Genomic DNA, 115,343 nt, shown 5'->3' on the forward strand with positions numbered 1-115,343 from the left:
GGGGTCGAGGATCGTCATGGGTTCTCCGCCGGTACGGCCCGCTTGCGCGGTGCGGGCACCTGCACGTCGGGCCGTCGCAGGTACAGCGGCTCGGTCGGCTGCTCGACGCCGGCGGCGCGGCGCGCCAGCGCGATCCGGGCCAGGAGGACGGGGTCGGGAGTCTGCGGGCCGTCCTCGGGTGCGCGGAGGGCGTCGGGGTACAGGGCGGCCCCCTGACCGACCACCGTCGCGCCGTCGGTACGGAGGTCCGCGGCGGCGGCGACGTCGAACCCGTCCGTGCGGCGCAGGTCGGGTACGCCGTACGCCGCGGCGGTCGAGAGCACGGAGTAGCGTGCCCAGTACACCTGCCGACGCCGGGCGTCGGTGGCGACCAGGACCTCGGCGTCGGGCAGCAGACCCAGGTCGGCCACCGCCTGCGCGGCGACCGCGTCGAGGCTCGGTACGCCCAGCACGGGGATCCCGAGGGCGAGCGCCGTCGTCCGGGCGGTCACGAGGCCGACGCGCAGACCGGTGAACGGCGCCGGGCCGGTCCCGCCGACGACGGCCGTCAGGTCGGCGGGCGTGATCGACGCCTCCAGCAGGAGGTCGGCGACCATCGGTGCGAGCAGCTCCGCGTGCCGGCGCTGCTCGGGGACGACGGCGGACGCGAGGCGCGCGCCGTCCTCGCGGACGACGGCGGCGGCGACCGCGGCGGACGTGTCGATGCTCAGAACTGCCACGGCTCTAGCCTACGGCTGCCGCGAGCGCGGCGAGGTCGGTGTCGGCCCAGCGTGGCCCGACGGCGCGGATCGTCACGCGCCGGACCCCGGCCTCGGGGTCGTGGTCGCCGAGCACGCCGTCGTGCTCCGCCTCGCCCGGGAGGTCGACGAGACCGCCGCGGGGCCGCTCGATGCCGATCTCGAGCCGGTCCTCGGCGAGGGCCTCGGCGAGTCCGCCTCCCCACTCGACGACCGTCACGGACTCCTCGAGCGACGAGTCGAGGTCCAGGGCGTCGAGCTCGTCGAGCCCTCCGAGCCGGTACGCGTCCACGTGCACGAGCGCGGGCCCGTCACCGAGCGACGGATGCTCGCGCGCCACGATGAACGTGGGCGACGCGACCTGCCCGCGGACGCCGAGGCCCGCACCGAGACCCTGCGTGAGCGTCGTCTTGCCCGCGCCCAGGTCACCGGTGAGCACGACGAGGTCACCCGCGCGCACGATCGTGGCGAGCGCCTGACCGAGCGCCCGGGTGCTGGCCGCGTCGGGAAGTTGTAGAACGGTCACGCCTGCTTCTCCTTGCTCTCTGACTCTGCTGCTGCCGCGCCCTGCGCCGACGGCCCGGCGGTCGCCTCGCCGCCGACGTAGACCCGGGGGACGCGGGCGCCGATCCGCGTGACGATCTCGTAGGAGATCGTGCCCGCGGCCTCCGCCCAGTCCTGGGCGGTCGGGAGCCCGTCCGTGTCCGCCCCCGTGCCGGGTCCGAACAGTCGCACGACGTCGCCCGCCTGCTCGGTGGCGTCGGGACCGAGGTCGAGCACGAACTGGTCCATGCACACCCGCCCGGCCACCCGGAGCAGGCGCCCTCCGCCGTCCGCGGTGGCGCCGACGAGCAGCGGGCCGCCCGGCTGCGCCGGCAGGTCCCCCGACGCGTGCCGCGGGACGCCGTCCGAGTACCCCAGCGGGACGACGCCGAGGACCGTGTCCCGGGTGGTCCGGTACCGGTGGCCGTAGGAGACCCCGTGGCCGGCGGCAATCCGCTTGACGTTGGCGAGCTCCGCCTCGACGGTCATGGCGGGGGTGAGGCCGTGGTCGGCCGCCGGACCGAGCTGCGGGACGGGCGTCAGACCGTAGACCGCCAGTCCGGGACGGACCAGGTCGTAGTGCATGCGCGGGGCCGTGAGCGTCGCGGCGGAGTTCGCCAGGTGGCGGACCTCGAGGTGCGCGCCGGCGGCCTCCACGCGGCCCACGACCTCGTCGAAGACCTCGGCCTGCGCCAGCACGGTCGGGTGGTCGGGCTCGTCGGCGAACGCGAAGTGCGACCAGACGCCCACCAGCTCGACCGCACCCTCGCTCTGGGCCCGCAGTGCGTCGGGGAGCAACGCCTCGAGGTCGGTCGGCGTCAGTCCGTTGCGCCCCAGGCCGGTGTCGACCTTGAGGTGCACGCGCGCGACCCGGCCGGTCTCCCGCGCCGCGGCGACGACCTCGGCGAGCGCCCAGCCGGCGTGCACGGAGAGGTCGACGTCCGCCTCGAGCGCTGCAGCCAGCGGCGCACCGGGCGCGTACAGCCACGTCAGGACCCGTGCTGCGGAGGCAGGAACCGCGGCACGCAGCGCGATCGCCTCCGGCACCTGCGCGACGCCGAGCCACCGCGCTCCCCCGGCGATCGCGGCCTGGGCGCTCGGGACGAGCCCGTGGCCGTAGGCGTCCGCCTTCACGACGGCCATCACCTGTGCCGTCGGCGCGTAGTCGGCCAGGGCGCGCACGTTCCCCGCGATGGCATCGAGGTTTACGACGGCACGTGCCGGAAAGGTGCTCACCCGGCTGATTCTGCCACCGGCCAGCGCTCGAGGACGCGACGCGAGACGAAACGTCGCTCGACGCCGGTGAAGGGGTCGGTGAAGCGCAGCTCCCGGGCGAGCAGCTGCAACGGGTCGCGGAAGTCGTCGGGGGCCCGGTGCCGCAGGTCCGGGTAGAAGTCGTCGCCCACGATCGGCACGCCGATCCGCTGCATGTGCAGCCGCAGCTGGTGCGTCTTGCCCGTGTGCGGCTCGAGCCGGTAGAGCCCGAGACCCCGCTCGTGGTCGGCGGCCGTCAGCGAGATCCGCGACTCGGCGTTGGGCTCGCCCTCGACCTCGTACGCGCGCGGCACGCCGCGCTCCTTGAGGATCCGGCTGCGCACCGTCACCGGCAGGTCGACGCCCGCGAGCGGGGCGACCGCCTCGTAGGTCTTGGTCACCTCCCGGCGTGCGAAGAGCGTCTGGTACGCGCCGCGCACCTCGGGGTCGACCGTGAGCACGAGGACGCCGGCGGTGGGCCGGTCGAGCCGGTGCGCGGGCACCAGCGTGGGCAGGTCGAGGTCCCGGCGCAGGCGCACGAGCACGGACTGCGTGACCCAGGCGCCCCGCGGGATGGTCGACAGGAAGTGCGGCTTGTCGACGACGAGCAGGGCGTCGTCACGGTGGAGCACGTCGATCTCGAAGGGCACGTGCGGCTCGTCCGTCGGCGGGTCTCGGTAGACCCAGACGACGGCGCCCGAGGTCGCCGGGGCGTCGGGCGCGACGGGGTGCAGCGCGGCGTCGAGAACCTCTCCCGCCGCGACCTTCTCGACGAGGCGTGCCGCGTCGTCGGGAAACCTGCGGGCGAGGTGGGCGGCGACGGTCGGCTCGTCGTCCGACGGCGCGAGCAGCACCCGGGTGGGGTTCAGCCCCTCCTTGAGGGGTGGGACGGCGGCACGACGGCGACCGGTACGGCGGGCCACTAGCCGTCCAGGCGGACGACGAGGCTCGCCCGCTCGCGGGTCGTCTCGACGAGCCGGGCGTTCTGCTCGTCCGGCCCGAGCGCCTTGGCGGCAGCCGCGGCGGGCGCCAGTCCGTATGCCGCGTGCCGGGCGACGAGCCGGGCGCGGCGCACGTCGTCGGGCACCTCGACGAACCACGACTCGGTGAGCTGGAGCCGAGCCGTCGACCAGCGTCCGGCCACCTCCCCCGGGCCGTCGTCGGAGTCGAGGAGCAGATAGTTGCCCTCGGTCACGACGACGCGCGTCTCCTCCGTGACGGCGATCGCGCCGGCGACGGGCTCCTCGATCTCGCGCCGGAACTCGGGCGCGTAGACCGGCGCCCCGCCCGGGCCGACGGCCCGCGCACGGAGCAGCAGCATGCCGAAACCCTCCGCGTCGAAGGTGTCGGGCGCCCCCTTGCGCTCACGCCGTCCGAGCCGTTCGAGCTCGGCGTCGGCGAGGTGGAAGCCGTCCATCGGGACGACGACGGCGGGGCACCGCTCGCCGCCGTCCACCCCGGCCTGGAGGTGCTCGACGACCTTCTCGGCGAGGGTCGACTTGCCCGACCCCGGCGCGCCGACGAGCCCGATCACGATCCGCACCGGGTCCGTGTCGCCGTCCTCGCGGGCCTGCGCCGACGCGGCCTCCCACAGCATGACCGCCCGGGCCGCGAGCGCCGTCGCCGCGTCCTGCCCGCTCATGCGTCGTTCTCCAGGAGGATCTCGGCGATCACCGAGGAGACGGCGTCGGCCACGTCGAGCGCCGCGACCGGTCCGCCGGGGTTGGCCCGGTCGGCGCAGTGGCCGTGCACGAACGCCCCGGCCGCCGCGAGCCTCGAGGTGAGACCGGGCGTCGCGACCGCCTCGGCCGACCGCGCTGCGAGCAGGGTCCCCAGGATCCCGGTCAGGACGTCGCCCGCGCCGGCGGTCGCCAGCCACGTCGGCGCCTCGGCCTGGGAGAAGACCGCGTCCGGTCCGAAGACGATCGTCACCGAGCCCTTGACGAGCACCGTCGCCCCGGTGAGCTCGTGCGCACGGCGTGCGTGGGCGAGCGGGGCGGCCTCGACGTCCTCGCGGGACGTCCGCTCCCCCAGCGCACGCAGCAGCCGGGCGAGCTCGCCGGCGTGGGGCGTCAGCAGCACGTGCGGGGCGAGCCGGTGCCCGTCCTGCACCACGGTGGCCACGACGTCGAGAGCGCCCGCGTCCGCGACCACCGGCACGGGGTCGATCTCGGTGCCGTCGGGCCCGATGCCGCGCGACTGCTCGAGCGCCTCGCGCACGCGGGCGTGCTGCGCCGCACCGTCGGTCCCGGCGGCGGGCGGCCCGCCGCCGTCGGCGCCGATCCCCGGCAGGCCCGGTCCGACCGCCCATGCCTGGACGCGGCCGGCGGCCGGCACCACCTCGGGGCGCGCCGAGACCACCGTCGAGGCCACGGCCTCCGGGCCGAGGTACCGCACCATCCCGGCGCCCGAGCGGACGGCGGCCGTCGCCGCGAGCACGGCGGCTCCGGGGAAGTGCGAGGTGCCGGCCACGAGACCGACGACGCCCCGGGTGTACTTGTGGTCCCGCACGCCGGGGACGGGCCAGAGCTCCGCGACGTCGGCGGCCCCCATCCGCATCACCGCGGGCACGAGACCCTGGTCCACGATCGGCTGGCTGAGCCCGATGTCGACGAAGTGCACGTCGCCCACCAGGTGCGCCGCCGGCGGCAGCAGCAGCCCGGGCTTGGTCGCCCCGAAGGTCATGGTCACGTCCGCCGGCATCACGGGGCCCGCGACCGTCCCGTCGTCGACGCCGATCCCGCTCGGCAGGTCGACGGCGACCACCCGCGGCCTGCGCCGGCCGGGGCGCGGCCCGAGGATCTGCTCGACCGACGCGCCCTGGATGACGAACCCGGGCCCGGAGTTCGGGCGCTGCGCGGTCAGCTCCTGCGTCAGCTCGCCGGCCGCCGACAGGGCGCGGACGAACTCGGCCGCGATCCCCCGCAGCGGCCCGACGCCGCCGATGCCGACGAGACCGTCGAGGACGAGGTCCGCGGCGAGCACGTCCGCGACGGCCCCCGACCACGCGGGGTCGGTGGGGCCTCCGCAGACGTCGACGACCCGCCCGCCGGCCTCGCGCAGCGCGGCGAGCCCGGCCTCGTGCACCTGGGGGCTCGTGCACACCGCGACGACCTCCGAGGTCGGCAGGTCGGTCTGGCCGACGATCTCGGCGAGGAACGCGCCGTCGTCGCCCGCACGCCCGGCGAGGATCGCCCCGGCGAACAGCGCGTCGCCTCCGTTGGCGCCGGACCCCACGAGCAGAGCGACGCGCGGTGCCGGCTGGTCCGGCTCCTCGTCCCCGGAGAAGAGCACCGGCATCGACGTCGTCGCGAGCGCGATGGCCGCCAGCTCCATCAGGTCGTAGCCCGCGTCGAGCAGGGGCACCTCCGCGGCACGGACGTCGGCGGCGGTCCAGGATTCGATCATGCGGTCCATCCTGCCTGCCCGACGGCCCGACTGCCCAAAGCGCGGTCGCCCCGGGGCGGCGAGGTGCGACGTCGGACGGCCGGAGTAGGTTGGACGCATGCGATTCGGACTCTTCATTCCACAGGGCTGGCGGATGGACCTCGTCGGCATCGAACCGGCCGACCACTGGGAGACGATGCGGTCTCTCGCCCGATACGCCGACACCGCGCTCGCCGGCAGCGGGCTGCCCGGCGACCTCCCGGCTTTCGAGTCGGTCTGGGTGTATGACCACTTCCACACCGTCCCCGAGCCCTCCGAGGAGGCCACGCACGAGGCCTGGACGCTGATGTCCGCGTTCGCCGCCTCGACGGAGCGCGTGCGCCTCGGGCAGATGTGCACGTGCATGGCCTACCGCAACCCGGCCTACCTCGCGAAGGTCGCCTCCACGGTCGACGCGATCTCCGGCGGTCGCACCGAGATGGGGATCGGCGCCGGGTGGTACGAGCACGAGTGGAAGGCGTACGGCTACGGGTTCCCGAACGCCGGGGACCGGCTCAAGGCGCTCGACGAGGGCGTGCAGATCATGTCGCAGATGTGGTCCGAGGGGTCCGCCACGCTGCACGGCTCCTACTACACGGCCGACGGCGCGCTCTGCCGCCCACAGCCGTTGCAGCGGGACGAGGCCGGCCGGCCGACCATCCCGCTCTGGATCGCGGGTGGCGGCGAGAAGCGCACCCTGCGCACCGCCGCGCAGTACGCGCAGTACACCAACTTCTCCGGCATGCCCGAGGAGTTCGCGCACAAGTCCGAGGTGCTGCGCAGCCACTGCCAGGACCTGGGCACCGACTTCGACGCCATCACCCGGTCGGCGAACTTCAACGTCGTCATCGGCGAGACCGAGGAGGTCGTCGCCGAGAAGTTGCGATGGATCGAGGACCACTACCGCCGGGTCTCCCCCGACGCGGCCGACGGCCAGATCGAGTCGTGGCGCAACGGCCCTCTCGTGGGCACACCGGAGCAGGTCGTCACGGCGCTGCGCGAGCTCGAGGAGCTCGGCATGACGTACGCGATCACGTACTTCCTCGACGCCGCCTACGACCGCTCGTCGATCGAGCTCTTCGCCCGCGAGGTCGTGCCCCACTTCCAGCACTGACCCACGACGCACGAGGGCGGGGCATCCGAACGACGTGATGCCCCGCCCTCGGTGTGCCGGGCGACGGTCAGCCCTCGGCGACGACCATGGCGGACGCGATCCCGGCGTCGTGCGAGATCGACAGGTGGAACTTCTGGATCCCGAGCTCCTGCGCCCGCGCGGCGACGGTGCCGGAGATCTCCACCTCCGGGGCCCCGCCCGGCACCCGGTGCACGGTCGCGTCCTGCCAGCTCATCCCGCCGGGGGCGCCGAGCGCCTTTGCGATCGCCTCCTTGGCGGCGAAGCGCGCGGCGATCGACGCCGGCGGGAGGTCCCTCTCGGCCGGGGTGAACAGCTTCTCGCGCAGGCGTGGCGTGCGGTCGAGCGTCTCCATGAACCGGTCCACGTCGACGACGTCCACTCCTACCCCGATGATCACGGGCTCAGCCTAGGCGACCCCCGGTCGGACTACTCGACGGTGACCGACTTGGCGAGGTTGCGCGGCTGGTCGACGTCGAGGCCCTTGGCCGTCGCGAGCGCCATCGCGAAGATCTGCAGCGGGACGGTCGCGAGCAGTGGCTGCATCAGGGTGGGCACCTGCGGGATCCAGAAGATCTCGTCGGCGAAGGCCTTGACGGAGTCGTCGCCGTCCTCGGCGATCACGAGCGTGCGGGCGCCACGGGCGCGGATCTCCTGGATGTTGGAGACCACCTTCGAGTGCAGCGAGTCCCGCCCCCGGGGCGAGGGCACGACGACGAACACGGGCTGGCCCTCGTCGATCAGCGCGATCGGGCCGTGCTTGAGCTCGCCGGCCGCGAAGCCCTCGGCGTGGATGTACGCGAGCTCCTTGAGCTTGAGCGCGCCCTCCATCGCGACGGGGAAGCCGACGTGGCGGCCGAGGAAGAGCACCGAGGAGGCGTCCTTCATCGAACGCGCCGTCGAGCGCACGTACTCGCCGCGCTCGATCACGGTCTGGATCTTGCGCGGCATGTCGCGCAGCTCGTCCATCAGCAGCGCGATCTCGTCCGGGAACTTGTTGCCGCGCAGCTGGGCGAGGTAGAGCCCGAGGACGTAGGCCGCGGTGATCTGCGAGAGGAACGCCTTGGTGGAGGCGACCGCGATCTCAGGGCCCGCGTGCGTGTAGAGCACGGCGTCGGACTCGCGCGGGATCGTCGACCCGTTGGTGTTGACGATCGAGATCACCTTCGCGCCCTGCTCACGGGCGTGCCGCACGGCCATCAGGGTGTCCATGGTCTCGCCGGACTGGGTGATCGCGACGACCAGCGTCTTCTCGTTGACGACCGGGTCGCGGTAGCGGAACTCGTGCGCGAGCTCGACCTCCACGGGGATCCGGCACCAGTGCTCGATCGCGTACTTGGCGACGTGTCCCGCGTAGGCGGCCGTGCCGCAGGCGATGACGACGATCTTGTCGACCGAGCGCAGCACCGCCTCGTCGATCTTGAGGTCGTCGAGGATGAGCCGACCGTCCACGTCCGTGCGGCCGAGCAGCGTGTCGCCGACGGCCTGCGGCTGGTCGTGGATCTCCTTGTCCATGAAGGACTCGAAGCCACCCTTCTCGGCGGCCGCGGCGTCCCAGTCGACGGAGAAGCGCTTCGCCTGGGCGGGCTCGCCGTCGAAGTCCACGACGTCGACCGAGGTCGCCGTGATGGTGACCACCTGGTCCTGGCCGAGCTCGAGCGCCTCGGTGGTGTGCGAGACGAACGCTGCCACGTCGGACCCGAGGAAGTTCTCCCCGTCGCCGAGGCCGACGACCAGCGGCGAGTCGTGGCGGGCGCCGACCACCGTGGCGGGGTCGTCGGCGTGCACGGCGAGGAGTGTGAACGTGCCCTCGAGCCGGCGCGCGACGACGGTCATCGCGACGGTCAGGTCACCGACCTCGCGGAAGGTGCGGGCCAGGAGGTGTGCCGCGACCTCGGTGTCCGTCTGCGAGAGGAACGTGACGCCCTCGGCGGCGAGCTCCTCCTTCAGCGCGGCGAAGTTCTCGACGATGCCGTTGTGGATGACGGCGAGACGCCCGCCGTCGACGACGTGCGGGTGCGCGTTGACGTCCGTCGGCCCCCCATGGGTGGCCCAGCGGGTGTGCCCGATCCCGGCGACGGCCTCGGGCAGCGGGTGTGCTGCGAGCTCGTCGACGAGGTTCACGAGCTTGCCGGACTTCTTGGCCGACGAGACAACCGTCTGGCCGGGCACGGTCAGTGCCACACCCGCGGAGTCGTACCCGCGGTACTCGAGCCGACGGAGGCCTTCAAGGACGACGTCGAGGGGTCGCCCCGACGGCTGGACAGGGCCTGCATACCCCACGATTCCACACATGATTCGAGAGTCTAGCCATCGAAAGCACCTGCTGCGCGCGGCGCAGTTCTGCGGTTTTTTGCGACCTTTCCTGACGAACGCGGGGACGCGGGTGCTCGCAGATCGGGCACAATCGTTGCGTGACCGAAGATCAGCTACCGCGCGTGGACCCGGCACTGACCGGTGAGTCGACGTCGCCGTACGTGGACCTCGACCGCGCCGCATGGAGCCGGCTCTCCTCCTCGACGCCGCTGCCGCTGACGGCCGACGAGGTCGAACGGCTGCGCGGCCTCGGAGATCCCATCGACCTCGCCGAGGCGGACGCCGTCTACCGACCGCTGTCGCGGCTGCTGAACCTGTACGTGCAGGCGTCGGCTGGACTGCACGACGTGACGTCGACGTTCCTGCACGAGCGCCCCGTGCGTACGCCGTACGTGATCGGTGTCGCCGGTTCCGTCGCCGTGGGCAAGTCCACGACGGCTCGGCTGCTGCGCGAGCTCATGGCCCGCTGGCCCGGGACGCCGCGCGTCGAGCTGATCACCACGGACGGGTTCCTCTACCCGAACGCCGAGCTGGAGCGCCGCGGCCTCCTCGGGCGCAAGGGCTTCCCCGAGGCCTACGACCGCCGCGCCCTGATCCGGTTCCTCTCCCGGGTGAAGGCCGGCCAGACCGAGGTGAAGGCACCGGTGTACGACCACCTCACCTACGACATCGTGCCGGGCGAGCGGGCGGTGGTGCACCGCCCCGACGTCCTGATCGTCGAGGGTCTGAACGTCCTGCAGCCGGCGCGCCCGAGCCCGGACGGGACGACCGTGGCGGTCTCGGACTTCTTCGACTTCTCGATCTACGTCGACGCCCGGACCCGGAACATCCGCCAGTGGTACGTCGACCGCTTCCTGTCCCTGCGCAAGACCGCCTTCGCCCAACCGGAGAGCTACTTCCACCGGTACGCCACGCTGAGCGACGCGGAGGCGGAGGAGACGGCGCGTCGGATCTGGGACACGATCAACGCACCCAACCTCGAGCAGAACGTGCTGCCCACCCGCGGGCGGGCGACGCTGCTGCTGACCAAGGGCCACGACCACAAGGTCCAGCGCATCCGCCTGCGAAAGCTCTAGCCCGCGGCGTCGTAGAGGTGCTCGTCCTCCTGTGCCGCGGCGATCTCGGTCGGCAGTGGCTCGAACGGCTCGAGCGCGTGCCCGCGCCCGGACCACCAGACGACGAGACGGTCGACGACGAACCCCATCAGGAGACCGACACCGACACCGACCACCATCGCGAGCAGGGTGTTGTGCCCGAGCCACTGGCCAGCGAGCGTGCCGATGCCGACGGAGAACGACGCCCAGACGATCGCCGCGATGCCGGAGAACGCCATGAAACGGCGCTGCGGAAAACCGACGGCGCCGGCGGACATGTTCACCGCGACGCGGCCGACGGGTACGTAGCGCGCCGCCAGGATGAAGGAGGCCCCGCGGGTGGCCAGGGCGTTCCGCGCCCAGGTGATCGCCTTGAGGCCGCGACCGCTGCGCAGGAACGGGATTCGCTCGGTACCGATGAACCTGCCGATGAGGTAGGCGATCTGGTCGCCCACCCAGGCCCCGAGCGCCGCGACGACGAAGATGATCCAGAGCACCGGGCCCGCACCCGCGGCGGCGGCCACGGAGAGCGTGATGACGACCGACTCGCTCGGCACCGGCGGGAAGAAACCGTCGATCACGGTGAACGTGAAGAGGGTCGGGTAGACCCACAGCGAGGCCGCGATGCCCTGCACCCACACCTCAAGATCCGCCAAGAAGACGTTCAGTGGATCTAGCACGGGCCTCGGCTCCTAGCGCGACGTCAGTGTGCGGACTGCACTAGCCTACGTGCGATCCGCCACAGCGGGCGGTCCGGCGCCTGGTCTTCCTGAGTGGATTCGGTGAAGGTCGAAACCGAGCATCTTCGCCGCGGGAGCCGGGTCCGGGGACGTGCCCCACCAGCGCCCCATCGCCTCGTCGTCCGCCAGGGAGCGCAGCTCTGCACGGTCGATGTACAGCTCCCCGTTGAGGTGGTCTGTCTCGTGCTGGACGATCCGCGCCGACCACCCGGACAGCTCCTCGTCGAGGTTCGTGCCGGTCTCGTCGTGACCGGTCAGCCGGATCGACCGGTGCCGGGCGCGCACCGCACTCCAGCCCCGCACGCTCAGGCAGCCCTCGTAGAACGCGACCTGCTCGTCCGAGGTCGGCTCGTACGCAGGGTTCACGAGCACGCGGTACGGCAGCGCCGACCGCTCCCGCGGGTCGGACTCGTCCGCGCCCGCATCCTCCACGACGGCGAGGGCCAGCGAGATGCCGATCTGCGGAGCGGCGAGCCCCACGCCGGGCGCGGCCCGCATGGTCTCGCGCATGACGACGAGCAGGTCCGGGAGGAGGTCGTCGATCTGTCCGTCGTACGGCATGGCGGGGTGCCGCAGGACCGGGTGGCCCGCCTGGACGATCGGCAGGATCCCGTCGGGCGCTGCCTCCAGCCGGGTCTCGACGTCCTCACGGAGCCGGTCGAGCAGGGTCACAGCGCCAGGCGCGAGCGGACGACGCCCGCGAGCTCGTCGGCGACCGAATCCGCCTGCTTCTGCGTGGCGGCCTCGACCATCACGCGCACGACGGGTTCGGTCCCCGAGGAGCGCAGAAGCACTCGCCCGGTGTCGCCGAGCTGGTTCTCGGCCTCGGCGACGGCGGCGAGCACGCCGGCGTCCTGGCTGACGGCGTGCTTGTCGACGTCCTTGACGTTGACGAGGGTCTGCGGCAGGTGCCCGATCTGCGCGGCGAGGTCGGCCACCCGCCGCCCCGATGCCTTGACGCGGGCTGCCAGGTGCAGCGCCGTGAGGACGCCGTCACCGGTGGTCCCGTGCTCGGACATGATGATGTGCCCGGACTGCTCGCCGCCGAGCGAGTAGCCCGAGGCGCGCATCTCCTCCAGCACGTACCGATCGCCAACACCGGTCTGGACGGTGCCGATGCCGGCGTCCCGCATCGCCAGCACGAGCCCGAGGTTGCTCATCACCGTCACCACGAGCGTGTCGTGGGCCAGGCGCCCCTCGTCCTTCAACCCCATCGCGAGGATGCCCATGAGCTGGTCCCCGTCGACGAGCACGCCCCCGTGGTCGACCGCGAGGCAGCGGTCCGCGTCGCCGTCGAAGGCCACGCCGAAGTCCGCCTCCGACGCGACGACGACGGCCTGGAGCTGCTCGGGGTGCGTCGAGCCGCACTTCTCGTTGATGTTGAGCCCGTCCGGGCTCGCGTTGATCACGACGACGTCCGCACCGGCTGCCCGCAACGCCGCGGGTCCGATGTCGCTCGCCGCACCGTTCGCGCAGTCGACCGCGATCCGCAGGCCGTGCAGCGGCTTGGTGTACTGGTCGGCGCCGATCGTCGAGATCAGGTGCTCGACGTAGGCCTCGCCCGCACGCCCGGCGTCGACGGTGATCCGGCCGACCTCCTCGCCCGTCGGGCGCTCCCACTCCTCGTCGAGGCGAGCGGCGATCTGGTCCTCGACGTCGTCGGCGAGCTTGACGCCCCCGCGGGCGAAGAACTTGATGCCGTTGTCGTGCATCGGGTTGTGCGACGCGGAGATCATGACGCCGAGGTCGATACCGGCGTTCGTGGCGCTGACGTATGCGACACCCGGGGTCGGGAGCACCCCGACGTCGATCACGTCGACGCCCGCGCTCGCCAGGCCCGAGCACACCGCTGCGGAGAGCAGCTCGCCCGAGGCCCGGGGGTCGCGGCCGACGACGGCGCGGGGCCGGTGGGTGCCGAACTCACCACGCGCGCCTAGGACGTGCGCGGCGGCCGCCCCGAGGTCGAGGGCGAGCTCCGCGGTCACGTCCTTGTTCGCGAGTCCACGCACCCCGTCGGTGCCGAATAGGCGAGCCATCAGTCATGCCTCCGTCCGCCGGAACTCTTCCCGGCCTGCTGCGAGAGTAACCGCGCGATCAGATGAGGGCGCGTTCCGGCGTCGTGCCGGAAATGTATGCAACGCGTGCAAAAGCACGTCGAAACGCCGACGGCCCCGACGGACAGTGTCCGTCGGGGCCGTCGGGCCGTAGCGCGTGGATCAGCGCTTCGAGTACTGCGGAGCCTTGCGGGCCTTCTTGAGCCCGGCCTTCTTGCGCTCGACGACGCGTGCGTCACGAGTGAGGAAGCCGGCCTTCTTGAGGGCGGCACGGTTCGACTCTTCGTCGACCTCGTTCAGCGCACGGGCGATGGCGAGACGCAGGGCGCCTGCCTGGCCGGAGATGCCGCCGCCGCTGATGCGGGCGACGACGTCAAACCGGTCCTCGACGCCGACCAGCGTGAAGGGGTCGTTGACGAGCTGCTGGTGCAGCTTGTTGGGGAAGTAGTCCTCGAGCGTGCGCCCGTTGATCTTCCACTGGCCCGTGCCGGGGACGATGCGCACGCGGGCGATCGCCTCCTTGCGGCGTCCGAGGGCCTGCGCCGGAGCGGTGATGCTCTGGCCCTGGCCCGCGGGGGCAGTGGTCTCGGAGGTGTAGTTGCTGGGTGTCTCGTCCAGCGGAGTCTCGACGGTGGTCTCGGCCACGGTTGTGTCCTCGCGTCCTAGGGAGTCTGGGGTGGTCGTTACTGCGCGACCTGGGTGATCTCAAACGGCTTCGGCTGCTGCGCCGCGTGCGGGTGCTCAGTGCCTGCGTAGACCTTGAGCTTTCCGTACTGGGCGTTGCCGAGACGCGTCTTGGGCAGCATTCCCTTGACGGCACGCTCGACAGCGCGCTCCGGGTGCTTCTCGAGCAGCTCTCCGTAAGGAACCGCCTTCAGACCACCGGGGTAGCCCGAGTGGTCGTAGGCAAGCTTCTGCTCGCGCTTGTTGCCGCTGAGGGCGACCTTGTCAGCGTTGATGACGATGACGAAGTCACCACCGTCGACGTGGGGCGCAAACGTCGCCTTGTGCTTGCCGCGCAGGAGCGTGGCAACGTGGCTGGCGAGGCGTCCCAGGACGACGTCGGTCGCGTCGACGATGTACCAGTCTCGCTGGATGTCGCCGGGCTTCGGGGTAAACGTACGCACGGTCGTAGCCTTCGTTTCGTGTCTCGATGTCTTCTTCGGCGCAGAGGACTGCAGCCGACGAGGTCGTCGTCGATGCTCGAACTAACCCGGGCTTCGTCTGCTGGCGAGTGGGGGACGCGCAGTTTGACATCGGTTTCCGAGCGGGAAGCACAACGACTCAACAGAATACCGGGCCAGCGGGCCGGCGGTCAAAAGGTGTTCCGTCACACCGTGGCGTGCAGGGCACCCTCGACCCGCTGCTCCCGGCCTCTCGTCTCGCGGACCGTGCCGCCCGGACGCTCGGTGATGCATGCGTCACACCTGCCCTCACGGTGCGTCGCGGCGCAGTCCTCGCAGCACAGGGTGAGTGTCGAGCAGGACGGGTCGCCGCAGTTCTCGTAGAGCGCCGTGACCGCCTGGCACGCCGCGCAGCGTCCGAGCGGGACCGTCGCCGGACCGAACTCCACGTGCCGCCGGTCGTCGAAGACGTAGAGCGAGCCGTCCCACAGCCCGTCGTCGCCGAACGCCTCCCCGTACCGGACGATCCCGCCGTCGAGCTGGTAGACCTCGGAGAAGCCGCGGTCGACCATCAGCTTGGAGAGCACCTCGCAGCGCACGCCGCCGGTGCAGTACGTGACCACGGGCCGGTCCTTGAGCTCGTCATATGCCCCGGAGTCGAGCACGTCGACGAAGTCGCGCGTCGTCGCCACGTCCGGGACGACGGCGTCCCGGAACCGGCCGATCTCTGCCTCGAACGCGTTGCGCCCGTCGAACATCACGACGTCGTCCCCGCGCCGTGCGACGAGGTCGTTCAGCTCTTGGGGGGACAGCCTGGCCCCGCCGCCCTGGACACCGTCGGTGCCCATCTGCAGCGCCTCGGGAGCACCGAAGGCGACGAGCTCGGGGCGAACCTTCACGGACAGCCGCGGGAAGTCGGCACCGGACCCGTCGGACCACTTGACGTCGATGTTCTCGAAGCCCGGGTACGTCCGCGTGGTCTTCACGTACTGCTTGAGGTTCTCGACGGTCCCCTCGAGCGTGGCGTTGATGCCGTGCTCTGCGACGATCACGCGGCCGCGCAGGTCCCAACGCTCCGCCAGGGCCCGCTGCCAGAGCTGGACGGCGCGCGGGTCTGCCAGGGGTGCGAACCCGTAGAAGAGCACGATCTTGTGGACTGCCATGGATCAATCGTAGGCGCACCGGAGCCGGCCCCTCACGGTCGAGAGGCCGGCTCCGGCGGGTGCTACGCGGTGCGGGTGCTACGCGCGCCGGCGACGCGCGATCAGCACGGCTGCCGTGCCTCCACCGATCAGGCCGAGGGCGACCAGCGCCCACACGAGCGCGTCAGCACCGGTCTCGGCGAGCCCGTCCTCGGGCGGCACCGAGGCACCGAGAACCTCGGTGTCGTCCGCGTCGTCCGTCGGCTCGACGGTCGCTGGGGCGCTCGTCGTCGGCTCGGCGGTCGTGGGGGTGGTGGTCGGCTCGGTGGTCGGTTCAACGACGGTCGGCTCCGCCGCGCACTCCGGAGTTGCCTCCGGGTAGCTGACGTCGACGGTGAGGGACGGGTTGACGTCGATGGTCACGTGCGTGAGGTCACGCGCCCAGGCGTAGTTGCCCGTCGTCTCGGCCCACGTGCCGTCGGCGTCCTGCTCCCAGCCCGGCCAACCGTTGGCGCTGCCCTCGGAGTCCACGCTGGCGCCGGGCCACAGCACCGAGCCCGACGCGGAGAGGTTCTCGTCCAGCTGGATGGTCTCGACGACGTTCTCCTCGCCCTCCGGCGCGACGAACGTGATCGTCCCGGTCTTGTCGCCCGTGTACTGGTCGTCGGGGTCGTCCACGACGACGGTGTACTCGAGCCACGGCGCGTCGGCGACGCAGGTGCCGGTGGCGACCGATCCCGCGAGGGTCGGCTCGGTCGGGCACACCTGGTCGAGGTTCGGGACCCCGTCGACGGTCTGCGTGAGCACGCCCTCGACGTCCGTGGCCTCCCAGCCGTTGCCGGGGACCGCCTTGAACGAGTCCTGGACGGTCGCCGTCGCAACACGGGTGTCGGTGTCGAACGTGTAGACGAAGGCGTCGGTGTCCGGCAGGACGACGCCGGGCATCTCGGCGGCGCAGTCGGCGATCTGCGGGGCCACGGGCGTGGCCTCGGCCCGCGTGTCGCAATCGACCAGCGAAGGCTCCGTGAGCGTCAGCGTGAGGTCGCCCAGGTCGTGGTCCTTCTTGTCACCCGCACGGTCGTACCAGAGGACGTCCAGCGTGATATCTCCGTAGGCCGGAGCCAGGTCGATGTCTGCGAGCGCCTGCTCGTAGGTGAACGTCCCGTCCGGGATGTCCTCCGCACGGATCCGCAGGTCTCCGAGGACCAGGCGCGTGTCCGTCGCCAGGTCGGTGAACGTCACCTCGTTCGAGAGCGACTCACAGCTCGGAGGCGCGACCGACACGGTCGGCGCCGCCGGCAGCTCCGAGCCGCACTCGGGAACCTCGACGAGCTCCTCCAGGTCCCAGTGGTCCGCGTCGACGATCGGCGGCCACCCGATGTTGTCCTTCGGGAACGTGATGTTGGCGGGGAAGGTGAAGTCCTCGCCGTCAGCCTTGTGCAGGTCGACGACGTCCTGCTGGACGCCCCACCCGGCTCCGCAGATCTCGCCGACTCCTTCGACGTCGTCGAGCAGCGCGGCGTCGAGCGTCGTCCTGAAGTCCTTGCCCTCCCACGTCGTCACGAGGTACTGCTTGCCCGAGTTCTTCCAGGCGGCCCGCTTGCCCTCGTCGATCTTCTTGTAGAAGTAGAGCGCGGTCTCGAAGTTCTCGGCGGACGCCGTCGTCGCGGGGTGTCCGGCCGAGACGGTGGCGGCGGGCACGGACGGGGCGGCAGACTCGACGACGGCGGCGGACGCAGGTCCGCCCAGCGTGAGCGCCGTCGCGACGGCAATGGCGGTGGGCAGGACGAGTCGGCGCAGGCTGCGCACGGCGGCTCCTTGGTCTGGGTGCCGGGGTCCCCGGCGCGGGTCGCGCACCGGTCCCCCGTGCTAGCCCTCCCTCGGACCCCCGACGCGCACGGCTGACGCTAACAACGCATTCGTCCCAGATGAAGACCTCTCGGGCGAAATCACCCGCCAGTTGCCGATTCGTGACATTCAGCCGATGACATAGCCCTCCGAGACGAGCACCTGGTAGTGCGAGACGTCCTTGCCGCTCGAGTGCGTGATCGTGAGCGAGTCGACCCCGTCGTCGAGGTAGTTGACCTCCTGCCCCCCGCCGGACCTGCCCTTGCTCGACCCAGCCTTCACGCAGTACCCGACGATCACGAGGCCGTCCGGAGCGTCGACCTGCACGCCCTGATGGTTGCCGCTGACGTCGACCTTTTCCATCCAGCCCTCGCCGTCGTACCGACAGATGTCCGGGTTGCCCTTCGCGGTCGCGGCACCCGCCCCCGCGGCGACCAGTGCGAGCGCTGCCACTCCTGCAGAGATGCTTCGTACGATGCGCATGGGAATGCTCCTTCGTCGACAGGCCGGTTCGACGTCGAGCCGGCGCCTCCGTGGCGTCTCTCGCCACAGCGCCCCCGCATCTCCAGCCTATGGGTCTGTGACCTGCACCACAGTTCGAGAGCGGGTGAAATCATGGCCCGGAGACCTTCACCGACCGATCGCTCCTCCGCGCGCGAGCGCGAGTGCGAGGTGCGACCGTAGATCCATGAGCAACGACACCCCCGGCACCAGCCCGGGCCCCGAGACAGCCGGCGAGGGCGACGAGAACCAGCTGACCCAGGAGGACACACTCCTGGACCGCGGCGTCGACGACCTTCTTGACGAGGGCTACTCCCCGCCCGAGCGCGACCGTTCCAACCACTACGGCGAGACCGCGTGGGAGGAGGCGACCGGCGAGGGGCTCGACCGTCGTCTCGCCGAGGAGGTGCCCGACGACGACGGCGATGCCCCCGTCGACACCACCCGGTCCGGCCGCCTGGTCGAGCACGACGACGGCGACCGCGGCACGGATCTCTACGCCACCGACGCAGGCATCGACGGTGCGGGCGCCAGCGCCGAGGAGGCGTCCGTCCACATCGTCGACGAGATCTGAGTCGAGCTACCGCTCGACCTCCTCGTCCATCCGGCGCGCGCGCACCCGCTCCGCCCGCGCCGCCAGCTCGTCGTCGGCCGGGTAGGACACCGACTCGAGCACGAGCGCGTGGCCCGGGACGACGGCCGCCGCGTTGGTCCGCGAGCGCTCCGCCAGCAGGCGCTCGGGAAACTCCACCGGACGCCGCCCCTCCCCCACCGCGAGCGACGCGCCGACCAGAGCCCTGACCATGTTGTGGCAGAACGCGTCGGCACGGACGTGCGCCACGACCAGCCCTCGGTCAGGCCCGTCAGCCGGACGCTCCCACGCCATCTGAGCGAGCTCGCGGATCGTCGTCGCCCCCGGCCGTGGCTTGCAGTACGACGCGAAGTCGTGCAGCCCCCGCAGCGGCTGCATCGCGGCGTGCATCGCCGTGACGTCGAGGGGCTTGCGGTTCCACAGCACCCAGCCGCGACGGAGCGGGTCGCGCAGCGCGGGGTCGTCCGCGATCCGATAGGTGTAGCTGCGGCTCAGCGCCGAGAAGCGGGCGTCGAACCCGGCCGGGGCCCGGCCCGCACGGAGGACGACGACGTCGCTCGCCAGGACACCGCCCAGTCGCGCCACGAGCGCCGGGCCCGGCGCACGGTCCGAGCGCCCGGGAAGCGCCTCCCACTGCTCGGTGGTGAGGTCGACATGAACGACCTGCCCGCGGGCGTGGACCCCCGCGTCCGTGCGACCCGCCACGGTCACGCGCACCTCGTCGGTCCGCAGGATCGTCGCGAGCCCACGCTCGAGCTCCCCCTGCACGGTCCGCAGATCGGGCTGCGTGGCCCACCCGGAGAACCCCCCGCCGTCGTACGCCACGTCGAGCCGCACCCGCACCTTGTCGTCGTTCACAGGCCCACGGTAGCCCGCGCCGTCGCGCTCCCGTGGATAGGCTGCCCGCATGGGTGGACCACGCACGCTCTCCGTCGACTGCGGCGGTGGCGGCATCAAGGCCAACGTCCTCGACGCGGCCGGGACGGCCCACGCCCGCGCGGTCCGCGTGCCCACGCCGTACCCGCTCCCGCCGGAGCTCTTCGTCGAGACGATCGCCGAGATCGCCGACGGGCTCCCGCCCGCCGACCGCGCGACCGTCGGCATGCCGGGGATGCTGCGCCACGGCGTCGTCGTCCACACCCCGCACTACGTGACACGCAGCGGGCCGCGGAGCCGCGTCGACCCCGACCTGGTCGCCTCGTGGACGAATCTCAACATGCGTGAGGCGCTGAGCTCGCGCCTGCAGGTCCCGACGGTCGTCGTCAACGACGCCGAGCTGCACGGCGCCGGGGTGGTCGCCGGCAGCGGCGTCGAGCTCGTCCTGACACTCGGCACGGGGCTCGGCTCCGCCCTGTTCGACGGCGGCCGGCTCGCCCCGCACCTCGAGTGGTCACGTGCGCCGATCCGCCGCGGGACCACCTATGACGAGTACATCGGCGAGCCCGAGCGACGACGGCTCGGCAACGCGCTGTGGTCGCGGCGCGTGGTATCCGTCGTCGACGGTCTGCGGCCCGTCTTCCACTGGGACCGGCTCTACCTGGGCGGCGGGAACTCGCGTGCCGTCTCGGCGAGCGCGGTGAACCGACTCGGCGACGACGTCGTCGTCGTGCCCAACTCCGCGGCCCTGATCGGCGGGGCACGGGTCTGGGACCTGCCCGACGCGGGGTGAGACCGTGCTGCCAGCCTCCTACGGACTGGCGACGACGTCGCTCCAGGCCTCCAGCAGAACGCGGTTGAACGCGACCGGACGGTCCAGGTTCACCAGGTGCTTCGCCTCGCGCACGTGCACGAGCCGCGCCTGCGCCCCGGAGTCCCGGGCTGCCCGCAGGTACGCGCGTTCACCCGTGCGGAAGTGGTCCCAGGTCCCGTTCACGATCCAGACGGGCGACGTCGCGGCATCGAGCGAGTCCAGCGGCCGCACCCGGGCCATCTCCTCGACGATCTGACTCATCACGCGCAGCGCGAAGCCGTCCCCCTCGAGATGCGGGAGCCCGTCCGCGGGGACGGTCGCCCGCACGACCGCCGAGTTCAGCGCCGCACCCGAGTCGGGCCAGGACTCGATCCACCGGGCGAGGACCTCCCACCCTGCGCGCAGGGGCGTCCGCGGGTCGGTGCTGCAGCTCACCGCCATGAGTCCGGCCGACTGCTCCGGGTGGCGCGCCCGGTGCTCGATGCCCACGTACCCACCCACCGAGAGGCCGACGACGAGCGCCCGGCCGCCAACGTCGTCCACGGCCGCCCGGACCGTCTCGACCGCGCCGTCGAGGGTGAAGGGCTCGTCCTCACGCACCCCGTGCCCCGGGAGCGTCGGGACGGCCACCGTGGCACCCAGGCGCTCGAGCGCGTCGACCTGCGTGCGCCACATGCTCGGCGACGTCCGTGACGCATGGACGAGAACCACGGGGACGGGTGCGGCGTTCACCCCGTCACCGTATCGCCGGACCGCGTGCGAGGAGAGGCGAGGAGACGCAAACGAGGGCCCGGCCGAGAGGTCGTCTCGGCCAGGCCCTCGTACGATCAACCCCCGGTGGTACCGGGGAGGTGATCAGTCCTCCTTGGCGGAGGAGTCCTTCTCGGCGGGTGCCTCGGCGGCGTCCTCGGCCGGAGCCTCGGTGGTCTCCTCGACAGGAGCCTCCTCGGCCTTCTTCGACTTCTTCTTGGCGTCCTTCTCGGCGGCCTTCTCGGCCTCCTTCACGACTGCCTGCTTCGGGCTCACGGGCTCGGTCACGAGCTCGATGACCGCCATGGGCGCGTTGTCGCCCTTGCGGTTGCCGACCTTCGTGATGCGCGTGTAGCCGCCCTGACGCTCGGCCATCGTCGGCGCGATCTCGGTGAAGAGAGTGTGCACGACACCCTTGTCACGGATGACCGTCATGACGCGACGACGCGCGTGCAGGTCGCCACGCTTCGCGAAGGTGATCAGACGCTCGGCCAGCGGACGGAGGCGCTTGGCCTTCGTCACGGTGGTCGTGATGCGGCCGTGCTCGAACAGCTGCGTGGCCAGGTTCGCGAGGATCAGACGCTCGTGAGCCGGACCGCCGCCGAGCCGGGGACCCTTGGTGGGTGTAGGCATGGTGGTTCTCCTTGAGGTGCGGGGTCACGGGGTCCCGGGAGACCGGACCCCGCAGTTCGTCAGTAGTTCTGCTCGACCGTGCCGTCGTCGTCCGACTCGTAGTAGTCGGCCGTCGAGGGGTCGAAGTCGAGCGGCGAATCCTTGAGAGCAAGGCCAAGCTCCTGGAGCTTCTCCTTGACCTCGGTGATCGACTTCGCACCGAAGTTGCGGATGTCCAGCAGGTCGGCCTCGCTGCGAGCAACAAGCTCGCCGACCTGGTGGATACCCTCACGCTTGAGGCAGTTGTACGAGCGGATCGTGAGGTTGAGCTCCTCGATCGGCAGCGCCAGGTCCGCAGCAAGTGCTGCGTCCGTCGGCGACGGGCCGATCTCGATGCCCTCGGCCTCGACGTTCAGCTCGCGGGCCAGCCCGAAGAGCTCGACCAGCGTCTTGCCCGCGGACGCGAGAGCGTCGCGGGGCGAGATCGCCGACTTCGTCTCGACGTCGACGACCAGCTTGTCGAAGTCGGTCCGCTGCTCGACACGCGTGGCCTCGACCTTGTACGTGACCTTCAGGACCGGCGAGTAGATCGAGTCGACCGGAACCCGGCCGATCTCCGCGTCGTACATCTTGTTCTGGTTCGCGGAGACGTAGCCACGGCCACGCTCGACGGTCAGCTCGACCTCAAGCTTGCCCTTGTCGTTCAGCGTGGCGATCTCGAGCTCGGGGTTGTGGACCTCGACGCCTGCCGGCGGGACGATGTCAGCGGCCGTAGCCACACCCGGGCCCTGCTTGCGCAGGTACATCACGACGGGCTCGTCGTTCTCCGAGGAGACGACGAGGTTCTTGATGTTGAGGATGATCTCGGTGACGTCTTCCTTGACACCCTGAACGGTGGTGAACTCGTGGAGAACACCGTCGATCCGGATCGAGGTCACCGCTGCGCCCGGGATGGACGACAGCAGCGTGCGACGCAGCGAGTTGCCAAGCGTGTACCCGAAGCCCGGCTCAAGCGGCTCGATGGAGAAGCGTGAGCGGTCCTCCGAGATGACCTCTTCGGTCAACGTGGGGCGCTGTGCGATCAGCAAGGTTTCGTTCCTCTCAGTGTGCGTCCGCTATTTGACGCATCACGGGTGACGCGGGTCGCCCGGGGGTCTCGGTCCACCCGTCGGGCGTGGGCCGCCGTCGTCCGCCCCGTCAGGGGCGGACGACGGCGAACGCGTCGTCAGACGCGGCGACGCTTGGGCGGACGGCAGCCGTTGTGGGCCTGCGGCGTCACGTCCTGGATCGAACCGACCTCGAGGCCGGCACCCTGCAGGGAGCGGATCGCGGTCTCGCGGCCCGAGCCCGGGCCCTTCACGAAGACGTCGACCTTCTTGACGCCGTGGTCGGCGGCCTTGCGGGCGACGGCCTCGGCGGCCATGCCGGCAGCGTAGGGCGTCGACTTGCGGGAGCCCTTGAAGCCGACGTCGCCGCCGGAAGCCCACGCGATGACCGCGCCGGTCGGGTCCGTGATCGAGATGATCGTGTTGTTGAAGGTGCTCTTGATGTGCGCCTGGCCGAGCGGGACGTTCTTCTTGTCCTTACGACGCGGCTTGCGGCCTGCGGCCGCGCGAGTCTTGGGAGGCATAACTGTGAGTTCTCCTGGTGTGAGGTCGTCGGACCGGGGCGGACCTCAGGGGTCCGCGCCACGGGCTGCTTAGCGGGCCTTCTTCTTACCGGCCACGGTGCGCTTGGGGCCCTTGCGGGTACGCGCGTTGGTCTTGGTGCGCTGACCGCGCACCGGGAGGCCGCGGCGGTGACGCAGACCCTCGTACGACCCGATCTCCACCTTGCGGCGGATGTCGGCAGCGACCTCACGGCGGAGGTCACCCTCGAGCTGGTAGTTGCCCTCGAGGTGGTCGCGGAGCGCGACGAGCTCGGTGTCACCGAGGTCCTTCACGCGGACGTTGGGGTCGATACCCGTGGCTGCCAGCGTCTGCTGGGCGCGGGTACGGCCGACGCCGTAGATGTAGGTGAGCGCGATCTCGAGCCGCTTTTCGCGGGGGAGATCGACGCCGACAAGACGTGCCATGCCTTCCGGCTCCTGTACTTCGTTCGGAGGTCTACCGCATCATCCTCCCGCTGCTTGCGGGCCCCGGCCTCCGAGCCGAGGGTTCCCCGCCGCCCGAGGGCGGTGGTTCGTGACGATGCGCTGATGACGGCCGGAGCCGTCAGATGCCCGGGCCGAGGCCCGACATCACACGCCGGGACTTCAGCCCTGGCGCTGCTTGTGCCGCAGGTTGTCGCAGATGACCATGACGACACCGTGGCGACGAATCACCTTGCAGTTGTCGCAGATCTTCTTGACGCTCGGCTTGACCTTCATGATGTTCCTCCGCCGCCGTGGTCACCCCGGTCCCCCAGGGTTGAGACGGCGCTCGATCGAGTGGTGGTTACTTGTAGCGGTAGACGATCCGGCCGCGGGACAGGTCGTAGGGAGTCAGCTCCACCACGACCCGGTCCTCGGGAAGGATCCGGATGTAGTGCTGCCGCATCTTCCCCGAGATGTGTGCAAGAACCTTGTGACCGTTGGCCAGCTCCACGCGGAACATCGCGTTCGGCAGGGCCTCGATCACGCTGCCCTCGATCTCGATGACACCGTCCTTCTTTGCCATGTCCTCCGCTAACTCTCGTCTGCTCGGTCCCCACGCCGAGGAACCCGACTTGGCGGGAACGTTGGCGTGGATGTTGTGCGCGTAGTCCGCAAGGCCCGATCGACAGCCTGCAAGAGGTCTCGACAGTGGAACTCAAAGAACGGACTACACCCGACGGACCATCGTACTCTATTCAGCCACGACGCGAAACCGCCGCCCGGAACGGCTCCGGGCGGCGGCCTCACCTCAGGTCGTCTGCGTCGGCATCAGCTCCTGCGGTGCCGGCGAGCGCCGACCACGAGAGCCGAGCCGAGGAGCAGGAGAGCGGCCATGGCTGCGAGGATTCCCGCAGAGTCCGAACCGGTCTTCGGCAGCGTCGGCGTGAGCGGCGGCTTCGGCGGAACCGGGGTCGTCGTCCCGCTCACCACGACCGTGACGTCGTCGGTGGTGCAGGACTCTCCGTCGTCGGGCTTGTCGGAGTCGGTCCAGCACACCTGGCCGGTGTTGTGGATGGCGTCCCCGAGCTCGGCGTCCTCCGTGGTGGTCACCTCGAGCACCACCGGCGGAGCGGTCGCCGCACGTCCCAGCAGACCGTTCAGGTGGCACTCGAGCGTGCCGCCGTAGCCGTCAGAGTCCGTGCCCGTGACCTCACAGTCGGTCCAGCGCGGGAACGCCTCCGTGTCCGTCACGATCTCGTCCACCCTGAGGTGTCCGGGAATCTCGTCCGTCAGCGTGACGTCGTCCGCCGCGCCGAGGTCGTTGTTGACGACCTCGAGCGTGTACTCGAACGAGTCACCAGCCTCGATCTCCGAGACGTTCGCGGACTTCTGGATCGAAAGGTCCGGGTCACGGACGACCGCACACTCCGGCGTCGCCGGCGGGTACTTGACCGTGAGGGTCGACGTCGGGTTCACGGAGAACTCGACGGTCAGCTCCTCGCGGTAGTCGCTGTGCGAGAGATCCGGGTCGAAGACCATGTTCTCCCACTCGGGCGTCTCACCCTCGCGCGCCTCACGCCATCCGGGCCAGCCGATCGAGATGCCGTCCTCGTTGACCACACCACCGGGCCACAGGAGGCGTCCGGTGAGCTGGTCGAGCGGGATCTCGTCGACCTGGACGACGTCGCCGTCCGCGTCACGCCAGGTGGCCGTGATCGGGCCCTCCGGGTTCTCGACGTTGAACAGCTCGATGTCGTACTCGACGTACGGGATGTCCTGGAGGCAGATCATCTCCGCGTTCGGCACGATCGCACGGACCGGTGTCTCCACCGTGCTCTCCGCACAACCACCGGCGTCACCGTCGTCGGCACCGACCGGCTCACGCTCGGGCCAGCAGACCTCGCCCGTGTTGACGATGCGATCCGTCGTGAGGTTCTCCATCACCTCGACGTCGAGCGTGACGACCGGAGCCGAGACCGGCTCCCCGTCGTCGGACGCCGCCAGCGGACCGAACAGGTCACAGGTGAAGACCCCTCCGTAGCCGTTCGAGTCGGTCCCCGTGAGCTCACAGTCGAACCAGCGCGGGAACGCCGTCTCGTCGGTGGTCCAGTCGGTCACCTTGAGGTCCTGCGGGATCTCGTCCGTGAGGACCGCGTCCCACACGGCACCGAGGCCGGTGTTCGTGACCTCGAGGTCGTAGGAGAAGGTGTCGCCACCCTCGACGACCTCGACGTCGGTGGTCTTCTCGATGACCACCTCCGGGTCACGGGCCACTGCACACTCCGGGTCGGCCGGCGGGTAGTAGACCTCGACCGTCGCGGAGGGGTTGACCGAGAACTCGACGGTCAGCGGCTCGTCACCCGCCGACTCGCTCGGACGCCAGTCCGCGCTCTCGAGGCTCGGGTGGAAGATGACGTCCTCCCAGAAGAGAGCATCGGGGTCGGCGATCTGCCCGTTCTCGTCGAGATCGCTCTCGACGATCGGCCGCCAACCGGGCCAGCCGATCGACACACCGTCCGAGTTGACCTCACCGGCAGGCCAGATCTTCCGGCCCTGGAGCTCGGTGCCCGGGATCTCGTCGACCCGGATCACCTCGCCCTCGGCATCCCGCCACGTCATGGTGATCGTCTCGTCCTCGATGTTCTCGACGTTGATCGTCTCGATGTCGTAGGCCAGGTACGGGATGTCCAGCGAGCAGACGACCTCGGCGTTCGGGATGATCCGCTTGACTGTCGTCGTCACGTCGTCACAGTTGTTCGACCCGTCGAGCTCAGTCTCGTCGGACTCCACGCAAGCCGTGTTGACGAAGTCGCCCGGGGGCTCTTCGTCGACAGTCACCGGGAAGACCAGTGTGGCCTCCGCGCCCAGCTCGAAGACACCGTCGTAGGTGAAGGTCACCGTGCTGCCGTCCTCGGCAACCACCGCGGTCCAGCCCTCCGGCAGGCCCTCGATCTGGACTCCGTCGGTCTCGGCGTCCGCGTCGACCACGGTGAGCCCAGCAGGCATCGTGTCAGTCACGACGACGCCCGTTGCATCATTCAGGCTCTTCTCGCCGTGCGACACGGTGAGCGAGTAGTCGAACTCGTCGCCAGCATCGACCGGCTCGCCGGCTTCAGGCAGGTCACTGACGGACTTCGCGATCGTCAGGTCGACCCCCTTCGGCGTGGAGCACGCCGTGTCCGTCACGGACTCCCCGGCCGCCGTGGCTGTCGCCGAGTTCAGGAACCCGGTGCCGTTCTCGCCCTCGACGAGCTCGCAGTCGCGAGACTCGACGGTGGACTCGGTCGTCACCACCGATGTGATCGTCACGGTCCAGGTCTCCGTCGCACCCGCAGCCAGCTGGCGGTCCGTGGCAAGCACGGCCGTCAGAGGATCACCGGTGAACTCGCCGGAGGACTCGTTCGGGCCCGTCCACGTCGCCGACGTGATGTCGATGCCGTCCCCGTACATCGGGGAGTCGGTGAGCGAGTAGGTCGTGGGAAGCTCGTCGCTGGAGTTCGTGACCTCGACCGTGTACTCGACGGTCCAGTCGTTGTCCTCCGACGGCTCCGTACCGACATCCTCGCCCTCGCCCTGAACGACCGTCTTGACGACGTCGACCTCAGGGAGATCGGGGATCTCGTCACACACCCGGTCGGTGTCCGTCCCGGCAGGTCCGGTGGTCACGGTGCCGGCGTTGCGAAGGTTCAGGTTGTCGAACTCGCAGGCAACGATGCTTCCTGTCGATCCCGACGCCCTGACCTCGGCCACCACGGTGTAGACGTGCGTACCCTCGGCGTCGACCTCGACGTCGGAGGCGATCCGCGTCTCAGCGGTGCCGTCGAACGACTCCTCCGCTGCCACGCCGTCCGGTGTACCGGTGACGTCGGCGCTCAGAAGCTCGACTCCGTCGGCCAGCTCGACGGCATCGTCGATGTCGTAGCGCGTCGCCACCGCGTTCGGGTTCGTGACCGTCAGCGTGTACTCGACCGTCCAGTCACCCGGGTTCTCCGTCGAGGCGACGGCTCCCGCGGAGGTTTTCTCGATCTCCACCGGGTCGACGAGCACGTTCGTGACCCAGCACGTCGTGTCGCCGTCGACGGTCACGGACCCCGGCGTCGTCGGGAGCATCAGCGCGAAGAGCTGCGGCTGCTCCGTTCCCTCCGACTCACAGACCCACTCGCCGTCCTGGTAGTAGTAGCCCTCGAACGTCTCGTCCGTCAGCTCTTCGTCCAGCACGTAGGTCGAACCGTTCACGGCCCGGCCCGACACCTCGCCGGTGTCGGCGTCGGCGACGCCGCTCACCGTCGTGGCCCCGTCACCCGTGAGGGTGAACGCACCCGGACCTGCGACGCCCTCGGTGAGGTCGCCGTTGTCGACCGTCTTGACCAGGGTCAGGGTCGGCAGCTCCGGGATCCCGGCGCAGTCGTCGTCGGAGGTCGTGTAACCGCCCGACGTCACCACACCGTCGTTCCAGAGCCCGGACTCTCCACCGTCGTCGCACGAGACGGGCAGGTCGACGTCGATCGCCGTCCGGACCGTCAGCGTGACGGAGTAGAAGTGGATCTCCTCGCTGCCGAGTGTCTGCGGAGCGTCGCCCGGCACGATGTCGAACGATCCCGTGCCGTCCCAGACGACGTCCTCCGCAAGCGTGGAGCCCGACGCGGTCCCGCCGACGATCTCACCGACGCTCGGGGTGAAGACGTCCTCGAGGCCGTAGACCAGCTCCTTGTCCCCGGTGTTGCTGACGCGGATCTGGTAGTTCACCTCCCAGAGTCCGTTCCAGACACCCTCCTCGAGCACCGGGGAGGCGTCCGCGAAGGCGATCTTCTGCACGTCGGGAACGGCCGGCGTGTCACAGGCCGTGTCGGACGTCGTCAGCTCGCCGGCGACGGTCACGCGCGCCGAGTTCAGGAACCCGGTGCCGTTCTCACCCTCGACGAGCTCACAGTCGCGGGAGGTCGTCGTCGACTCCGTCGTGACGTCGGCGACCACCGTGACGGTGTACTCGTCGACACCACCGGCGACGAGGTCACGACCGTCGGCCAGGTCGGCCGTCCAGGTCGAGACGTCGAACGCCGTCGGGTCGCCGCCGTCCTGGCCGACCCAGTCGGCCGAGACGATCGTCATGCCCTCACCGAACTGCAGGGTGTCGGCCGCGTCGTACGTCGTCGGGTACTCGTCCGAGGAGTTCGTCGCCGTCACCAGGTACTCGACGGTCCACGTGCCGTCCTCGTTCTGGACGGTCGAGGAAACGCCCTTCTCGACGTTCACCGCCGGGAGGCTCGGGACCTCGTCGCAGACGTCCGAGCGGTCCTCGCCGGCCGGGCCGGTCGTGACGACCGCCTCGTTGTTGAGGTTCCCGACCTCGCACTGCTCGATCGTGCTCGTGGCACCCGCCGTGGTGAGCGTGGCCACCACCGTGTAGGTGTGCGTGCCGTCCGGGTCCCCGACACCGATCTCGACGCCCGAGGCGATGAGGTCGTTGGCCGCGGTCCCGTCAAAGCTCGCGTCCGGGGTGACACCGTCAGGCGTTGCGGTGACCTCGACCCCGGAGAGCGTCACGTACTCGCTCAGCTCCACGACGTCCGTCAGGTCGTAGACCGTGGCCACCGGGTTCGGGTTCGTGACGTCGAGCGTGTACTCGACCGTCCACTCGCCCGGCGTCCCGGTCGTCTCGACACCCGCGGAGGTCTTCACGACCTCCACCGGGTCGACGAGCCGGTTGGTGACCTCGCAGGTCCAGTCGGCGGTCGAACCGTCGACGACCGTCAGCAGGTAGTCCCCACCGACCGCTGAGGCTTCGGCGGCCAGCTCGAGCGGCGGCTCCTGGTCACCCTCCTGCTCGCAGACCCACGCACCGTCCTGGTAGTAGTACGCCGCGAACGCCGGGTCGGTCAGCGACTCGGAGAGGTCGTACTCGCCCGGCAGGACGTACGAGCTGACGCCCGTGGTCCCGTCGAAGCCGAAGTCCTCGCTCGACGCGCTGAGGTTCCAGTCGTCAGCTCCCGCGACGCCCTCGGTCTGCTCGCCGTTCTCGACGCTCTTGAGCAGGGTGAGGGTCGGCAGCTCCGGCACCTCGCCACAGTCGCTCGACGTCGACGTGGTGCTGCCCGACGTGACGGTGGCCGAGTTGACCAGGCCGTCGTCGGCGTCGTCGTCGCATAGGAGCGGCAGCTCGGTGTCGAGCGGCACCGTCACGAGGAGGGTCACCGTGTAGGTGTGCTGCGCTCCCGCGGTGATCGTCGCCGGCGCGTCGGCCGGAACGATGTCGACCTCGCCGGCATCCGTCCACGTCACGTCGTCCGTGAGCTGGTCGCTCGTGGCAGTACCGGAGATGAGCGTCGCCCCACCGCTCAGCTGCGGCTCGTCGGTCAGGGAGTATGTCGCGGTCGGGGCACCCTCAGCAGCCGGAGCAGAGACCACGACGTCGTACGTCACGGTCCACTGGCCGTTCCACTGCTCGCCCTCCGGCACGTAGGGAACGGGCTCCGAGGTCACCGACTTCTCGACGGTCGGGACCGTCGGCTCGGCACACGCGGAGTCGGAGTTCGTGAGGTCACCCGTGGTGACCGTGACCCCGTTGTAGAAGCCGGAGCCCGGCTCACCGGTGCAGACGACCGTCTCGTCGGCCTCGACCCCGGTGAAGTCCACGATCATCGTCACCGTGTAGGTGTGCGTCGCACCGCCACCGGCGATGAACTTTCCGGACGCCAGCGTGGCCTCGGCCGGAACGCCGTCCGTGACCGTGAAGTCGCCCGACGTCTCGCCGGACCAGCTCGCCGACTCCACCGACATCGTGCTCGGAAGCTCCGGCAGGTCGGTGAGGTCGTACCGGGTGAAGGCCTCGCCGTCGTTGCGGACCGTGACGTCGTAGGTGACCGTCCACAGACCGTCGTCGCCCTGGACGGCGGAGGTCGCGTCCTTCTGGACGACCGGCACCGAGATCTCGCCCAGCGGCCCGCAGGCGCTCGCCGAGTCGGTGTACCCGCCACTGGCGACGGTGGCCGTGTTGTCGACGGCCCCCTCACCGACGGTGCACTCGCTCGTCGGTACCTCGGCGTCGTCGTCCGCGGTCACGTTCACCACGACCGTGTAGACGTCCATGGAGTTCGCAGGAAGCACGCGTGCGTCCTCGATCACGGCAGTCGCACCGTCGCCGTCCCAGAGCGGGTTCACCGTGATGTCGGCCCCCTCGCCGTCGACCCCGCTGATCGTGGCGGAGTTGAGCGTGACGCCGGCGGGCAGCGCCGGGGCGTCGTCGAGCGTGTAGTAGATGTCCGTGAGCGGGTGGGTGTTCGAGACCGCGACCTCGTAGGTCACGTCCCAGCTCCCGTCCCAGGCCCCGTCCACGATGTGCTGGGCGGTTGACGAGAACTGCTTGTCGATCGAGGGCAGCACCGGTGTGGCGCACGCGCTGACGGTCGTCGAGTCGCCGGAGGCGGTGACGGTGGCCGAGTTCCAGAACCCGGTCCCGGACTCGCCGTCACCCAGGATGCAGTCGCGGCTCGTCGCGGTCGAGGAGTCCGTGACCGTTCCCGTCGCCGTGACCGTGTAGGTGTGCGTCCCGCCGCCGGCGAGCGCCCGCGGGCCGTCCGGCGTGAGGTCGGCAGAGCCGTCGACGAACGTTCCGTCGTCGGCAGGGTCGGCCAGCGACCAGGTCGCGTCGCCCACCGTGATGCCGTCGCCGAACCGGAGGTCGTCGGTCAGCGTGTACTCCGTGGCCTGGTCGTCCTCGGAGTTCGTGACGACCACGTCGTACGTGATCGTCCAGCTGCCGTCCTCGTTCTGCGCGGGCACGACGTCGGTGGAGACGTCCTTGGTGATCGTGACGCCCGGCAGGTCGTCGGTGGTGTCACAGACCGTCGAGTCGATCGGGTCGAACGGCGCCATCGTGACGGTGCCGGTGTTCTGCACCATGCCGTCGTTGCCGCAGACCGGTTCGGTCACCGTCCCCGGCACGGTGACCGTCGCGGTCACGGTGTAGACGTGGGTGTTCTCGTCACCCGTGCCGATCGTCACGTCTTCGGCGATCACCGGGTCGGAGACGCCGAAGGAAGATCCGCTGACGTCGACGTCGTCCGAGTCGACCGAGATCGACTCGAGCGTGGCGCCCGGGACGAGCTGCGTCGTGTCGCTGATGTCGTAGGTCGCGTCGACGTCGTTCGGGTTTGTGACGGTGAGCGTGTAGACCAGCGTCCACTCCCCCGGCGTCGTCGCGGACGGCGTCACCGACGCCGTCGCCTTCTGGATCGTGACCGGGTCGATCAGCGTGTTCGTGATCGTGCAGACCACGTCCTCGCCGTTCGCGAGCGTCACGGCGTCGGGTGAGGCGAAGCCGCTGAACGGCTGTCCGTCGATCGTGCATGCCCACGCCGAGGCGGTGTACAGACCCGCGAAGGAGTCGTCGATCAATGTCTCGCTGAGCCCGTACGTGCCGGGCAGCACCGTCGACGTGTGCTCCGAGAGACCGCCGGTGTCGAACGGCGTGTCGTCGTCACCGTTGGCGGTGAGGCGCCAGTCCTGGTCGTCCGCGACGCCCTCGGTGAGGTTGCCGTTCTCGACCTCCTTGACCAGCGTCAGACTGGGCAGGTCCGGGAGCTCGCTACAGGCGTCGTCGGCGACCGTGAAGTCGCCCGAGACCGCGATCGCTGTGTTGACGAGGCCCGAGCCGTCGTCGTCGCAGGCCACGGGCAGCTCCGTCGCCAACGGGACCTGCACGCTCATCGTGATCGTGTAGGTGTCGGACTCACCTGCCGCGAGCGCCGTCGGCGAGTCGGCCGGGACGATGACGAACGGCCCGTCCGTCGACTGCCAGGAGAGCGTCGCGGCACCTGTCACCTCGGCACTCACGGCCGTGCCGACCGACGGCGTCGGGACGTCGGTGAGCGAGTACTGGAGTCCTGTCTCGTCGGACGGGTTGGTGACCGTGACGTCGTACGTGATCGTCCACAGGCCGGCCCAGGGGTCGACGCTCGTGTCCGGCGTCGCGTCCGACGTGACGGTCTTCGTGACCGTCGGGACGACCGGTGACGAGCAGTCGCTGTCGCTCACCGGGTCCTGGCCGTCGACCGTGATGGTCGCGGTGTTGAAGAAGCCTGTTCCGTCCTCGCCGTCGCTCAGCTCGCAGTCGCGCGCCTCGGGCGTGGAGTCGCCCGCGACCTCCGCGACGATGGTGATCGTGTAGGTCTCGAACAGACCCGGGGCGAGGGTCTTGTCCGTGGCGAGCTGCGCCGTCAGCGGGTCACCCGTGAAGGAACCCGACGTCGGACCGGTCCAGGACGCCGACGAGATCGAGATCCCGTCGCCGAACTCCGGCGTGTCGACCGCGTCGTACGCGGCGGCGAGCTCGTCGGACGTGTTCGTGGCGACCACCTCGTAGGTGATGGTCCAGGAGCCGTCCGCGTTCTGCGTCGTCGACGTCTCGATCTTCTCGACCGTCACCGCCGGGTCCTCCGGGATCGTGACGCACGCGTCGTCCGACTCCGGCGGGAGGTCGTACGTCGTGACCGTCGCGTCGTTGCCGATCACGTGGCCCTCGCCCGGGTCGCACTGCCCGGTCGGCTCGCCTGCCGCGGCCGTCGTCCGGTAGACGACCCGCACCGTGTACACGTGGTTGACGGGGCTCGGGTCGCCGGCACCGATCGCCACATCCTCGGCGATGAGCGTGTCACTCTGTCCGTCGAACGCGGGGTTCAGAGTCACGCCCGCCGGAGATCCGACGACAGAGATCTGGTCGACCGACGCTGCCGCCGGGACGTCGATCGAGTCCGTGATCGTGTACTCGACGCCCACCGGGTTCGAGTTGGTCGCGGTCAGCGTGTAGTCGACCGTCCAGAGGTTGGCGTCCGTGCCGTCCTGGGTCGCTGTGCCGGCGTCCTTGACGATCGTGACCGGCTCGACCGGGACGTTCGTGACCGTACAGGTCACGTCCTGGCCGAGAGCGAGGGTGACGGTGCCGTCAGCTCCGTCCTCGTCCGTGCAGGACCACTCACCCTCCTGGTAGTACCCCTGTCCGTCGCCGTCCGGGTCGATCAGCGTCTCGCCCAGGGTGTAGGCAACTCCCGCCTCGACGTCCTCGCTGACTCCGCTGGTGCCGCTCACGACCGTCGAGTCGCCGTCCGTCGCCGTCAGGGTCCACGCGTCGACCAGGGACTGGTCGCCGTCGCCGCCGATCTCCTTGACCAGGGTCAGCGTGGGTGCGATGTCGTCGTTGATGAACGTGCACGAGTACTGCTCCCCCGCGGGGACGGTGATCGTGTCTCCGTCGCCGAGGTCGATCGGCACGTCGCTGTCGTCGACACACGTGAGGGACGACAGTTCGTACCCGCTGAGGTCCGACTCCGTGAGCGCGTACGGCGTACCGGGTCGCACCAGGAAGGTGTTCGCGTCCGCTGGGTCAGCGGCGCCCTCGACCGTCTCCGGCGCGAGGCCCGCAGGGACGTCGTCACCCGTCGGCGTCGCCGTCAGGTCGAAGTCCGACGACTCTGCTTCACCGCCGGAGACGTTGGAGACCTCCTTGAGAAGCGTCAGCTCGGCGGTCACGTTCACCGCCGTACACTCTGCCCACTGGCCGCGTGGCACCGTGACCCCGCCGTTCAGACCGTCGTACTGCGAGCCAGGGATCAGTTCGCCGTTCTCGTCCAGCTTGCTGCACTGCCACGACCCGGTCGCGGGAGGCGTGGGAGCAGCGTTGGGAGCGATCGTCTGGGCGTACCGCGGGTCGCCGCTCTCCGTCAGGATGTAGCGCGTGGCCGGGCTGACCTCACCCGTCACGCCGGTGGTGCCCGTCGGCCCCTCGATCGCCCCGTCCGGCGTCACCGCGGTGAGCGTCCAGGTGGCAGGGTCGGCCGGTCCGCCCTGTACCTCCTTCACGAGCGTGACGCGCGACTCGCAGTCCTGCGTGTTGCGCAGACCGACGGTGTTGGTGCCGGCCTCCAGGTCGAAGTCGTACGTGGCGTCTCCGGTCAGCGGGATCGGGTTGTCGAGAGCGACCCCGTTGATCGAGACGAGCTCTTCGACGACGGCCTCACAGAGCGGCTGGTCGTTCGGAACCGTGGTCGACTCGCCGACGGTGACACTGTCGCCCGCCTCGAAGCCCGCGCGCTCGCTGCCGATGCCGACGTTCTCGCCGTTGACCGAACCGTTCGCGTTGTACCCGGTCGGACGAGACGAGTGCGCGTACGTCGTCCCGTCGATCTCCCATGTCTTCTCGAAGACGACGGAGGCCGGTTCCGCCGACTGGTTGGTGATCGTACAGCTCGCGGTGGTCTGGGTCGACGGGATCGCGACCGTGAAACTACCGGTCGCCGGATTCAGGTCGGCGACAGTCAGCGCGTTGCCCGTGGTGGTGTCGGTGCACTCCACACCCGAGAACTCGAAGTTCGGCTGGCTTGTGAGGTCCTCCGCGACGGTGACCACGCCCGACCCCCCACCGGGGATGGTCAGGTCGAAGTTGACACCACCGGTCTCCGGCGCCGTCTCCTTGGTTACGGACCCGCCGTCGACGATCGGCCCGCTCGCCGTGATGTCCCACCCACCCGCGACGTTCGGGTTCTCCCCGTTGGCGTCGACGGTCTGCTTGATGACCGACAGCCGGTTCTGGCAGGCACCGAGAGCAAGGTTCCGCACGACCTCGGCGGCGTCGTCGTAGCTTTCAGACTGGTAGTACGCACCGTCACCCGAGACTGCGCGGAGGTTGAGCGAGGCGGCGGTGCCGAGACCGTCACCGACACCGAGCGTGATGATGCGTGCGCCCTCCGCCTTGAGTGCGTTCGCAGAGAAGATCGAGTTCTCCACCTCACGGAATCGCGTATAGCTGCCTGGCCCCTCCGCGCTCGGACCGTAGAACGTCGGGTTGCCGTCCGTGATCACGATGACGACGTCGAGGGTGTCGGCGATCCCGACCAGCCCCCAGAGACCCTGGTCCCAGTTGGTGCCTGAGTTGGCGCTCAGCCCGTTGATGTCGTTCTTGATGGCTTGGGCGTCGCCCGAGGTCGAGACGTTCCGCAGCGGCGCGTTCACACCACCCGTGGCCGACGACGGCGACTGGTTGTTGAACGTGTGAAGGGCAAGCTGCGACGGCGTCCCGACGAGCGCGTCCACCATCGAGCTCGCCGCGGTCTTCAGTTGGGGCAGATCGCCGGAGACCGAGCCGGACACGTCGAGCAGGAGTGCCGCGTCAAGACCGCACTGCTGCGTCGCCGGCGGGTTGTTCACGGACTGCTGCCAGATCCCGGACGAGGCGTCGGCGTTGGTGTTTCCCGTTGCATACATGAAGCCGTCCGACGTCGACGTCGACGTGTAGACGGTGTCCGCCTCGAGCTCGGGGGTCTCGAAGACGTAAGAGGTTGAGCTGCCGGCGCCGGCGCCGCCCGTCCGCAGCGCAGGGTTGGTGAAGTACCCGGTCGGGGCGGAGATCTGCTTGACCCAATAGCTCGGGCCGTCCGCCTGTCCTGGCGGGTTGAACCACGGGACCTCGAACGAACAGTCTCCGTCGACGTCCGCGGTACACACGGCCCACGTGTTGTTGACCGGGCTCGCGGCGCCCGCCGTCGCGTACAGACCGAGCACCACGCCCGGGAGCGCCGCGACGCTCGAGTCACCCGTCCTGATGCCACCGGTTCGGACCGTCACGACCGCCGTGTCGTCATCCGGGAGCGGGACGGACAGCGGCGCGATGCCCGCCGGCGCCTCGTCGCTCTCGGATTCGTCGGACTTCCCCGAGTCGCCCGTCTTCTCGGAGCCGCTCTCGACGCCATCGCTCTTCTCAGGCGCCGGATCCTCGTCAGGCACCCCGTCAGAAGTCGGGTCGTCGGCCGGCGCCTCGGACGTCGGGTCCTCGGACGGCTCAGACGTCTCCGTCGGCTCAGCCTTCTTCTCGTCCTTCTCCGTCTTCGCCTTCGTCTTGGCGGTCGACGCCTCGGTCGGCGCGTCGGTGGCGTCGTCCTCCACGACCTCTTGGGCAGACTCCTCCTGCTGGAGGGAGTTCTCGTCGGCAGCGAGTGCCAGCGGTGCAGAAAGACCGAGAATCAGCGCCGTCGCAGAGGCGACGGCAGCCGTTCGGGTACGGGAAAGAAGGCGACTCACGTGCATGGCGGGATCCAGACGTCGAGAGCGTGAACATGCGTACGCGATCGACTGTAATGAGATTCACACCACACGGCGCGGCGGGAGAGGGTGAAAACCTGCAGTTCGTGATAACGAAACTATTTCGTCATCAACGTTTGCACGGCGGAAACTAGATGGTGACCGGAGCGACCCCGTAGGGCGCCAGGCGTCCAGCACCGGAGTCGAGGGCGGTGAGCACGCTGATGCCCTGCTCCGTCACGGCCACGCTGTGCTCCCAGTGCGCGGCGCGGGAGCCGTCGTCGGTCACGACGGTCCAGTCGTCGGCCAGGGTGACGGTCTCCCCGCTCCCCCGGGTCATCATCGGTTCGATCGCCAGACACATCCCTGGCTTCACCCGCGGTCCTCGGTGGCTGCTGCGGAAGTTGAGCACCTCCGGTGGCTGATGCATCGCGGTCCCGATGCCGTGCCCGGTGAACTCGGTCACGATGCCGAGCTCTACGCCGTCACGGGCCGCGGCGGTGATCACGTCGTCGATGGCATCACCGATCTCACCGACCCGGGACGCGGTCGCCAGTGCTGCGATGCCGGCCCACATCGACTCCTCGGTGATGCGGACCAGGTCCGCGTCGGCGGAGTCGCGGATCGCAGGATCGTCGATGTCCAGGGCGCCCGCGGGGCCGAGGATGAACGACAACGCCGAGTCGCCGTGCCAACCGTCGACGACGGCACCGCAGTCGACAGAAACCACGTCGCCGACCTCGAGGACGCGAGACCCAGGGATTCCGTGCACGATCTCCTCGTTCACCGACGCGCAGACCGTCGCCGGGAACCCGTGATATCCGAGGAAGTTGGAGGTGGCACCGGCGTCGTGGATCGTCGCCGCGGCGACCTGGTCCAGGTCCGCCGTCGTCATGCCGGGGCGCGCACTCTTGCGCACCGCCGCGAGGGCCTGCGCGACGACGAGGCCCGCACGACGCATCGTGCGGACCTCGTCGAGCGACTTGTACTCGATCTTCTCGCGACCGAACACGGAGATCGTCAGACCCCGAGTCGCGGGTTCAGCTCGGCCACCAGGCGTCCGGTGATCTCCTCGACCTCGCCGATACCGTCGACCTGGATGAGCAGGTCACGGGCTGCGTAGGCGTCGGCCAGCGGCGCGGTCTGCTCCGCGTAGATGTCCAGACGGCGGGCGATCGCCTCGTCCGTGTCGTCCTCACGCCCCTCGATCTCCGCACGCTTGCGCATGCGCTCCAGGAGCTCGGCACGGTCAGCCGTGAGCTCGAGGACTCCGTCGAGCGCGACACCGAGATCGGCGAGGATCCCGTCGAGCTCGACGACCTGGGCCGCGTTGCGCGGGTAGCCGTCGAGGATGAACCCGGAGGCGACGTCGTCCTGGGCGAGACGGTCACGGACCATCGCGTTGGTGACCTCGTCCGGGACGAGGTCACCCTTGGCGGTGTACTCCTGAACGAGGCGCCCGAGCTCCGTCCCGCCCTTGATGTTGGCGCGGAAGATGTCGCCGGTGGAGATCGCCGGGATGTCGTACGTCTCGGCAAGACGGGCGGCCTGCGTGCCCTTGCCGGCACCCTGCGGGCCCATGATCACGAGACGGGCGGACGGAGTGGAGCTGCTCAACGGAGGAACCCTTCGTAGTGACGCTGCTGCAGCTGCGAGTTGATCTGCTTGACGGTCTCGAGGCCGACACCCACGACGATGATGATCGAGCTACCACCGAACGGGATGTTGGTCTCGACGTCCAGCGCGATCAGCACGAGCGTCGGGATGAGCGCGACGACGGCGAGGTAGATCGAGCCCGCCGTGGTGATGCGCGAGATGACGTAGTCGAGATACTCGGCGGTCGGACGTCCCGCACGGATGCCGGGGATGAACCCGCCGTACTTCTTCATGTTGTCCGCAACCTCGTCGGGGTTGAACGTGATCGCGGTGTAGAAGAAGGCGAAGAAGATGATCATCAGCACGTAGAGCGCGATGTGCAGCCCTGCGTCCTGCGGAGCGAGGTAGCGGGAGACCCACACCACCCATTCGGAGGTCTCGTCGCCGAACTGCGCCAGCAGACCGGGGATCGCCAGGATCGACGACGCGAAGATGACCGGGATGACACCGGACATGTTGATCTTGATCGGGATGTACGTCGACGAGCCGCCGTACATCTTGCGGCCGACCATCCGCTTGGCGTACTGCACGGGGATGCGCCGCTGCGACTGCTCGACGAAGACGACCAGCAGGATCACCAGCAGGATCACACCGATGACGAGGGCGAACTTCACGAAGCCGTTCTCGCCACCCGCGATCGACCACAGGGCCGTGGGGAAGCTGGCCGCGATCGACGTGAAGATCAGGAGCGACATGCCGTTGCCGATACCGCGCTCGGAGATCAGCTCACCGAGCCACATGATCAGTCCGGTACCCGCGGTCATGGTGATCACCATGATCGAGAGAGTGACGAACGAGTCGTCCGGGATCACGGGGACGGAGCAGCCCTGGAAGAGGAATCCGTTGCGCGCGGTCGTGATGACCGTCGTCGACTGGAGGATGGCGAGTGCGATCGTCAGGTAGCGGGTGTACTGCGTGAGCTTCGCCTGCCCGGACTGCCCCTCCTTGTGGAGAGCCTCGAAGTGAGGGATCACGACGCGGAGCAGCTGCACGATGATGCTCGCGGTGATGTACGGCATGATCCCGAGCGCGAAGATCGAGAGCTGGAGCAACGCCCCGCCGCTGAAGAGGTTGATCAGACCGAGGAGATCGTTCGAACCGGCCGTCTCCGCGATGCACTGCTGGACGTTCGGGTAATCGACGCCCGGTGTCGGGATGAAGGACCCGACACGGTACAGAACGATGATTCCGATCGTGAACAACAGTTTGCGACGCAGGTCGGGCGTCCGGAAAGCCCTGCCGAATGCGCTGAGCACCTATCCTCCTGGCCCGCGGTGCGGGTGTATCGTGCGCCGGTCAACCGGCGTGGACCGACGCCCCCGCGCAGGCGACCATGCGGCGCCTACGCCGTTGCGCCGCTGTCGTACGGCAAGTCGTTCGTGACGACCGGTTCGTGATTCTACGTTGTCTGTGCGCGAACGAGAACCATCATGCCCGGTCAAAGCTCCCCAGGTACAGCAACGGGGCCGACGGCATGTGCCGTCGGCCCCGTTCTGAGGTCAGTTCTCGGAGACCGAGCCACCGGCCGCGAGGATCTTCTCCTTCGCGGAGCCGGAGTACGCGTCGACCGCGACGTCCAGCTTGACCGACAGCTCACCCGAACCGAGCACCTTCACGGGCTGGCCCTTGCGGACCGCACCCTTGGCGACCAGGTCCTCGACGGTGACGGAGCCACCCTCGGGGTAGAGCGAGGAGAGCTTGTCCAGGTTCACGACCTGGAACTCCACGCGGAACGGGTTCGTGAACCCGCGCAGCTTCGGGAGCCGCATGTGGAGGGGCATCTGCCCACCCTCGAAGCGCTCCGGAACCTGGTAACGGGCCTTCGTACCCTTGGTACCGCGACCGGCGGTCTTACCCTTCGATGCCTCACCACGACCCACACGGGTCTTGGCGGTCTTGGCACCGGGAGCAGGACGCAGGTGGTGCACCTTGAGGGTGCTCACCTCGGTCGTCTCCTTCTTGGCGTTCTCAGCCATTACTCAACCTCCTCGACTGCGACGAGGTGTGCCACCTTGGCAACCATGCCGCGAATCTCCGGGCGGTCCTCCTTCACGGCGATGTCGCCGATCCGCTTGAGGCCCAGAGTCCGCAGCGTGTTGCGCTGAGGCTGGCTCCCGCCGATGGCGGACTTCTTCTGCGTGACCTTCAGACGTGCCATCACGCACCTGCCTTCGCTGCGGCCTTGGCCTGTCCGGCCGCCTGTGCGCGGAGCATCGCCGCCGGGGCGACGTGCTCGAGCGGGAGGCCACGACGTGCGGCGACCGCCTCAGGCTGCTCGAGACCCTGGAGGGCCGCAACAGCAGCGCGGACGATGTTGATCTGGTTCGTCGAACCGAGCGACTTGCTCAGCACGTCGTGGATGCCCGCGCACTCCAGCACGGCGCGCACCGGACCACCGGCGATCACACCGGTACCCGGAGCAGCCGGACGCAGGAAGACGACGCCGGCGGCGTCCTCGCCCTGGATGGGGTGAGGGATCGTGCCCTGGATACGGGGAACCTTGAAGAAGTTCTTCTTGGCCTCCTCGACGCCCTTGGCGATCGCCGCGGGCACCTCCTTGGCCTTCCCGTAGCCGACACCGACGGTGCCGTCGCCGTCGCCCACGACGACGAGCGCCGTGAAGCTGAAGCGGCGGCCGCCCTTGACGACCTTGGAGACGCGGTTGATCGCTACGACTCGCTCGACAAAGGCGTTCTTGTCGGCTGCGTCGCCGCGACGGTTGTCACGACGGTTGTCGCGACCTCCACGGCCTCCCTGCCCGCCCTGGCCGGACTGGCCACCGCGGGTGTTCGACTCGTTGGCGGCACCCTGAGGGGCGCCGGTGTTGCTGCGCTGCCCAGCAGCCATCAGAGAATCCTTTGCTTCCGTGCGGAAATGGTCGTCGTCGTCACAGTGCCAGACCGCCCTCGCGCGCACCTTCGGCCACCGCGGCCACACGGCCGTGGTACTTGTTGCCACCGCGGTCGAAGACGACCGACTCGATGCCGGCCTCCTTCGCACGGGCTGCAACGAGCTCGCCGATCTGGCGCGCCTTGGCCGTCTTGTCGCCGTCCGACGCGCGCAGGTCTGCCTCGAGCGTCGAGGCGGAGACCACGGTGCGTCCGACGGTGTCGTCGACAACCTGAGCGGTGAGGTGACGGGACGAACGGGTCACCACGAGACGCGGACGGACCGCCGTTCCCGTGATCTTCTTCCGCAGGCGGACGTGGCGACGACGGCGCGAAACCGACTTGCCCTTGCCCAAAACCTTGAGAGCCATCACTTACCAGCCTTTCCGACCTTGCGGCGGACCTGCTCGCCGGCGTATCGCACGCCCTTGCCCTTGTAGGGCTCGGGCTTGCGGATCTTGCGGATGTTCGCAGCGACTTCGCCGACCTGCTGCTTGTCGATGCCGCTCACCGAGAACTTGGTCGGGCTCTCCACCGCGAACGTGACGCCCTCGGGGGCGCTGATGATCACCGGGTGGCTGAAGCCGAGGGCGAACTCGAGGTCCGAGCCCTTCGCGGCGACACGGTAACCGGTGCCGACGATCTCGAGCTTCTTCTCGTATCCGTCGGTGACCCCGGTGATGAGGTTCGACAGGAGCGTGCGGGTGAGGCCGTGCAGCGCGCGAGACTCGCGCTCGTCGTTCGGACGCTTCACCGCGAGGGTGCCGTCCTCCTGCTCGACCGTAATAGGGGTGGGCACCGTGTGCTCAAGGGTTCCCTTGGGGCCCTTGACCGTCACGAGTGCACCGCTGACTGTCACGTCCACGCCGGCCGGGACCGGAACGGGGATCTTGCCGATTCGAGACATTGGCTTATCTCTCCTTCCGAGTTCCGTTACCAGACGTAGGCGAGGACTTCGCCGCCCACGCCCTTCTCCGTTGCCTGCTGATCGGTCAGCAGTCCGGAGGACGTGGACAGGATGGCCACGCCGAGGCCGCCACGAACCGTGGGCAGCTTGGTGGACTTCGCGTACACGCGAAGACCGGGCTTCGAGACACGGCGCACACCCACGAGCGCACGCTCGCGGTTGGGGCCGAACTTCAGCTCGAGCGTCAGGCTCTTGCCCACACGGGCGTCCTCGACGTTCCAGCCGGCGATGTATCCCTCCGCCTGGAGGATCTCTGCAATGTGCGACTTCAGCTTCGAGAACGGCATGGTGACCGTGTCGTGGCCCGCTGAATTCGCGTTACGCAGACGCGTCAACATGTCTGCGATCGGGTCGGTCATCGTCATTGGGCTTCAGCCCTTCCTCGCCGGGGTATCCGGTTCGCTTGCGCTCGCCGGACCTGCGACGTAGTTGTTACCAGCTGCTCTTGGTGACGCCGGGGAGCTCACCACGGTGTGCCATCTCACGAAGGCAGATGCGGCAGAGGCCGAACTTGCGGTACACGGAGTGCGGGCGACCGCACTTCTGGCACCGGGTGTAGGCACGAACCGCGAACTTGGGCTTCGCGGCAGCCTTGTTGATCAGGGCCTTCTTCGCCATGTCAGTTCTCCTTGAAGGGGAAGCCGAGGCGGCGCAGCAGGGAGCGGCCCTCGTCGTCCGTCGTCGCGGTCGTCACAACCGTGATGTCCATACCACGGACACGGTCGATCTTGTCCTGGTCGATCTCGTGGAACATCGACTGCTCGGTGAGACCGAAGGTGTAGTTGCCGTTCCCGTCGAACTGCTTCGGGGACAGTCCGCGGAAGTCGCGGATGCGCGGGAGCGCGGTCGCCGTGAGGCGGTCCAGGAACTCCCACATGCGGTCGCCACGCAGCGTGACGTGCGCACCGATCGGCATGCCCTCACGCAGCTTGAACTGTGCGATGGACTTGCGCGCCTTGGTGACCTGCGGCTTCTGACCTGTGATCGCGGTCAGGTCGCGGATAGCACCCTCGATGAGCTTGGAGTCCTTGGCCGCGTCACCGACACCCATGTTGACGACGACCTTGGTGAGGCCGGCAACCTGGTTGACGTTGGCGTGGCTGAACTCCTCGCGAAGACCATCGATGATCTCGTCGCGGTACTTCTGCTTCAGGCGAGGGGTCGCCGGAGCCTCGAGCGTCTCGCTCATCAGATGTCCTTCCCGGAGCGCTTGGCGACGCGAACACGCGTCGTCCGCGTACGGCCATCGCGCTCGACCTCTTCGGTGCGGTACCCGACGCGGGTGCCCTTCTTGGTCTCCGGGTCAACCACCATCACGTTGCTCACGTGGATGGGTGCCTCGACCGTCTCGATGCCGCCGGTGCGGGTGCCGCGCTGCGACTGCCCCTCCTTGACGTGCTTCGTGACACGCTGGACGCCCTCGACGACCAGACGGTCGCGGTCCTTGAGGACCTCGAGGACACGCCCCTGCTTGCCGCGGTCCTTGCCAGAGATGACGACGACGAGGTCGCCCTTCTTGATCTTGGCCATAGTCAGAGCACCTCCGGAGCCAGCGAGATGATCTTCATGAACTTCTTGTCACGAAGCTCACGACCGACGGGGCCGAAGATGCGCGTACCGCGCGGCTCCCCCTCGTTCTTGAGGATCACGGCGGCGTTCTCATCGAACTTGATGTAGGAACCGTCGGGACGACGGCGCTCCTTGACGGTACGGACGATGACGGCCTTGACCACGTCGCCCTTCTTGACGTTTCCGCCCGGGATCGCGTCCTTGACGGTTGCGACGATGGTGTCGCCGATTCCGGCGTAGCGACGGCCCGAACCACCGAGAACGCGGATGCAGAGGATTTCCTTCGCACCCGTGTTGTCGGCGACCCGAAGTCGCGACTCCTGCTGGATCATGTAGTGAACTCCTGTCGTCGAGCTGGTTCTCGCACTCAGCGAGCCTTGCCGAACGGATATCTGTCAGTGTCGGCCGCCGCCTGGCGACGGCCGGGTCAGTCACTGTGCAGTCGCGGCGGGCCTCTCGGCCCACCGCGACTAGCGTGCTACTTGGCCTTCTCGTGGATCTCGACCAGGCGCCACCGCTTCGAGGCGGACAGCGGGCGAGTCTCCATGATCTCGACCAGGTCGCCCACGCCGGCAGTGTTCTGCTCGTCGTGCGCCTTGACCTTGGTCGTCCGTCGGATGACCTTGCCGTAGAGCGGGTGCTTGACCCGGTCCTCGACCTCCACCACGACGGTCTTGTCCATCTTGTCGCTCACCACGTATCCGCGCCGCGTCTTCCGGTGCGAACGGGTGGGCGTTGCGGCCTCGGCCGCGTTTGCCTTCTCGCTCATTCCAGCCTCACTCACTCGGCGCTCGGGGCGGTCCGGATGCCGAGCTCGCGCTCGCGGATCACCGTGTAGATACGTGCAATGTCACGACGCACTGCCTTCAGTCGGCCGTGGCTCTCCAGCTGGCCGGTGGCCGCCTGGAAGCGGAGGTTGAACATCTCCTCCTTGGCCTTCTTCAGCTCGGCGACGAGACGCTCGTCGTCAAACGCGTCGAGCTCCGTCGTCGCGAGTTCCTTGGTACCGACAGCCATCAGTTGCCACCACCTTCACGCACCACGAAGCGGCACTTCATCGGGAGCTTGTGCATCGCACGGCGCATGGCCTCACGAGCGAGCTCCTCATCGACGCCGGCCAGCTCAAACATGATCCGGCCCGGCTTGACGTTGGCGACCCACCACTCGGGCGAACCCTTACCGGAACCCATGCGGGTCTCGGCAGGCTTCTTCGTGAGCGGACGGTCCGGGTAGATGTTGATCCAGACCTTACCGCCACGCTTGATGTGGCGAGTCATCGCGATACGAGCCGCCTCGATCTGGCGGTTCGTGACGTAGGCCGGGTCGATCGCCTGGATTCCGTAGTCACCAAAAGCAATCGTGGTCCCGCCCTTGGCCGCACCGGAGCGCGACGGGTGGTGCTGCTTGCGGTGCTTGACCCTGCGAGGGATCAGCATGGTCAGGCCTCCGTTCCGGTCTCGGTCGCCGGCTTCTCCGCAGAAGCTGCGGGTGCCTCAGCGGCAGCCGGAGCCTCGGACTGCGGAGCCCGCTCGGCGGGACGCTCGCCACCACGACGCGGGCCACGTGCGCCACCGCCGCGAGGGCCGCCACGGCCCTGGCGAGGAGCGGCGCTCGCCTGCTGTGCGGCGAACTCCTTCTCGGTCATGTCGCCCTTGTAGACCCAGACCTTCACGCCGATGCGGCCGAAGGTCGTGCGGGCCTCGAAGAAGCCGTAGTCGATGTACGCGCGGAGCGTGTGCAGGGGCACGCGGCCCTCGCGGTAGAACTCCGAACGGCTCATCTCGGCGCCGCCGAGACGGCCGGCGACCTGCACGCGGATACCCTTGGCGCCGGCACGCTGTGCCGACTGCATACCCTTGCGCATCGCGCGTCGGAACGACACGCGGCTCGCGAGCTGCTCGGCGATGCCCTGGGCGACCAGCTGAGCGTCGATCTCGGGGTTCTTGACCTCGAGGATGTTCAGCTGAACCTGCTTGCCCGTGAGCTTCTCGAGCTCGCCGCGGATGCGGTCGGCCTCGGCGCCGCGGCGACCGATGACGATGCCCGGACGTGCGGTGTGGATGTCGACACGGACGCGGTCACGCGTGCGCTCGATCTCCACCTTGGAGATACCGGCACGCTCGAGCCCCGTGCCCATGACCTTGCGGATCTCGACGTCCTCGCGGACGTAGTCGCGGTACCGCTGGCCGGGCTTGGTGCTGTCGGCGAACCACCGCGAGCGGTGGTCGGTCGAGATGCCGAGACGGTACCCGTGCGGGTGAACCTTCTGTCCCACTATCGGGCCCTTCCCTTCGTGTCTTCACGCGGAGCGACGACCACGGTGATGTGGCTCGTCCGCTTGAGGATTTGGCTCGCCCGACCCTGTGCCCGTGGCCGGAAACGCTTGAGCGTGGGGCCCTCGTCCACGAACGCCTCGGTGACGACGAGCTCCTGCTCGTCGAACCGCTCGCTCGCGTTGTCGGCCTTCACTCGCGCGTTGGCGATCGCGCTCTCCACGACCTTCCGGATCGGCTCGCTCGCTGACTGCGGTGCGAACTTCAGCACCGCGACTGCCTCAGCGGCCTGCTTGCCACGGATGAGGTCCACGACGCGCCGGGCCTTCTGGGGCGTGACACGGACGAACCGCGCCTGCGCCTTGGCTTCCATTGCTGTCCTGCCTTCTGTCTCTAGTGACCGTCGGAGACGTCACGCTGTCGCTGTGCCCGAGGGCACGGCGTCAGCGGCGACGCCCCTTCTTGTCGTCCTTCACGTGGCCGCGGAAGGTCCGCGTGGGAGCGAACTCGCCGAGCTTGTGCCCGACCATCGACTCGGTGACGAACACGGGAGTGTGCTTGCGACCGTCGTGCACGGCAAAAGTGTGTCCGAGGAAGTCGGGCGTGACGACCGACCGACGGGACCACGTCTTGATGACGTTCTTGGTCCCCTTCTCGTTCTGACCATCCACCTTCTTCTGCAGGTGGTCGTCGACGAAGGGGCCCTTCTTCAGGCTACGAGGCATGTCTCCAGGCTCCTATCAGCGCTTCTTGCCGGTACGGCGACGCCGCACGATCAGCTTGTCACTCGGCTTGTTCGGGTGGCGGGTGCGCCCCTCCGGCTTGCCCCAGGGGCTCACCGGGTGACGTCCACCGGAGGTCTTGCCTTCACCACCACCGTGGGGGTGGTCAACCGGGTTCATGACGACACCACGCACGGTCGGGCGGATGCCCTTCCAGCGGTTACGGCCGGCCTTGCCCCAGTTGATGTTCGACTGCTCGGCGTTGCCCACCTCGCCGACCGTGGCGCGGCAGCGCAGGTCGACGTTGCGGATCTCGCCGGACGGCATACGCAGCTGGGCGTAGGGGCCGTCCTTGGCGACGAGCTGCACGGAGGCACCAGCCGAACGGGCGATCTTCGCACCGCCACCGGGCCGAAGCTCGATCGCGTGGATGACCGTACCGGTCGGGATGTTGCGCAACGGCAGGTTGTTACCAGGCTTGATGTCCGCTCCGGCGCCGTTCTCGATCATGTCGCCCTGCTTCAACTTGTTCGGCGCGATGATGTACCGCTTCTCGCCGTCCAGGTAGTGCAGGAGCGCGATGCGCGCCGTGCGGTTCGGGTCATACTCGATGTGCGCGACCTTCGCCGGCACGCCGTCCTTGTCGTGACGACGGAAGTCGATCACGCGGTAGGCGCGCTTGTGGCCACCGCCCTTGTGCCGGGTCGTGATGCGGCCCGAGTTGTTGCGACCGCCCGTCTTCGACAGGGGACGGACCAGCGACTTCTCCGGCTGCGAGCGCGTGACCTCGACGAAGTCGGCAACGCTCGAGCCGCGGCGGCCAGGCGTCGTCGGCTTGTGCTTACGGATTCCCATGGGGATCTGTCCTCAATCTGCTCTCGTCGGCTCAGCCGAAGATGTCGATCGTGCCCTCACGGAGGGTGACGATCGCACGCTTGGTGTCCTTGCGCTTACCCAGACCGAACCGCGTACGACGGGACTTGCCCTTGCGGTTGATCGTGTTGACCGAGGAGACCTTGACGTCGAAGACCTGCTCGACAGCAATCTTGATCTCAGTCTTGTTCGCGCCCGGGTCCACGATGAAGGTGTACTTACCCTCATCGAGCAGCGCGTAGCTCTTCTCGGAGACGACCGGCGCGATCAGGATCTCGCGCGGGTCCTTCTGAATGGTGCTCACTTGGCGGCCTCCTCGGCGTCAGACGCCTCGGTCGAGGTCGCGACAGCCTTCGCGCCGCGGCCGGTGGCCGGGCCCGCGAGGAACGCGGAGAGCGCACCCTCGGTGAAGACGACGTCGTCCGAGACGAGCACGTCGTAGGTGTTCAGCTGGTCAGCAACCAGAAGGTGCACCTGCTCGACGTTCCGCAGCGACTTGATCGTGATCTCGTCGTTGCGCTCGGTCACCACGAGGACGTGCTTGCGCGGTGACAGCGAGGCGATCGTCGACAGCGCCGTCTTGGTGGACGGCACGCCGTCCACGCCGAAGCCGGAGACGACGTGCACGCGGCCTGCGCGAGCCCGGTCGGAGAGGGCACCGCGGAGGGCGGCGACCTTCATCTTCTTGGGGGTCCGCTGGTCGTAGCTGCGCGGCTGCGGGCCGTGGACGGTGCCACCGCCGGCGAACTGCGGAGCACGCGTCGAGCCCTGGCGTGCGCGGCCAGTGCCCTTCTGCTTGTAAGGCTTGCGTCCACCACCGCGGACCTCGCCGCGGGTCTTGGTCGAGGCCGTGCCCTGACGTGCAGCAGCACGCTGGGCGACGACGACCTGGTGGATCAGGGGGACGTTCGTCTGCACGTCGAAGATGTCGGCAGGAAGCTCGGCCTTGCCGGCCTTCTTGCCCTTCGCGTCCAGGACGTCAACAGTCTGAGCAGCCATGGGTATCAGGCTCCCTTCACTGCGCTACGCACGAGAACGACGCCGCCCTTGGGGCCGGGAACTGCGCCCTTGACGAGCAGCAGACCCTTCTCTGCGTCGACCGCGTGGACGGTCAGGTTCATGGTGGTCTGACGGTCGTGACCCATACGCCCGGCCATCCGCATGCCCTTGAAGACTCGCGACGGGGTCGAGGCCCCACCGATCGAACCGGGCTTGCGGTGGTTGCGGTGCGAACCGTGGGAGGCGCCGACACCGTGGAAGCCGTGACGCTTCATCACACCGGCCGTGCCCTTGCCCTTGGTGGTCCCGACGACGTCGACCTTGGCGCCGGCCGTGAAGGCCTCCGCCGTGATCTCCTGGCCGAGCTCGTACGACGCAGCGTCCGCGGTGCGGACCTCTGCGACGTGACGGCGCGGCGTGACGCCGGCCTTCTCGAAGTGGCCCTTCAGCGGGTTCGTGACCTTGCGCGGGTCGATCTGCCCGGCTGCCAGCTGAATCGCGTGGTAGCCGTCCGTCTCGTCCGAGCGGACCTGCGTGACCACGTTGGGAGCGACCGCGACGACGGTCACAGGGACCAGCCGTCCGTTGTCGTCCCACACCTGGGTCATGCCGAGCTTCGTCCCGAGCGCAGCCGTCACGGCGCGTTCGTTCTGCTGGGGGGTAGTCATAATGTCCTCCAGCCTCAGAGCTTGATCTCGATGTTCACGTCCGCGGGGAGGTCGAGTCGCATGAGCGAGTCGACCGCCTTCGGCGTGGGATCGATGATGTCGATCAACCGCTTGTGCGTACGCATCTCGAAGTGCTCACGGCTGTCCTTGTACTTGTGAGGCGATCGGATGACGCAGAACACGTTCTTCTCCGTCGGCAGCGGCACCGGGCCCACGACCGTCGCACCAGCGCGGCTCACCGTGTCGACGATCTTGCGCGCCGAACTGTCGATGACCTCGTGGTCGTAGGACTTGAGCCGGATGCGGATCTTCTGTCCCGCCATGGCGTCGTCTGACTCTCTCTCTCGAACCGCTAGCTGTCCGACCCCCGCGCTCGGGCGTGTCGCTTACTCTGACTCGCCGCGACGCGCACACCGGTTCGGTGTGGGGCCGTTGGATATGCGTTCCGCCGGCGACCTGACCCGAGGGCCAGACCATCAGCGACGAAACGCAACGTTTTCCCGCCTGCGTCAGAACGTGTGTTCCGCGGGGTGCTCGATCTCATCGACGACAGCAAGCTCAACCCGCGGCATGGCCGCTTGCCCCGAAACCTCGAGGCCGGTTCAACACACTGTTCGAAACTTGAAAGAGCGCGCCCGTAGCAGGCAACTTGACTATCCTCGCACACGAAGGTGCGATCAGCCAAGTCCGTGGGGCAGCCGGGAGCTGTGACGTCGACGACGCCCTCCCGAGAACCCCACCCGCCGGTCGGGCGGGAAGCAGCACGAAGGCTCTGACGCATGAAAGCGCCAGAGCCTTCGTGGGGGGCTGCTACCGGCCCGGGAGGGGCCGGCAGCAGCGGTAGATCACTTGATGATCTTCGTCACGCGGCCGGAGCCGACGGTACGGCCACCCTCACGGATGGCGAAGCCGAGGCCCTCTTCCATGGCGATCGGCTGGATGAGCTCGACCGACATCTCGGTGTTGTCGCCGGGCATGACCATCTCGGTGCCCTCGGGCAGCGTGATGACGCCGGTGACGTCCGTGGTGCGGAAGTAGAATTGCGGACGGTAGTTCGAGTAGAACGGGTTGTGACGCCCGCCCTCGTCCTTGCCGAGGATGTAGACCTGGGCCTCGAAGTCCGTGTGCGGGGTGATCGAACCCGGCTTCACGACGACCTGGCCACGCTCGACCTCTTCGCGCTTCAGACCGCGGAGGAGGAGACCGGTGTTGTCGCCGGCCTGCGCCTGGTCCATCTGCTTGTGGAAGGTCTCGATACCGGTGACCGTGGTCTTCTGCGGCTGGCGGATGCCGACGATCTCGACGTCCGAGTTGACGTCCAGGACGCCACGCTCGACCTTGCCGGTGACGACGGTTCCACGACCGGTGATCGTGAAGACGTCCTCGACGGGCATGAGGAACGGCTTGTCCAGCTCACGCTCGGGCTCGGGGACGAACTCGTCGACAGCGTTCATGAGCTCGACGATCTTCTCGGTCCACTCGGGGTCGCCCTCGAGAGCCTTCAGACCGGAGACGCGCACGACGGGAGCGTTGTCGCCGTCGAACTCCTGCGAGGAGAGGAGCTCACGGACCTCCATCTCGACGAGCTCGAGGATCTCCTCGTCGTCGACCATGTCGGACTTGTTGAGCGCCACGAGCAGGTAGGGAACGCCGACCTGGCGAGCGAGCAGGACGTGCTCACGCGTCTGGGCCATCGGACCGTCGGTCGCGGCGACCACCAGGATCGCGCCGTCCATCTGGGCGGCACCGGTGATCATGTTCTTGATGTAGTCGGCGTGCCCGGGAGCGTCGACGTGCGCGTAGTGACGCGCAGGGGTCTCGTACTCGATGTGCGCGATGTTGATCGTGATACCGCGCTGCTTCTCCTCGGGAGCCGCATCGATCTCGTCGAAGTTGCGCAGCGTGTTCGCCGGCAGGTCCGGGTACTTCTCTGCGAGCGTCTTCGAGATCGCTGCCGTCAGCGTCGTCTTACCGTGGTCAACGTGACCGATGGTGCCGACGTTGACGTGCGGCTTGTTCCGCTCGAACTTGGCCTTCGCCACTGGGGTCCTCCTGGGACTTGGGTAGTTGTGCCGAACGATGCAGATGCGAGATGCATCTGCGGGGCGTGCGGGTCGCTACAGGTTGATGGGTGGTGCAGGGGTCGACCTGTGGGGACTCACTCGCCCCGGGTCTTCTTGATGATCTCTTCGGCAACTGCTCGAGGAACCTCGGAGTAGCTGTCGAACTGCATCGAGTAAACAGCGCGGCCCTGCGTCTTGGAACGCAGGTCCCCGATGTACCCGAACATCTCTGACAACGGTACCTGGGCGCGTACGACCTTGACACCCGTCGCGTCCTCCATGGACTGGATCATTCCACGACGTGAGTTGATGTCGCCGATCACGTCGCCCATGTACTCCTCGGGCGTACGCACCTCGACCGCCATGACCGGCTCCAGAAGAACCGGGTCTGCTCGCTTGATGCCTTCCTTGAAGACCATCGAGCCAGCAAGCTTGAACGCCATCTCCGAGGAGTCGACGTCGTGGTATGCGCCGTCGAGCAGCGTCGCCTTCACGCCCACCATCGGGAACCCGGCGAGAACGCCGAGCTGCATGGCGGACTGGATTCCGGCGTCGACGCTCGGGATGTACTCGCGCGGGATGCGCCCACCGGTGACGGCGTTCTCGAACTCGTACAGGTCGCCCTCGGCGGTGTCGAGCGGCTCGAAGGTCACCTGGACCTTGGCGAACTGCCCGGAACCACCGGTCTGCTTCTTGTGCGTGTAGTCGATCTTCTCCGCCTTGCGACGGATCGTCTCGCGGTAGGCGACCTGGGGCTTGCCCACGTTCGCCTCGACCTTGAACTCGCGACGCATGCGGTCGACGAGGATGTCGAGGTGGAGCTCACCCATACCGCCGATGACGGTCTGGCCGGTCTCCTCGTCGAGCTTGACGCGGAAGGTCGGGTCCTCTTCGGCCAGCTTCTGGATGGCCGTGGAGAGCTTCTCCTGGTCAGCCTTCGTCTTGGGCTCGATGGCCACGTCGATGACCGGCTCGGGGAACGTCATCGACTCGAGGACGACCTGGTTCTGCGGGTCGCAGAGCGTGTCGCCCGTCGTGACGTCCTTCAGACCGATGAACGCGTAGATGTGACCGGCCTGAGCCTCAGGAACCGGGTTCTCCTTGTTGGAGTGCATCTGGAAGAGCTTCCCGACACGCTCCTTCTTGCCCTTGGTCGCGTTGTAGATCTGCGCGCCCTGCTCGACCTTGCCGGAGTAGACCCGGACGTAGGTGAGCTTGCCGAAGAACGGGTGCGAGGCGACCTTGAACGCGAGGGCCGAGAACGGCTCGTCGGCGTCGGGACGACGCTCGATGAGCTTCTCCTCGTCCTTGACGTCGTGGCCCTCCATCGGAGGGACGTCGAGGGGCGACGGCAGGTACGCGATCACGGCGTCGAGCATGGGCTGGACGCCCTTGTTCTTGAACGCCGAGCCGCAGAGCACGGGGAACGCCTCGCCGGCGATCGTCAGCTGACGGATCGCGGCGTTGATCTCGTCGTTGCTGATCTCCTCGCCGCCGAGGTACTTCTCGAGAAGCTCCTCGTCGGCCTCGGCGACAGCCTCGATGAGCTCGGCGCGGTACTGCTCCGCCTTCTCGACGAGGTCGGCCGGGATGTCCTCGACCTCGTAGGACTCGCCGAGCTGGGTCTCCCCGTGCCAGACGAGCGCCTTCATCTCGAGCAGGTCGACGACGCCGGTGAAGTCGTTCTCCGCGCCGATCGGCAGCTGGATGACGAGCGGCTTCGCCTTGAGGCGGTTGACGATCGTGTCGACCGTGAAGTAGAAGTCTGCGCCCAGCTTGTCCATCTTGTTGACGAAGCAGATGCGCGGGACGTTGTACTTGTCGGCCTGGCGCCAGACGGTCTCCGACTGGGGCTCGACGCCCTCCTTGCCGTCGAACACGGCGACGGCACCGTCGAGGACGCGGAGCGAACGCTCCACCTCGACCGTGAAGTCCACGTGCCCGGGGGTGTCGATGATGTTGATCTGGTTGTTCTTCCAGTAGCAGGTCGTCGCGGCGGACGTGATCGTGATGCCGCGCTCCTGCTCCTGCTCCATCCAGTCCATCGTCGACGCGCCGTCGTGCGTCTCACCGATCTTGTAGTTGACCCCGGTGTAGAACAGGATCCGCTCGGTGGTCGTCGTCTTGCCGGCGTCGATGTGGGCCATGATGCCGATGTTGCGGACCTTGTTCAGGTCGGTCAGCACGTCAAGTGCCACGGTGTGTTTCCCCTTGGGTCGTGGGTTGGGACGAGGCGGGCCGTACGGCCCCTCGGACGACGACACAGGGTCTGCGTCGTCGTCCGGACCGGATCACCAGCGGTAGTGCGCGAAGGCCTTGTTGGACTCGGCCATCTTGTGCATGTCCTCGCGGCGCTTCACAGCGGCACCGAGGCCGTTGCTCGCGTCCAGGATCTCGTTCATCAGACGCTCGGTCATCGTCTTCTCGCGACGAGCGCGCGAGTAGTCGGTGAGCCAGCGCAGAGCGAGCGTCGTGGAGCGCACGGGGCGAACCTCGACCGGCACCTGGTACGTGGCGCCACCGACACGGCGGCTACGGACCTCGAGTGCGGGACGGATGTTGTCGAGCGCACGCTTGAGAACGACGACGGGGTCACCGTCGACCTTGTCGCGGACACCCTCGAGGGCGCCGTAGACGATGGCCTCTGCCGTGGACTTCTTGCCGTCCATGAGGACCTTGTTCACGAGCTGCGTGACGACGGGCGACCCGTAGACCGGGTCGACTGCGAGCGGCCGCTTCGGGGCCGGACCCTTACGGGGCATTAGCTCTTCTCCTTCTTGGCGCCATAGAGGCTGCGGGCCTGCTTGCGACCCTTGACACCCTGGGTGTCGAGGGCGCCGCGCACGATCTTGTAGCGCACACCGGGGAGGTCCTTCACACGACCACCGCGCACGAGCACGATGGAGTGCTCCTGCAGGTTGTGGCCGACGCCCGGGATGTACGCCGTGACCTCGACGCCGGAGGAGAGCTTGACACGCGCGACCTTGCGGAGCGCGGAGTTCGGCTTCTTCGGGGTGGTCGTGTACACGCGGGTGCACACGCCGCGCCGCTGAGGGGAGCCCTTGAGGGCGGGAGTCTTCGACTTCCCGACCTTCGAGGTCCGCCCCTTGCGGACGAGCTGCTGGATCGTAGGCACTACGTCTCCGTGTCTTCTCGAACTGCTCGAGACCCTGAAGGCCTCGACGGTGGTCTGGCGGCGCCGATCGCACGTGGCGCCGCGCAGCGAAGAACGCTGCGTAGCCACCTACCACCGGCTCGATGGTCCGTCGCCGCCCTCGAGCGGTTCGGGATTACCCGCGCACACTTGCCGGCCCGGCCTGACCGCTGCGCTGCTCACTCCCCCGTCACCGAGGGGCGGTGCGCGTCCGACGTCGGATCGGCGAGGCCGATCCGCATCTCACGAACAGAACAAAGGGCCCGACAACGCGGGCACGGCTCACAACGTTACTCCCACTACCACGTGCGAGTCAACATCGGAAGGACGGCTCCTCGCGCGGCACCGTCCCGGGCGGACCTGAGCACCGCCGTCGTCCGGGGAACGACGACGGCGCGGCACCCACCGGGGTGGGTACCGCGCCGCCTGAGTCCCTCAGGACCTGTCTACCGACAGGTCAGCGGTAGTCGCCGAAGTCGAGGTCCTCGAGCGGGATCGCCTCGCCGGAGCCCATACCGAGCGCCGGGAAGTCGATCTCGTCGTACCCGAACGTCGGATAGAGCTCGGTCTTGGCCTCCTCGGTCGGCTCGACGTCCACGTTGCCGTAGCGCGTCAGGCCGGTACCGGCCGGGATGAGCTTACCGATGATGACGTTCTCCTTGAGGCCCAGCAGCGGGTCGCGGCGACCGCTCATGGCGGCCTCCGTGAGCACGCGCGTGGTCTCCTGGAACGACGCGGCCGAGAGCCACGAGTCCGTCGCGAGCGACGCCTTCGTGATACCCATCAGCTCCGGACGGCCGGCCGCCGGACGGCCACCCTCCGCCACGGCCTGCCGGTTCGCGTCCTCGAAGCGCACACGCTCCGCGAGCTCACCGGGCAGCAGCTTGGCGTTGCCCGAGTCGAGCACGGTCACGCGACGCAGCATCTGCCGCACGATGACCTCGATGTGCTTGTCGTGGATGTCCACACCCTGGGAGTTGTAGACCTCCTGGACCTCGTCCACCAGGTGCTTCTGCGTGGCGCGCGGGCCGAGGATGCGCAGGACCTTCTTCGGGTCCACCGCACCCTGCACGAGCTGGGTCCCGACCTCGACGTGGTCGCCGTCGTTGACCAGCAGACGGGCACGCTTGGTGACCGGGTACTCGATCTCCTCCGACCCGTCGTCCGGCGTGAGCACGAGACGGCGCGAACGCTCCGAGTCGTCGATCGCGAGGCGACCGGAGAACTCCGCGATCGGCGCCTCACCCTTCGGGGTACGCGCCTCGAAGAGCTCGGTGACACGCGGCAGACCCTGCGTGATGTCGTCCGCCGAGGCCACACCACCGGTGTGGAACGTACGCATCGTCAGCTGGGTACCGGGCTCACCGATCGACTGGGCCGCGATGATGCCGACCGCCTCGCCGATGTCCACGAGCTTGCCGGTCGCGAGCGAGCGGCCGTAGCACTTGGCGCACGTACCGACGCGCGACTCGCACGTCAGGACCGACCGGACCTTGACCTCGGCGACCCCGGCGGCGAGCACCTTGCGGATGACGTCGTCACCCGCGTCGTCACCCGCGTGGGCGACGACGTTGCCGTCGGCGTCCTCGACGTCGGAGGCCAGGGTCCGCGAGTAGATGCTCGTCTCGACCTTCGGGTGCTCGACGAGCACGCCGGCGACGTCCTCACCCACGGGGAGCTTCAGACCACGCTCGGTGCCGCAGTCCTCCTCACGGATGATGACGTCCTGCGAGACGTCCACGAGACGACGGGTGAGGTACCCGGAGTCCGCGGTACGCAGAGCCGTGTCGGCGAGACCCTTACGGGCACCGTGCGTCGCGATGAAGTACTCGAGGACCGAGAGGCCCTCGCGGTAGTTCGACTTGATCGGACGCGGGATGATCTCACCACGCGGGTTCGCCACGAGACCACGCATACCGGCGATCTGACGGACCTGCATCCAGTTACCACGAGCACCCGAGCCCACCATGCGGAGCACGGTGTTGCGCTCGTCGGCCTCGAGGTTGGCACGCATCGTCTGCGCGACCTTGTCGGTGGCCTGGGTCCAGATCTCGATGAGCTCCTGACGGCGCTCGTCGTCCGTGATCAGACCACGGTCGTACTCCTGCTGGACCTTGAGGGCCTTGGCCTCGTGCTCCTCCAGGATCGCGGCCTTGTCCGACGGCGTGGCGACGTCCGAGATCGCGATGGTGACGCCCGAGCGGGTCGCCCAACGGAAGCCGGCGGCCTTCAGGGCGTCGAGCGACGCAGCCACCTCGACCTTCGGGTACTGCTCGGCGAGCGCGTTCACGATCACCGAGAGGCGCTTCTTGTCGACGATCCCGTTCTCGTACGGGTAGTCGACGGGGAGCGTCTCGTTGAAGAGCGCACGGCCCAGCGTCGTCTCGAAGACGAACGGCTCGCCGGGCACGAAGCCCTCGGGTGCCTTGCCGTCCTCGAAGACCAGTCCGTCGAGACGGATCTCGACCTGCGCGTTGATGTCCAGCGTGCCCTGGTCGAACGCCATGATGGCCTCGGCGACCGAGCCGAACGCACGCCCCTCGCCCTCGGCACCCGCACGGTCGCTCGTGAGGTGGTGCAGACCGATGATCATGTCCTGCGAGGGCATGGTGACCGGACGGCCGTCCGACGGCTTCAGGATGTTGTTGCTCGAGAGCATGAGGATGCGGGCCTCGGCCTGCGCCTCGGCGCTCAGCGGCAGGTGGACCGCCATCTGGTCACCGTCGAAGTCGGCGTTGAACGCGCCGCAGACGAGCGGGTGCAAGTGGATGGCCTTGCCCTCGACGAGCTGCGGCTCGAACGCCTGGATACCCAGACGGTGTAGCGTCGGCGCACGGTTCAGCAGCACCGGGTGCTCGGTGATGACCTCTTCGAGGACGTCCCAGACGACCGGGCGCGCACGCTCGACCATCCGCTTCGCCGACTTGATGTTCTGCGCGTGGTTCAGGTCGACCAGGCGCTTCATCACGAACGGCTTGAAGAGCTCGAGTGCCATCTGCTTGGGCAGACCGCACTGGTGGAGCTTCAGCTGCGGCCCGACGACGATGACCGAACGGCCCGAGTAGTCGACGCGCTTTCCGAGCAGGTTCTGACGGAAACGACCCTGCTTGCCCTTGAGCATGTCCGAGATCGACTTGAGCGGGCGGTTGCCCGGTCCGGTCACCGGACGGCCACGACGGCCGTTGTCGAACAGCGAGTCGACGGCCTCCTGGAGCATCCGCTTCTCGTTGTTGACGATGATCTCCGGCGCACCGAGGTCGAGCAGACGCTTCAGACGGTTGTTCCGGTTGATCACGCGGCGGTACAGGTCGTTGAGGTCCGACGTCGCGAACCGGCCACCGTCGAGCTGCACCATCGGGCGCAGGTCCGGCGGGATCACCGGGACGGCGTCGAGCACCATGCCGGTCGGCGAGTTCGTCGTCGTCAGGAACGCGTTGACGACCTTGAGGCGCTTCAGCGCACGGGTCTTCTTCTGACCCTTGCCCGTCGAGATGATCTCGTGGAGAAGCTCTGCCTCGGCCTCGAGGTCGAAGTTCTGCAGACGCTTCTGGATCGCGTCGGCACCCATCGAACCCTCGAAGTAGGGGCCGTAGCGGTCGAGCAGCTGGCGGTAGAGCATCTCGTCGCCCTCGAGGTCCGCGACCTTGAGGTTCTTGAACCGGTCCCAGACCTGCTCAAGGCGATCGAGCTCGGCGTCGGAGCGCTTGCGCAACTGCGCCATCTCGCGCTCGGCCGAGTCACGCACCTTGCGGCGCGCGTCGGCCTTGGCACCCTCGGCCTCGAGCTCGGCCAGGTCGGCCTCGAGACGCTGGGCGCGCAGGTTGATGTCGTTGTCGCGGCGGTCCGCGATCTCCTTCTTCTCCAGGTCGATCTCGTTCTGGAGGTTCGGGAGGTCCTCCTGACGCCCCTCCTCGTCGACCCACGTGATCATGTAGGCCGCGAAGTAGATGACCTTCTCCAGGTCCTTCGGCGCGAGGTCGAGCAGGTAGCCCAGTCGCGACGGAACACCCTTGAAGAACCAGATGTGCGTGACGGGGGCGGCGAGCTCGATGTGCCCCATGCGCTCACGACGCACCTTCGAACGGGTCACCTCGACGCCGCAGCGCTCACAGATGATGCCCTTGAAACGGACGCGCTTGTACTTGCCGCAGTAGCACTCCCAGTCCCGGGTCGGGCCGAAGATCTTCTCGCAGAAGAGTCCGTCCTTCTCAGGCTTCAGGGTGCGGTAGTTGATGGTTTCCGGCTTCTTGACCTCACCGTGGGACCAGCCACGGATGTCGTCGGCCGTGGCCAGGCCGATACGCAGCTCGTCGAAGACATTGACGTCGAGCAATGTGTCCTACTTCCTTCGTCTGCCGGCGGCTGGGAGAGCCGCCCGCACAATGGAGAAATATGTTGAGGTGACGGCGGCGGCGAGAACCAGGGGCGCTCGCCGCCGTCGTGCTCGATCTATCAGATCTCGTCGACGCTCGCTGCGGCGTTCGGACGGCGCGACAGGTCGATGCCGAGCTCCTCCGCCGCGCGGTAGACCTCGTCGTCGGACTCGCGCATCTCGATCTGGACGCCGTCGCTCGAGAGCACCTCGACGTTCAGGCACAGGGACTGCATCTCCTTGAGGAGAACCTTGAACGACTCCGGGATGCCCGAGTCGGGGATGTTCTCGCCCTTGACGATGGCCTCGTAGACCTTCACGCGACCCGGGACGTCGTCCGACTTGATGGTCAGGAGCTCCTGCAGCGTGTAGGCGGCGCCGTACGCCTCGAGGGCCCAGACCTCCATCTCGCCGAACCGCTGGCCACCGAACTGCGCCTTACCACCCAGCGGCTGCTGCGTGATCATCGAGTACGGACCCGTCGAGCGCGCGTGGATCTTGTCGTCGACCAGGTGGTGCAGCTTCAGGATGTACATGTAGCCGACGGACACCGGGTCCGGGAACGGCTCGCCGGAGCGGCCGTCGAACAGACGCGCCTTCCCGTCGCCCTGGACCATGCGCTCGCCGTCGCGGTTCGGAAGCGTCGCGGTGAACAGACCACGCAGCGCATCCTCCTGCAGGCCGTCGAACACCGGGGTAGCCACCGGGCGGCCCGGCTCCGACGTCGCGGCGATCGCGGGGACGTTCTCCTTCCAGGAGAGGTCCTCCCCGTTCTCGCCACCCGCGAGCGAGATGTCCCAGCCCTGCTTGGCGATCCACCCGAGGTGGGTCTCCAGCACCTGACCGACGTTCATTCGACCCGGAACACCCAGCGGGTTCAGGACGATGTCGACCGGGGTGCCGTCCGGCAGGAACGGCATGTCCTCGACCGGCAGGATCTTGGAGATGACGCCCTTGTTGCCGTGGCGTCCGGCGAGCTTGTCGCCGTCCGTGATCTTGCGACGGTTCGCGATGTAGACGCGCACCAGCTGGTTCACACCGGCGGGCAGCTCGTCGCCGTCCTCGCGATTGAACTCGCGCACGCCGATGACCGTTCCCGACTCACCGTGGGGAACCTTCAGGGACGTGTCGCGGACCTCACGGGCCTTCTCGCCGAAGATCGCGCGCAGCAGGCGCTCCTCGGGGGTCAGCTCGGTCTCACCCTTAGGGGTGACCTTGCCGACCAGCACGTCGCCGGCGCCGACCTCGGCACCGATGCGGATCACGCCACGCTCGTCGAGGTCTGCGAGGACCTCCTCGGAGACGTTCGGGATGTCCCGCGTGATCTCCTCCGGGCCGAGCTTGGTGTCGCGAGCGTCGACCTCGTGCTCCTCGATGTGGATCGACGAGAGCACGTCGTCCTGCACGAGGCGCTGGCTGAGGATGATCGCGTCCTCGTAGTTGTGGCCCTCCCACGACATGAACGCCACGAGGAGGTTCTTGCCGAGCGCGAGCTCCCCCTCGTCCGTCGCGGGACCGTCGGCCAGCACGGAGCCGACCTCGACACGAGCACCTTCGTCGACCAGGACGCGCTGGTTGTAGCTCGTCCCGTGGTTCGAGCGGACGAACTTCTTGGCCCGGTACGTCGACGTGGTCGCGTCGTCGTTCGCGACGGTGATCAGGTCCGCCGACACCTCGGTGACGACGCCGGCCTTCGAGGCGACGATCACGTCACCGGCGTCGACCGCCGCGTGACGCTCCATGCCGGTGCCCACGAGCGGGGCCTCCGAACGGAGCAGCGGCACGGCCTGTCGCTGCATGTTGGCACCCATGAGTGCACGGTTCGCGTCGTCGTGCTCCAGGAACGGGATCAGCGCGGTCGCCACCGACACCATCTGGCGCGGGGAGACGTCCATGTAGTCCACGGCCTCGCCGGGGATGATGTCGACCTCGCCACCCTTGGTGCGGACGAGCACGCGCTCCTCGACGAACGAACCGTCGTCGTTGAGGATCTGGTTCGCCTGTGCGATGACGAAGGTGTCCTCGTCGTCCGCGGTCAGGTAGACGACCTCGTCGGTCACCTTGCCGGCCGTGACCTTGCGGTACGGCGTCTCGACGAAGCCGAACGGGTTGATCCGTCCGTAGGAGGCGAGCGAGCCGATCAGACCGATGTTCGGGCCCTCAGGCGTCTCGATCGGGCACATGCGCCCGTAGTGCGACGGGTGGACGTCACGGACCTCCATGCCGGCGCGGTCACGGGACAGACCACCCGGGCCCAGCGCGGACAGACGACGCTTGTGCGTCAGACCGGCGAGCGGGTTGTTCTGGTCCATGAACTGCGACAGCTGCGACGTCCCGAAGAACTCCTTGATCGACGCCACGACCGGGCGGATGTTGATCAGGGTCTGCGGGGTGATCGCCTCGACGTCCTGGGTCGTCATCCGCTCACGGACGACACGCTCCATCCGGGACAGGCCGGTGCGGACCTGGTTCTGGATGAGCTCGCCCACGGCGCGGATACGACGGTTGCCGAAGTGGTCGATGTCGTCGGTCTCGACGCGCACGTCGATGTCCTCGCCGTTGCGGCGACCCGACATCGTGGCCTTGTCGGCGTGCAGCGACGCGAGGTACTTGATCGTCGCGACGACGTCGGTCACCGACAGCGTCGAGTCGTTCAGCGCCGCCTCGACGCCGAGCTTCTTGTTCGCCTTGTAGCGACCGACCTTCGCGAGGTCGTAGCGCTTCGGGTTGAAATAAAAGTTCTCGAGCAGCGAGCGACCGGCCTCGACCGTGGGCGGCTCGCCCGGACGAATCTTGCGGTAGAGGTCGACCAGCGCCTCTTCCTCGGTGTGGACGTGGTCCTTCTCGAGCGTGTCCAGGATGGCCGGGAAGTCTGCGAACTCCTCGCGGATCTCCGACTCGCTCAGCCCGAGAGCCTTCAGCAGGACGGTGACCGGCTGCTTACGCTTGCGGTCGACACGGACGCCCACTGCGTCGCGCTTGTCGATCTCGAACTCGAGCCACGCACCCCGCGACGGGATGATCTTCGCCGAGTAGATGTCCTTGTCGCTCGTCTTGTCGGGCGTGCGCTCGAAGTAGACGCCGGGCGAACGGACGAGCTGCGAGACGACGACACGCTCGGTGCCGTTGATGATGAACGTCCCACGCTCGGTCATCAGCGGGAAGTCGCCCATGAAGACCGTCTGGCTCTTGATCTCGCCGGTCGTGTAGTTGACGAACTCCGCGGTCACGTAGAGCGGTGCGGCGAAGGTGAAGTCCTTCTCCTTGCACTCGTCACCCGTGTACTTGGGAGCCTCGAAGCGGTGGTCCGAGAAGGACAGCGACATCGTCGAGCCGAAGTCCTCGATGGGCGAGATCTCGGAGAAGATCTCCTCAAGACCCGACGTCGTCGGGACGTCCTGACGGCCGTCGGCCGTGGCGGCGGCGACTCGCGCCTGCCACTTTTCGTTTCCGAGCAGCCAGTCGAAGCTGTCGGTCTGGAGCCCGAGGAGGTCCGGGACTCCCAGGGGTTCATGGATCTTGGCGAACGAGAGTCGACGCGACGCGGTCCGGTTCGCGATTGCGTCGGCGGACGGAGCAGAAGGGGTGCGCGAGGCAGCCAAGGGGGGTCCTTCCCTGCAGTTTGAGAACACGCTGCAACCGCCCGGCGGAGCACGATCCCCGTCCTCGTCCCCGTCCTCTCGACGCGCACGTACGTCGGGAGTTCAGAGTGGGATATTTGAAATCGTGGGCACAGGGCAGCGCAAAGCGACAGCCTACCCCACCATGGCACATCCGTCTACCCCCGACGGAGAGAACCTCCGACGGAGTGACCTGGCGCCCTCGCCATCCGTGTCGTCCCCCGGCACGATCCCGGGACCCGAGCGACGCTGCTCGATCTGTGACGACGCGCATATCCTGACACACCCGGTGCCGCGAACGCCACGAGGCCCCCGCCCGCAGAGCGGACGAGGGCCTCGTGGAGGTACTGGCGCGGCTCGGTACGAGCCGCTCAGATCACTTGAGCGTGATCGTGGCGCCAGCGCCCTCGAGAGCAGCCTTGGCCTTCTCGGCAGCGTCCTTGTCGACACCCTCGAGAACCGGCTTCGGGGCACCGTCGACGAGGTCCTTGGCCTCCTTCAGGCCGAGGCTCGTGAGGGCGCGCACCTCCTTGATGACCTGGATCTTCTTGTCGCCGGCCGACTCGAGGACGACGTCGAACTCCGACTGCTCCTCAGCAGCCTCGGCGGGGGCGCCACCGGCAGCAGCCGGGGCAGCAGCGGCCACGGGGGCGGCAGCGGTGACGTCGAAGGTCTCCTCGAAGGCCTTCACGAAGTCGGAGAGCTCGATGAGGGTGAGCTCCTTGAAAGCGTCGAGCAGCTCGTCGTTGCTGAGCTTCGCCATGATGGCGGTCCTTTCGGTTGGTGCTGGTCGTCGACCCGCGTGCGGGCCTGCACGAAGCAGGGGTGATGATGTGGGAAAAGCAGTGAGCGTCGCACGAACCCCGGAGGGTCAGGCTGCAGCGCTCTCCGATTCCTGCTTCTGACGCAGGGCATCGATCGCGCGCGCGGCCTGGGCCGTGGGCGCCGTGAACAGGTAGGCAGCCTGGTAGAGCTTGCCCTTCATCGCGCCGGCCAGCTTGGCCAGCAGCACCTCGCGGGACTCGAGGTCCGCGAGCTTGTTGATCTCCGTGCTGGTCATGACGCGTCCGTCGAGGACACCGCCCTTGACGACCAGTGCGGGATTCGCCTTGGCGAAGTCGCGCAGACCCTTTGCCACCGCGACCGGGTCACCGGTCGAGAAGGCAATGGCGGTCGGGCCCTGAAGGTCGACGTCGATACCCTCGACGCCCACCTCCTTCGCCGCGATCGAGGTCAGCGTGTTCTTCACCACGGCGTAGGTTGCGTTGCCGCTGAGCGACCGACGCAGCTCCTTGAGCTGCGCGACGGTGAGCCCGCGGTACTCGGTCAGCACGGCAGCGTTCGACTCGCGGAACTGGTCCACGATCTCTGCGACTGCGGCTGCCTTCTCCGGCCTCGCCATGGCAATCCTTCCAGTGGTGGTGCCACCGGTCACCAGGGCGGGAGGCTCTGGCGACCCGAGGTCCTGACAATGAAAAAGAGCCCCGCGCAGGCGGAGCTCTCCAGGACTGTCGACGGAGGACGACAACGACGAGATTCTCACCTGCGCTGGCCTCCGCCTCATCGGCGGGACTTCGGTTTCCGACCTGCCCTGGGGCAGAAGGGAACGACCGGCGGTCTTCGGTACCGGTCCACCATACGCGACAACCGCCCGGACTCCTAATCCGGATCCATACCAGCGACTACCGGCCGCCGCGCGTCGAGGAGATACGTACAACCACGTAGATGCTGCGCAGAGAGGCGGGAATCCCCTCATTCCGCCCACCGACCAGGCTCCGTAGCGTCGACAGGTCCCTGCACCTCCGTTCCAAGGAGCACTCGTGCGAACCTCACTCGTCCCCCGACGCGCCGTACGCGCCGTCGCCGTCGCAGCCGCACTGGCCGTCTCAGGCCTCGGCGCGATCACCGCCGCGAACGCGGCGACCCCCGCAGCGGCCCCCGCCGCCACGTCCGCGAACGACGCCCAGTGGCTCACGGGCTACTGGCACAACTTCGACAACGGCTCCGTCGTGATGCCGCTGAGCGAGATCCCCGAGGCCTACAACCTCGTCGCCGTCGCGTTCGCCGAGAACCACCCGACGCTGTCCGGCGGTATCGACTTCACCCTCGAGACCGAGGAGCTCGGCGGCTACACCGACGCCGAGTTCCGTGCAGACATCGCCGACATCCAGGCCCAGGGCCGCAAGGTGATCCTCTCCGTCGGAGGCGAGAAGGGCAACGTCGTCGTCTCGAACGCCACGCAGGCCAAGAACTTCGCCGACACCGCCTACGACCTCATGCAGGACTACGGCTTCGACGGCGTGGACATCGACCTCGAGCACGGGATCCACGCCGACGCCATGTCCGACGCGCTGCACCAGCTCTCCGCGAAGGCCGGCAGCGACCTCATCATCGCGATGGCGCCCCAGACGATCGACTACCAGGCCACCTCGATGGGCTACTACCAGCTGACCCTGGCCATCAAGGACATCCTGACGATCGTCAACACCCAGTACTACAACTCGGGTTCGATGATGGGCTGCAACCAGCAGGTCTATGCCCAGGGTTCTGTCGACTTCCTGACCTCGCTGGCCTGCATCCAGCTCGAGATGGGGCTCACGCCCGACCAGGTCGGCATCGGTGTGCCTGCCGTGCCGTCCGCCGCAGGTGGCGGATACCAGTCGCTCGCCAACGTCGAGAAGGCCGTCGACTGCCTCGAGACGGGCACCAACTGTGGCACCTTCACGCCCGGTACGCCGTACGGAAAGATCGGCGGCGTCATGACCTGGTCGATCAACTGGGACGCGACGAACAACTACGAGCTCGCGAACCGCTTCGGTCAGCGGCTCGGCACCGGGAGCGGTGCTCCGACCACGGACCCGACGACCGACCCGACGACCGACCCCACCACGGACCCCACCACGGACCCGACGACCGACCCCACGACCGACCCCACGACCGACCCGACCACGGACCCGACGACGAACCCGACCGACTCGCCCAACCCGTGCGAGGCCTCGGCGTGGAACGCCGGCCGGGTCTACGTCGGGGGCGACCAGGTCGTGCACGACGGCCAGGCCTGGCAGGCCAAGTGGTGGACGCTCAACGACGCCCCGGCGCCGAGCGACTGGGGAGTCTGGAAGAACCTCGGATCCTGCTGACCGCATAACCACGCGCACCGCCGAGGGGCGGTGACCTCACGTATGCGTGAGGTCACCGCCCCTCGGCCTGTCAGCAGGGCATTCACACCCGGTGGGCCTCGCCCGCCTAGGGAACGCCGAAGGCCTGGAACCACCGGGGGTGGTTCCAGGCCTTCGATCTGCCGTCGACGACGGCGTCAGAACGCGATCAGGCGTCGTCGCCCTCGAGGAGCTTCGTCGTCTTGTTCTGGTCGAGCGGGATGCCCGGGCCCATCGTCGTCGTCATCGTGGCCTTCGTGATGTACCGGCCCTTCGAGGAGGACGGCTTCAGACGAAGGATCTCGTCGAGCGCCGCGGCGTAGTTCTCCACCAGCTGCTCCTCGGAGAAGGAGACCTTGCCGATGATGAAGTGCAGGTTCGAGTGCTTGTCGATGCGGAACTCGATACGGCCGCCCTTGATGTCGTTGACAGCCTTCGTCACGTCCATCGTCACGGTGCCGGTCTTCGGGTTCGGCATCAGGCCGCGGGGGCCGAGGACCTTACCGAGGCGCCCGACCTTGCCCATGAGGTCCGGCGTCGCCACGGCGGCGTCGAAGTCGGTGTACCCGGCGGCGACCTTCGCGATGAGGTCGTCACCGCCGACCTCGTCGGCGCCGGCGGCGAGTGCCTGCTCCGCCTTGTCGCCGTTCGCGAAGACGATCACGCGGGCCGTCTTGCCGGTGCCGTGGGGCAGGTTGACCGTGCCACGGACCATCTGGTCGGCCTTGCGGGGGTCGACGCCGAGACGGAACGCGACCTCGACGGTCGCGTCGTACTTGACGGTCGCGGTCTCCTTCGCGAGACGCACGGCGTCCAGCGGGGCGTAGACCTCGTCGCGGTCGATCTTCTCTGCGGCGGCCCGGTAGGCCTTGCTGCGCGTTGCCATCTGCTTCTCCTTTGTCTGAGCAGTCGTGGTGAGCGGGTCCGCGCGGACCCTTCCACTGATCGTCCGACGAGCGTCGGACGATCGATCGGGTGAGGAAATCAGCCCTCGACCGTGATGCCCATCGAACGGGCGGTGCCCGCGATGATCTTCGACGCGGCGTCGAGGTCGTTGGCGTTCAGGTCCTCGAGCTTCGTCGTGGCGATCTCACGCACCTGGTCGGCCGTGATCTTGGCGACCTTGACGGTGTGCGGGGTGGCCGAACCCTTGTCGACGCCGGCTGCCTTCTTGATGAGCTCGGCTGCCGGCGGGGTCTTGGTGATGAACGTGAACGAGCGGTCCTCGTAGACCGTGATCTCGACCGGCACGACGTTTCCGCGCTGCGACTCGGTCGCGGCGTTGTACGCCTTGCAGAACTCCATGATGTTGACGCCGTGCTGACCGAGCGCGGGGCCGATCGGCGGGGCCGGGTTGGCGGCGCCTGCCTGGATCTGGAGCTTGATGAGGCCAGAGACCTTCTTCTTGGGAGGCATGCGAGTTCCCTAACTTTCTGTTGATGGACCGACGCCGTGGGCGATGACCCGGTTGCAGGTGGTGCCGACGAGGATCAGATCTTGGCGACCTGGTCGAACGACAGCTCGACCGGGGTCTCCCGGCCGAAGATTGAGACGAGCACCTTGAGCTTCTGCGTGTCCGCGTTGATCTCGGAGATCGTCGCGTCCAGCGTCTCGAAGGGGCCGTCGGTGACCGTGACGGACTCGCCGACCTCGAAGTCGACCTCCATCGGGGCCTTGCCGGACGTCGCGGGCTGGCCCTCGACCGCGGGAGCCTCCTCGACGAAGGTCGGCGCCAGCATCGAGAAGACCTCGTCGATCGTCAGCGGCACGGGCTGGTGCGTGTGGCCGACGAAGCCGGTGACGCCGGGCGTGTGGCGCACCGCACCCCACGACTCGTCGGTGAGGTCCATGCGGACGAGCACGTAGCCGGGGATCCGAACGCGGCGCACGATCTTCTTCTGCGCGTTCTTGAACTCCGCGACCTCTTCCATCGGCACCTCGACCTGGAAGATGTACTCCTCCATGTTGAGGCTCTGGGTGCGGTTCTCCAGGTTGACCTTGACGCGGTTCTCGTAGCCCGCGTACGAGTGGATGACGTACCACTCGCCGAACTGGCCACGCAGCTCGCGACGGAACTCCTCTGCGGGGTCCACCACGGGTGCATCCTCAGCAGGCTGTTCCTCGCCGTCCACGGGTGCAGCCGTCTCAGCCTCGGCGCGCTCGGCGTCGGGCTCGGTGTTCTCCGGCTTGTCCAGCGAATCCTCGGACACGAAGGAACCTGCTTTCTCGGTCGGTACGTGGGGAAGGACTGATCCTTCGGTGGGCTCTCGGGGTCGGAGCCGAGACGGGGCTGCTAGCCGAAGAGGGCGAGCGTCCCGATGCCGATCAGGTAGTCGATCAGGGTGATGAAGCCCATCATGACAACCAGGAAGACGATCACCACGACGAAGTACGTCCCCAGCTCGGAACGGGTCGGCGTGACCACCTTCCCGAGCTCCGCGATGACCTGGCGGACGAAGATCGCGATGCGCGCGAAGATGTTCGGGCGCTTCCCGTCAGCGCGACGGTCTCCGGCTCCGGCCTCGACCGCACCGGACGGTGATTCACTCACTGCTCTTCCCCACTCGGTGGACGGACAGACCTGGCGGCGGAGTCAACCTGATCGCACTGACCCGCATGGCACCCGTGACGTGTCCATGACACGTCACAGGAGCCGAGCAGGGTAGACAGGGCTCGAACCTGCAACCTGCGGTTTTGGAGACCGCTGCGCTACCAATTGCGCCACTACCCTTCGGCACCTCAGCCCCTCTGACTCGTCATGCAGGGCATGACTCATCATGGCGAGCGTCAATCACCAAGGGACCACTGTACGCGAACCGACGGCCTGGGTCGAACTCGTCCCAGGCGCCGCTGCGTGATCACGACATACGCACCATACTCAACGCCATGACGACGCACGGCACCGCGCCCACGACACCTCTCGGTGCCGACCGGGACCTCGTCGTCAGCGTCCGCGGGCTGCGCAAGGAGTACGGCGCCACGACGGCGGTCGACGGGCTCGACCTCGACGTCGGCCGGGGTGAGATCTTCGCGATGCTCGGACCGAACGGCGCGGGCAAGACCACGACGACCGAGATCCTCGCCGGCCACCGCCGCGCCACCGCCGGCGACGTCTCGGTCCTGGGCCTCGACCCGGCCCGCGCGAGCAGGGCCTGGCGTTCCCGGGTCGGCGTCGTGCTCCAGTCGACCAACGACCTCGCCGAGCTCAGCATCCGCGAGCTCGTGCACCAGTTCGCCCGGTACTACCCGGATCCGCGCGACCCGGACGACGTCGTCGAGATGGTCGGCCTCGGGGAGCAGAGCGGGTCTCGTGCACGATCGCTCTCCGGCGGTCAGCGCCGCCGCCTCGACGTCGCGCTCGGCGTCGTCGGACGGCCAGAGCTGCTGTTCCTGGACGAACCGACGACCGGCTTCGACCCCCAGGCCCGGCGTTCCTTCTGGGAGCTGCTCCGCGAGCTGCGGGCGACCGGGACCACCATCTGGTTGACGACCCACTATCTCGACGAGGCGGACGCCCTCGCCGATCGTGTCGCGGTGATGCGGGCGGGCAGCATCGTCGCGCTCGACTCCCCTGCCGGCCTCCGGGCCCGGACCCACGGCCGCGCCGTCGTGCGCTGGGACGGCGGCGAGGCCACGACCGCGTCCCCGACGACCCTCGTCCAGGACCTCGCCGCGCGGTACCAGGGGGAGGTACCTGCCCTCGAGGTCCGGCGTCCGTCGCTCGAAGACGTCTATCTGGAGCTGATCGGGCAGACGCCCGACGCCGTGCCGGAGAGCACCACGGAGGCGCAGGCGTGAGCACACCCCGGACCTCTTCGATCTCGCCGGACGTCCGGCTGCCCGGGACGGCGCGGCTCGGCCTCGCCCGGACCTCCCTGGAGCTGCTCACCTTCGTCCGCGAGCGCGACGCGATGATCTTCATCTTCGCGTACCCGCTGATCATGATGGCGATCTTCGCGACGGTGTTCGACGGCCAGGTGGCGGGCCCGCCGGACTCCGGCGTCTCGTTCGCCCAGTACTTCGTCGCGGGGATCGCGGCGACCGGCATCATGCTGACGAGCTTTCAGACGCTCGCCACGAGCATCGCCGTGGAGCGCGACGACGGAACGCTGCGGCGCCTGCGCACCACCCCGTTGCCGCCGACGGCGTACTTCCTCGGCAAGGTGGGCCAGGTCATGGTCGTGACGGTCGTCCAGATGGCCGCGCTGATCGCCCTGGCGACGACCGCGTTCGACGTCCCGCTGCCGGACGAGCCCGGCGACTGGCTGACGTTCGGGTGGGTGCTGGTCCTCGGCACGGCCACCGGGACGGTCCTCGGGGTGGCGTTCTCGTCGGTCCCGCGGTCGGGCAGGTCCGCGACGGCGGTCGTCGCCCCGCTGGTCCTCGTCCTGCAGTTCATCTCCGGTGTGTTCTTTCCGTTCTACCAGCTGCCGGGATGGATGCAGGACGTCGCCTCGGTCTTCCCGCTGAAGTGGATGGCGCAGGGCCTGCGGTCGGTGTTCCTCCCGGACGAGGCCGCCGCCCTCGAGGTGGGCGGCGCCTGGGACAACGGGGTGACGGCGGCCGTCCTCGGGGCGTGGCTGGTGGTGGGCCTTCTCGTCGGGGTCCGTACGTTCCGATGGAGGCGACGCGATGACGGGTGACCTGACCACGCTGCCCAAGGCGCACCTGCACCTGCACTTCACGGGTTCGATGCGTCTCTCGACGCTCCAGGAGCTCGCCGCGGGGTACGGCGTACGGCTCCCGGCAGCCCTGATCGACGGAGATCCGCTGCGCCTTCCGGCGACGGAACGCGGCTGGTTCCGGTTCCAGCGCCTGTACGACGCGGCCCGCGCGTGCGTCCGCTCGGAGGCCGACATGCGGCGCATCGTCGACGAGGCCGCGGCGGACGACGCCGCGGAGGGGTCCGGCCGGCTCGAGATCCAGGTGGACCCGACGTCGTACGCCCCGTTCATGGGTGGGATCACGCCTGCGGTCGAGGCGGTCCTCGACGCGGCGAGCACGGCCAGCCGAGACCACGGCCTCGAGGTCGCCGTGATCGTCGCGGCCTCGCGGACACGGCACCCGCTCGACGCACGGACGCTCGCGCGGCTCGCGGCTCAGTACGCGGGCGAGGGTGCCGGCGAGGTGGTCGGGTTCGGTCTGAGCAACGACGAACGTCGGGGCGACACCGCGGAGTTCGCGCACGCCTTCTCGATCGCGCGACGGGCGGGCCTGGCGTCCGTGCCCCACGGCGGAGAGCTGCTCGGCCCCTCGCACGTGCACGACGTCGTGGCGCACCTCTCCCCCGACCGGATCGGGCACGGGGTCCGTGCGGGTGAGGATCCGCAGATGCTCGACCGGCTGGTCACGGCGGGCACGACGCTCGAGGTCTGCCCCGCGTCGAACGTCTCCCTCGGCGTGTACCGCGAGGACGCCGACGTCCCGCTGCGCCGGCTGGTGGACGCGGGGGCCCGGGTCGCCCTCGGTGCCGACGACCCCCTCCTGTTCGGCTCTCGCCTCGTCGCGCAGTACGAGACGGCGCGGTCGGTCCACGGGTTCTCCGACGCCGAGCTAGCCGACCTCGCCCGGGCGTCGGTCCGCGGGAGCCGGGCCGGCCCGACGACGCGCGCACGACTCCTCGCCGACATCGACGCGTGGGCGCGTCAGGCCGAACATCGCCCGTAGCCAGCCCCTGTAAGGCATCCTGGAGCGAGGGAGGTGGACCCATGCGTGCACGGCGGCGGAGATCGCCCGGCGTCACCCTCGTGCTGTGCGCCGGTCTCCTGGTCGGCGGGTGCGGTGCGGTGGACGCCGTGTCGGGTCTGGCCGACGATGCCGTCGGGGCCACCGGAGCCCCCTCCCCGACGAACGACGAGGAAGCGGCAGATCCGCCGGCGACGCCCACGCAGGCCGCCACCGCGACGTCCACGCCGAGCCCCGCACAGGACGTGGAGCCCGCGGAGGCGGCGCCTTTACCAGCGGTCGAGCCCGAGCCGGCACCGAGCACCAGCACACCGACGCCGGAGCCGGAGCCGGAGCCGGAGCCGGAGCCGGAGCCGGACGAGGATCCGACGCCGACGGCAGAGTCTGAGCCCGACCCGGAACCGGAAGACCTCGCGATGGGTGCCTCCGGCGCGCGCGTCACGGCGGTGCAGCAACGGCTCGTCGACCTCGGGTACTGGGGGACCGCCGTCGACGGGAGCTTCGGTGCCGGGACCCGCCAGGCCGTCTGGGCGCTGCAGAAGGCCGCCGGCCTGAGCCGCGACGGTGTCGTCGGGCCCCGCACGCAGCAGGCGCTGGACGACGGCGTCCGCCCGGGTGCGCGGTCCTCCTCGGGTCACGTGATCGAGATCGACCTGAACCGCCAGCTCGTGCTCCTGGTCGACGACGGCGTCGTGGGTCGGGTACTCAACGCCTCGTCGGGGAACGGGGAGACGTACGAGGCCGGCGGCAGGACCTACCGGGCGACGACGAGCGGCGGGAGCTTCGCCGTCGGACGGCAGGTCGACGCGCTCCACGAGTCGAGCCTCGAGCTCGGGGACATGTGGCGACCGAAGTTCTTCAACGGTGCGATCGCCCTGCACGGCGCCGACTCGGTGCCTGCCTGGCCCGCGTCGCACGGTTGCGTCCGGGTGTCGAACGGCGCGATGAACTACGTCTGGGACACCTGGCAGGCCCCTCCGGGCACACCCGTCCTGGTCTACTGAGCGGCGGAGTCGCTAGAGAGCCACGCCCACGAGCACCGGCTCGGGGACGAGCTCGATCCCGTACGCGTCCAGCACGCCGTCGCGGACGGTCCGGGCGAGTGTCAGCAGATCGCTCGCACTCGCGCCGCCGCGGTTCGTCAGTGCGAGAGTGTGCTTGGTGGAGAGCCGCGCGAGGCTCGCGTCGCCGTAGACGCCGTAGCCCTTGGAGAAGCCGGCATGGTCGATCAGCCACGCTGCCGAGGTCTTGACGACCTCGGGGTCGACCTCGCCGAGCGACGGACCCGTCGTCGCGGCGGGCCGCGACGTCCGGACGGGGAACTGCGGCGCGTCGGCCGGCAGCCGGCTCGCGTCCGAGGCCCGCACGATCGGGTTGGTGAAGAACGACCCGGCACTCCACCGGTCGTGGTCCGGCTGAGCAGGGTCGTCGAGCAGCATGCCCTTGCCGCCGCGCAGCGCGAGGACGGCCTCGCGCACGTCGACGGACGGTGCGCGCTCCCCCACCGCCACACCGAGCGTCCGGGCCAGCTCGGGGTAGGCGACAGGCGCGGAGAGAGAACCCAGGCGCATCTGCAGGGAGACCTCCAGGACCACGAACCGCGGCGTCGGGTACCAGGGACCGTCGTCGGCGGCGTCGTACATCGAGTCCTTGAGCCGAGAGCTGCGGTACCCGAACCCGAGCTCACCGGCCGCGAGCATGCGGGCCCGCTTCTCGTGGCGGTCCCAGACGCGCACGGACGAGACCACCCCGGCGATCTCCTGGCCGTAGGCGCCGATGTTCTGAACGGGCGCAGCACCGAGCGTGCCGGGGATCCCGGAGAGCGCCTCGATCCCCACCCAGTCGGACTCCACGGCCTGCCGCACCAGCGCGTCCCAGCCGTGGCCAGCCGGTGCCGTGACACTCGCACCGCCGCACGAGTCCTCGGACTCGACCCGGGCCCCGCGACGTGTGTCACGGACGACGACCCCGGCGAAGCCCTCGTCGGCGACCAGGAGGTTCGACCCCCCGCCGACGACGAGGACGGGCTCGCCGACCTCGTCGGCGGAGCGGACCGCGTCGACCAGCTCGGCCTCGGTCGCGGTCTCGACGTACCGGTCGGGGCTCCCGCCCACGCGCAGGGTGGTCAGGTCGGCAAGGCTGGGGGCGTCGAAGGTCACCCGGCCAGCCTAGTTCGTCGCGGCGTCCCCGGGGCGGGACCCCGGCGTGCTCTCGGCGGGCTCGTCGTCGGCTGCCGGGAGCGGGCGCGCGGCCGAGACCACGAACAGCCCGATCACGAGCGGCACCGCGATGACGAGCAGCGCCTCGCGGTACCCCACGAGGTGCGCGAGAAAGCCGATCAGCGGCGGGCCGATGAAGAATGCCGAGTAGCCGATCGTCGCGACCACGCTCACCCGGACGGCGGCGTGCTCGGGGTCGTCCGAGGCCGCACTCATACCGACGGGGAAGCCGAGCGCGGCGCCCGCACCCCACAGGACGATGCCGACCATCGCGACCGCGAGGTTGTCCACCGTGGCGAAGACACCGAGACCGACCAGGGCAAGACCTGCCGACAGTCGCAGGACGGCGACGCGGCCGAACCGGTCGAGCAGACCGGTGCCGAGCAGCCGCATGCCGGTCATCGCGCTGAGGAACAGCGCGAGGCCCAGGGCCCCCATGCCGTCCGCCACGCCGAACCCGTCGACGACGGCGAGCGAGACCCAGTCGTTCGCTGCACCCTCGGTCAGGGCCGCGGCGAGCACCACGATCCCGATCAGGAGGGTGCGACGCTCGGTCCAGGCGGCGAGCTGGTTCCGGCCCGCCGACGGCGCGGCGACGGGGTCGACCTGCAGGTCGTCGGCCGACGGTGCCACGCGTTCCGGGGCCTCGACGGGCAGGAAGTACCGCACGGCGAGGAGGACCGTGACGACCACGACGACCATCGCGGCGACCTCGTGCACGGTGTAGGAGACCTGTAGGAACGCTGCGAGCGCACCGACCCCCGCGCCCGCCACCGTGCCCAGCGAGAACGCCGCGTGCAGCCGGGGCATCAGGGAACGACCGAGCTTGCGCTCGACGGCGGCGCCCTCGATGTTCATCGCCGCGTCCCACACCCCGTTGCCGATCCCGGCGACGACGAGACCTGCACGAACCGCCCAGACGACGCCGAGGTCCACGGCGACGACGGTGACCGCGAACCCGACGGCGGTGACGACGGCGAAGATCACCACCGTCCGCACCGCGCCAAGGCGGTTGACCACCAGCCCGGACAGAGGCAGCGCGCAGATCGACCCGACCGCCGCCGAGAGCAGGAGGAGGCCCATCTGCGCCTCTCCGAAGCCCAGCGCGTCGCGGACGGCCGGTAGGCGTGAGGCCCAGCTCGCGAAGGCGAACCCGGAGGCGAAGAACACGGTGGCGACAGCCCAGGCTGCTCGCTGGGGCGTCAGGGTGGTGGGCATCGCGGCGTACTCCTGGCCGGACGGGTCCGTCAGCAGGAGCGAACGGAGTGCGGATCGGTGCGGGCTCGGATCGAAACGATTCGATCCGCATAGTTTGCTAGTAGGCTGGCTGTCGCGTCAACCGTTGGAGGAGATCCGTTGTCTGCATCCGCACGCCCCACGCTCGCCCTCGTCGCCGAGCGCGCCGGCGTCGCCATCTCCACCGCCTCGTTGGCCTTCACCGCCAACGGGCCGATCAGCGAGGCGAGCCGCAACCGGGTCCTCGCGGCCGCCCGCGAGCTCGACTACGCGGGACCGAACCCCCTCGGTCGACAGCTCCGCTCCGGACGCTCCGGCATCGTCGGCGTGGTCATCGGCGACCAGCTCAAGCGCAGCTTCCGCGACCCGGTCGCCGTGCAGGTGCTCGACGGTCTCGTCTCGACCCTCGGTGCCGCCGGCCTCGGAGTGCTCCTGATCCCGGGCATCCCCGGCGTCGACGCCGACTCCCGCGCCGTCGACCCGCTGATCGAGTCGGCCGCCATGGACGTCGGTGTCCTCGTCTGGGGCGTGCGCACCGACGACCCGACGCTCGCCGCCTTCGAGCGGCGCGGCGTCCCCGTCGTCGTCGGCGAGGGCCGGGAGGTGCCCGGTGCTCCCATCGTCTCGATCGCCGACCGACGTGGGACTGTCGACGTCGTCCGGCACCTCACCTCGCTCGGGCACTCCGCGATCGCCGAGATCGCGCTCCCCCTCGACCACACGCGCCGCTCGGGCCCCGTCGACGCCGCGCGGCTCGCACAGTCGGACCGCACGCCGACGAGCAACCGACTGGCCGGCGTCCGGGACGTCGTCGAACCCGTCATCACCTGGGAACCCGCGGGGCCGCTGGTCGAGCACGGCAAGGAGGCGGCGATCACGATCCTCTCGGGCGACGACCGCCCGACGGCCATCGTCGCCCACTCGGACCTGCTCGCCGCCGGCGCGCTGCTCGCCGCCCAGGAGCTCGGGCTCAAGGTCCCGGAGGACGTCTCGATCGCGGGGTTCGACGGGCTGGACCTGCCCTGGCTCGCACCGGCCGTGCTCACGACCGTCCGGCAGCCGCTCGCCGAGAAGGGCGCGAAGATCGGCGAGGCCGTCGTGAACCTGCTGGCGGGGAACGCCCCGGAGTCGGTCGAGCTCGACGTCGAGCTCGTGGTCGGGACGACGACGGGTCCGCCGCGCGAGGCTGTGTGACCTGTTCTCCCGCGCGAGGCGCGGGGCGAGGATCGGCGCGTCGCCGACCGGGCTGCTGTCGACGACCTCCGGCGAGGTCGTTCAGAGTCGGACGACGGCCTGCGTCTTCATGAGCACGCGTGCGCCCTCGAACGTGACGGCGAGGTCGATGCGTGCGGTGGAGGCATCGGCGTCCAGAGCACCGACGACGCCCACCACCTCGACGACCGCGACGCCCTGGTCGGGGACCGGCACGGGGCGGGAGAAGCGCGTCTGGTAGTCGACGACGGCCGCCGGGTCACCGGCCCACTCCTCGACGAGCGCGACGGCGGCACCCATCGTGAACATGCCGTGCGCGATCACGCCGGGTAGTCCGACCTCGGTCGCGAAGCGCTCGTTCCAGTGGATCGGGTTGAAGTCGCCGCTCGCGCCCGCGTACCGGACGAGTCGAGCCCGGTCGACCTCGACCGTCCGGGTACCGATCTCGTCACCGACGGACAGGTCGGAGTACTCGGGGCGGGTCATGCGTCGTCTCCACGGACGGCGAGCGTCGACGTGACGGTCGCGACGGGCTGCGGCTCGCCGTCGGCGGTCCGCGCGGCGATCTCGCACCGGGTGGTCACCATCGACAGCCCGCGTCGTTCGACGATCGAGTCGACGTGCAGGACGGTCACGAGCTCGTCGCCGGCGACGATCGGGCGATGATGGGTGAAGCGCTCGTCGGCGTGCACGACGCGGCTGAAGTCGACCCCGGCGTCCGGGTCCTGGATGTACTGGGCCTCGGCCCGCTGCGCGACGACGACCGCGAAGGTCGGGGGCGCGACAAGGTCCGGATAGCCCGCACCCCGCGCGGCCACGAGATCGTGGTGCACGGGGTGGAGGGAACCGACGGCCGACGAGAACTCACGGAGCTTCTCGCGTCCGACGACATACGCATCCGTCACCGGATAGGTGCGGCCCGCGTAGTCGGCGTTGATCGGCATCGATCGAGAAGTCTTCGATCAGCGGGTTTCGCGGTGCGCGGTGTGCTTGCCACAGCGCGGGCAGAACTTCGCCATCTCGAGGCGGTCCGGGTTGTTCCGGCGGTTCTTCTTCGTGATGTAGTTGCGCTCCTTGCAGTCCACGCACGCGAGCGTGATCTTGGGGCGAACGTCTGAGCTCTTTGCCACGGTAGTGCCACCTCTCGCGCCTCCGGAGGGCGCTACGTCCTATCAGGCCGTGCGACGCCGGCCGTCGCACGGTTGGGGTGATGAGTGGTAGCGGGAGCGGGACTCGAACCCGCGACACCACGATTATGAGCCGTGTGCTCTAACCACCTGAGCTACCCCGCCACGTGGGGAGATCAAGCGGTTGGGACCGCCCGAAGGCGGTCCCAACCTCTCAATCACCACAGAGCCCCGAAAGGGAATCGAACCCTTGACCTTCTCCTTACCATGGAGACGCTCTGCCGTCTGAGCTATCGGGGCAGCGCAGGAAACTCTACACGGCCTGCGGCGTGTAACGAAATCTGCGACCGCTGTGCCATCCACCACAGGAACGGGCCCTGATGACGGCTGACGAACGGGGCGACACCCAAGGCGTCGCCCCGTTCACGGGTGGCAGGTGAGGGATTCGAACCCACGAAGTCGATGACGGCTGATTTACAGTCAGCTCCCTTTGGCCGCTCGGGCAACCTGCCAGTGTGAAGTTGTGCTCGCCCACGCTCGAAGAGCGCTGCGGGAGCGACGTAAGACTACAACCAGTCCGCGTGTGAATCCAAAACGGTGGGTGCTGCGGCCCCGGGGCGCCTACGGTGTGCGGGTGACGTCCACCCCGCAGGATCCGCCGCGCGAACCCGCGGCCCCGACCCGCGCTCCCGCCGCGCCCCTCGACCGCACCGGCCTGCTCCTGGGCGTCGGTGCGTACGTGATCTGGGGCATCACACCGCTCTTCTTCCCGCTCCTGGAGCCCGCCGGCACGCTCGAGATCATCGCGCACCGGATCGTGTGGAGCCTGATCTTCTGCGTCGTCCTGCTCGCCGCCACCGGCACCCTGCGCACCCTGGGCCCCGTCGTCCGCGACAGGCGCACGCTCGGACTCGTCGCTCTCGGCGGCGTGCTCGTCGGCGTCAACTGGACCACCTACGTCTACGGCGTGCTCACCGACCGGGTGCTCGACGCCGCGCTCGGGTACTTCATCAACCCGATCCTGACGATCCTGCTCGCGGTGGTCGTCCTGCGCGAGAGGCTCCGCCCGCTGCAGTGGGCCGCGGTCGGGCTCGGGGTGCTCTCCGTCGTCGTGATCTCGACCGGCGTGGGCGGGATCCCCTGGATCGCGCTGACCGTGGCGCTCTCCTTCGCGCTCTACGGCCTGCTGAAGAACCGCACCGGGCGCAGCGTGGGCGCGCTGCCCGGCCTGGCCGTGGAGACCGCGGTGCTCACCCCCGCCGCGCTGGTCTACCTCGGCGTGCTGTTCGCCCAGGGCACCGGGACGTTCAGCACCGAGGGGGCCGGGCACGCGCTGCTCCTGATGAGCTGCGGGGTCATCACCGGGCTGCCGCTGCTCCTGTTCGGTGCCTCCGCGCGTCGGATCCCTCTCAGCGTCGTCGGCATGCTGCAGTACCTCGGGCCGCTCCTGCAGTTCGTGGTCGGCGCGTTCGTCCTGCACGAGCCGATGCCGGGCGCCCGCTGGGCCGGGTTCGTCCTCGTGTGGTGCGCGCTGATCCTCCTGACCGCCGACGCCCTGCGCGCGGCCCGCGCCACGAGACTCGCCGGGCGCACTACCGTGGGACCAGCTGACCCCGAACCCGCAGAAGGAGAAACCCATGGCTGACTCGTCGTTCGACATCGTGAGCAAGGTCGACCGCCAGGAGGTCGACAACGCCCTGAACCAGGCGGCGAAGGAGATCGCGCAGCGCTACGACTTCAAGGGAGTCGGCGCCTCGATCGCGTGGAGCGGCGACGACGCGATCGTCATCACCGCCAACTCCTCCGAGCGCGTGCTGGCCGCCCTCGACGTCTTCCAGTCCAAGCTCATCAAGCGCGGCGTCTCCCTCAAGGCCTTCGACACCGGCGAGAACGAGCCCCAGGCCTCGGGCAAGGAGTACCGCCTGGCCGGGTCCCTGAAGGAAGGGCTCGCCGGCGAGAACGCCAAGAAGGTGACGAAGCTCATCCGCGAGGAGGGCCCCAAGGGCGTCAAGACGCAGATCACGGGCGACGAGGTGCGTGCCACCTCCAAGTCCCGCGACGACCTGCAGGCCGTCCAGGCGCTCCTCAAGGGCGCCGACCTCGACGTCGCGCTCCAGTTCGTCAACTACCGCTGACCCTCCGCCGCCCCGCCCTCGCCCGCGGGCGGGGCGGCGCCGGCAGCGGTGAGCTCGGCCCGCAGCGAGCGGATCTCGTCCCGGAGCTCGCGCACCTCGGCCCGGGTCGCCGCACCGTCCTCCTCCCCCATCTCGGCCACCTGGTCGGTCAGCCACGACGCCAACGTCGCGGTCACGACACCGAGCAGCGTGATCCCCATCGCCATCAGGACGACCGCGACGCACCGACCCGTCGCCGTCACCGGGTACTCGTCGCCGTACCCGACCGTGGTCATCGTGACCACGGCCCACCAGATGCCGTCACCGACGTGCTCGATCGTGGATCCGTCGACGCCTCGCTCGGTGTCCGTGATGGCGAGCCCGCCGACCAGGATCAGCAACGACGTCGCCCCCACGGCATACGTCACCACCCGCCCGCGCAGGCCGTCCGCCGTCGTCCGGTCCAGGACCCGCAGCAGCGTCAGGAGGCGCAGCAGGCGCAACGGCCGGAGCATCGGGAGCACCAGGATCGCCAGGTCGAAGAGGTTGTGGCGAACGAATCCCCGGCGGTCGGCGCTGAGAAGGAGTCGGCCCACGTAGTCGACGCCGAAGAGCACCCACGTCGTCGTGATCAGCACCTCGCACAGCACGGCGGTCTGGGGCGAGACGTCCGGCCAGACGATCGGCACGGCGTACGCCACGAGAAACACCACGGCGAGGCCGATCAAGGGCCACTCGGCCTTCTTCTCCCACATCTGCACGCGATCCATGGGCGACCATGGTGCCAGGTCGTCCCCAGCCCACGGACCGCGGCCGCCGTCGCGCTCCGGACGAGGCACGATGGGGGCGTGAGCCGAAGCCGTCCGCCCGCCGCCCGAGCCCTGACCGTCGCGGCCCTCGTCGCGTGCCTCCCGACCGCCTGCTCCGCGCCGACGTCCACGGAACCGGACCGGGCGCCGACCGGACCGACCGTGTCGACGGTGGCCTACGGAGACGACTCTCACCAGGTGGCGGACCTCCACCTGCCCGACGAGCGCTCGAACGGCCCGACCCCCGTCGTGGTCCTGATCCACGGCGGCTACTGGCGCAGCGGCTACGACCGGTCGCTCGAGACCGCGCTCGCCGACGAACTCGTGAGCGACGGGTACGTCGTCTGGAACGTCGAGTACCGGGCCGCGGACGACCCGGGCGGCGGCTGGCCGGGCACGTACGACGACGTCGCGGCCGCGGTCGACATTCTTCCGTCGGCCCTGGAGACCGCGGGCGTCGACGCCGGGCCGGTCGCCGTCGTCGGGCACTCGGCCGGGGGGACGCTCGCGCTGTGGCTCGGGGCACGGGGCGGGCTCGCCGACGGCGCGGTCGGCTCCGACCCGAGACTCGTTCCCGACGCCGTGGTCTCCCAGGCCGGCGTCAACGACCTCGAGCGAGCCAGCGCGACCGGTGCCGGGGGCGGGGCCGTCGACGCGCTGCTCGGTGGCCGTCCCGACGAGGTGCCCGAGCGCTACGCGGTCGCGTCGCCGATCCGGCGGGTGCCGCTGGGGGTCGACACGCTCGTGCTCACCGGAGCGCTCGACGCGACGGTCCCGGTGGAACAGACGACCCTCTACGGCGACGCGGCCGAGGCCGCCGGGGACACCGTGACGACGCTGACGGTCGACGGCGAGGACCACTTCGCACACCTCGATCCCACGTCCGACTCGTGGGCGGCGGTCCGCACGTACCTCGCGTCAACCGTCGGGCCGACCCGGGCGGACGACGTCAGTAGCGGATGATCCCGTCCTGGGTCCCGGCCTGACGCTGCAGGCGTTCGATCCTGTCCTTCATCGGCGGGTGCGTCGCGAACATCTTCGCCATGCCCCCGCCCGAGAACGGGTTTGCGATCATCATGTGCGCGGCGTCGACCGTGTCACGGGTCTGCGGGAGCGGAGCGCGCTGCGTGCCGCTCTCGAGCTTCGCCAGCGCCGACGCCAGCGCCAGCGGGTCGCCGGTCAGCGTCGCGCCGTCCTCGTCCGCGTCGTACTCACGCGTCCGGCTGATCGCCAGCTTGATCAGCATCGCGGCGAACGGCGCGAGGATCGCCATCGCGATCGCCGCGAGCGGGTTGCCGCCGCGGTCCCGGTCCCCGCCGAAGATGAGGAGGAACTGCGCGAGAGAGGTCACCAGGCCGGCGATCGCGCCGGCCACCGAGGACGTGAGGATGTCCCGGTTGTAGACGTGCATCAGCTCGTGGCCCAGCACGCCCCGCAGCTCGCGCTCGTCGAGCAGCGTCAGGATGCCCTCCGTGCAGCACACCGCCGCGTTCTTGGGGTTGCGCCCCGTGGCGAACGCGTTCGGCGCCGCCGTGGGCGAGACGTACAGGCGCGGCATCGGCTGGTCGGCCTTCGCCGAGAGCTCGCGGACGATCCGGTACATCGCAGGCTGTTCGGCCTCCGTCACCGGCCGGGCGTGCATCGCCCGGATCGCCAGCTTGTCCGAGTTCCAGTACCCGTACGCCGTACTGCCGACTCCGAGGAGTGCGAAGATCCAGAGAGTCCCCGGGTCCTGCCCGAACAGCGCCCAGATGCCCAGGAGGACCGCCCAGAGCGCCCCGAACAGCGCCGCGGTCTTGAGTCCGTTGAAATGATGGTGACGAGGCACGCGCTTCCCTTCTCGACCGTGAGTGACCAGGATATCTGTGTGCGCTGGGAAGGAACTGGGCGCCCGCTGCATCGTCGGGCCGACGACTCCGGGAACGCCGAAGGCCGCGGGCCCGGGGCACGCTCGCCCCTGGACCCGCGGCCTTCGACCGGAGGACTAGTTCGTCGCGGACTGCCCGCGCACGATGGAGAGCATCTCCTCGCGCGGGACGACCTTGATGCGCTCGCGTCCGTGAGGCTCCCCGAGCGAGCGCTCGTGCGCGTCGAGGAGCTGCCAGCCGGACCACTCCACGTACTCGACGCCGCGCTCGGCGAGGAACTCGAGGATCGCGTCGGGCTCGCCGTGCTCGGCGGTCCGTCCCTCGGCGGGAGCCTCGGTGATGTCCTCCACCAGGTGCCGGATCGTCTCCGACGCGTCCGACTTGGTCGACCCGATCAGACCGATCGGACCACGCTTGATCCATCCGGTCGCGTAGACCCCGGGGACCTGCTCGCCGTCGATGTCGATGACGCGGCCCTCACGGTTGGAGATCACGCCCTTGAGATCGTCGAACGGGATCTCGGGCAGCGGCGATCCGAAGTAGCCCACCGCGCGGTACACCGACTGAACCGGCCAGTCGTGGAACTCGCCCGTTCCCTTGACCGTGCCGTCACCCTGGAGCTCCGTGCGCTCGGTCCGGACGCCGACGACCTTCCCGTCCTCACCGAGGATCTCGTGCGGGGCGTGCAGGAAGTGCAGGTGCAGGCGGCGCGAGGCGGTGAACTCTTCGGGGTCCTTCAGCGTCCAGTCGGTCAGGGTCTTGACGACCTGCTTGGTCTGGTTCGACGACCCGATGGCGGCCATGGAGCCTTCGTCGAACTCGAAGTCCTCCGGGTAGACGATGACGTCGACGTCCGGGACGTGCCCGAGCTCACGGAGCTCGAGCGGAGAGAACTTGACCTGAGCGGGCCCGCGGCGCGCGAACAGGTGCACGTCCGTGACGGTCGACGACTTCAGCGTCTCGTACACGTTGGCGGGGATCTCGGTCGGCAGCAGGTCGTCCGCGTGCTTGGCGAGGACGCGCGCGACGTCGAGCGCCACGTTCCCGGCACCGATCACCGCGACCTGCTCGCCCTGCAGCGGCCACTCGCGCGAGACGTCCGGGTGCCCGTCGTACCAGGACACGAAGTCGGCCGCGCCGTGCGAGCCCTCGAGGTCGATGCCCGGGATCGTCAGGTCCGCGTCGCGGATCGCACCCGTGGAGAAGATCACCGCGTCGTAGTACTGGCGCAGGTCGTCCAGCTTCACGTCGACTCCGTAGTCGACGTTGGCGATGAGGCGCACGTCGCCGCGGTCGAGGACCCGGTGCAGCGCCGTGATGATCTGCTTGATGCGCGGGTGGTCAGGCGCCACGCCGTAACGGACCAGGCCGAACGGCGCCGGGAGGCGCTCGAAGAGGTCGATGCTCACGTCGACGTCGGTCTTCGACAGGATGTCCGAGGCATAGATGCCTGCGGGGCCCGCGCCGACGACGGCGACGCGAAGAGGACGGTTACTACTCACGGTGACGTGCACCTTCCGGATCGAGTACTCACGAGGTGGGGCAGGCGGTGCTCACCGCGCCGGCCCGTCGATGCCCCCGCTCACCGCGCTGGTCGCACGGGCACGGCGGGGCTCGACCTCGATCGTACAACTGACGTTAGCCAAGCCTCACTCTTCCAGCGTACCCGCGCACCGTCGAGGCCTGTTCGTCCGATGGGCGAATGTAACGCGGTGTCCTCAGTCCGCGGCCAGGAGGACCACCGAGTCCTGCATCGCCCGGATCTCCGGGGCGACCAGGGTCGCCTGCGCGGCCGTGCACGACCCCATCAGCTGCACCAGGTCTCGCACACCGGCCCGCTGCTGCACGAGCGCGTAGCGGATCAGCTGCAGGAACGCTCCTCCTCCGGCGGGGTTGCGCACCTGCGCCTCGAGGCGGAATCCGTCGAATCCCGACACGGGGTCGGCGTCGCGCACCAGCTCGCGGTAGCCCGGCAGCTTTTCGAGAGCTCCCGCGATCTTCATGGCTGCCTCGTCCAACGTCTCCCAGTCGCGCAGACGCGTGACAACCACCTCGAGCTTGGCGCCCCCGTCGTCCGATCGCTCCATCGTCATGGCCGGGCCGAGGCCGTGGCGTGGCTGCCACCCGTCCTCGGCCGTGAGCTCGACGGACGGGGGCCCGGGGAAGTCCGGGCCGGGGTACGTGTAGGTCGTCATCCCTCCATGATGCCTGCCGTCACGGCGTTCTCCCGCACGACCGAGTGCTCGGACGGTGGCGAGAGCAGGGGGACCTGCACGGTGGTCACCCGCCGACGCTCGACCCAGGTCCCCCGACCCGGCGGCAGCGGAGTCCGCGGTCCCCTGGGCAGCGAGGTACGCAGGATCGTGTCCCCGTCGGCAGGATCTGGCTGAAGAAGCAGTCCACGACGTGCACGCCGGACCTGGGCGATCAGGGGCCAGGACGCCGCCCACGCACTCGTGTCGGCCTCGGCGACCACAAGATGCCGTCCGCGCCGCAGCGCTGCGACGGCCTGCACCAGGGCTGCGTCCGCGGGAGTCTGCAGGTACTCGTCGAGCCCCTCGACGACCAGGGCGACAGGCCCCTCGGAGGCGCGTGCGACCAGGTCCTGCACGGCGGGCAGCACGTCGGACGGGTCGGCGACCTCGATGTCCCACCGCGCAGCGCCTGCCACGACCGAGCCCGTCGGACCGACGCGCACGGTGTGGACGTCCGCCCCGATCTGCCCCGCGATCCACCCGACCGCGTTGGAGCGGCCACCGCCGGGCGGGCCCGCGACCACCATCGTCCCGACGAGCTCGACGGGGACGGGTTCGAGGTCGACCCCGAGCCCCCACCAACCCGACGTGCCGGACGCCGGTGGCAGGGTCGACGGTTCGACGACCGCGGGCAGGACCCGCAGAGCCGGTGCCGTGGTCGACGACCCCGCTGCGGCGACATTCGCGACCTCGGCAGCAGCACCGGGGACGCCGCCAGCCACGGCAACCTGCAGCGTGACACCGTCGAGCACGCCCCGCCCTGCGGGCGCCCCGGCCTCGGGAACGTCCGCGGAGGCCAGCAGCCCTTCCTCGGCCGACCGCAGCCGCAGCACACGAGGAACCAGCGACCGCGCCCACGTGGGGATCGCCGCCAACCGGTCCGCCGACAGCACGACGTGCAGCCCGACCGCGCGTCCCTCCGCGAGCAGGTCGCGCAGCACGTCGAGCCATCGGCTCCTCCCGGACGCCTCCGCCTCCTCGCGGAAGGTCCCGAAGCCGTCGACGAGGACGAGAACCCGGGGGCCGGGCACCGGCCGACCCTCGGCGCGGGCCTCCGACCGGACGGCGAGATCCCGCGACAGAGTCCTCCACAGCGCCTCGACCCGGTCGACGTCATCGTCCGGGACGACAGCCGCGACGTGGTCGAGACGCTCGAGCGGCCGAAGGTCCCCGGCCGCGGCATCAAGCGCGTAGACGTGCGTCTCCGGTCCCGAGGCGGCGGACGCCGCCAGAGTCCTCAGCACCGTCGACCGACCGGATCCGCCGGTGCCGAGCACCACGAGGTGGCCGTCGACCGCCGGCAGGAAGAGGGCCGGCTCCTGCACCTGCCGGTCCGGGTGGTCGGCCAGGCCCACGACGAGCGCGTCCCGCGACGCGGGCCCCAGGTCCGCGAGCGCCACGACGTCCGGCAGCTCGGCGACCCACGGGCGTCGAGGCACGGCGCGCCCGGTCCGGTCGAACGCCGTCCGGGCGACGGCGACGAGGCGCTGCAGATCGGTGTCGCCGGGGTCCGCGTCGGGGATCGCGACGTGCGGGCGTTCCCAGGGCACGGGTGTGCCCAACCGTCGGGTGGCGACCTCGACACCGTCTCGCTCGGGGGTTCGTCGGGTCCACCCGCCGGCATAGGCGGCCTGGAAGCCACGGGTGCGGCCGGGGCCGGTCGAGAGCACGGCCCGCCCCGGCGTCGCGGGATCGAGATGGGCCGCGTCGGGGACGCCGACGACGTCGGTGGAGTCTGCCGGATCGGCCATCCGCAGGGCGACGCGCAGTGCCGTGTTCGCACGGAGGTTGTCCCTCACGACACCGGCAGGTCGCTGCGTGGCGAGGATGAGGTGGATGCCGAGGGATCGTCCGCGCTGGGCGATGTCCACCATGCCGTCGACAAACTCGGGGACGTCGCCGACGAGCGCGGCGAACTCGTCGACGACGATGACCAGCGCCGGAGGAGCGGTGCCGTCGCCCCGACGTTCGAGCTCGACGAGATCCTTGGCCCCGGCGCGGTGGAGGAACTGCTCGCGGTGGACGATCTCGGCACGCAGGCTGGTCAGCGCCCGTTGGACGAGCCGCGGGGTGAGGTCGGTGACGATACCGACGCAGTGCGGCAGCCGGGTGCACTCGGCGAAGGCAGACCCGCCCTTGTAGTCGACGAAGAGGAACGTCACGTCGTCCGGGCCGACCGCGGTCGCGAGACCGAGGACCCACGCCTGGAGGAACTCGGACTTCCCCGCCCCGGACGTGCCGCCGACGAGGGCGTGCGGCCCGTCCACGCGCAGGTCCAGCACGGCGGGGTCCCGTCCGGCCGACCCGACGACGGCCGTGAGCCGCCGCGCTCTCCCGAGCCCGGGCCGGTTCTCGTCCCATCGACCGGAGATCACGGACGGGTCCTCGGCGGTCTCGGGGCCCAGGAGGTCGAGAAGCGAGACGGAGCGTGGGAGGTCGGTCGCGTCCTCGACGACGCAGCCGGCGTCCTCCACGGGGGCCATGCGGCGCGCGTACTCGACGGCCTCGGCCGGGCCCGTGCGCTCCGGGACGAGATCGTCCACCCGGACCCCGGAGCGGACGAGTCCCGCCCGCGGTCGGTCACCGCACTCGACGTACGTCCGGCAGGCCGCAGGCAGGACCTCGACCGTCGGTGCCACCCAGAGCACGAACACCCCGGCGTCGGGCCCACGCTCGGCGATCTGGACCAGCCGAGCCCGGTCGGTGGGAGCCCCCTCGGTGACGACCAGGACCACAGCAGGGAGGCAGACCTGGTCGCGCCGGCTGCCGGACGACGTCCCGACGTCCCCGCCCCGGTCGAGCGCGGCGTCGTCCACGCCGAGCTCGCCCCGACGACGCGGCCCGCCGCTCGGCATCCGCTGGGCGATGAGCCGCTCGAGGTCCTCGACGAGCGCGTCTGCGCTGCGTCGCTCGTCAGCGAGCTGCGGCACCGTGAGGGGTCCGTGCGGCCCGCCGGTGTGCGGCAGCCACGTCAGCCACTGCAGGTCCGCGGCACGCTCGGGCGCCACGAGCGCGGCCACGGCCACCTCGGCGGGCGAGTGCAGAGCCGTCAGCTGGACCACGAGCGCGTCGAGGGTCGGACCGACCGCACGGTCGTCCCCGGCCACGCCGATCGCACCCGCGTCGGGCAGCGACTCGACGACGGGGACGGCCGTGAGCGTTCGGTGGGGTTCGAGCACCTCGGCGACCGCGTCCGCGAAGACCTTCTCGTCGATCGTGGAGGGCTCGTCCACGGTGCAGCGCGACGGCATGGTTCCCGTGCCGAGGCGCACGAGGAGGAAGTTCCAGTGTTCCGGGCGACGAGACCACAGCCCCGGCCCACGCTCCAGGGCCTGGCCACGGACCTGGTCCGTCGGCGGAGCCTCGAGCTCGCGGACCCTGCGCTCGTCCTGCTGCTCCTCCACGAGGCGCTCGGCCAGCCCGTCGAGGCGCTCGGTGAACCGCGCGACGTCGCGTGCCCTGCGGCGACGACGACGGCGGCGTTGCGTGACGTAGTTGCCGACGATCATCACGGGGGTGAGCAGCACGATGACCAACGACAACGGCGAACCCGTGATCGAGTACATCGCGCTCCCCATGAGGATCGGTGCGATCAACGCGATCACCGGGAAGTCCGGGGGGTCCTGCTCGACGGGAACCGTCGGGACGTCGAGCGTGATCCCGGCATAGCGGTCCTGGACGCGCGGCGACCGGTTGAAGGGCACCGGCCCGAATCGGCCCGCGCCGTGCTCGGGGTAGGTCGTCCCGTCGGTCGGAACCGGCGTCGGGGCGACGACGGCACCGGACCCGATCCACCCGTCGCCGAGCACGGCCTGCGGGTCGAGGACGGCAGGGTCGGGTACGCCCGGACGATCGACCTTGACGGTCCACCGGCTGCGCGGCGGGAGCATATCGACGCCCGCAAGCGCCTCGGCCAGCTCTCCCACGGAGGTCGCGGCGTCAGCCGTGACTGTCACGTCCTCGCGCGTCGTGTCGGGACGAACCAGGGTCAGCTTGATCCTCACCGTGCCTCACCCTCGGCGGCACGGTCAGTCCTCGGACGACCGGACGTCGTCATGCGCTTCCCCCTCCACGGCACCCCGTGCGGGTCCGTGCCCTCGACGCTAGCGAGCCGAGCGTGGCCGGCGCGACCGCCGGTCGGGAACCTGTGGACAGCCGGCTGACCGCCGCGGGCGGAGTCCCTCTGGACGCCAGCAGGGCCGGGGCGCACCGCCCCGGCCCTGCTCGTCGTCGTGCGCTCTCGTCAGTTGCGGAGACCGCTGGCCAGCTGTGTGTCGACGTCCTCGAGGGTCTGTGCGGCCTGGTCGAGGAACTGGGCCATGCCCTCGATACCGTTCACGGCCTGCTGGGTTCCCGAGGTGAACTCCTCGTACGAGGTCTGAAAGGCACCCGAGGCCTGGTCGGTCACGAAGCCGCTGGCGACGAGGTTGCCCACCTGGGTCTGCAGCGAGGTCAGCGTGTCGAGCAGCTCCTGCTGCCCGGTCCGCAGCTGCGTCGCCTGGGTGCGCATCTCCTCGTACGTCACGTTCATGTTGGCCATGCGGTGCACTCCTCTGTGTCTTGGCCGGCCCCCTCGGCCGAACCCGTTGCTTCCAGAGTAGTGATCAACAGGCACACATCCTGCCCGTTCGGCGGCCCTGTGGACAACCCCGTCCCGACGGCAGCCGGGGCTCCGTGCGGAGTGCGTCGGTGAGACGGCGCTCAGGCGGCGCGGTCCGCGAGCGCGGACGCGAAGGCCTCCATCGCGGCCTTGACGCGGCCCTCGGGCAGCGGGGCGAGCTCGCGCACGGCATCCTGCGCCCAGCCGACGGCCAGGGTGCGCGTCCGGGCGAGAACCTCGTGGGCGCGGAGACGCTCGACCACGTCCGCGAGCGCTTCGTCGCTGCTCAGGTCGCCGTCGAGGGCCGCGAGCAGCGCGACGTCGTCGGGTCCTCCTTGACCCTCGGCCACCAGGCGACGCAGGAGCAGGACCGGCATCGTGGGGACGTGCTCGCGCAGGTCGGTTCCCTGGGTCTTGCCGGACTCCTCGCCCGAGGAGGTCAGGTCGAGGACGTCGTCGGCGAGCTGGAAGGCGACGCCGAGACGTTCGCCGTACGCCGCCACGCACTCCACGGTCTCGTCGGCACATCCGGCGAACATCGCGCCCAGACGGGCCGAGGTCGCCAGGAGCGACGCGGTCTTGTCCGCGAGCACCTGGATGTAGTGCTCGACGGCGTCGTCGCCCTCCCCCGGGCCCACCGTCTCGTGGAGCTGTCCGAGGCAGAGTCGCTCGAACGTGGCGGACTGGATGAGCACCGCCTCCGGTCCCAGCCCGGCGATCGTGCGCGAGGCCCGGGCGAAGAGCAGGTCCCCCACGAGGATTGCGACGCTGTTGCCCCAGACCTCGTGCGCCGACGGCGCCCCGCGGCGCACGGGCGCGGAGTCCATCACGTCGTCGTGGTACAGGGTCGCGAGGTGCGTGAGCTCGACGCCGACCGCGGCGTCGAGGACCTCGTCCGGCGAGGAGTCCCCCAGCTCGGCGGCGAGCAGCGCGAGCATCGGCCGGAGCCGCTTGCCCCCGGCGTCGACGAGATGGCGGGAGGCGGTGTCGGCGAGCCGGTCGGCCTGCGTGACCGAGTCGCGCAGGCGTTCCTCGACGGACTCCATGCGCGCGCCGATGCGACCGGCGAGCTCGGAGTCGGCGAGCGGGAACGCCCCGGTCGTGGGAGGAGGTACAGACGTCACGGGACGAACTTAGCCGCCTGAGCCACCAGATCGAGAACCGGCGACGGAAACACGCCCAGGAAGATCACGGCCACGGCACAGACGACGACGGTCACGCCCGCCGGTCCTCCCATCCCCAGCACCTTCACGGGCGCGTGGTCCGTGGACTCCTCGTCCGGCGTCGTGAAGTAGAACAGCACGATGATCCGCACGTAGAAGAAGACCGCGACGACCGAGGTCAGGACACCGATCACGGCGAGCCAGGTGGCCCCCGAGGCGATGCCCGCCTGGAAGGACGTGTACTTGGCGATGAAGCCGCCCGTGAGCGGAATCCCCGCCAGGGACAGCAGGAACAGCGAGTACGCGGCCGCGAGCCACGGGCTGCGGCGACCGAGGCCGGCCCACTGCGCCATGTGCGTCGCCTCGCCGAGGATCGGCGTGGACTCGCGCACGTCCTCCTGACGCTCCTCCCCGCCGAGCTCTGCCGTGCCGCCATCGACCCCCGCGCCGGCGGTCGTCGCGAGCACGGGTGCCGCGGTCGTCTCGCGGACGAGCGTGATCGCCGCGAAGGCACCGAGCGTCGCGACGCCGTAGGCCAGCAGGTAGAAGAGGGTCGAGCGGACCCCGAGACCGGAGAACCCGCGGATGTCCGCGGAGAGGAAGAGTCCGACGACCCCGATGAGGATGAAGCCCGTGTGGGCGATCGCGGAGTACCCCAGCATGCGCTTCATGTCCGTCTGGGGGATGGCCACCAGCGTGCCGACCAGCATGGACAGGATCGCCACGATCCACAGCGCGACCTCGAAGCCCTGCGCCAACGCCGCGGACTGGATGCCGAGCGTGGGGGCGACGACCACGACGATGCGGACGAGCGCTCCGAACGCGGCCGCCTTGGTGCAGGCGGCCATGAAGGCGCTCACCGGCGTCGGTGCACCCTTGTAGACGTCCGGCACCCACACGTGGAACGGCGCCGCGCCGACCTTGAAGAGGATCCCGACGATCACCATGATCAGACCGACCATCAGGAGTCCGCCCACGGCGGTCTCGTCCCCGCGGGCGATCGACATGCGGATCTCCGCCAGGTCGACCGACGCGGTGGCGCCGTACATCAGCGCCACACCGAACAGGAAGATGGCCGACGCGAACGCGCCGAGCAGGAAGTACTTGAACCCCGCCTCCTGGCTCAGCAGGCGTCGACGACGCGCGAGCGCCGACAGGACGTAGAGCGGGAGCGAGAGCACCTCGAGGGCGACGAACATCATCAGCAGGTTGCTCGTCGACGCGAAGATCATCATCCCGCCGAGGGAGCACAGCAGGAGCGGGAAGGCCTCCGTCTGCCGGACGCCCTGGGCCCGTGCGAGGTCCTCGTACGCGGAGCCCGGGACGGCGGCCGCGGCCGGGGCGAACGCGTCGTCGCCCGACGAGCGGTCGGCGAAGAGCAGGAGGGAGAAGATCCCGAGAACGAGGAGTATCGCCTGCACGGCCAGGGCGAACGGGTCGACGAGCACGGTGCCGCCCACGATCCGCACCCCGCCCGACTCCTGGACCCCGGGCCACAGCACGACGACGGCGGTGAGCGCGGCCGCGATCCCGAGCGCCGTCACGACGAGCTGGACGACGCGTCGGCTCCGCGCGGGGACGAACGCCTCGACGAGCACGCCCAGGACACCGGCGCCGAGCACCGCGATGATCGGGGCGAGGTGGGCCCAGTCGATCGTCGGCTCGATGAAGTCCGTGGTCATGAGTCGCTCCCCTCGCCGGCCGTGGCCAGATCGTCAGCTGGTGCGGCGTCGACGACGCCGATCGCGGTCATCGTCGTCTGCGCCGGCTCGCGCACCATGTCGAGCGCCGGCGCCGGGTAGACGCCGAGGACGACCAGCCCGGCGAGCAACGGCGCGACCACCCAGCGCTCGCGCCCCGACAGGTCGGGCGTCGCCGCCAGCTCGTCGGGGACCTTGCCGGTGAACACGCGCTGGTAGGTCAGCAGGACGTAGAGCGCGGCGAGAACCACCGCGACGACCGCGAACAACGCGGCGGACCTGCTGGTGGCGAAGGTGCCGAGCAGGACCATGATCTCGCTGACGAAGGTCGAGAGGCCGGGCAGCGACAGCGCCGAGAGACCCGCGACGAGGAACGTCCCCGCGAGGACCGGTGCCACCTTCTGCAGTCCGCCGTAGTCCGCGATCCGCTGCGACCGCTCCGGGTGCCGCGCGATCAGGAAGCCCGCGAGCAGGAAGAGCGCACCCGTCGAGATCCCGTGGTTGAGCATGTAGAGGGACGAGCCCGAGATGCTCAGGGACGTGAACGAGAAGATCCCGAGCACGATGAACCCGAAGTGCGAGACCGACGTGTAGGCGATCAGACGCATGAGGTCGGACTGCCCGATCGCGAGCAGCGCGCCGTAGATGATCGAGACGACCGCGAGAACCACGATGACCGGTGCCGCCCAGACGCTCGCCGTCGGAAAGAGCGGCAGGCACAGCGCGAGCATGCCGAACGTGCCGACCTTGTCGAGCACCCCGACCAGGAGGGCCGACGTCCCCGCAGGTGCCGCCTGCGCGGCGTCGGGGAGCCAGGTGTGGACGGGGACGATCGGCGCCTTGATCGCGAAGGCGATGAAGAAGCCGAGGAAGATCAGTCGCTCGGTGCTCGTCCCCATCGGGTTCTGGGCGAGGTAGCCGGTCAGCTCGTCGATGAGGAACCCGCGCTCACCGCCGGGCCCGTTGACGTACAGCGCGATGACCGCGGCCAGCATGATCAGACCGCCGGCGAGGGAGAAGATGAGGAACTTGACCGCGGCGAACCGCCGCTGCGCCCCCGTGCCGAATCCACCGATCATGAAGTAGACGGGGATGAGCATCGCCTCGAAGACGACGTAGAACAGGAAGACGTCGCGGGCGACGAAGACCGTGACCATGAAGGCCTCGAGCAGCAGGATCAGCACCAGGTACGTCCCGGTGTGCCCGAGACCCTTCGAGCCGTCCGTGGGCAGGTTCTCGCGCCAGGCGGCGCCGATGACGAGCGGGACGAGCCCGACGGCGAGCGCGACGAGCAGCATCGAGACACCGTCGGCGCCGAGCGCCCAGCTGGTCCCGAGCTGCGGGATCCACGCGTGGGTCTCTGCGAGCTGGTGCACCTGCGACTGTCCGGTGTCGAACTGGGTCAGTGCGCCGACGAGCACCCCGACCTCCACCAGGGAGATCGCGAGCGCCACCTCGCGGACGCGCGACCGTGCCGCGGTGCGCCCCAGCGCGAGGACGACGAGGGCGCCCACCGCCGGGACGAGGACAAGGGTTGTCAGCCAGGGAAAGTCGGTCATCACGGTTACCTCAGCTCGCCAGCGCCAGGACGACGGCGACGATCACGATCAGGCCACCGAGGATGGTGGCGGCGTACGAGCGGACGAAACCGTTCTGGGCCTTGCGCCACACACGACCGACGGTGCCGAGCAGTGCGGCACCGCCCATCCACGTGCCGTCGACGACCTCCTTGTCGGAGTAGACGAGCGTGCGGGTGAGGTACTGCCCCGGCCGCATGAATACCGTCTCGTTGACTGCGTCCTGGTAGAGGTCGACCCGGGCGGCGCGGGTGAGCGCGGAGGCCGGGGGCGCCGTGACGGGCACGTCCGCCACGGCGTACTGGCGCCAGGCGAGAATCACACCACCGACGACGAGCAGCAGGGTGAGGGTGATGAGCGACCAGACCGGCAGCACCGGTTCGGCATGCTCGGCGTGGCCGGTGACGGGCTCCAGCCAGGTGACGAACGAGTCGCCCCAGGCGAGCAACCCGCCGAGGAACACGGAGCCGAAGGCTAGGACGACCATGGGCAGCGTCATGAGCAGCGGCGACTCGTGCGGGTGCTGGACCGGTCCCTGCTGCGGGCCGGTGCCGTCGACGTCCCCCGAGCCGTCGTTCCAGCGCCGCTTGCCACCGAACGTCATGAAGAAGAGGCGGGACATGTAGAAGGCGGTGATGCCGGCGCCGATCAGCGCCGTGAACCCGAAGACCCAGGCCTGCCACTCGGCCCCCTCGACGGGAACGAACGCGGCCTCGATGATCTTGTCCTTGCTCCAGAACCCGGAGAACGGCGGGATGCCGAGGATCGCGAGCCACCCGAGACCGAAGGTCACGAACGTGACCTTCATGTACCTCGAGAGTCCGCCGAACCGCCGCATGTCGACCTGATCACCCATGCCGTGCATGACCGAGCCGGCTCCGAGGAAGAGGCCAGCCTTGAAGAAGCCGTGGGTCACGAGGTGGAAGATCGCGAACGCGTAGCCGATCGGCCCCAGGCCCGCCGCGAGGATCATGTAGCCGATCTGCGACATCGTCGACGCCGCCAGCGCCTTCTTGATGTCGTCCTTCGCGCAGCCGATGATCGCTCCGAAGACGAGGGTCACCGCACCGATGATCGCGACGACCAGGCGCGCGTCGGGCGACACGTCGAAGATCGGCGCCGACCGGACCACGAGGTAGACCCCCGCGGTGACCATCGTCGCCGCGTGGATCAGCGCCGAGACGGGCGTCGGGCCGGCCATGGCGTCGCCCAACCACGCCTGCAGGGGGAACTGCGCCGACTTGCCGCAGGCCGCCAGGAGAAGCATGAGGCCGATCGCGGTGACGATCCCGAGCGAGGCAGCCGGTGCCTGCTCGTGCACGACGGCGAAGTCGAGGCTGCCGAAGGTGGCCAGCATCAGCATCATCGCGACGATCAGACCGATGTCACCGACACGGTTCATGACGAAGGCCTTCTTCGCCGCGACCGCGTTCTTGCGCTCGCGGTACCAGAACCCGATCAGCAGGTACGACGCGAGCCCCACGCCCTCCCAGCCGACGAACAGGAGCAGGTACGAGTTCGCCAGCACCAGGACGAGCATCGCGGCGACGAAGAGGTTCAGGTAGGCGAAGAACCGACGGCGGTCGTCGTCGTGCTCCATGTACGCCACCGAGTAGAGGTGGATGAGCGACCCGACGAAGGTCACGAGCAGGACGAACGTCACCGACAGGGGGTCGATCCGCAGCCCGACGCCGACGTCGAGCGTCCCGCCCGGGAGCCAGTCGTAGAGCGCCATGTCGTAGACACGTTCGCCCGCGTCGAGCCCGAGGAGCCCCACCAGCAGGACTAGACCGACCACGAACGACCCGATCGCCGTCGCGAGGCCGAGCCAGTGTCCCCACCTGTCGCTGCGACGACCCGCGAGCAGGAGCACGGCGGCGCCCACCAGCGGCAGGAGGATGACGTAGGGCGCCAGCTCGAGCGACGCCGGCACCTCGTTCGAGACTGCGGACGAGGCCGCGACGGAGGCGGCTACGGATGTCACCGTTGGCATCAGGTTCTGCCCTTCAGCTCTTCAACAGGTCGACGTCGTCGACGGACACGGACCGGCGGGCACGGAAGATCGCGATGATGATGGCGAGGCCGACCACCACCTCGGCGGCGGCGACGACCATGACGAAGAACGCGATGACCTGTCCGCTGAGGTCGCCGTGCATGCGTCCGAACGTTACGAACGCCAGGTTCGTCGCGTTGAGCATGAGCTCGACCCCCATGAACACGATGATTGCGTTGCGCCGCAGGAGCACGGTCGCCGCACCGACGGAGAACAGGATGCAGGAGAGCACCACGTAGTGCGTGAGTTCCATCAGCGTTCCTCCCCGTCAGGTGCGGAGCCCTCGGGCTCCGCGACCGTCGACGTCCGCTCGACGAGGCCGTGCTCCCCGAGCAGGACGTCGGTGGCCTCCCGCTGCTGCCCGCGGATCCGCAGCACCCGTGACACGGACTCGGCGATCGGCCGGCCCTGCGGGTCGAGCGCCGGTGTGTCCATCGCGTTGTTCTGCGCGTAGACGCCCGGCGCCGCCAGCGGCGTGAGCCGACCACCCTGCGGCAGCGCGGCGACCTTGGCGTCCGCGATCTCCTTCTGCCCGCGTGCCGGGGTCAGGCGCCGCTTGTGCGTGAGCACGAGGGCCGAGACCGCCGCGGTGATCAGGACGATGCCGACGACCTCCATCGCGAGCACGTAGTCGGACATCAGGACCCGGGCGAGACCGACAGGGTTCGTGACCGAGTTCGCCTCGGCGAGGCCGACGGCCGGCGGGAAGACTGTCTGGACGACGACGCCGGACAGGATGACGCCGAGGCCGAGCGCGAGGATCACGCCGATCCAACGCTGTCCACGGATCGTCTCGACGAGCGAGCTCGAGGCGTCGACACCGACGAGCATCAGCACGAAGAGGAAGAGCATCATGACGGCGCCGGTGTAGACCACGATCTGGACGACGCCGAGGAACGGTGCCTCGAGGGCGATGTACAGGACGGCGAAGCCGATCATCACGAAGACCATGCAGATGGCCACGTGCACGGCCTTGCGAGCCACCAGCAGGCCGAACGAGACGAGCACCATCAGCGGTGCCAGGACCCAGAACAGCACGTCCTCACCGGGGCTCATGATGCGTCCTCCTTCGGCTCCGTGTGCTCGGCGACCCAGTCCTTCTGCATCTGTGTCGGCCCGGTGATCTCACCGCGGTAGTACTGGTCGTCCTCCGTGCCCTCCACCATCGGGTGGGGTGCGGGGAGCATCCCCTCGCGCAGCGGGGCGAGGAGGTCCTCCTTCTCCCAGATCATCCCTTCGCGGGTGTGACCGGCGAGCTCGTACTCGTTCGTCATCGTCAGTGCCCGGGTGGGGCACGCCTCGATGCACAGTGCGCAGAAGATGCAGCGCAGATAGTTGATCTGGTAGACGCGGCCGTACCGCTCACCGGGCGACATGTGCCCGCCGTCGGGGAGGTCGGCGTTCGACGCCCCCTCGACGTAGATCGCGTCTGCCGGGCAGGCCCAGGCGCACAGCTCGCACCCGATGCACTTCTCGAGGCCGTCGGCGTACCGGTTGAGCTGGTGGCGGCCGTGGTAGCGGCGCTGCGTGGGCACCTTCTCCTTGGGGTACTGCTCGGTGACGATCGGCTTGAACATCGACGAGAACGTCACGCCGAAACCCGCGACGGGCGCGAACAGCTCCTTGATCCCCTTCGGTTGGGGACGCAGTGGTTGGTACGACCGGTCGTCAGCCACGGTTCTCCTCCTCGGTGTCGACGGCGTGTGCCGCACCGCTCTCGGCGGCGACGACTCGGCGACGACGCGCCGAGGGCGGAAGCTTCTGGCCCGGCAGGGGCGGCACGGGGAACCCGTCCGCGAACGCGTCGAACTCCTCGGGCTCGTCGTCCCCGGTCTCCGGCTCGGGCCTCTTCGAGGCGTCCGGCCAGAACCAGATCACCGCGACCAGGACGATCGCCACGACGCCCGAGACCACGAGGAACGTCTGGGTGTCGACGTCGGCGAACTGGCGCAGCCCCTGGGCGACGGCCACGAGGACGAGCCATCCGAGGGCGACGGGGATGAGGATCTTCCACCCCAGCTTCATGAACTGGTCATAGCGCATGCGGAGCAGGGTCCCGCGCACCCAGACGAACATGAAGAGGAGCGCCCACATCTTGACGAGGAACCAGAGGATCGGCCACCAGCCCTCGTTGAACATCCCGTCGTTGATCGCGGACAGCGGCCACGGGGCGCGCCAGCCACCGAGGAACAACGTCGTCGCGACCGCGGAGACGTTGATCATGTTGATGTACTCGGCGAGGAAGAACCACGCGAACTTCATGGACGAGTACTCGGTCATGAAGCCCGAGACCAGCTCGCCCTCGGCCTCAGGAAGGTCGAACGGCAGCCGGTTGGTCTCGCCGATCATGGAGATGACGTAGACGACGAACGCGGGCAGCAGCGGGAGGAACCACCACAGGCTCTGCTGCGAGTCGACGATCTGCGACGTGGACATCGAGCCCGCCATGATGAACACCGTCACCAGGGAGAGCCCCATCGCGAGCTCGTAGCTGATCACCTGCGCCGTCGACCGCACGGAGCCGAGCAGCGGGTACGTCGACCCGGAGGACCAGCCGCCGAGCACGATCCCGTACACGCCGAGCGAGGCGCACGCGAGGATGTAGAGCACGGCGACGGGGAAGTCGGTGAGCTGCGCCGGCGTCGAGTAGTCCGTGAAGGGGATCGTCACCTCGGGACCGAACGGGATGACGGCGAACGTCAGGAGCGCGCAGAAGACGGCGATCATCGGCGCGAGCAGGTAGACGAACTTGTCCGCCGCCTTGACGGTGATGTCCTCCTTGAGCAGGAGCTTCATCGCGTCCGCCAGCGACTGCAGCAGGCCGAGCGGCCCGTGCACGTTGGGGCCGGGACGCAGCTGCATCCGGGCGACGACCCGGCGCTCGAACCAGATCGCGATCAGGACGGAGGTCAGCAGGAACACGATGATCAGGACGGCCTTGACGAGGTACGTCCACCCGTTGTCCTGCGAGAAGTCCGCGGCGATCCCGGGCACGCCCGGCGTCTCGGTGAAGATGCTCATCAGGCTTCTCCCTCCCCCGCGGCCGCGGCGACGCGGACCACTGCGCCCGGGGCCACCCCGAGCGTCTCGTGCACCTGACTGCCGGGCGACCGGAGCGGCACCCAGACGACGTGGTCGACCATTGCGGTCACCGCCACGGGGAGGGTGAGCGACCCGCGGTCCGTGGAGACCGTGACCTGCTCGCCGTCGGCGACGCCGACCGCGACCGCCGTCACCGGGGAGATTCGCGCGACCGGCCGCTTCGCCGTGCCGGCGAGGAACCGTTCACCGTCCTGGAGCCGGGCGACGTCGAGCTGGAGCCGCCAGGACGCCAGGACCGCAGTTCCGGGCTCGACCGGCTCGGGCTCCGAGGGAGCCACCGTCGGCGCGGCGACGCGCTGACCCGCCCAGGGCGTGAGTCGACCGAGCTCCTCGCGGACGTCGAGAAGGCTCGCCGTCCCCAGCTCGACGTCGAGCTCGTCGGCGAGGGCGTCGAGAACACGGTGGTCGGGCATGGCGTCGGACGGGAGCGAGGCCCCGAAGGTCCGCACCCGGCCCTCCCAGTTCCAGTACGACCCGTCCTTCTCCGCCGGCGGCGCCACCGGGAGCACGACGTCGGCACGTTCCGTGACCTCGGACGAGCGGACGTCGAGCGCGACGACGAAGCCCGCCTGCTCCAACGCCCGGCGGGCGTGGGCGGGGTCCGGGAGGTCCTCCGGCTCGAAGCCGCCGGCGAGAACCCCGCCGAGCTGCCCGACCCAGAGCGCGTCCAGGATCTCGCTGGTCGAGCGGCCCGCGTCCGCCGGGAGCTCGTCGCCGCCCCAGAGGGCCGCGACCTCCGCGCGCGCCGCAGGGTCGACGACCGGGCGCCCTCCGGGCAGGAGGTTCGGCAGGGTGCCCGTCTCGACACCGGCACGCTCGCCGATGCGTCGCGGGATCCAGGCCAGCCGTGCCCCGGTCCGCTCGACGAGCCGGAGCACGGCGCTGTACGCACCGGGGACGGCGGCGAGCCGCTCCCCGACGAGCACGACCGAACCGGCTCCGCGCAGTGCCTCGGACACGTCCGCGAGCTCCGCAGGGTCGGTGCCGCCGGCCGCGATCTGGTCGAGCCACTCGGGCTCGGTCCCCGGAGCGGCCGCGAGCAGCGTGCCGTTCATCCGGTCGAGCCCGCTGCTCGCGTGCGAGGCGATCGAGAAGACCCGGACGTCGTTCTTGGTCGCGCCCTTGCGCAGTCGCAGGAACGTGACGCCGCCCTCCTCCTCGGCCTCGAGGCCGACGAGGAGCACGCTCGGCGCGGCCTCGAGATCGCTGAAGGTGACGTCGATCCCTCGGCCTGCGACGGCGTGGGCCAGGAAGTCGGACTCCTCCGCGCTGTGGGAGCGGGCCCGGTGGTCGACGTCGTTCGTCCTGAGCGCGACGCGCGCGAACTTGGCGTAGGCGAACGAGTCCTCGATCGTCAACCGACCGCCGGGGAGCACACCCACCCCGCCGGCCTCGCGGGCACGGGCAAGGCCCTCCGCCGCCGCCTCGAGCGCCTCGCTCCAGCTTGCGGGCCGCAGCTCACCCCGGCTTCCGTCCTCGCCCCGGTCCCGCACGAGCGGGGTCGTGAGCCGGTCCGGCGCCGTCTGCCAGGTGAAAGCGAAGCGGTCCTTGTCGGTGATCCACTCCTCGTTCACCACGGGGTCGTCGCTGGCGAGCCGTCGCATGACAGTGTCGCGGCGGTGGTCCACGCGGATCGCGGAGCCGCAGGAGTCGTGCTCCGCGACCGCCGGCGTCGAGACGAGGTCGAACGGCCTCGACCGGAACCGGTACGCCGCGCTGGTCAGGGCGCCGACCGGGCAGATCTGCACGGTGTTCCCCGAGTAGTACGACGCGAACGGTGCACCGGAGACGTCCGTGTGCGCTGCACCGACCGGCTGGTCCCCGCTGCTCGCCCCCGGGCGCTCGAAGTCCAGGACGTCCTCGTCGAACCGGCCGATCTGCTGCCGTGCCCCGCGCTTCTGCAGGTCGATGAACGGGTTGCCCGCGATCTCGTCGGAGAACCGCGTACAGCGCTGGCAGAGCACGCAGCGCTCGCGGTCGAGCAGGATCTGCGTCGAGACGGCGATGGGCTTGGGGAAGGTCCGCTTGACGTCGAGGTAGCGGCTCGTGGCGGCGCCGTTGGCCATCGACTGGTTCTGCAGGGGGCACTCACCGCCCTTGTCGCACACCGGGCAGTCGAGGGGGTGGTTGATCAGCAGCAGCTCGAGCATGCCGCGCTGGGCCTTCTCCGCCACCGGCGACGTGCGTTGCGTGCTGACCTGCATGCCGTCGGTGGCGACGAGGGTGCACGAGGGCTGCGGCTTCGGCATCGGCCGTACGGCCCCGGAGCGGTCGGGGGCCGAGACCTCGACGAGGCACTGGCGGCACGCGCCGACGGGCTCGAGGAGCGGGTGGTCGCAGAACCGCGGGATCGCGATCCCGATCTCCTCGGCCGCCCGGATGACGAGGGTGCCCTTCGGCACCGACGTCTCGATGCCGTCGATCTGGAACGTCACCTGGGGGACGACGGCGACCTCCTCGCCGCCGCCGGTGCCCTTGTTCGTCGTGTCGGTCATCCCTCTACCTCCGAGCCGGCCACTGCCGGTCGCTTGCGCTCGAACAGCTCGGCCGCCGCCCGGTCGAACGGGCAGCCGCCACCGGTGATGTGGGCCTCGTACTCCTCGCGGAAGAGCTGGACGCTGCTGGTGATGGGCGACGTCGCACCGTCGCCGAGCGCGCAGAACGCCCGGCCGAGGATGTTCTCGCAGACGTCGAGGAGCACGTCGAGGTCCTCGGGGACCCCGGTGCCGTTCTCGATGCGGGCGAGCACCTGCTCGAGCCAGAAGGTGCCCTCGCGGCAGGGCGTGCACTTGCCGCAGGACTCGTGCGCGTAGAACTCCGTCCACCGGGCGACCGCGCGGACGACGCAGACCGAGTCGTCGAAGATCTGCAGCGCGCGGGTGCCGAGCATGGACCCGGCGGCGCCCACGGACTCGTAGTCGAGCGGGACGTCGAGGTGCTCGGCGGTGAACAACGGCGTCGAGGACCCGCCCGGTGTCCAGAACTTCAGCTCGTGCCCGGGGCGGACGCCCCCGGCCATGTCGAGCAGCTCGCGCAGCGTGATGCCGAGCGGGGCCTCGTACTGGCCCGGCCGCACCACGTGCCCGGAGAGGGAGAACAGCCCGAACCCGGCGGACTTCTCGGTGCCCATCGAGGTGAACCAGTCGGCCCCGCGCTCGACGATGGCCGGGACGCTCGCGATCGACTCGACGTTGTTGACCACGGTCGGGCGCGCGTAGAGGCCCGCGACCGCGGGGAAGGGCGGCTTGAGGCGCGGCTGTCCGCGACGCCCCTCGAGGGAGTCGAGCAGCGCCGTCTCCTCGCCGCAGATGTACGCCCCGGCGCCGGCGTGGACCGTGACGTCGAGGTCCACACCCTCGCCGAGGGCGTTCTTTCCGAGCAGTCCGGCGTCGTAGGCCTCCTGCACGGCGTTCAGCAGACGGCGGTAGACGTGGACGACCTCACCGCGGACGTAGATGAAGGCGTGGGTGCACCCGATCGCGTAGGACGTGATGGCCACCCCCTCGATCAGCGAGTGGGGCGCCGCCATCATGAGCGGGATGTCCTTGCAGGTGCCCGGCTCGGACTCGTCGGCGTTGACGACCAGGTAGCGGGGTCCACCGTCGTCCGGCGGCAGGAACCCCCACTTCATGCCGGTGGGGAACCCGGCCCCGCCGCGACCTCGGAGACCGGAGTCCTTGACGGTCTGGATGATCTCGGCGGGCTCCAGGTCGAGCGCCTTGGCCAGCGCGCCGTACCCCCCGTGAGCCCGATAGGTCTCCAGGGTCCAGCTCTGGTCCGCGTCCCACGTGTCGCTCAGGACCGGGGTCAGTGGTGAGGTCACTTGTCGGACTCCTTGCTCTCCGCGCTGGACTGGGCCCCGCCGGTCTGCGGGGGCACGTCGCCCTCACCGGGCGCCGCGTCGACGTCGGACGGCGCAGCCTCCTCGGGCGCCCGCCAGTCGTTCTCCCGGGCGAGCCTCAGGCCGGCCAGGGTGGCGCCCGACGCGCCGACGCCCTCGTCGGCACGGCCGTCCGGGAAGCCGGCGAGGACGCGGCTGACCTCCTGGAACGTGGCCACGGTCGACGCGCCGCGGGTGGGCGTGACGTCCTCGCCGAGACGCAGCGAGTCCGCGAGCCGCTTGGCCGTCTCCGGGTTCTGGTTGTCGAAGAACTCCCAGTTGACCATGACGACCGGCGCGAAGTCGCAGGCCGCGTTGCACTCGACGCGCTCGAGGGTGATCGCGCCGTCCTCGGTCGTCTGGTCGTGCCCGACGTCGAGGTGCTCGCTCAGCTCGTCGAAGATCGTGTCGCCGCCCATCACCGCGCACAGGGTGTTGGTGCAGACCCCGACGGTGTACCGGCCGTTCGGGTGGCGCTTGTACTGGGTGTAGAACGTCGCCACCGCGGAGACCTGGGCCGGGGTCAGCCCGAGCCGCTCGGCGCAGAAGGCGATCCCGTCACGGGACACGTAGCTCTCCTCGGCCTGCACCAGGTGGAGCATCGGCAGGAGCGCGGACCGCGGCTCGGGGTAGCGCGCGACGATCTGTGCCGCGTCGTCGGCGAGCCGGCGGTAGGTCTCGTCGTCGTAGGAGCACGCAGGCCCCCGCGAGTACGCCTCTGTGGTCATCGGTCCACTCCTCCCAGCACCGGGTCGAGCGACGCGACGGCGACGACGACGTCGGCCACCTGCCCGCCCTCGCACATCGCGGCGACCGCCTGCAGGTTGTTGAACGACGGGTCACGGAAGTGTGCCCGGTAGGGCCGCGTCCCGCCGTCGGAGACGAGGTGCACACCGAGCTCGCCGCGCGGGTGCTCGACCGTCTGCCAGGACTGCCCGACCGGGACGCGGAACCCCTCGGTGACGAGCTTGAAGTGGTGGATCAGGGCCTCCATCGAGGTGCCCATGATCTCCTTGATGTGGTCCAGCGAGTTGCCCTGCCCGTCGCTGCCGATGGCGAGCTGGGCCGGCCAGGCGATCTTGCGGTCGGCCACCATCACGGGCTGGCCCACCGTCGACTCGAGGCGGGTGAGGCACTGCTCGACGATCCGCAGCGACTGGTAGCACTCCTCGATGCGCAGGACGACACGCGAGTAGCAGTCCGCGTCCGTCGACGTCGGCACGTCGAAGTCGTACGTCTCGTAGCCGCAGTACGGGTCAGACTTGCGGACGTCGTACGGGTGGCCCGCGGACCGCAGGACGGGCCCGGTGATCCCGAGCGCCATGCACCCGGCGAGGTTCAGGTTCCCGACCCCGACGAGGCGGGCCTTGAAGATCGGGTTGGCGAGCATCAGGTCGCCGAGCTGCGCGAGATAGCCACGTACCTTCGGCAGGATGCCGCGGATCTGGTCCTCGATCCCCTCGGGGACGTCCTGTGCCACCCCGCCCGGACGGATGTACGCGTGGTTCATCCGCAGCCCCGTGACGGCCTCCAGCACGCGGAGGATCTCCTCACGGGCGGTGAAGCTGAGCGTCATGATGGTCGTCGCGCCCATCTCGTTGCCGCCCGTACCCAGGCAGATCAGGTGCGAGGACACCCGGTTGAGCTCCATCATCAGCACGCGGATGACGGACGCCCGCTCGGGGATGTCGTCCGTGATCCCGAGGATCTTCTCGGTGCCGAGGCAGAACGCCGCCTCCTGGAAGAGCGGCGCGAGGTAGTCCATGCGGGTGCAGAACGTGACCCCCTGGGTCCACGTCCGGAACTCCATGTTCTTCTCGATGCCCGTGTGGAGGTACCCGACGCCGCAGCGCGCCTCCTTCACGGTCTCCCCGTCGATCTCGAGCATCAGTCGGAGCACACCGTGCGTCGAGGGGTGCTGCGGACCCATGTTCACGACGATGCGTTCCTCGCCGATCTCGCTCGCCTCGGCGGCGATCTCGTCCCAGTCGCCGCCCGAGGCCTCGAACGTCGGGATGGAGCCGTCGAAGTCGTCGTAGGGCGCCTTCGTCGCGTGCGGTGCTCCTGCACCTGTCGTGCTGCTCACGAGTACGACCTCCTCTGGTCTGCCGGGGGCACCGTCGCGCCCTTGTACTCGACCGGGATCCCGCCGAGCGGGTAGTCCTTGCGCTGGGGGTGCCCGGGCCAGTCGTCGGGCATCTCGATCCGTGCCAGCGCGGGGTGCCCGTCGAAGACGATTCCGAAGAAGTCCCAGGTCTCGCGCTCGTGCCAGTCGTTGGTGGGGTACACCGACGTCGTCGACGGGATGTGCGGGTCGACGTCGGGGACGGAGACCTCGAGGCGCAGGCGACGACCGTGGGTGATCGACGTCAGGTGGTAGACCGCGTGGAGCTCGCGGTTCGTGTCGTGCGGGAAGTGCACGCCGCTGACACCGAGACTGAGCTCGAACCTCAGGTCCTGGTCGTCCCGCAGTGCCTGGCAGACCTGGACGAGGTACTCGCGGCGCACGTGCAGGGTGAGCTCGGCGTGGTCCCCCGGGGGGTCCACGACGACGAACTCGAGCGCGGTGGAGAGCGGGAGCCCCTGCTCCTCGAGCACCTCGGCGAGGAGGTCGACGGCCTCGTCGAACCACGACCCGTAGGGCCGGGTCGCGGCGCCGGGCATCGCGACCGGACGGCGCAGCCCGCCGTACCCCGAGGTGTCCCCCGCACCGTGGGCGCCGAACATCCCCTCACGGACCTCGACGACCTCAAGCGTGCTCCGCCCCTCCGAGCCCGAGACCAGCTCGTTCTGCCGGGGACCCTGGGCCTCGTCGACGTGGGGCGCGGCCTGCGGGGGCGGCCCGACCGGCGCCTCGTCCCGGCCCGACGGCTTGTCGTTCTCGCTCACCGCAGCAGCCCCTTCATCTGGTGGGTCGGTGTCGCCTCAAGAGCTGCCGCCTCCGCAGCACGGGCCGCCTCGACGCGGTTGGCGCCGAGCGGCGTCGCCTGGATCTGCTGGTGCAGGGCGAGGATCGCGTTGATGAGCATCTCGGGCCGCGGCGGGCAGCCGGGAAGGTAGACGTCGACGGGGACGATGTGGTCGACGCCCTGCACGATCGCGTAGTTGTTGAACATGCCGCCCGACGAGGCGCAGACCCCCATCGACAGTACCCACTTCGGCTCGGCCATCTGGTCGTAGACCTGCCGCACGACGGGTGCCATCTTCTGGCTGACACGACCGGCGACGATCATGAGGTCGGCCTGGCGGGGCGAGGCACGGAAGACCTCCATGCCGTACCGGGACAGGTCGAACCTCGACGCGCCCGCGGCCATCATCTCGATGGCGCAGCACGCGAGCCCGAACGTCACCGGCCAGACGGAAGCCTTGCGGAAGTACCCCGCGAGGTCCTCGACGGTCGTGAGCAAGAATCCGGATGGAGCTTCTTCGATCCCCATGGTGACTACCTCCTGGTCCGCGCGAACGGTGCTGTCGGTGCGTGCGAGTGCTGCTCGACTAGTCCCACTCGAAACCGCCGCGACGCCACTCGTAGACGAACGGCACGGTGATCAGGGCGATGAAGGTCAGCATGGCGACGAGACCGAACCCGGCGAGCGTGGCGAAGTCGACGGCCCACGGGTAGAGGAAGACGACCTCGATGTCGAAGACGATGAACGTCATCGCGACGAGGTAGTACTTGATGGGGAAGCGACCGCCGCCGACCGCGTGGGGCGTGGGCTCGATCCCGCACTCGTACGCGTCGAGCTTCGCCCGGTTGTAGCGCTTCGGGCCGAGGATCGCGCTCGCCCCGACACCGCCGAGCGCGAGGACCGCGCCGATCCCCATGAGGAACAGCAGGGGCACGTAGGGGTTGGTCATGAGATCACTCCTCGGGCGAGGGCTCGAAACGTCGACGCTGACAGGTTCGGGCTGGTCATGAGCTGGGAACCACCTTGGTCAACCCGGTGATGACTCGGTCCACCCAGTCGCCACCGTGCGGGTCGTAGCAATCGGACAACAGCTTCAGGACGAACCGCATCACGACAGGCCGTGGCAGTCCGTACCTGGTGCACGCCTGCATGATGCGCGGCTGCTCGATCAGTCTCACGAAGATCCGGCCGAGCGTGTAGTAACCACCCAGCTCGTCGCTCATCTGCCGCGGGTAGCGCTCGAGCACTCGCTCGCGTGCGGCGTCAGTCCCGCGCGTCCGCGCCTGGGCGATCGCGTCGGCGGCGACGCGACCGGCCTGCAGGGCGTAGGCGATGCCCTCGCCGTTGAACGGGCTGACCATGCCGCCCGAGTCCCCCACGAGAAAGACTCCGCGGGTGTAGAGGGGCTTGCGGTTGAACCCCATCGGGAGCGCCGCCCCGCGCACCGGACCGCGCTGGTTCTCCGGTGTGAACTCCCAGTCGCCCGGGGCGTTCGCCATCCACTTGCCGAAGAGGTCCTTGTAGTCGATGTTCGCCGCCGACTGCCGTGCCGGGGTCGAGCTCACCGAGCCGAGCCCCACGTTCGCCGTGCCGTCACCGAGGGAGAAGATCCAGCCGTAGCCGGGGAGCTGGTTCGAGCGGCCCGGTGCGCCGTCCCACAGCTCCAGGTGCGACTCCATCCACGGGTCGTCGTGCCGCGGAGTCTCGAAGTAGGTCCGGACGGCGACGCCCACCGGGCGGTCGACGCGCTTCTCGAGGCCGAGCCCGAGGGCGAACCGGGACGACACGCCGTCGGCGGCCACGACGATCGGTGCGCGGAACGTGATCTCGTCGCCGACCTTGCGCCCGCGCTCGTCCACGTCGCGCGCCGTGACACCGACGACGCGGTCGGTGCGCTCGTCGACGACGGGCCCGGTCACGGCCGTGCGCTCGCGCAGCTTCGCCCCGGAGGCCTGGGCGTGCTGGACCAGTCGGTGGTCGAGCGAGGTGCGCGCCCGCGCCATCCCGTAGGACGGGTAGGCGTCGATCTCGGGCCAGGCGAGCTCCCAGGAACGGGCTCCCGCGACCACCCGCAGGCCCTCGTTGCGGATCCACCCGTCGTCCTCGGAGGTGTCGACCCCCATCCGGGCCAGCTCGGCCACGGCACGAGGCGTCAGTCCGTCGCCGCAGATCTTGTCGCGGGGAAAGCTCGCCTTCTCCAGGACGAGGACGGTGAGGCCTGCAACAGCGCAGTAGTGCGCGACGGCTGAGCCCGCGGGGCCCGCGCCGACGACGATGACATCCGCATCATCGCTGTTGCTCATGCTCACCTGAATCCCTAGGTCGGACCGACTCGCTCAACCCTCTCCCACTGCGGCCACGAGCGCGCGCCGCAGAGGTTGTGAAGGCAGTCACAACGTTCGATCACACTCTATCCACATCTGTGACGCGATGTGAACTAAGGCACACCTTGCTCAGAAGGGGCGCACGCCGCGGTGCAGCGCGACGATCCCTCCCGTGAGATTGCGGTAGGCGACCTGCTCCCACCCCGCCCGCAGCATGAGCCGGCCGAGCTCCTCTTGAACCGGCCACTCGCGGATCGACTCGGCCAGGTACTCGTAGGACCCCGGATCCTTCGAGACGGCGCCCGCGACCTTCGGCAGCGCGCGCATCAGGTACTCGTTGTAGACGGTGCGGAACGGCGCCCACGTGGGCTCGGAGAACTCGCAGATCACCACGCGACCGCCGGGGCGGACGACGCGGAGCATCTCGGCGAGCGCGGCCGACGTGTCGACGACGTTGCGCAGGCCGAACGAGATCGTCACCGCGTCGAAGCTGGCGTCCGCGAACGGGAGGTGCGTGGCGTCACCGGCGACGAACGGGAGGTCGGGACGCCGGGCCTTCCCGGTGCGGAGCATCCCGATCGAGAAGTCGCACGGGACCACGCGCACGTCGTCGGCGTCGAACGGCTCGCTCGAGGTACCGGTCCCGGCCGCGAGGTCGAGAACACGCTCCCCCGGCATCGCACCGACCGCGTCGACGGTGAGCCGGCGCCAGCGCCGGTCCTGCCCCAGCGAGGCGAGGTCGTTGACGAGATCGTAGTGACGGGCGATCCCGTCGAACATCGAGGCGACCTCGGTGGGCTTCTTCTCCAGGCTTGCGCGCGACATGGTCACATCGTTCCACGACCGGGCCGCAAACCGCGGATGCCAGGCTTAGGCTGATCCTCGATGACTGCAGAGATCCCCGCGCCCACGACCGTGTCGGCGCCTTCCGCGCGTCCGCAGCCCACGCTCGTGGTCCGGACGATCGCGATCGACGACCTGCCCGACGGGCCCGCCGCGCTGATCGACCTTCTCCCCGACGCCCGGCCGTTGAGCTGGGTGCGCCGGGGCGAGGGGATCGTCGGCTGGGGCGAGGCGCTCCGGCTCGAGACCTACGGCCCCGGCCGGTTCGCCGACGCCGAGGCCGCCTGGCAGGAGGCCCTCGCCCGCGCCGTCGTCCGCGACGAGGTGCACGTGCCCGGCGCAGGACCGGTCGCCTTCGGCTCGTTCGCGTTCGACGACGTCGTCGGGGCCGACGGCGACGCCCGGCCGTGCGGCGTGCTGATCGTCCCGCGCGTGGTCGTGGGCCGTCGCGGCACGACGACGTGGCTCACCACGATCGACGCGACCGGCTCGCTCTCCCACTCGCCCGGTACCCATCTCCTCGACCCCGACGGCCGCACGCCCGTCTCGTCCCCCGGAGAGGTCGTCGAGCACCCGGGCGCGCTCGGGACCGAGGACTGGGCCGCCGTCGTGCAGGAGGCCACCCGTCGGATCCGCGACGGCGAGGTGGACAAGGTCGTCCTGGCACGGGACGTGGTCACGACCGCCGAGCGTCCGGTGGACGCCCGGTGGCTGCTCGCCAACCTCGCGCAGAACTATCCGTCGTGCTGGACGTTCAGCGTGGACGGGCTCGCGGGAGCGACCCCCGAGCTGCTCGTGCGCTCGGAGAAGGGGCTGGTCACGTCGCGGGTGCTGGCCGGGACGATCCGTCGCGCAGCACCTCTGCCCGACGACGGGCCGGACCCTGCCGTGTTCCTCGCCAGCTCGTCGAAGGACCTGGAGGAGCACGAGTACGCGGTGCGCTCGGTCGCCGACGCGCTCGAGCCCTTCTGCTCGTCCATGAACGTCCCGGACGCCCCCTTCGTGCTCCACCTGCCGAACGTCCTGCACCTCGCCTCCGACGTCACGGGCGTCCTCGGGCACACGGTGGCCGAGGAGAGCAGCGAGGGACGGACGCCGTCCTCCCTCGCCCTGGCCGCCGCCCTCCACCCGTCGGCCGCCGTCTGCGGGACCCCGACCACGGCTGCCCGCGAGATGATCCGCGAGATCGAGGGCATGGACCGTGGCCGGTACGCAGGGCCCGTCGGGTGGCTGGGAGCCGACGGCGACGGCGAGTGGGGAATCGCACTCCGGTGCGCCGAGATCTCCCACGCGGACCCGCGGACGGTCCGGCTCTTCGCCGGCTGCGGGATCGTCGCAGCCTCGGATTCCCGGGCAGAGCTCGTCGAGTCCGAGGCGAAGCTCGAGCCCGTCCGGAGCGCGCTCCGGGGAATCTGGAACCACCCCTAAGTAGCGCCCGTATACCGGCACACCACCCATGACCGGTATGTGCGTCTATACGTTGACGACCATGCCTGAGCAGTCCACGCCCGAGTTCGAGATCCGCCGCGCGACGATCGGCGACCGCGACGCCGTCTGGCCCCTGGTCCAGGAGCTTCCCGGTGAGGCGCCGACCCGGGACGAGTTCAACCAGTCGTTCGGGCGCCTGACCTCGGCGCTCGGTACCTACCTGGTCGTGGCCGAGCACCCGAGCGAGGGCATCGTCGGCCACCTCCTTGCCGGGCACCAGCGCACCCTCGGTGCCGGGGGCGACCTGGTCCGCATCGAGGAGGTCGCCGTCCTTCCGCACCTGCGCCGCCGAGGCGTCGCGACAGCCCTCGTGCGGGCCGGCGAGACCTGGGCCCGGTCCACGGGCGCGAGCCGCCTGGGCCTCGTCGCGCACGACGGCGGCGACCTCTACGGGGCCCTGGGGTACTCGGCGGACGCGACCTACTTCAGCCGGGTGCTCGACTGACCGACCTCCACGCACCACGACGGCGGGCCGCCCCCTCTCGGGGACGGCCCGCCGTCGTACGTCGCAGGGTCTGCGATCAGCCCCGCTGCTCCAGCAGGTCGCGCAGCCAGTCCGGGATCTCGTCCGGGATCTGCGAACCGTCGCCCTCCTCGTCAGGGTTGGGCGTGTTCGGCGACTCCTCGGCCTCCTCCTCCGCCGCACGCGTCTGGAACGTCACGTCGACGTCTTGCGTCTTCCCGTCGCGCACGAGCGTGATCGTCGAGACCTCGCCGGCCCGGCGCTCGCGCACGTAGCCGGTCAGTGACGCGGCACCGCTGACAGGGTCACCGTCGATCGCGACGATGACGTCGCCGGCCTGGATACCGCCCTCGTCCGCCGCGGAGCCTGGCGTCACCTCGCCGACCTCGGTCCCGAGGCGGGTCACGCCGTCGGCCGTCACGGTGGTGTCGGCCAGCGTCACGCCGAGGAACGCGTGCTCGGCCGAGCCCGACTCGATGAGCTGCTCGCCGACGTCGAGCGCGAGGTTGACCGGGATCGCGAAGCCGAGGCCGATCGAGCCGGACTGGCTCGTCCCGTCGGAGAGCGTCGCGATCGACGAGGTGATGCCGATGACGCGGCCCTCGGAGTCGAACAACGGCCCTCCCGAGTTTCCGGGGTTGACGGCCGCGTCGATCTGGATGGCGTTGGTGACGACCGTCGTCGAGCCGTCCTCGCCCGAGGCCTGCACCGGGCGGTCGATCGCCGAGACGATGCCAGTGGTCGCGGTGTTGGCCAGCCCGAGCGGGTTGCCGACAGCCATCACGGGCTCGCCGACCTCGATGCCGTCGGAGTCGCCGAAGGTTGCCGGGGTCAGGTCGTCCGGCGGGTCCTGGATCTGGACCACCGCGAGGTCCGTCGCGTCGTCCGTCCCGACGATCTCGGCGGGGTAGAGCGTGCCGTCGCTGAGCGTGACCTGAACCTGGTCGGCGCCCGAGACGACGTGGTTGTTGGTCAGGACGTGACCCTCGTCGTCCATGACGACACCGGATCCCTCAGCACCCGACTGCCCGGACGAGACCTGGATCGAGACGACGGACGGCGCGACCGCGGCCGAGACGGCCTCCCAGTCCGGGGTCTCCCCGTTGGCCTCCACTGGGCCGTCGACGTCGCTCCGGTCCTCGTTCTCGCCCACCGTCGCCAGCGATGAGGACGAGTCGTCGTCGAACGCGTCCAGCGCGGCGGCCGTCCCGAGACCGCCGACCACGAGGGCCGCGACCACGGCCGCGGTGATCGGGATCCACGTCTTCTTCTTCGCAGGCTGCTCCTGGACGGGCGTGTACGGCTGCTGCGCCCAGTGATCCTCCTGGTACGGAGGATAGGACGGCTGCTGCGTCTGCTGGGGGCCCGCGGGCGGGGTCGCCCCGTCGGCGTAGGTCGGGGTCGGCTCCGGCGCCGACGGCTCGGGCGGAACCGGCGGTACGGGCTGGGTCGTGTCGGGCTGCGGGTGCTCGTCCGGTCCCCCGGGTTGCTGCTGATCGCTCACATTGTCCTCCTCGGTGTATCCCCATTCCACCTGCTCATGCTGGGATGCGCCTCCGGGGAACCTGGGAGTTTGCTAGGAGCGGACGTAGGAGCAGGCCCGGACCACGGCCGCCGCGAGCGCCTGGCCGTGGGTCCGGCGGCCGTCGCGCCCGACCCGCACGTGGATCATCTGCATGCCGTGGACCGGGCGTGCCAGCGCCGACCCGAGCGCGTCGAGCGCGTCGGGGCCGGTGCCCGCACGTCCGTCGATCTCGACGACCGCGACCCCGTAGCCGGCGGCTATCGTCCCCAGGTCTGCCCCGTGCGGAGTGCCGAAGATCCGCTCGAACCGCGCTGCGGCGCGGTCGCCCTCCGTGGCGAGGCGCCCGTGCTCGAGGGTCGCGAAGATCGAGCCTCCGTCGTCGTCGACCACGACGATCCGGAGGTCGAGCGGCGGCTCTCCCGGCCCGCGCAGCAGCCCGCCCGCGTCGTGGAGGAAGGTCAGGTCTCCGGCCAGGAGCGTGGTGGGCCGACCCGCGGCGACGGCCACGCCGGTCGCCGTCGAGACGGTGCCGTCAATGCCGGCGAGGCCGCGGTTCGCGAGGACGAGCGGGGGCGTGGCGTCGAGAACCAGGTCGAGGTCGCGCACGGGGTTGGACGATCCGACGACGAGCAGTCCCCCGGCCCCGGTCGCGCGCGCCACGGCGCGGGCGACGTGCACGCCGGTCAGGGCCTCGTCGTCGTCGAGCACCCGGGCGACGGCGACGGCGGCAGCCGTCCCCGCGCGGCGCCACTGGTCCAGGTGGCCCGCGGGGCCGGGCTCAGCCTCCCACCATCGCGCGGGGACGGCGGGAAGCACGAGCGCGGCGCTGCGGGCGGCGTCGGGCCACGGCGCTCCGCCCGGGGCGAGGACGACGACGTCGACGTCCTTGCGGCCCAGCAGCGCCTGCACGGGACGGGACAGCGTCGGCCGGCCGGCGACGACGACGCGCCGGACCGTCGACACCAGGCCCTCGACCCCGAGCACGAGCCGGTGGGCGGCGATCCCGTTCGAGCCACCCGATGCCCCGGAGGAGGCCTCGGCGAGCACCGGCCACCCGCGTGCCTCCGCCAGGCGGCGGGCGTGCGGTCCGGCGCCGTCGCCGGCGACGAGGACGGTGGGCGGCTCGTCCGGTCCGGCGTCGAGCAGCGGGTGAGCGAGGACGTCGGGGGCGAGGACCGGTTCGACGCGCCCGACGACGGGCACGTCCGTCCCGCTGCCGCTCCCCTCGCCCGCGGCTCGCAGGCGCGACGGGGCGAGCGGGTCACGGAAGGCGAGGTTGAGGTGGACCGGCCCCGGGTAGGCCGTCCGCGCCCCGGTCGCGGCGACCACGGCGCGCGTGACGACGTCACGCAGGTCTCGGTCCTGCCCGTCCCTCCCCTCGGGCGCCGGTACGTCGACGGCGTGGCGCACGGCCGTGCCGAAGAGCCCGACCTGGTCGGTGGTCTGGTTCGCCCCGGTGCCCCGCAGCTCGTGCGGGCGGTCCGCCGTGAGGGCGACGACGGGGACCCCCGCGTGGTGCGCCTCGAGGATCGCGGGGTGCAGGTTCGCCGCAGCGGTGCCGGAGGTCGTCACGACCGCCACCGGCACCGGAGGCCCGTCGAGCCCTGCGCCGCGGCACAGCCCGAGCGCGAGAAAACCTGCCGTGCGCTCGTCGACCCGGACGTGCAGCCGCACCCGGCCCTCGGCCTCGGCGTCGGCGAGCGCGTAGGCCAGCGGGGCCGAGCGCGACCCCGGGCACACGACCGCGTCGCGCATCCCGTGGGCCAGCAGCAGGTCGACGACGGACCGGGCGGCGCGGACGGCCGGAGGATCGACGGGGTCCGTGGCCGGGGCGTTCTCGTTCACGGCACTCACAGTGCCACGGCCCGCGCGGCGACGCGTCGGACACGCTCGTCCCACCAGGCGACGGTCGCCGGGTCCGGCGCCGCCGCGGCCAGGCGATCGGTCCGTGGCTCGACCGGGCGCACGGCGATCTCGCCGTCCACGGGCGCGAGGGGACGGTCGACGACGTCGCGCGTCAACAACTGGGTGGTCGCGAGCCCGCAGGCGTACGGCAGCTCGGGCAGCGCAGCCGCGAGCGCCACCCCGGCGGCGATCCCGACGGAGCTCTCGACGGCCGAGGAGACGACGACGGGCAGTCCGAGACGCTCGGCCAGGTCGAGGCAGCGACGGACCCCGCCGAGCGGCTGCACCTTGAGCACGATCACGTCGGCGGCGTCGGCCGCCACGACGGCGAACGGGTCGTCGGCGCGCCGGATCGACTCGTCGGCGGCCACGGGGACGTCGACGCGGCGGCGGACGGCGGCCAGGCCTGCGACGTCGGGGCAGGGCTGCTCGACGTACTCGAGCCCGCCGGCCGCGCGGTCGAGCCGCACGATGCGGCGGACCGCCTCGTCGGGGTCCCAGGCGCCGTTCGCGTCGATGCGCACCCGCCCGTGCGGACCGAGTGCGTCGCGGACCGCCTCGAGGCGCTCGATCTCGGCGCCCAGCTCCTCGACGGTGCCGTCCGCGCCGCGTTGGGCGACCTTGACCTTCGCGGTCGTGCACCCGTCGGACGACCGGACGATCTGCGCGGCCCGGGAACCGTCGACGGCCGGGACGGTCACGTTCACCGGGACGGAGCCCCGCACGGGGTCCGGCCATCCCTGGTCGGCCGCCTCCCGGGCCGCGGCCCACCACGCGGCGGCCTCTGCGTCGTCGTACTCCCGGAACGGCGAGAACTCGCCCCACCCGGCGTCTCCGCGGACCAGGACGCCCTCGCGAACGTCGATCGACCGGAATCGCACCCGGAGCGGCAGACTGTAGACGTGCAGGTCGGCGTCGGACATCCTGCCAGCGTACTGACGTGAGCCCCGTGCGGGGTCCGCTACGGCGCGAGCACCTGCTGGATGAGCCGTACCGCCAGCTCGCGGGCGTCGCGTCCCTCCGCCAGGGCGCTGACGGCGGCACCGTCGACGATCGCGACGAGCAGGTGCGAGCGGTCCGCGAGCCCGAGGACGGTGAAGAGCTCGGCGAGCGCGTCGTCGAGGACCACCCGACCGTCGGCGTAGGCCTGGGCGAGCTCGGGGACCCGACCCGCGCCCACGAGGTGCTCGTAGAACCCGCGCACCGCGTTGCGGTCGCCCGCCGGGAGGATCGCGTCCGTCAGGATCTCTGCGCGCCGAAGGTCCGCCTCGGGCCCGTCGAGCCCGCCCGCGGTCTCCGCGGCCCGCGCCACCTCCACCTGCTCCTCGACGTGCGCCCCCCATCCGTCGACGATCAGCGCGCCCGCCGCGGCGAGCAGGTCCGTGATCCCGCTGAAGTAGTACGTGGTGGCGGCGAGCGGGACGTCGGCGACCGCGGCGACGTGCCGGTGCGTGACGGCGGCCGCCCCCTCGCTCAGCATGATGTCGGCGGCGGCGCGGACGATCGCGTCGTGGCGACGGCGACCCCGGGCCTGCCGACGGGGGGTGTTCTGGGTCGGCACTAGTGACTTCCTCCGGAGATGTTGAACCCGACGACGCCGGCGACGA

The 115,343-nt window shown here is 69.7% G+C and carries 109 protein-coding genes, 4 tRNA genes and 1 pseudogene (2 of these 114 cut by a window edge); 15 read left to right on the plus strand and 99 right to left on the minus strand.

The annotated features are described in order from the left end of the window. The 7 genes in view from rimI to BLU20_RS11935 are tightly spaced (at most 4 nt apart) and all read right to left on the minus strand, a layout consistent with a single transcriptional unit that may run on beyond the window. Positions 1–18, minus strand: the 5' portion of a protein-coding gene (gene rimI, locus BLU20_RS11905; RefSeq protein ID WP_083372654.1) for a ribosomal protein S18-alanine N-acetyltransferase. Its footprint begins 537 nt before the window's first position; the window shows 18 of its 555 coding nt (coding positions 1–18); its start codon is at positions 16–18; its stop codon lies beyond the left edge, outside the window. Then, entirely contained in the window at positions 15–719 is a 705-nt protein-coding gene (tsaB, locus tag BLU20_RS11910; RefSeq protein WP_083372655.1) for a tRNA (adenosine(37)-N6)-threonylcarbamoyltransferase complex dimerization subunit type 1 TsaB, read from the minus strand. Before tsaB ends, rimI begins: the two co-directional genes overlap by 4 nt. Positions 720–723: 4 nt before the next feature. Continuing rightward, a complete protein-coding gene (gene tsaE / locus BLU20_RS11915) occupies positions 724–1,263 on the minus strand; it encodes a tRNA (adenosine(37)-N6)-threonylcarbamoyltransferase complex ATPase subunit type 1 TsaE (RefSeq protein WP_083372656.1) in 540 nt (179 codons plus the stop codon). Further along, positions 1,260–2,516: an alanine racemase gene (alr, locus tag BLU20_RS11920; protein ID WP_083372657.1), complete on the minus strand. Its 1,257-nt coding sequence runs from the start codon at positions 2,514–2,516 to the stop codon at positions 1,260–1,262. Before alr ends, tsaE begins: the two co-directional genes overlap by 4 nt. Next, complete coding sequence (locus BLU20_RS11925) at positions 2,513–3,457, minus strand: pseudouridine synthase (protein ID WP_083372658.1); 945 nt, start codon at positions 3,455–3,457, stop codon at positions 2,513–2,515. Before BLU20_RS11925 ends, alr begins: the two co-directional genes overlap by 4 nt. Then, a complete protein-coding gene (locus BLU20_RS11930) occupies positions 3,457–4,176 on the minus strand; it encodes a nucleoside/nucleotide kinase family protein (protein WP_197675394.1) in 720 nt (239 codons plus the stop codon). Before BLU20_RS11930 ends, BLU20_RS11925 begins: the two co-directional genes overlap by 1 nt. Continuing rightward, the gene (locus BLU20_RS11935) at positions 4,173–5,942 is read right to left on the minus strand and encodes a bifunctional ADP-dependent NAD(P)H-hydrate dehydratase/NAD(P)H-hydrate epimerase (protein WP_083372659.1); all 1,770 of its coding nucleotides are present in this window, start codon (positions 5,940–5,942) and stop codon (positions 4,173–4,175) included. The genes BLU20_RS11930 and BLU20_RS11935 overlap by 4 nt, the downstream gene beginning before the upstream one ends. Positions 5,943–6,039: 97 nt before the next feature. Here BLU20_RS11935 and BLU20_RS11940 point away from each other — a divergent pair, with 97 nt between their 5' ends. Continuing rightward, positions 6,040–7,074 (plus strand): LLM class F420-dependent oxidoreductase, encoded by a 1,035-nt coding sequence (locus BLU20_RS11940; protein WP_083372660.1) that lies wholly within the window; start codon positions 6,040–6,042, stop codon positions 7,072–7,074. Positions 7,075–7,141: 67 nt separating this feature from the next. Here the strand turns inward: BLU20_RS11940 and BLU20_RS11945 are convergent, their stop codons facing one another. Beyond that, entirely contained in the window at positions 7,142–7,492 is a 351-nt protein-coding gene (locus tag BLU20_RS11945) for a holo-ACP synthase (RefSeq protein WP_029252213.1), read from the minus strand. Between the two features lie 29 nt (positions 7,493–7,521). Further along, positions 7,522–9,387, minus strand: coding sequence for a glutamine--fructose-6-phosphate transaminase (isomerizing) (gene glmS / locus BLU20_RS11950; protein ID WP_029252212.1), 1,866 nt, complete (start codon positions 9,385–9,387; stop codon positions 7,522–7,524). A 119-nt stretch (positions 9,388–9,506) separates the two neighbouring features. Here glmS and coaA point away from each other — a divergent pair, with 119 nt between their 5' ends. Continuing rightward, entirely contained in the window at positions 9,507–10,484 is a 978-nt protein-coding gene (gene coaA, locus BLU20_RS11955; protein WP_052366824.1) for a type I pantothenate kinase, read from the plus strand. Here the strand turns inward: coaA and BLU20_RS11960 are convergent. The 8 genes from BLU20_RS11960 to BLU20_RS11995 all read right to left on the minus strand — a co-directional run bounded on the left by BLU20_RS11960 (position 10,481) and on the right by BLU20_RS11995 (position 17,893). After that, positions 10,481–11,182, minus strand: a complete 702-nt coding sequence (locus tag BLU20_RS11960; RefSeq protein WP_083372661.1) for a DedA family protein — start codon at positions 11,180–11,182, stop codon at positions 10,481–10,483. The genes coaA and BLU20_RS11960 overlap by 4 nt on opposite strands. 45 nt (positions 11,183–11,227) lie before the next feature. Then, entirely contained in the window at positions 11,228–11,914 is a 687-nt protein-coding gene (gene def, locus BLU20_RS11965; protein ID WP_083372662.1) for a peptide deformylase, read from the minus strand. Then, positions 11,911–13,278: a phosphoglucosamine mutase gene (gene glmM, locus BLU20_RS11970; RefSeq protein ID WP_083372663.1), complete on the minus strand. Its 1,368-nt coding sequence runs from the start codon at positions 13,276–13,278 to the stop codon at positions 11,911–11,913. Before glmM ends, def begins: the two co-directional genes overlap by 4 nt. Positions 13,279–13,458: 180 nt before the next feature. Next, on the minus strand, positions 13,459–13,941 hold the full coding sequence (gene rpsI, locus BLU20_RS11975; protein WP_029252207.1) for a 30S ribosomal protein S9: 483 nt from the start codon (positions 13,939–13,941) through the stop codon (positions 13,459–13,461). A gap of 38 nt (positions 13,942–13,979) precedes the next feature. Next, positions 13,980–14,423, minus strand: a complete 444-nt coding sequence (gene rplM, locus BLU20_RS11980; RefSeq protein WP_029252206.1) for a 50S ribosomal protein L13 — start codon at positions 14,421–14,423, stop codon at positions 13,980–13,982. A 203-nt stretch (positions 14,424–14,626) separates the two neighbouring features. Further along, complete coding sequence (trhO, locus tag BLU20_RS11985) at positions 14,627–15,583, minus strand: oxygen-dependent tRNA uridine(34) hydroxylase TrhO (RefSeq protein ID WP_083372664.1); 957 nt, start codon at positions 15,581–15,583, stop codon at positions 14,627–14,629. A gap of 78 nt (positions 15,584–15,661) precedes the next feature. Beyond that, a complete protein-coding gene (locus BLU20_RS11990; RefSeq protein ID WP_083372665.1) occupies positions 15,662–17,371 on the minus strand; it encodes a hypothetical protein in 1,710 nt (569 codons plus the stop codon). Positions 17,372–17,539: 168 nt separating this feature from the next. Then, positions 17,540–17,893 carry a hypothetical protein gene (locus BLU20_RS11995; protein WP_083372666.1) on the minus strand — a complete coding sequence of 118 codons (354 nt, stop codon included), beginning with the start codon at positions 17,891–17,893 and terminating at the stop codon, positions 17,540–17,542. Between the two features lie 205 nt (positions 17,894–18,098). Here BLU20_RS11995 and BLU20_RS12000 point away from each other — a divergent pair, with 205 nt between their 5' ends. After that, positions 18,099–18,485, plus strand: a complete 387-nt coding sequence (locus BLU20_RS12000) for a DUF5709 domain-containing protein (protein WP_083372667.1) — start codon at positions 18,099–18,101, stop codon at positions 18,483–18,485. Positions 18,486–18,491: 6 nt separating this feature from the next. Here BLU20_RS12000 and truA read toward each other — a convergent pair whose 3' ends face one another. Beyond that, entirely contained in the window at positions 18,492–19,361 is an 870-nt protein-coding gene (truA, locus tag BLU20_RS12005; RefSeq protein ID WP_231959215.1) for a tRNA pseudouridine(38-40) synthase TruA, read from the minus strand. A 49-nt stretch (positions 19,362–19,410) separates the two neighbouring features. Between truA and BLU20_RS12010 the strand changes: the two genes are divergently transcribed. Continuing rightward, positions 19,411–20,172 carry an ROK family protein gene (locus tag BLU20_RS12010; protein ID WP_083372669.1) on the plus strand — a complete coding sequence of 254 codons (762 nt, stop codon included), beginning with the start codon at positions 19,411–19,413 and terminating at the stop codon, positions 20,170–20,172. Positions 20,173–20,190: 18 nt separating this feature from the next. Here the strand turns inward: BLU20_RS12010 and BLU20_RS12015 are convergent, their stop codons facing one another. The 40 genes from BLU20_RS12015 to rplJ form a co-directional block, all read right to left on the minus strand. Next, positions 20,191–20,925 carry an alpha/beta fold hydrolase gene (locus BLU20_RS12015; RefSeq protein ID WP_231959216.1) on the minus strand — a complete coding sequence of 245 codons (735 nt, stop codon included), beginning with the start codon at positions 20,923–20,925 and terminating at the stop codon, positions 20,191–20,193. Positions 20,926–21,048: 123 nt separating this feature from the next. Next, complete coding sequence (gene rplQ / locus BLU20_RS12020) at positions 21,049–21,576, minus strand: 50S ribosomal protein L17 (protein WP_029252198.1); 528 nt, start codon at positions 21,574–21,576, stop codon at positions 21,049–21,051. Positions 21,577–21,635: 59 nt separating this feature from the next. Then, positions 21,636–22,643: a DNA-directed RNA polymerase subunit alpha gene (locus BLU20_RS12025; RefSeq protein ID WP_029252197.1), complete on the minus strand. Its 1,008-nt coding sequence runs from the start codon at positions 22,641–22,643 to the stop codon at positions 21,636–21,638. A 137-nt stretch (positions 22,644–22,780) separates the two neighbouring features. Beyond that, positions 22,781–23,185: a 30S ribosomal protein S11 gene (gene rpsK, locus BLU20_RS12030; protein WP_029252196.1), complete on the minus strand. Its 405-nt coding sequence runs from the start codon at positions 23,183–23,185 to the stop codon at positions 22,781–22,783. A 69-nt stretch (positions 23,186–23,254) separates the two neighbouring features. After that, positions 23,255–23,629 carry a 30S ribosomal protein S13 gene (gene rpsM, locus BLU20_RS12035; protein ID WP_029252195.1) on the minus strand — a complete coding sequence of 125 codons (375 nt, stop codon included), beginning with the start codon at positions 23,627–23,629 and terminating at the stop codon, positions 23,255–23,257. A gap of 180 nt (positions 23,630–23,809) precedes the next feature. After that, positions 23,810–23,923: a 50S ribosomal protein L36 gene (gene rpmJ / locus BLU20_RS12040; RefSeq protein WP_029252194.1), complete on the minus strand. Its 114-nt coding sequence runs from the start codon at positions 23,921–23,923 to the stop codon at positions 23,810–23,812. Between the two features lie 67 nt (positions 23,924–23,990). Then, on the minus strand, positions 23,991–24,212 hold the full coding sequence (gene infA, locus BLU20_RS12045) for a translation initiation factor IF-1 (RefSeq protein WP_029252193.1): 222 nt from the start codon (positions 24,210–24,212) through the stop codon (positions 23,991–23,993). Positions 24,213–24,457: 245 nt separating this feature from the next. Further along, the gene (locus BLU20_RS12050) at positions 24,458–36,703 is read right to left on the minus strand and encodes a prealbumin-like fold domain-containing protein (protein ID WP_157270466.1); all 12,246 of its coding nucleotides are present in this window, start codon (positions 36,701–36,703) and stop codon (positions 24,458–24,460) included. Positions 36,704–36,848: 145 nt separating this feature from the next. After that, a complete protein-coding gene (map, locus tag BLU20_RS12055) occupies positions 36,849–37,709 on the minus strand; it encodes a type I methionyl aminopeptidase (protein ID WP_083372672.1) in 861 nt (286 codons plus the stop codon). 8 nt (positions 37,710–37,717) lie between these two features. Then, the gene (locus tag BLU20_RS12060; RefSeq protein WP_029252191.1) at positions 37,718–38,278 is read right to left on the minus strand and encodes an adenylate kinase; all 561 of its coding nucleotides are present in this window, start codon (positions 38,276–38,278) and stop codon (positions 37,718–37,720) included. 32 nt (positions 38,279–38,310) lie between these two features. Further along, the gene (gene secY / locus BLU20_RS12065) at positions 38,311–39,609 is read right to left on the minus strand and encodes a preprotein translocase subunit SecY (RefSeq protein WP_029252190.1); all 1,299 of its coding nucleotides are present in this window, start codon (positions 39,607–39,609) and stop codon (positions 38,311–38,313) included. A 243-nt stretch (positions 39,610–39,852) separates the two neighbouring features. After that, the gene (gene rplO / locus BLU20_RS12070; RefSeq protein WP_043109194.1) at positions 39,853–40,329 is read right to left on the minus strand and encodes a 50S ribosomal protein L15; all 477 of its coding nucleotides are present in this window, start codon (positions 40,327–40,329) and stop codon (positions 39,853–39,855) included. After that, a complete protein-coding gene (gene rpmD, locus BLU20_RS12075; protein WP_029252188.1) occupies positions 40,329–40,511 on the minus strand; it encodes a 50S ribosomal protein L30 in 183 nt (60 codons plus the stop codon). Before rpmD ends, rplO begins: the two co-directional genes overlap by 1 nt. After that, positions 40,511–41,200, minus strand: coding sequence for a 30S ribosomal protein S5 (gene rpsE, locus BLU20_RS12080; RefSeq protein WP_029252187.1), 690 nt, complete (start codon positions 41,198–41,200; stop codon positions 40,511–40,513). Before rpsE ends, rpmD begins: the two co-directional genes overlap by 1 nt. A 40-nt stretch (positions 41,201–41,240) precedes the next feature. After that, positions 41,241–41,612 carry a 50S ribosomal protein L18 gene (gene rplR, locus BLU20_RS12085; protein ID WP_029252186.1) on the minus strand — a complete coding sequence of 124 codons (372 nt, stop codon included), beginning with the start codon at positions 41,610–41,612 and terminating at the stop codon, positions 41,241–41,243. Further along, positions 41,612–42,148: a 50S ribosomal protein L6 gene (rplF, locus tag BLU20_RS12090; RefSeq protein WP_029252185.1), complete on the minus strand. Its 537-nt coding sequence runs from the start codon at positions 42,146–42,148 to the stop codon at positions 41,612–41,614. Before rplF ends, rplR begins: the two co-directional genes overlap by 1 nt. A gap of 26 nt (positions 42,149–42,174) precedes the next feature. Then, entirely contained in the window at positions 42,175–42,573 is a 399-nt protein-coding gene (rpsH, locus tag BLU20_RS12095; protein ID WP_029252184.1) for a 30S ribosomal protein S8, read from the minus strand. Positions 42,574–42,640: 67 nt separating this feature from the next. Continuing rightward, the gene (locus tag BLU20_RS12100) at positions 42,641–42,826 is read right to left on the minus strand and encodes a type Z 30S ribosomal protein S14 (RefSeq protein ID WP_029252183.1); all 186 of its coding nucleotides are present in this window, start codon (positions 42,824–42,826) and stop codon (positions 42,641–42,643) included. 1 nt (position 42,827) lies between these two features. After that, positions 42,828–43,397 carry a 50S ribosomal protein L5 gene (gene rplE, locus BLU20_RS12105; RefSeq protein ID WP_029252182.1) on the minus strand — a complete coding sequence of 190 codons (570 nt, stop codon included), beginning with the start codon at positions 43,395–43,397 and terminating at the stop codon, positions 42,828–42,830. Beyond that, positions 43,397–43,738 (minus strand): 50S ribosomal protein L24, encoded by a 342-nt coding sequence (rplX, locus tag BLU20_RS12110; protein WP_083372673.1) that lies wholly within the window; start codon positions 43,736–43,738, stop codon positions 43,397–43,399. Before rplX ends, rplE begins: the two co-directional genes overlap by 1 nt. Before the next feature lie 2 nt (positions 43,739–43,740). After that, entirely contained in the window at positions 43,741–44,109 is a 369-nt protein-coding gene (gene rplN / locus BLU20_RS12115) for a 50S ribosomal protein L14 (protein WP_029252180.1), read from the minus strand. Positions 44,110–44,255: 146 nt separating this feature from the next. Further along, positions 44,256–44,546 carry a 30S ribosomal protein S17 gene (gene rpsQ / locus BLU20_RS12120; RefSeq protein WP_029252179.1) on the minus strand — a complete coding sequence of 97 codons (291 nt, stop codon included), beginning with the start codon at positions 44,544–44,546 and terminating at the stop codon, positions 44,256–44,258. A gap of 11 nt (positions 44,547–44,557) precedes the next feature. After that, positions 44,558–44,794: a 50S ribosomal protein L29 gene (gene rpmC / locus BLU20_RS12125; RefSeq protein WP_029252178.1), complete on the minus strand. Its 237-nt coding sequence runs from the start codon at positions 44,792–44,794 to the stop codon at positions 44,558–44,560. Further along, entirely contained in the window at positions 44,794–45,213 is a 420-nt protein-coding gene (gene rplP / locus BLU20_RS12130) for a 50S ribosomal protein L16 (RefSeq protein WP_029252177.1), read from the minus strand. The genes rpmC and rplP overlap by 1 nt, the downstream gene beginning before the upstream one ends. A gap of 2 nt (positions 45,214–45,215) precedes the next feature. After that, on the minus strand, positions 45,216–46,052 hold the full coding sequence (gene rpsC / locus BLU20_RS12135; RefSeq protein WP_029252176.1) for a 30S ribosomal protein S3: 837 nt from the start codon (positions 46,050–46,052) through the stop codon (positions 45,216–45,218). After that, the gene (gene rplV / locus BLU20_RS12140; protein ID WP_029252175.1) at positions 46,052–46,423 is read right to left on the minus strand and encodes a 50S ribosomal protein L22; all 372 of its coding nucleotides are present in this window, start codon (positions 46,421–46,423) and stop codon (positions 46,052–46,054) included. Before rplV ends, rpsC begins: the two co-directional genes overlap by 1 nt. Before the next feature lie 70 nt (positions 46,424–46,493). Beyond that, positions 46,494–46,775, minus strand: a complete 282-nt coding sequence (gene rpsS / locus BLU20_RS12145; RefSeq protein ID WP_029252174.1) for a 30S ribosomal protein S19 — start codon at positions 46,773–46,775, stop codon at positions 46,494–46,496. A 15-nt stretch (positions 46,776–46,790) separates the two neighbouring features. Further along, positions 46,791–47,627 (minus strand): 50S ribosomal protein L2, encoded by an 837-nt coding sequence (rplB, locus tag BLU20_RS12150; RefSeq protein ID WP_029252173.1) that lies wholly within the window; start codon positions 47,625–47,627, stop codon positions 46,791–46,793. 31 nt (positions 47,628–47,658) lie between these two features. Further along, complete coding sequence (gene rplW, locus BLU20_RS12155; RefSeq protein WP_029252172.1) at positions 47,659–47,949, minus strand: 50S ribosomal protein L23; 291 nt, start codon at positions 47,947–47,949, stop codon at positions 47,659–47,661. Next, positions 47,946–48,644 (minus strand): 50S ribosomal protein L4, encoded by a 699-nt coding sequence (rplD, locus tag BLU20_RS12160; protein ID WP_083372674.1) that lies wholly within the window; start codon positions 48,642–48,644, stop codon positions 47,946–47,948. The genes rplW and rplD overlap by 4 nt, the downstream gene beginning before the upstream one ends. Positions 48,645–48,649: 5 nt before the next feature. Continuing rightward, a complete protein-coding gene (gene rplC, locus BLU20_RS12165) occupies positions 48,650–49,312 on the minus strand; it encodes a 50S ribosomal protein L3 (protein WP_043109191.1) in 663 nt (220 codons plus the stop codon). Between the two features lie 14 nt (positions 49,313–49,326). Beyond that, on the minus strand, positions 49,327–49,635 hold the full coding sequence (gene rpsJ / locus BLU20_RS12170) for a 30S ribosomal protein S10 (protein WP_029252169.1): 309 nt from the start codon (positions 49,633–49,635) through the stop codon (positions 49,327–49,329). A 522-nt stretch (positions 49,636–50,157) separates the two neighbouring features. Further along, entirely contained in the window at positions 50,158–51,354 is a 1,197-nt protein-coding gene (gene tuf / locus BLU20_RS12175; RefSeq protein WP_029252168.1) for an elongation factor Tu, read from the minus strand. Between the two features lie 116 nt (positions 51,355–51,470). Continuing rightward, positions 51,471–53,573 carry an elongation factor G gene (gene fusA, locus BLU20_RS12180; RefSeq protein ID WP_083372675.1) on the minus strand — a complete coding sequence of 701 codons (2,103 nt, stop codon included), beginning with the start codon at positions 53,571–53,573 and terminating at the stop codon, positions 51,471–51,473. Between the two features lie 93 nt (positions 53,574–53,666). Beyond that, on the minus strand, positions 53,667–54,137 hold the full coding sequence (gene rpsG / locus BLU20_RS12185; protein WP_029252166.1) for a 30S ribosomal protein S7: 471 nt from the start codon (positions 54,135–54,137) through the stop codon (positions 53,667–53,669). Continuing rightward, on the minus strand, positions 54,137–54,511 hold the full coding sequence (gene rpsL, locus BLU20_RS12190; RefSeq protein WP_029252165.1) for a 30S ribosomal protein S12: 375 nt from the start codon (positions 54,509–54,511) through the stop codon (positions 54,137–54,139). Before rpsL ends, rpsG begins: the two co-directional genes overlap by 1 nt. 475 nt (positions 54,512–54,986) lie before the next feature. Continuing rightward, entirely contained in the window at positions 54,987–58,862 is a 3,876-nt protein-coding gene (locus BLU20_RS12195) for a DNA-directed RNA polymerase subunit beta' (protein ID WP_029252164.1), read from the minus strand. A 119-nt stretch (positions 58,863–58,981) separates the two neighbouring features. After that, entirely contained in the window at positions 58,982–62,503 is a 3,522-nt protein-coding gene (gene rpoB, locus BLU20_RS12200; RefSeq protein ID WP_029252163.1) for a DNA-directed RNA polymerase subunit beta, read from the minus strand. 394 nt (positions 62,504–62,897) lie between these two features. Next, a complete protein-coding gene (gene rplL / locus BLU20_RS12205) occupies positions 62,898–63,284 on the minus strand; it encodes a 50S ribosomal protein L7/L12 (protein ID WP_029252162.1) in 387 nt (128 codons plus the stop codon). A 108-nt stretch (positions 63,285–63,392) separates the two neighbouring features. Next, positions 63,393–63,923, minus strand: coding sequence for a 50S ribosomal protein L10 (gene rplJ / locus BLU20_RS12210; protein ID WP_029252161.1), 531 nt, complete (start codon positions 63,921–63,923; stop codon positions 63,393–63,395). Between the two features lie 418 nt (positions 63,924–64,341). Between rplJ and BLU20_RS14450 the strand changes: the two genes are divergently transcribed. Beyond that, positions 64,342–65,661: a glycosyl hydrolase family 18 protein gene (locus tag BLU20_RS14450; protein ID WP_083372676.1), complete on the plus strand. Its 1,320-nt coding sequence runs from the start codon at positions 64,342–64,344 to the stop codon at positions 65,659–65,661. A gap of 187 nt (positions 65,662–65,848) precedes the next feature. Here the strand turns inward: BLU20_RS14450 and rplA are convergent, their stop codons facing one another. The 5 genes from rplA to BLU20_RS12240 form a co-directional block, all read right to left on the minus strand. After that, entirely contained in the window at positions 65,849–66,565 is a 717-nt protein-coding gene (rplA, locus tag BLU20_RS12220) for a 50S ribosomal protein L1 (RefSeq protein ID WP_029252159.1), read from the minus strand. A 98-nt stretch (positions 66,566–66,663) separates the two neighbouring features. Beyond that, entirely contained in the window at positions 66,664–67,095 is a 432-nt protein-coding gene (gene rplK, locus BLU20_RS12225; protein ID WP_029252158.1) for a 50S ribosomal protein L11, read from the minus strand. A gap of 74 nt (positions 67,096–67,169) precedes the next feature. Next, positions 67,170–67,889 carry a transcription termination/antitermination protein NusG gene (nusG, locus tag BLU20_RS12230; RefSeq protein ID WP_083372677.1) on the minus strand — a complete coding sequence of 240 codons (720 nt, stop codon included), beginning with the start codon at positions 67,887–67,889 and terminating at the stop codon, positions 67,170–67,172. 83 nt (positions 67,890–67,972) lie between these two features. Further along, positions 67,973–68,230: a preprotein translocase subunit SecE gene (gene secE, locus BLU20_RS12235; protein WP_029252156.1), complete on the minus strand. Its 258-nt coding sequence runs from the start codon at positions 68,228–68,230 to the stop codon at positions 67,973–67,975. Between the two features lie 107 nt (positions 68,231–68,337). Then, positions 68,338–68,410: transfer RNA gene (locus BLU20_RS12240), tRNA-Trp, on the minus strand. Positions 68,411–68,565: 155 nt separating this feature from the next. On the opposite strand from BLU20_RS12240, the gene BLU20_RS12245 reads away from it, so the two are divergent. Genes BLU20_RS12245 through BLU20_RS14210 form a run of 4 tightly spaced genes read left to right on the plus strand, consistent with a single transcriptional unit; the run spans position 68,566 to position 72,368 of the window. Then, positions 68,566–69,477, plus strand: a complete 912-nt coding sequence (locus BLU20_RS12245; RefSeq protein ID WP_083372678.1) for an ABC transporter ATP-binding protein — start codon at positions 68,566–68,568, stop codon at positions 69,475–69,477. Beyond that, the gene (locus BLU20_RS12250; RefSeq protein WP_083372679.1) at positions 69,474–70,322 is read left to right on the plus strand and encodes an ABC transporter permease; all 849 of its coding nucleotides are present in this window, start codon (positions 69,474–69,476) and stop codon (positions 70,320–70,322) included. Before BLU20_RS12245 ends, BLU20_RS12250 begins: the two co-directional genes overlap by 4 nt. Next, positions 70,312–71,346, plus strand: a complete 1,035-nt coding sequence (locus tag BLU20_RS12255; RefSeq protein ID WP_083372680.1) for an adenosine deaminase — start codon at positions 70,312–70,314, stop codon at positions 71,344–71,346. The genes BLU20_RS12250 and BLU20_RS12255 overlap by 11 nt, the downstream gene beginning before the upstream one ends. A gap of 41 nt (positions 71,347–71,387) precedes the next feature. Further along, entirely contained in the window at positions 71,388–72,368 is a 981-nt protein-coding gene (locus BLU20_RS14210; protein ID WP_083372681.1) for a L,D-transpeptidase family protein, read from the plus strand. Positions 72,369–72,380: 12 nt separating this feature from the next. On the opposite strand, the gene BLU20_RS12265 is transcribed toward BLU20_RS14210, so the two are convergent. After that, the gene (locus tag BLU20_RS12265) at positions 72,381–73,523 is read right to left on the minus strand and encodes a UDP-N-acetylmuramate dehydrogenase (protein WP_083372682.1); all 1,143 of its coding nucleotides are present in this window, start codon (positions 73,521–73,523) and stop codon (positions 72,381–72,383) included. Between the two features lie 9 nt (positions 73,524–73,532). Next, positions 73,533–74,801, minus strand: a complete 1,269-nt coding sequence (locus BLU20_RS12270; protein WP_052366815.1) for an MFS transporter — start codon at positions 74,799–74,801, stop codon at positions 73,533–73,535. A 138-nt stretch (positions 74,802–74,939) separates the two neighbouring features. Between BLU20_RS12270 and BLU20_RS12275 the strand changes: the two genes are divergently transcribed. Then, a complete protein-coding gene (locus tag BLU20_RS12275; RefSeq protein WP_083372683.1) occupies positions 74,940–76,013 on the plus strand; it encodes a LacI family DNA-binding transcriptional regulator in 1,074 nt (357 codons plus the stop codon). 81 nt (positions 76,014–76,094) lie between these two features. Here BLU20_RS12275 and BLU20_RS12280 read toward each other — a convergent pair whose 3' ends face one another. The 6 genes from BLU20_RS12280 to BLU20_RS12305 all read right to left on the minus strand — a co-directional run bounded on the left by BLU20_RS12280 (position 76,095) and on the right by BLU20_RS12305 (position 77,670). Then, positions 76,095–76,517, minus strand: a complete 423-nt coding sequence (locus tag BLU20_RS12280) for a MaoC family dehydratase (RefSeq protein ID WP_083372684.1) — start codon at positions 76,515–76,517, stop codon at positions 76,095–76,097. Continuing rightward, positions 76,514–76,975, minus strand: a complete 462-nt coding sequence (locus BLU20_RS12285; RefSeq protein ID WP_083372685.1) for an FAS1-like dehydratase domain-containing protein — start codon at positions 76,973–76,975, stop codon at positions 76,514–76,516. The genes BLU20_RS12280 and BLU20_RS12285 overlap by 4 nt, the downstream gene beginning before the upstream one ends. Before the next feature lie 18 nt (positions 76,976–76,993). Then, positions 76,994–77,161: a 50S ribosomal protein L33 gene (gene rpmG / locus BLU20_RS12290; protein WP_029252146.1), complete on the minus strand. Its 168-nt coding sequence runs from the start codon at positions 77,159–77,161 to the stop codon at positions 76,994–76,996. Between the two features lie 85 nt (positions 77,162–77,246). After that, a tRNA-Met gene (locus tag BLU20_RS12295) sits at positions 77,247–77,323 on the minus strand. 62 nt (positions 77,324–77,385) lie between these two features. Then, positions 77,386–77,458: transfer RNA gene (locus tag BLU20_RS12300), tRNA-Thr, on the minus strand. Positions 77,459–77,588: 130 nt separating this feature from the next. After that, a tRNA-Tyr gene (locus BLU20_RS12305) sits at positions 77,589–77,670 on the minus strand. A gap of 122 nt (positions 77,671–77,792) precedes the next feature. Between BLU20_RS12305 and rarD the strand changes: the two genes are divergently transcribed. Continuing rightward, positions 77,793–78,803, plus strand: coding sequence for an EamA family transporter RarD (rarD, locus tag BLU20_RS12310; protein WP_083372686.1), 1,011 nt, complete (start codon positions 77,793–77,795; stop codon positions 78,801–78,803). After that, entirely contained in the window at positions 78,796–79,293 is a 498-nt protein-coding gene (locus tag BLU20_RS12315) for a YajQ family cyclic di-GMP-binding protein (RefSeq protein WP_029252144.1), read from the plus strand. Before rarD ends, BLU20_RS12315 begins: the two co-directional genes overlap by 8 nt. Here BLU20_RS12315 and BLU20_RS12320 read toward each other — a convergent pair. After that, positions 79,284–80,042 carry a potassium channel family protein gene (locus tag BLU20_RS12320; RefSeq protein ID WP_157270468.1) on the minus strand — a complete coding sequence of 253 codons (759 nt, stop codon included), beginning with the start codon at positions 80,040–80,042 and terminating at the stop codon, positions 79,284–79,286. The genes BLU20_RS12315 and BLU20_RS12320 overlap by 10 nt on opposite strands. Before the next feature lie 78 nt (positions 80,043–80,120). On the opposite strand from BLU20_RS12320, the gene BLU20_RS12325 reads away from it, so the two are divergent. Continuing rightward, on the plus strand, positions 80,121–81,044 hold the full coding sequence (locus BLU20_RS12325) for an alpha/beta hydrolase family protein (protein ID WP_197675395.1): 924 nt from the start codon (positions 80,121–80,123) through the stop codon (positions 81,042–81,044). Here the strand turns inward: BLU20_RS12325 and htpX are convergent. The 22 genes and pseudogenes from htpX to BLU20_RS12435 form a co-directional block, all read right to left on the minus strand. After that, positions 81,031–81,909: a zinc metalloprotease HtpX gene (gene htpX / locus BLU20_RS12330; RefSeq protein ID WP_231959217.1), complete on the minus strand. Its 879-nt coding sequence runs from the start codon at positions 81,907–81,909 to the stop codon at positions 81,031–81,033. The genes BLU20_RS12325 and htpX overlap by 14 nt on opposite strands. 156 nt (positions 81,910–82,065) lie before the next feature. Continuing rightward, positions 82,066–83,451: an FAD-dependent oxidoreductase gene (locus BLU20_RS12335; RefSeq protein ID WP_043109518.1), complete on the minus strand. Its 1,386-nt coding sequence runs from the start codon at positions 83,449–83,451 to the stop codon at positions 82,066–82,068. A gap of 216 nt (positions 83,452–83,667) precedes the next feature. Then, positions 83,668–84,144 carry a hypothetical protein gene (locus BLU20_RS12340; RefSeq protein WP_083372688.1) on the minus strand — a complete coding sequence of 159 codons (477 nt, stop codon included), beginning with the start codon at positions 84,142–84,144 and terminating at the stop codon, positions 83,668–83,670. Then, the gene (locus BLU20_RS12345; RefSeq protein ID WP_083372689.1) at positions 84,141–88,208 is read right to left on the minus strand and encodes an FtsK/SpoIIIE domain-containing protein; all 4,068 of its coding nucleotides are present in this window, start codon (positions 88,206–88,208) and stop codon (positions 84,141–84,143) included. Before BLU20_RS12345 ends, BLU20_RS12340 begins: the two co-directional genes overlap by 4 nt. A 239-nt stretch (positions 88,209–88,447) precedes the next feature. Next, positions 88,448–88,744: a WXG100 family type VII secretion target gene (locus BLU20_RS12350; protein ID WP_029252137.1), complete on the minus strand. Its 297-nt coding sequence runs from the start codon at positions 88,742–88,744 to the stop codon at positions 88,448–88,450. Between the two features lie 428 nt (positions 88,745–89,172). Further along, positions 89,173–89,850 (minus strand): annotated as a pseudogene (locus BLU20_RS12355) (polyprenyl synthetase family protein); the annotation flags it as partial. Positions 89,851–89,924: 74 nt separating this feature from the next. Continuing rightward, a complete protein-coding gene (gene nuoN, locus BLU20_RS12360) occupies positions 89,925–91,649 on the minus strand; it encodes an NADH-quinone oxidoreductase subunit NuoN (protein ID WP_083372690.1) in 1,725 nt (574 codons plus the stop codon). Further along, the gene (locus BLU20_RS12365; RefSeq protein WP_083372691.1) at positions 91,646–93,226 is read right to left on the minus strand and encodes an NADH-quinone oxidoreductase subunit M; all 1,581 of its coding nucleotides are present in this window, start codon (positions 93,224–93,226) and stop codon (positions 91,646–91,648) included. The genes nuoN and BLU20_RS12365 overlap by 4 nt, the downstream gene beginning before the upstream one ends. 10 nt (positions 93,227–93,236) lie before the next feature. After that, entirely contained in the window at positions 93,237–95,237 is a 2,001-nt protein-coding gene (nuoL, locus tag BLU20_RS12370; protein WP_083372692.1) for an NADH-quinone oxidoreductase subunit L, read from the minus strand. Positions 95,238–95,250: 13 nt separating this feature from the next. Beyond that, complete coding sequence (gene nuoK, locus BLU20_RS12375; RefSeq protein ID WP_029252132.1) at positions 95,251–95,550, minus strand: NADH-quinone oxidoreductase subunit NuoK; 300 nt, start codon at positions 95,548–95,550, stop codon at positions 95,251–95,253. Next, complete coding sequence (locus BLU20_RS12380; RefSeq protein WP_083372693.1) at positions 95,550–96,353, minus strand: NADH-quinone oxidoreductase subunit J; 804 nt, start codon at positions 96,351–96,353, stop codon at positions 95,550–95,552. Before BLU20_RS12380 ends, nuoK begins: the two co-directional genes overlap by 1 nt. Then, positions 96,350–96,973 (minus strand): NADH-quinone oxidoreductase subunit NuoI, encoded by a 624-nt coding sequence (gene nuoI, locus BLU20_RS12385; protein ID WP_157270471.1) that lies wholly within the window; start codon positions 96,971–96,973, stop codon positions 96,350–96,352. Before nuoI ends, BLU20_RS12380 begins: the two co-directional genes overlap by 4 nt. After that, entirely contained in the window at positions 96,966–98,318 is a 1,353-nt protein-coding gene (gene nuoH / locus BLU20_RS12390; protein WP_083372695.1) for an NADH-quinone oxidoreductase subunit NuoH, read from the minus strand. Before nuoH ends, nuoI begins: the two co-directional genes overlap by 8 nt. Further along, positions 98,318–100,894, minus strand: coding sequence for an NADH-quinone oxidoreductase subunit G (locus tag BLU20_RS12395; protein ID WP_083372696.1), 2,577 nt, complete (start codon positions 100,892–100,894; stop codon positions 98,318–98,320). The genes nuoH and BLU20_RS12395 overlap by 1 nt, the downstream gene beginning before the upstream one ends. Continuing rightward, entirely contained in the window at positions 100,891–102,222 is a 1,332-nt protein-coding gene (gene nuoF / locus BLU20_RS12400; RefSeq protein ID WP_083372697.1) for an NADH-quinone oxidoreductase subunit NuoF, read from the minus strand. Before nuoF ends, BLU20_RS12395 begins: the two co-directional genes overlap by 4 nt. After that, a complete protein-coding gene (gene nuoE / locus BLU20_RS12405) occupies positions 102,219–103,007 on the minus strand; it encodes an NADH-quinone oxidoreductase subunit NuoE (RefSeq protein WP_083372698.1) in 789 nt (262 codons plus the stop codon). The genes nuoF and nuoE overlap by 4 nt, the downstream gene beginning before the upstream one ends. Continuing rightward, entirely contained in the window at positions 103,004–104,365 is a 1,362-nt protein-coding gene (locus BLU20_RS12410) for an NADH-quinone oxidoreductase subunit D (protein WP_029252125.1), read from the minus strand. Before BLU20_RS12410 ends, nuoE begins: the two co-directional genes overlap by 4 nt. Continuing rightward, the gene (locus BLU20_RS12415) at positions 104,362–105,063 is read right to left on the minus strand and encodes an NADH-quinone oxidoreductase subunit C (protein ID WP_029252124.1); all 702 of its coding nucleotides are present in this window, start codon (positions 105,061–105,063) and stop codon (positions 104,362–104,364) included. The genes BLU20_RS12410 and BLU20_RS12415 overlap by 4 nt, the downstream gene beginning before the upstream one ends. A 101-nt stretch (positions 105,064–105,164) precedes the next feature. After that, positions 105,165–105,716: an NADH-quinone oxidoreductase subunit B gene (locus BLU20_RS12420; protein ID WP_029252123.1), complete on the minus strand. Its 552-nt coding sequence runs from the start codon at positions 105,714–105,716 to the stop codon at positions 105,165–105,167. 58 nt (positions 105,717–105,774) lie between these two features. Then, entirely contained in the window at positions 105,775–106,137 is a 363-nt protein-coding gene (locus BLU20_RS12425) for an NADH-quinone oxidoreductase subunit A (protein WP_029252122.1), read from the minus strand. A 55-nt stretch (positions 106,138–106,192) separates the two neighbouring features. After that, positions 106,193–107,491, minus strand: a complete 1,299-nt coding sequence (locus BLU20_RS12430) for a geranylgeranyl reductase family protein (RefSeq protein WP_029252121.1) — start codon at positions 107,489–107,491, stop codon at positions 106,193–106,195. 150 nt (positions 107,492–107,641) lie between these two features. Further along, positions 107,642–108,337 (minus strand): demethylmenaquinone methyltransferase, encoded by a 696-nt coding sequence (locus tag BLU20_RS12435; protein WP_083372699.1) that lies wholly within the window; start codon positions 108,335–108,337, stop codon positions 107,642–107,644. A 60-nt stretch (positions 108,338–108,397) separates the two neighbouring features. On the opposite strand from BLU20_RS12435, the gene BLU20_RS12440 reads away from it, so the two are divergent. Continuing rightward, positions 108,398–109,783: an isochorismate synthase gene (locus BLU20_RS12440; protein ID WP_083372700.1), complete on the plus strand. Its 1,386-nt coding sequence runs from the start codon at positions 108,398–108,400 to the stop codon at positions 109,781–109,783. A 61-nt stretch (positions 109,784–109,844) separates the two neighbouring features. Further along, complete coding sequence (locus BLU20_RS12445) at positions 109,845–110,288, plus strand: GNAT family N-acetyltransferase (protein ID WP_172829073.1); 444 nt, start codon at positions 109,845–109,847, stop codon at positions 110,286–110,288. 76 nt (positions 110,289–110,364) lie between these two features. Here the strand turns inward: BLU20_RS12445 and BLU20_RS12450 are convergent, their stop codons facing one another. The 5 genes from BLU20_RS12450 to BLU20_RS12470 all read right to left on the minus strand — a co-directional run. Beyond that, the gene (locus BLU20_RS12450; RefSeq protein WP_231959218.1) at positions 110,365–111,810 is read right to left on the minus strand and encodes a S1C family serine protease; all 1,446 of its coding nucleotides are present in this window, start codon (positions 111,808–111,810) and stop codon (positions 110,365–110,367) included. 72 nt (positions 111,811–111,882) lie between these two features. Beyond that, positions 111,883–113,676 carry a 2-succinyl-5-enolpyruvyl-6-hydroxy-3-cyclohexene-1-carboxylic-acid synthase gene (gene menD / locus BLU20_RS12455; RefSeq protein WP_231959219.1) on the minus strand — a complete coding sequence of 598 codons (1,794 nt, stop codon included), beginning with the start codon at positions 113,674–113,676 and terminating at the stop codon, positions 111,883–111,885. 5 nt (positions 113,677–113,681) lie between these two features. Beyond that, entirely contained in the window at positions 113,682–114,659 is a 978-nt protein-coding gene (locus BLU20_RS12460; RefSeq protein WP_083372704.1) for an o-succinylbenzoate synthase, read from the minus strand. Positions 114,660–114,697: 38 nt separating this feature from the next. Further along, positions 114,698–115,297, minus strand: coding sequence for a TetR/AcrR family transcriptional regulator (locus BLU20_RS12465; protein WP_083372705.1), 600 nt, complete (start codon positions 115,295–115,297; stop codon positions 114,698–114,700). Continuing rightward, positions 115,297–115,343 carry the 3' end of a DMT family transporter gene (locus BLU20_RS12470; RefSeq protein WP_083372706.1) on the minus strand. The gene runs 277 nt beyond the window's last position, so the window shows 47 of its 324 coding nt (coding positions 278–324); its start codon lies off the right edge, out of view; it ends in the stop codon at positions 115,297–115,299. The genes BLU20_RS12465 and BLU20_RS12470 overlap by 1 nt, the downstream gene beginning before the upstream one ends.

This window comes from Paraoerskovia marina (genome assembly GCF_900105445.1).
Lineage (GTDB): Bacteria > Actinomycetota > Actinomycetes > Actinomycetales > Cellulomonadaceae > Paraoerskovia > Paraoerskovia marina.

Excerpts from the sequence above, each read along its gene's own strand:
- rpsJ (WP_029252169.1), bottom strand. The coding sequence starts at position 49,635 with ATGGCGGGACAGAAGATCCGCATCCGGCTCAAGTCCTACGACCACGAG.
- rplA (WP_029252159.1), bottom strand. The coding sequence starts at position 66,565 with ATGGCAACGCGCAGCAAGGCCTACCGGGCCGCCGCAGAGAAGATCGAC.
- BLU20_RS12060 (WP_029252191.1), bottom strand. The coding sequence starts at position 38,278 with ATGGGCCCGCAGGGTGCCGGCAAGGGCACGCAGGCCGCCCGTCTTGCC.
- BLU20_RS12420 (WP_029252123.1), bottom strand. The coding sequence starts at position 105,716 with ATGGGGATCGAAGAAGCTCCATCCGGATTCTTGCTCACGACCGTCGAG.
- BLU20_RS12350 (WP_029252137.1), bottom strand. The coding sequence starts at position 88,744 with ATGGCCAACATGAACGTGACGTACGAGGAGATGCGCACCCAGGCGACG.
- BLU20_RS12245 (WP_083372678.1), top strand. The coding sequence starts at position 68,566 with ATGACGACGCACGGCACCGCGCCCACGACACCTCTCGGTGCCGACCGG.
- BLU20_RS12285 (WP_083372685.1), bottom strand. The coding sequence starts at position 76,975 with ATGCCGATCAACGCCGACTACGCGGGCCGCACCTATCCGGTGACGGAT.
- rpmJ (WP_029252194.1), bottom strand. The coding sequence starts at position 23,923 with ATGAAGGTCAAGCCGAGCGTCAAGAAGATCTGCGACAACTGCAAGGTG.
- rplN (WP_029252180.1), bottom strand. The coding sequence starts at position 44,109 with ATGATCCAGCAGGAGTCGCGACTTCGGGTCGCCGACAACACGGGTGCG.
- BLU20_RS12010 (WP_083372669.1), top strand. The coding sequence starts at position 19,411 with ATGGGTGGACCACGCACGCTCTCCGTCGACTGCGGCGGTGGCGGCATC.
- BLU20_RS12315 (WP_029252144.1), top strand. The coding sequence starts at position 78,796 with ATGGCTGACTCGTCGTTCGACATCGTGAGCAAGGTCGACCGCCAGGAG.
- rpsE (WP_029252187.1), bottom strand. The coding sequence starts at position 41,200 with ATGGCTGCTGGGCAGCGCAGCAACACCGGCGCCCCTCAGGGTGCCGCC.
- BLU20_RS12000 (WP_083372667.1), top strand. The coding sequence starts at position 18,099 with ATGAGCAACGACACCCCCGGCACCAGCCCGGGCCCCGAGACAGCCGGC.
- nuoH (WP_083372695.1), bottom strand. The coding sequence starts at position 98,318 with ATGAGCATCTTCACCGAGACGCCGGGCGTGCCCGGGATCGCCGCGGAC.
- BLU20_RS12320 (WP_157270468.1), bottom strand. The coding sequence starts at position 80,042 with ATGGATCGCGTGCAGATGTGGGAGAAGAAGGCCGAGTGGCCCTTGATC.
- nuoK (WP_029252132.1), bottom strand. The coding sequence starts at position 95,550 with ATGGAACTCACGCACTACGTGGTGCTCTCCTGCATCCTGTTCTCCGTC.
- rplJ (WP_029252161.1), bottom strand. The coding sequence starts at position 63,923 with ATGGCGAGGCCGGAGAAGGCAGCCGCAGTCGCAGAGATCGTGGACCAG.
- BLU20_RS12380 (WP_083372693.1), bottom strand. The coding sequence starts at position 96,353 with ATGAGCCCCGGTGAGGACGTGCTGTTCTGGGTCCTGGCACCGCTGATG.
- rplD (WP_083372674.1), bottom strand. The coding sequence starts at position 48,644 with ATGGCTGCTCAGACTGTTGACGTCCTGGACGCGAAGGGCAAGAAGGCC.
- BLU20_RS12445 (WP_172829073.1), top strand. The coding sequence starts at position 109,845 with ATGCCTGAGCAGTCCACGCCCGAGTTCGAGATCCGCCGCGCGACGATC.
- rplC (WP_043109191.1), bottom strand. The coding sequence starts at position 49,312 with ATGACTACCCCCCAGCAGAACGAACGCGCCGTGACGGCTGCGCTCGGG.
- BLU20_RS12440 (WP_083372700.1), top strand. The coding sequence starts at position 108,398 with ATGACTGCAGAGATCCCCGCGCCCACGACCGTGTCGGCGCCTTCCGCG.
- BLU20_RS12050 (WP_157270466.1), bottom strand. The coding sequence starts at position 36,703 with ATGCACGTGAGTCGCCTTCTTTCCCGTACCCGAACGGCTGCCGTCGCC.
- rplB (WP_029252173.1), bottom strand. The coding sequence starts at position 47,627 with ATGGGAATCCGTAAGCACAAGCCGACGACGCCTGGCCGCCGCGGCTCG.
- trhO (WP_083372664.1), bottom strand. The coding sequence starts at position 15,583 with ATGGCAGTCCACAAGATCGTGCTCTTCTACGGGTTCGCACCCCTGGCA.
- nuoE (WP_083372698.1), bottom strand. The coding sequence starts at position 103,007 with ATGACCACAGAGGCGTACTCGCGGGGGCCTGCGTGCTCCTACGACGAC.
- rplV (WP_029252175.1), bottom strand. The coding sequence starts at position 46,423 with ATGGAAGCCAAGGCGCAGGCGCGGTTCGTCCGTGTCACGCCCCAGAAG.
- rplO (WP_043109194.1), bottom strand. The coding sequence starts at position 40,329 with ATGGCTGAGAACGCCAAGAAGGAGACGACCGAGGTGAGCACCCTCAAG.
- rplR (WP_029252186.1), bottom strand. The coding sequence starts at position 41,612 with ATGGCTCTCAAGGTTTTGGGCAAGGGCAAGTCGGTTTCGCGCCGTCGT.
- glmS (WP_029252212.1), bottom strand. The coding sequence starts at position 9,387 with ATGTGTGGAATCGTGGGGTATGCAGGCCCTGTCCAGCCGTCGGGGCGA.
- nuoN (WP_083372690.1), bottom strand. The coding sequence starts at position 91,649 with ATGACCACGGACTTCATCGAGCCGACGATCGACTGGGCCCACCTCGCC.
- BLU20_RS12365 (WP_083372691.1), bottom strand. The coding sequence starts at position 93,226 with ATGACCGACTTTCCCTGGCTGACAACCCTTGTCCTCGTCCCGGCGGTG.
- rpsH (WP_029252184.1), bottom strand. The coding sequence starts at position 42,573 with ATGACGATGACCGACCCGATCGCAGACATGTTGACGCGTCTGCGTAAC.
- BLU20_RS11940 (WP_083372660.1), top strand. The coding sequence starts at position 6,040 with ATGCGATTCGGACTCTTCATTCCACAGGGCTGGCGGATGGACCTCGTC.
- rplQ (WP_029252198.1), bottom strand. The coding sequence starts at position 21,576 with ATGCCTACACCCACCAAGGGTCCCCGGCTCGGCGGCGGTCCGGCTCAC.
- rpsQ (WP_029252179.1), bottom strand. The coding sequence starts at position 44,546 with ATGAGCGAGAAGGCAAACGCGGCCGAGGCCGCAACGCCCACCCGTTCG.
- rplX (WP_083372673.1), bottom strand. The coding sequence starts at position 43,738 with ATGGCCAAGATCAAGAAGGGCGACCTCGTCGTCGTCATCTCTGGCAAG.
- BLU20_RS12430 (WP_029252121.1), bottom strand. The coding sequence starts at position 107,491 with ATGAGCAACAGCGATGATGCGGATGTCATCGTCGTCGGCGCGGGCCCC.
- BLU20_RS12270 (WP_052366815.1), bottom strand. The coding sequence starts at position 74,801 with ATGCCCACCACCCTGACGCCCCAGCGAGCAGCCTGGGCTGTCGCCACC.
- BLU20_RS12395 (WP_083372696.1), bottom strand. The coding sequence starts at position 100,894 with ATGACCGACACGACGAACAAGGGCACCGGCGGCGGCGAGGAGGTCGCC.
- rpsS (WP_029252174.1), bottom strand. The coding sequence starts at position 46,775 with ATGCCTCGTAGCCTGAAGAAGGGCCCCTTCGTCGACGACCACCTGCAG.
- BLU20_RS12255 (WP_083372680.1), top strand. The coding sequence starts at position 70,312 with ATGACGGGTGACCTGACCACGCTGCCCAAGGCGCACCTGCACCTGCAC.
- rpsM (WP_029252195.1), bottom strand. The coding sequence starts at position 23,629 with ATGGCACGTCTTGTCGGCGTCGATCTCCCCCGCGAAAAGCGGCTCGAG.
- BLU20_RS11995 (WP_083372666.1), bottom strand. The coding sequence starts at position 17,893 with ATGCGCATCGTACGAAGCATCTCTGCAGGAGTGGCAGCGCTCGCACTG.
- BLU20_RS12460 (WP_083372704.1), bottom strand. The coding sequence starts at position 114,659 with ATGTCCGACGCCGACCTGCACGTCTACAGTCTGCCGCTCCGGGTGCGA.
- rpmC (WP_029252178.1), bottom strand. The coding sequence starts at position 44,794 with ATGGCTGTCGGTACCAAGGAACTCGCGACGACGGAGCTCGACGCGTTT.
- rplP (WP_029252177.1), bottom strand. The coding sequence starts at position 45,213 with ATGCTGATCCCTCGCAGGGTCAAGCACCGCAAGCAGCACCACCCGTCG.
- BLU20_RS11930 (WP_197675394.1), bottom strand. The coding sequence starts at position 4,176 with ATGAGCGGGCAGGACGCGGCGACGGCGCTCGCGGCCCGGGCGGTCATG.
- BLU20_RS12425 (WP_029252122.1), bottom strand. The coding sequence starts at position 106,137 with ATGACCAACCCCTACGTGCCCCTGCTGTTCCTCATGGGGATCGGCGCG.
- BLU20_RS12340 (WP_083372688.1), bottom strand. The coding sequence starts at position 84,144 with ATGACGACCTACACGTACCCCGGCCCGGACTTCCCCGGGCCCCCGTCC.
- BLU20_RS12435 (WP_083372699.1), bottom strand. The coding sequence starts at position 108,337 with ATGTCGCGCGCAAGCCTGGAGAAGAAGCCCACCGAGGTCGCCTCGATG.
- BLU20_RS12280 (WP_083372684.1), bottom strand. The coding sequence starts at position 76,517 with ATGACCCGCCCCGAGTACTCCGACCTGTCCGTCGGTGACGAGATCGGT.
- rpmD (WP_029252188.1), bottom strand. The coding sequence starts at position 40,511 with ATGGCACGTCTGAAGGTCACGCAGAAGAAGTCCGCCATCGGCGGGAGC.
- rplE (WP_029252182.1), bottom strand. The coding sequence starts at position 43,397 with ATGAGCGAGACGCTCGAGGCTCCGGCGACCCCTCGCCTGAAGCAGAAG.
- BLU20_RS14210 (WP_083372681.1), top strand. The coding sequence starts at position 71,388 with ATGCGTGCACGGCGGCGGAGATCGCCCGGCGTCACCCTCGTGCTGTGC.
- rpsK (WP_029252196.1), bottom strand. The coding sequence starts at position 23,185 with ATGCCTCCCAAGACTCGCGCGGCCGCAGGCCGCAAGCCGCGTCGTAAG.
- BLU20_RS11935 (WP_083372659.1), bottom strand. The coding sequence starts at position 5,942 with ATGATCGAATCCTGGACCGCCGCCGACGTCCGTGCCGCGGAGGTGCCC.
- nuoL (WP_083372692.1), bottom strand. The coding sequence starts at position 95,237 with ATGCCAACGGTGACATCCGTAGCCGCCTCCGTCGCGGCCTCGTCCGCA.
- rplL (WP_029252162.1), bottom strand. The coding sequence starts at position 63,284 with ATGGCGAAGCTCAGCAACGACGAGCTGCTCGACGCTTTCAAGGAGCTC.
- glmM (WP_083372663.1), bottom strand. The coding sequence starts at position 13,278 with ATGGCTCGCCTATTCGGCACCGACGGGGTGCGTGGACTCGCGAACAAG.
- BLU20_RS12100 (WP_029252183.1), bottom strand. The coding sequence starts at position 42,826 with ATGGCGAAGAAGGCCCTGATCAACAAGGCTGCCGCGAAGCCCAAGTTC.
- infA (WP_029252193.1), bottom strand. The coding sequence starts at position 24,212 with ATGGCAAAGAAGGACGGTGTCATCGAGATCGAGGGCAGCGTGATCGAG.
- rplK (WP_029252158.1), bottom strand. The coding sequence starts at position 67,095 with ATGCCTCCCAAGAAGAAGGTCTCTGGCCTCATCAAGCTCCAGATCCAG.
- rpsG (WP_029252166.1), bottom strand. The coding sequence starts at position 54,137 with ATGCCCCGTAAGGGTCCGGCCCCGAAGCGGCCGCTCGCAGTCGACCCG.
- rplF (WP_029252185.1), bottom strand. The coding sequence starts at position 42,148 with ATGTCTCGAATCGGCAAGATCCCCGTTCCGGTCCCGGCCGGCGTGGAC.